This window comes from Cupriavidus sp. L7L (genome assembly GCF_004353535.1).
GTDB lineage: Bacteria > Pseudomonadota > Gammaproteobacteria > Burkholderiales > Burkholderiaceae > Cupriavidus > Cupriavidus oxalaticus_A.
The window spans coordinates 1-113,743 of the sequence record NZ_SMNY01000032.1 but is presented as its reverse complement, the minus strand read 5'-3'; the positions used below and the strand labels follow the sequence as shown (position 1 = coordinate 113,743).

The window sequence follows — 113,743 nt, the reverse complement described above, 5'->3', positions numbered from 1 at the left end:
GAAATGAAAGTGGTTCAATTGTAGTACGCCATTCCGCGCCTAAGCTACGTACTCCGACGCCCCAGCGTTCATGTCATGTGAGTCAGGAGACACATTGTGAGAATCGTAGAAATTCGCGAGAAGACCTTCCCCATCAGCTCGCCCATCCGCAACGCCTACATCGACTTCAGCAAGATGACCCTCAGCCTGGTAGCCGTGATCACCGACGTGATCCGCGACGGCAAGCCGGTCGTCGGCTATGGCTTCAATTCCAACGGTCGCTATGGCCAGGGAACCCTGATGCGCGAGCGCTTCATTCCCCGCATCCTGGAAGCCGATCCGGAGTCGCTGATCGACGCCACCGGCAACAACCTTGATCCGCACAAGATCTGGGACACCATGTTCAAGAACGAGAAGCCGGGTGGCCATGGCGAACGTTCGGTGGCCATCGGCACGATCGACATGGCGGTCTGGGATGCTGTCGCCAAGATCGAAGGCAAGCCGCTGTTCCAATTGCTGGCCGACAGATACGGCAATGGGCAGCCCGACCGCAAGGTGTTCGTCTACGCCGCCGGCGGCTACTACTACCCCGGCCAGGACCACAGCAAGCTGAAGGACGAGATGCGCAGCTACATCGACCGCGGCTACACCGTGGTCAAGAAGAAGATCGGCGGCGCTTCGCTGGACGAGGATTTGCGCCGCATCGATTCGATTCTGAGCGTGCTGCAGGATGGTCAGAAGCTGGCCGTCGACGCCAATGGCCGCTTCGATCTCGATACCGCCATCCAGTACGCCAAGGCGCTCTCCCAATACGATCTGTTCTGGTACGAGGAGCCGGGCGATCCGCTGGACTTCGAGCTGCAAGCCACGCTGCGCAACTACTACGACAAGCCGATGGCCACCGGCGAAGACCTGTTCTCGATGCAGGACGCCCGCAACCTGATTCGCTACGGCGGCATGCGCCCGGATCGCGACTACCTGCAATTTGACTGCGCGCTCAGCTATGGCCTGGTGGAATACCTGCGCACGCTGGACATGCTCAAGCAGCACGGCTGGTCAGCCAGCCGCTGCATTCCGCACGGCGGTCATCAGATGTCGCTGAACATTGCCGCTGGCCTGGGCCTGGGCGGCAACGAGAGCTACCCCGACCTGTTCCAGCCATTCGGCGGCTTCCCCGATGGCGTCAAGGTCGAGAAGGGCTACCTGACGATGCCGGACCTGCCCGGGATCGGCTTCGAAGGCAAGTCGGACCTCTATAGCGTGATGCAGCAACTGTCGGCGTAAGCCGCAGCATTTCAAAAACATAAACGGAGACAACCATGTGGATCAAGCAAGCGGCAATCCGCGCCGCCACCCTATGCATTGTTAGCGGTCTCTTCGTCACATCCGGCTACGCCCGTGCCGAATACCCGGAGAAGCCTGTCACCCTGGTTGTCCCGTTCGTGGCTGGCGGCCCGAGCGACAAGATCGCGCGAGACGTCGCCGAATCGCTGCGCAAAACGCTCGGCACCACGGTCGTCGTGGAGAATACCGCTGGCGCCGGCGGTACTATCGGCACGGCGCGTGTCGCCCGGGCGACCCCGGATGGCTATACGCTGCTGGTTCACCATATCGGCTTGGCGACGTCGCCAGCCCTGTACAAGAAGCTCGGCTACAAGACCTCGGACCTGGAATTCCTGGGGCTAATCAACGAGGCCCCGTCGACACTGATCGGCAAGACTGCGCTACCGCCCAACAACCTGTCCGAACTCAAGAAGTTTATTGCGGCGAATGGCGGAAAGCTGAACCTGGCCAACGCAGGCGTGGGCTCGGCGTCGCACCTTTGCAGCTTGCTGCTGCAAAGCACGCTTAAGAGCGACATGACTTTCGTACCGTACAAGGGAACGGCGCCCGCGATGTCCGACATCATGGGCGGGCAAGTCGATCTGATGTGCGAGCAGGCCACCAACAGTACGCCGCAGATTGAAGCCAAGAAGGTCAAGGCGTTTGGGGTGACAAGCGCCCAACGCTCGACGGTACCGGCTTTGGCGAGCATTCCGACACTCAACGAAGCCGGCTTGCCGGGATTCAACTTCACTGTCTGGCACGGTTTGTATGCGCCTCGCGGTACCCCGGCGGCCGTACTCGAGAAGATCAACAAGGCCCTGCGCGCAGCGCTGAAGGATCCGGCGCTAATCAAACGTGAAGAGGCATTGGGCATCACGGTTGTCACCGACGACCGTCTCTCACCGGCAGGCCATAAGAAGTTCTTCAACGAAGAAGTTAATCGGTGGACGAAAGTCATCACGGACGCTGGCATTCAGCCGGAGTGACTGCATAGCGTTCCCCACCGGGCACGGCACCTGGTTTGGTGCCGTCCCGTCTTTCCCCAACATTCTTGATCGCCACGCGGCTCCGATGTACTGGAGCTGCCATAGGGCCCCGTGCGTCCGCAGCTTGGCGGTTGCACCACGAATCGCACCTGCAGGAGACAACAGTGCGGCCTTCATTTCTGAAGAAACACCTATCGAAGCTTTACGTTCAGGTTCTCATCGGCATCGTTGCCGGGATTCTTCTCGGGCACTTTATGCCGGATCTTGGTGAACAACTGAAGCCGCTGGGCGACATCTTCATCAAGCTGATCCGGATGCTGTTGGCGCCCATCATCTTCGCCTCGGTTGTGGTCGGTATCGCGAGGATGAACGATATCCATGAGGCCGGACGCGTCGGCGTGAAAGCGGTCATTTACTTTGAGATTGCGTCGACCGTAGCGCTTGCCATCGGGCTCATCGTCGTCAATGTGTTCAAGCCCGGCCATGGCATGAATATCGATCCCACACAGCTTGATGGCGGTGCGATCAAAGCCTACACGACTGCGGCAGAGCACCACACGATGCTCGACTTCCTGATGAGCATCGTACCTAACACCGTGGTGGGCGCGTTCGCGAATGGGGAGATGCTGCCGATCATCTTCTTCTCGATGCTCTTGGCCATTGCGTTGGCACGGCTGGGTCCCCGCACGGCCCCCTTCGTCGACATGCTTGATATGTTCCTTCACGCCATGTTCGGCGTGGTCAGGATCGTAATGCATGTGGCCCCGATCGGTGCGTTCGGCGGCATGGCGTTCACGGTTGCCAAGTACGGCATCGGTACGCTGGCCTCCTACGGCGAGTTGATGCTTTGTCTCTACTTGACGTCCATCGCGTTCATCGTCCTGGCATTGGGAGCGGTGATGCGGGTATCGGGCCTGTCGCTATGGAAATTCATCCGATACATCAAGGATGAGATCTTCGTGACGCTGGGAACCGCGTCCACTGAAGCGGTTCTTCCGCAGATGCTGGTAAAACTGGAAAGGCTGGGATGCGCCCGGCCCGTGGTTGGGATGGTCTTGCCGACTGGCTACACCTTCAACGCCGACGGTACCGCTATCTATTTGACGATGGCGACGATCTTCGTGGCACAAGCCATGAACATTGACCTGACCATCTGGGACCAACTGATCGTCCTCGGCGTGCTGCTGCTGACGTCAAAAGGATCAGCGGGGGTGGCTGGCGCCGGATTTGTCGCGCTCGCTGCAACACTGGCTTCGATGAACAAGATTCCTGTGTCGGGACTTGTGCTGTTGCTCGGTATTGATCGCTTCCTGAATGAGGCGCGCGCAGTCACTAACCTGATCGGAAACGGCGTGGCAACGATTGCCGTTGCACGATGGGAAGGCGCCATTGACATGCAGAAGGCGCGAGACGTCCTGGACGGGCGTCGAGATGAGCTACTTGACGACGCTCCAGGTGAGGCCAACGAGCCCGCACTTGCACCACGTCCCAACCACTAATAGCTGGGTCCCGGCCGCCAACGCCGCCGGAACGAAGCACTGCCGGAACTCCACATGAACACCAGGACTACTGCACCGAGCTTGCGCGAAGCCGCGCTTGAATATCACGAGTTTCCTTCGCCGGGCAAACTGACCGTCTCGCCGACGAAGCAATTGCTGAACCAACGCGACCTATCCCTTGCCTACTCTCCGGGGGTTGCTTACCCCTGTGAGGAGATCGTTGCAGACCCCCTCAACGCTGCCCGCTATACCGCCAGAAGCAATCTGGTAGGCGTAGTCACAAACGGCAGTGCCGTACTGGGACTTGGCAACATCGGCCCTTTGGCGGCGAAGCCCGTGATGGAAGGCAAGGCCGTGCTGTTCAAGAAATTCGCCGGCATCGATGTCTTTGACATCGAACTCAACGAGAGTGACCCTGAAAAGCTGGTAGAAGTGATCGCCGCGCTGGAGCCGACGTTTGGCGGCATCAACCTGGAGGATATCAAGGCCCCCGACTGCTTCACAGTCGAGCAGGGCTGCCGCTCCCGCATGAAGATTCCCGTGTTCCACGACGATCAGCATGGTACAGCCATCGTCGTAGCAGCGGCGATTACGAATGGCTTGCGTGTCGTGGGCAAGCATATCGCCGAAGTGAAGTTGGTGGCTTCCGGCGCGGGGGCGGCGGCGCTGGCGTGTCTTGACCTGCTGGTTGACATGGGGATGCCGCTTGAGAACATCTTCGTGACCGATCTCGCCGGCGTCGTCTACAAGGGACGAATGGAGCTGATGGATCCGCACAAGGAGCGCTTCGCACAGGACACGCCCGCCCGCAGGCTGGGGGAAGTCATTAACGGCGCCGACATCTTTCTTGGGCTGTCGGCCGGTGGTGTGTTGAAGGAAGAAATGGTCAAGGCCATGGCACCGCAGCGCTTGATCTTCGCCCTGGCCAATCCGACCCCCGAGATTGCGCCGGAGATCGCGACTGCCGCCCGTCCCGACGCCGTGCTGGCAACAGGCCGGGCCGACTATCCCAACCAGGTCAACAATGTGCTTTGCTTCCCGTTCATTTTCCGCGGGGCGCTGGATGCCGGGGCGACGACCATTACGCGGGAAATGGAAATCGCCACCGTCAACGCCATTGCGGAGCTGGCGAGGCAGGAACAAAGCGACATCGTATCGACAGCGTACGGCATCAAGGAGCTGAGTTTCGGACCCGAATACCTGATCCCGAAGCCGTTCGACCCGCGCCTGATCGTGACGATTGCCCCTGCGGTTGCACAGGCGGCCATGGATTCCGGGGTTGCCACGCGGCCCATCGAGGATATGGAAGCGTATCGCCAGCATCTTCAACAGTTCGTCTATCACAGCGGCAACCTGATGAAGCCGGTCTTCCAGCAAGCGAAGAGCGTCGCTTCTGCCAGAAAGCGAGTCGTATTTGCAGAGGGCGAGGAGGAGCGTGTCCTGAGAGCGGTGCAGATCGTCGTCGACGAGCAACTCGCAACGCCAATCCTCGTCGGGCGACCAGATGTCATTGCGAAACGCATCGAGAAGTTGGGCTTGCGCCTGCGCCCGGACAGCGACTTCGCCGTGGTCAATACCGAACACGACCCGCGTTACAAGGACTTTTGGCAGTCGTACTACCGGATCATGGCTCGCCGAGGCATCAGCGAACAAATGGCGAAGCTGGAAATGCGGCGCCGTACAACCTTGATCGGCGCCATGCTTGTCGAGAAAGGGGAGGCCGATGGCATGATCTGTGGGACGGTAAGCACACCGCATCGACACCTGCATTTTATCGATCAAGTCATCGGCAAGAGACCGGGTGCCAATGTGTTCGCTGCGCTGACCGGTCTCGTGTTGCCAGGGCGGCAGATATTCCTGGCCGACACCCATGTCAATATCGATCCGTCTGCCGAACAACTGGCCGACATCGCTGTCATGGCAGCGGAGCAGGTGCGCCGGTTCGGTATCGAACCCAAGGTTGCGTTCGTTTCCCACTCCAACTTCGGGACCAGCGACTCGGCATCGGCCCAGAAGATGCGTAGCGCTCTTCAAGTATTGCGTAAGCGCGCTCCGCAGTTGCAGGCAGACGGCGAAATGCATGGTGACATTGCGCTGGATGCCAGCCTGCGTACGGGCAGCTTCGAGCTTGGTTTCGAAGGCGATGCCAATGTACTCATCCTGCCGAACATCGATGCCGCCAACATCTCGTACAATTTCCTGAAGGCGGCCGCGGGTAACAACGTGGCGATTGGTCCTATTCTCCTCGGCGCTGCCCGGCCAGTTCACGTGCTCACCGAGTCCGCGACGGTACGACGCATTGTCAACGTCGCTGCGCTGCTGGTCGCCGAGGCGAGTGATCGCGACAAGGACCCCAATATTCTGCAGAGCTGATCGCAAAATGAACGACGCAAGCTTTGACGCAAGCAAGGGGGCGCTCAGACTGGCTTCTGCATCGCTTGCCGGCATGGCGCTGAAGGAGCTGCCTGAGCAGGAACGACCCCAGACGCTGGAGCAAGGCTATGCAGTGCAGGCCGCATTCGTGGACAGGCTGGAAGAGGGGGTTGCCGGTTGGAAGCTGGCGGGTGCTTCCCCGCGCGGACTGCGCGGGGAGTTGCCGAACCCGCCGGCTACTGGAGTCCTGATTCCTTCTCGTGTAGTCCAGTCTGGTGCCGTCGTGCAGCTACCTGCTGGACGAAGCGCTACTTTGGAGGTTGAGGTGGCCGTTTGCTTTTCTCGTACGGTTTCGCCACGAGACGAAGCGTTCGACGCCGCATCGATGATCGAGTATGCAGCCGTGGCAGTCGAAGTAGTCTGTAGCAGATTCCTGGATCGGAAAGCGGTGGGTCAGCCCAGCTTTATCGCCGATAACGTTGGGTTTCACGCACTGGTTCTCGGCGGCAAGCTCAATCAGGCCGGTAGCACCGCCTTCGAGAAAGATGCCGCGCTCTGGCGCGATGGCGAGCGGATTGCCAACTTCCTGGGCGGATCCGACCGGACAATGCCGTATCTATCCCTGGGCTTCCTTTGGAACAAACTCGCAGCGCAAGATCGTGAGATCGTCGAAGGTTCCATCGTAACCACCGGTACGGTGACTGTCCCTGTGGATGTTTGTGGGAGCGGCCATTACGAAGCGCGCATTGGAGCGACTGGCCTGGCGTTTGCTCTTGCGCAGTAGGGCGCTAGTTGAACGTCTGTTGATTGATGATGTTCGGTCAGAGCCGCATTCGTTGGTGGCCGACCGCTTGTGGCCGGCAAGCGCCAGATCGACCCCGGCGTCCGTTACGCTGGCGTCGGTCGGCGGAAGCCGCCCTTTTTCTGTAGTCCGTGGCTCCCTAAAGGCCGTCCTTGAGAAGAAAGCTGTTCCTGGCTTCCGACTGAAGGTGAGCACCAAGGTGTGCAGCCGCCAGTATGTCTTTGTTAATTTTTGCCGTCAGCAGTGTTTGCTTGCCCACAGACCGCCAGCCACAGGCGCCCCACGCTACTGGGGTTCGAATCCGCCCAGGAGCCACAGATGAAACAGGTATCACTCACCATTCCAGAAATTGGACTGATTGCCGGAACACGGGCAGCAGGGGGTGCGGGCCTCGCACTGTTGCTCAGCAATCGATTGAATCCGGAACAACGTCGCGCCATCGGTTGGACGCTGCTCGCCGTAGGAGTCATCACCACATTGCCGTTAGTTGCGCTCGTGTTTGGAAGACGTCAGGCATGCAAGAACCTCGGCGAAAGTTGAAGTGATGGCGTGAGGGCTGGAGCGCACGGGCTCGACTGCCGACTATTACTGACCGATCTCTGCCTTTCGTCGGGCCAGGCCGGTAACAGACGCGTCTGTCCTATCTCAAGAGTTCGACTATCACGACATCGGTGTCGTCTCGCGCCACCATCGTAAGCTGCCGTTCATCGCTGACGACGACTCCAACGCGTGGCGCGAGCCGGACGTGTCCCACGTAAAGCCGACCATGATCGGCGACCAAATACGGCAAACCTGACGTCGGCAACACGTGATGTTCCGTCGTGCCCTCGCGTAGCGTCGCGATTCGCACGCGCGCGTCGGCATTGATGGGCAATGCCCCCCGCGCACACGTCGTCCAGATCGCCGCTCGCCAGTACAGCTTTTTGCCTCTGCCAACAACAAAGCGTACCCGTTTCTGCGTGGAACGTGAGCCAACAAAAAACATCGGGCAGAATCGAGAACAACGCTACTCATGCTCGGTATGAGAGAAACGGACAATGAGGCTCATCAAGCATTCTGCTGAGTTAGTTGTGCTCCGACCTACTGCTGGTCAGTGGCTCTGCCTGATCCTACGTGCATATCGAAATTGGGACATGCCCAAAGGCATGCCAGAGCCTAACGAAGAGTTGTTATCAGCCGCGATCCGGGAGGCTATGGAGGAAACCGGCTTGTCCACGCTTGAGCTTCGTTGGGGGGAGGACTATCGAGAAACGGAACCTTACGCGAATGGGAAGATTGCACGCTTCTATCTTGCTGTATCACCCCGCGGTGGCGTGAGCTTACCAATTAGCGCTGAACTAGGGCGCCCAGAGCACCACGAGTTTCGATGGGTGACATTTGCGGAGGCGCAGCAACTGCTGCCATCTCGGTTCGAGCCAATACTGGAATGGGCTCAGAGCACGGCCGGAGCACCGAGTTAAGGTATAAACGGAAGTCCTTATTCGCTCCCTACGCAATCGCTAAGCTTGCCTGCGTTGAGACATATTACGACTGCGAGCGCGCAGTTGGAGAATTATTCTTCTACGAATCTTTCGGATCGGACTACGCCTTCCTGTGATAAGGTAAGCGCTGTTGTGAATTCCAGTTTTAATTCAAACTGTTCGGACCTCCACTAGAAAGGAAGAATCGTATGGCTACATACAAGGAGTTGATGGCCCAGAAGCGGGCGCTCGAAGCTCACCTGGAAGAAGTGCGTGCCCAGGAAGTAGCAGGTGTCATCGAGAAGATCCAGACTTTGATGGCAGAGTATGACCTGACAGTCGAGGACATTACGAAGCGCCGACGCGGACGCCCGGCGGGCAGCGGTGCAAGCAAGCCGAAGTCCGAGCTGCCTCCGAAGTATCGTGACCCTAAGACCGGGAAAACATGGTCGGGTCGGGGCCGGACGCCGGCGTGGCTGGGTAAGAACCCGAACCGGTTTCTGATCGCAGAAGAAGCTTAACGTTCAGTCGACGCAAGACTCAGTCAAATGAATCTCGACCCCTGGACGTTACAGGGGGTTCGCTTCTCGAGAATAGCGAGTCATGTCTTTTGAAGTGATTCACGCCGAAATCATGCTTGCCCGGCCATATCTGATTCCCCGCGAACGCACAGACAAAGGGATAAGGAACGGGTATTCGTACTGGCTGAAAGTACCGCCCAGCAAGGAGCTGCGGGTTATCCGAATTTCGCAAGAGGGCGACAGCTATGAACTCGTGCGTTCGGCCAGCGAGCGAAAAGCGCTTCAACAGGTACGACAGCGCTTCTCCGGCTCAATGGATGAGCTCTTGGCCATCATCGATGAACAAGTAGAGATCATCCGGATGTATGGTCGTTAGGCGAAGCCATATGGTGCTTGGGATTGGCGTCACGCTCGCGCGTCAGTTCGTTTCCATGGCACGATACCTTCCACTTTTGGCGCGGGCCTTCTGCGTCGGCACCATCATCGTGATCGCCGCCATCGTTGCCCGGCAAGTATATCTGCGCAGCGCCACCGAAGCCGGCATGGACGGCGCTGATGAGGGTCGGGCGCGAATGATGCTGATCCGCTGCGAGACGATGCATGCCCGCCTTCAGAATCGGCACAGCTCCGTGGACGGCGCGGATGCTGACAGGCCGCTACACATTCGTTCCAGGGAATCCTGAGCTGGGAGAACGCCTGATCGGTCCAGCAGCTCTCGCAAGCGTGACATCGGCCCATCTATTCACGTACGCAAGCAGGCCCTGACGGCTCTGGACTTGCTTCGTCGACGCTTCGATATCCAAACCACGTACCGCTTTGCTCCCTGCTTGGGACCTGCCTTTCTGCAGAAGAGCAAACGACGCGCCCGGCGTGGCCCGACCGAGCCGCGTAGCCGTCGTTCCTGAAGCCCAGGCTAAAGAAAAGCCCGCGGCAAAGGCGGGCACGAATCCCTTGGTGAAAGGGAGGAGACGGACCGAGTATAAACCCTTATTCCAACTCTTGCAGATTGCTCTGCAGCAGGGCTCTGGGCATGTGACCAGTAATTTCATGATCCCGAAATTATGGATGGGCGAAGCCAGGGAGTTTCTCGGGGGCGTCCCTCTCCAACTTCATCCGGCCATGCGCGGGGTTGGCTCGTCCGGCTAGTCCGACGTTGAGTTCAATAGGAGCGGTACTTGCGTATTGTGCGCTGCGTTAGCGCGAGGATGGTTCGTATTGCAACCTGAACTCGCTAGCGCCCGTCGACTTATTGCCGCCACGGAATGCGACTCCTTGGAGCGGGCCTTCGAATCACTTCTAGACGCGCTGCGGAGGACGGTGGCGCAAGAGGCGTTGATATCGGATCGGTGGCGGAAGGATAAAAACTTCACCTGAGAAGCATCACCACGCCCGCGGGACAGAAAAAAGAAGCCCAACGCGGGGGAATGATGCCGCGCTGGGCCTGGTAGCGGCCGCGCGTCAGTGCTGCGCGGCGGCAGCCATCATGGGGCAGGGTTGGGACCGCGCGCAATAACGCGAATATGGTAGTTCAGATCCGCCTTGCCGCGCGGCCGTCCATCATCTGGCGCTTGCGACAGTGATTTTGGGCCCGGGCCGACGTTGCCCACCGCCTGTTATGCGCGGTGCATCTAACTGCTTCCGACGCCATAGCCAAAGGTCCGTGCCTGCACCTGGCTAGCTGGCCAGCTTGGGCGAAAGGATGCAGCAGTGCCGTTATTCGCTCGTTTCGGTCACCCACTAATGGGGGACGACTCCAGCGAACTGGAATGCGATGATGTCAGTGACAGGTCTGCGAACAACCCGTCAACACTCATAGCCCTCGACCAATTGGTCGAGGGCTTTTCTTTCGACGACGTAGCATCGGCCGCAACCAGTGGAAATTGCGACCGATCCCGGGGCAGCGTGCTCGGGAACAAGGCCTGGACAAGGAAGTTCAATTACGGGCGGGCCACTGCCGTTACGCTTACGACATCCCTAAACCCCATACAGCGAGGGTGCATGTAGGGACGGCGTGCCGGAACGCGGCGATAAACAGCGCAGAACAAAGGCTTACCGAATGCTTCGGACTGCCTCGAGCATTGAGTGTCCTTGGCATGTCAGGCGGGGATATGCATTGCCACTATCATGCCCGTGTTCCATCGTGACCAGTTTGTGAGCCAGCAAGCCGTCCAGTTGCTCGGGTTCCAGATCATCGATATCGGGTGCATCACCCAGCAGAAGTAATGCAGCGATTTCGTGCGGACTTAGCATGTGGCCTCCTTTGCCGAGATCGGAAAATCGGAAAACCTACAACAGGCTGGTCCGTGGATCGAACTCCACGAAGAATGATGAGAACGACGATGAACGCCTCGGTGCAAGGACGCGCGGGGGATGCGCACACCGAGCCGTTACCGTAACCTTCTTTGCCGCAGTGGGCAAGTCAAGTCTGTGTTGCACCGCAGCAGTGTTAGGCCTCGCGGACGCGGCGGCGAGCAGGTTCGGCTAGAGACTCTTTTTACCAACCGGCTGCTGCCGCGTCGGACGATGCCCATGTGAAGGGGAAAGCCGAGTGATGCCTTGCCAGGGGTACAACGACTTTGTTGCTGGTTCCAGGCTGACTGAGGAGGTCCGTCTGAGATATCCCAAGGAGGGGGGAGCAGCTTGCGAGACCGTCAGCCCGGCAGCTGACACAGCGTGCGCATCTATTACTTGATCCACAGCAAGATCATCAAACAGCCGGTTCAGACTGAGCCAACGTCGATCCCGCTTGAGAATGCAATGAAGCGCCCTTGGCTCCTGATCAAAGCAATTCGACTGATTGAGCCGAACGCGACTAACCAACGTGACGATGGGCCTTCGATTTTCTGGGTGGATTTCACTCTGGCTAGCGCTGGACATCTTCATGACATAGCCCTTCTGATTCACAGGTGAGTTCCAGCCGTTCAACGGCCTAGTGCAGACCGGCACTCAGATGTGCGTTAAGACTATTGGCCTTATTCGTGTGCGGACGATATCACGGAGGCCCACCATACCATCGACTGGACTGAAAGGTTCGTGTGATTGACGCCTTGTGCAGAGGTGTACCCGTTTCTGCGAACGCGGCAGTGAGCCCAATTCGGTACAAATGTCATCCGCTTATACTTCAGTGCACCATTTTTATGTACTCAGCCTTTGTCGGAAGGAAGCATGGAAAAGTACACCGTGCCAAACTGCATTGGGGTCGGCTTAGAAAGCGAATCCTTGCAGGTCTTCTTTGAAATGCATATAAGTTAATAGCGATTGAAAAACTGGAGGCGAAAATGGCAACGTATCAGCAACTGCTGCAGAAAAAGGAAGCTTTGGAAGCGCAGATCGCAGTGGCGCGTTCCACTGAGGTCGCAGGCGTCATCGAACAGATCCGCGAGCTGATGGTTAGGTATGACCTGTCGCCGGAAGACGTGGCACCGCGCCGTCGTCGTGGCCGGCCTGCCGGTGCAGCATCCGCCGGCACGGCGAAAACCCCGCTGCCGCCGAAGTACATGGATCCCAAAACCGGGAAAACATGGTCGGGACGAGGCCGGACGCCGTTGTGGCTTGGCAAGCGGCCCGAGCGCTTTCTCATCGAGCAGGCTTGAGCGAGGCCACGCGTTCGAGCCGCTGACGAGTACGGCGACTATTGGGAATGCCCACGTTTCCTCTCTGGCGATCGGCCCAGACAAAAAAGGCGGCTCTCGAGCCTGTAGCAGAGAGCCGCGGAACGTCCATGAAGAAATCGGGTAATTGCATTACCCGCCCTCAGTATGACCCTGTCGCGCCGTGCTAGGCAAATTGACCTCGCGCACCAAAAACGGCGCCCGCATGCCGAGCGACAGAGAATGCGGGCGGTAACAGGACTGCCGACACATCATAGGTCCGATAGAGTTTAGCGCCGATTGAGTCACAAATAGCCATTAGCCTAACCGCTTGATGGCCGCGGTCAAAATCTGTCTGGTCTCCCAGTACGCCTTCCACGGATCGGCCACCTGGAAACTCAGATACTCGCGGGCATCGCGAATCGTCCATTGATCTCCGCTTTTCAACTGGGAAAGCTGATCCCAGGAAACAGGCATGGAGACGCCAAGTCCAGGCCTGGCGCGTGCCGAAAAAGCGGCTGCCGTTGTCTGCGAGAAGCCATTTCGCAGGTAATCGACGAAGATCCGCCCCTTGCGATTGGCGGCTCCCGAGCGGGCGGTAAAGCGTTGCGGTAGCGTGGCGGCGAGATGTTGGACGGCTGCGCGGGAAAACTCCTTCACTTCATCGTAGGACCGCCGCGGGGCCAATGGCACCACGACGTGTAGACCCTTGCCGCCGCTGGTCTTCAGCCAGGCCTGCAGGCCGAGTTCATCCAGTAGCGTGCGCACCAGCACGGCTGCTTCCAGAATGGTTTCCCACGGCACCCCTTCGCCCGGGTCGAGATCAAAGATGACCCTGTCGGGACGGTCGATCTTGCCAGCGGTGGAATTCCAGGTGTGGAACTCGACCACATTCATTTGCGCTGCGGCGACGATCGCTTCGGATGAATCCGCCGTAAGCAGCGCCGCATGGCCAGGCCATAGCGAGGAAGGCTGTTCGGTCAGGCCTGGCATGGCCGTCTCCGCATGCTTCTGGAAAAACGTCTGGGCATCGATCCCCTCCGGCGCGCGCACCAAAGACAGCGGCCGATTCTGGAGGTGGGGAAGCATGAGCTCGGCCACGCTTTCGTAGTAACGAACTAGCTCGACCTTCGTAATGCCTTCGGACTTGTCGATGACACGGTCGGGGTTGGTGACCTTGATGGCGCTGACGCCGTGCGGCGTCACCGCGGTCTGGACAGCCTCCCGACGGATCGATTTGGGGGCATGATCGGTGCGCAGGCCTTTGAACGACGCATGACGAACCTGTCCCTCCGGGGTCCACTCGGTGAACTCGACCTCTGCCACGAGGGTTGGCTTCACCCATCGCATCTCGGCCGCCCGGTTGCCACCCCAGCGGCGGCTGGAGCGCGCCTCCGTGGAAAACGGGCTTTGCTCGATCTCGATGGCCGTCAGGCGTTTCTTCAGGTCCGCTGCCGTCGCGCTGTCCCAGCCAGTGCCAACGCCACCGACGTACCGCAGCTCTCCCTCCGCATACACGCCAAGATAGAGCTTGCCGACTTCTTTCGCGCCCCCGCTACGGTCCGAGAACCCGCCGATCACGAACTCCTGTCGCAATTTGCATTTGGCCTTGATCCAGGTCTGGGAACGCGCCGACACATAAGTCGCGTCCGCCCGCTTGAACATCAAGCCTTCGAGGCCGAGTTTGCATGCCGCCTGGAAGATCTGCGCCGGTGGTGCATCGAAGGCCTCGCTGAAGCGCACGCGCTCGGAATGACCCGCCACAAGGGTTTCCAGCTTCGCCCGCCGCTGCACCAGCGGCACGTTTCGCAAGTCACGGCCCTCCCAGAAGGGCAGGTCGAAGGCGAAAAAGACGATGGCCTCGTTGCGGTGCCGGTCGATGGCATTCTGCAGCGCATTGAAATCGGGCACGCCATCGCGCAACACCACGATCTCGCCATCGAGCCAGCCCTCCGAGATGTCGAGCTTTTCGAGCTCGGCCGCGAGGGATTTCAGCTTGCGCGTCCAGTCGTGACCATTCCGGGTAAAAAGGGTCACCTTGGCATCTTCGATCCTGGCCAGCATCCGATAGCCGTCGAACTTGGTTTCGACGACCCAGCCGGAACCGGCGGGGAGGGTGGGCGACAAGGTTGCGAGCTGCGGGGCCAGCGTGGCCGGCAACGGCGCGAGCGGCGCATCTTTGATCGCCTCCGCGGCATCCACGTCGGGAGCATTCAGCGACGCCTGGGTCAGTGCTCCGAGCGGTTTGGCGATGACACTGTCTGGAAACGCTGCCAATACGTCAAACTCCGCCAGCGGTCGCGCCCAGGCGTCTCGCTTCTTGAAGAGAATCCACGGTTCCGACTTGTCGCCTGGCTTGGCGATGCGCACCAGTTCCCAACGGCCCGCCAGCTTCTCGCCGTACAGGTTGAACAGCAGCTTGCCGGCGGCCATCCCCTCACGCGGGTCGCCGACCGGCTCCCACGTGCCTCGGTCCCAGACGATGACTGAGCCGGCGCCATACTGTTTGGCCGGAATCTCGCCCTCAAAGCTGGCATAGTCGAGCGGATGATCCTCGGTATGGACCGCGATGCGCTTTTCGCTGGGATCGTAGCTGGGTCCCTTTGGCACGGCCCAGCTGAGCAGCGCGCCATCGAGTTCCAACCGGAAGTCGTAGTGCAGTCGTCGTGCCCAGTGTTTCTGAATGACGAAAGAGAGCTTCGGCGTAGCGTCAGATTTTCGCTTGGCACGTCCCGACGGCTCGGGTGTGATCGCGAAATTTCGCTTGGCGTTATAGCGCTCGAGACCACCTTTGCGCGATGTCATGGCACGAGGGGCATTGGGAGTGTGAACAGCCGACGCTGCTTGTAGTGTCGCAGGGCCTAACGATACTCGCCAGGATTCGCGCGTGCCGGCGTCATGACTGCGCCGCAACGATACCCTTGCCAAGGATCGCGTGAACTTCGCGTATCGTGGACGCGTGCATCAGGCCTGCTTCCGTGTCTTCTTGGCTGGTGCGGCGACCGCACTATCGGCACGCTTCGCGCCGCGTCGCGCCGGAGCTTTCGCTTCGTTGACTGACGCTTTGGCCGTAGCCTTCCCCTTGGGCGCGCCAATGCTTTTGCGCAAGGCTTCCATCAGGTCGATGACTTCGGCGCCAGTCGCCGCACCCGGTGTCTCTGGAGCAATCGTGATCGCTTGGCCGGCAATCTTCTTGTCGATCTGAGCCAGGATTCGCTGCTTTTCCTCGTCGGCGTACTCAGCCGGGTCGTACCCCTCCACCGAACCTTGTTCGATCAGCTGCTCCGCCAATGACAGTTCCGCTTTGGAGACATTGACGGGTTCGATATGCAGGTCCGCCATGGAGCGGACTTCATCGGCGTACAGGAGTTGCTGCAGGATCAGGCCGTCGTCGCCGACGCGGATCTGCACCATGTACTGCTTGCCCTTCCAGTTCCATTTCGCCAATGCACATTTGCCCGCGGCACGCAGCGCTTCGGCCAGGAGACTGTATGGCTTTCCGCCCCGCTTGTCCGGGCCCAGGTAATAAGCCTTGTCGTAGTAGATCGGGTCGATGGCGGCGATCGGCATGAACGCGACGATATCGATGGTTTGCTGGGTCGCCTCCTCAAGCGCCTTGAGTTCGCTCGGCTCGAATATCACGTACTTGTCTTTCTCGAACTCATAACCCTTCACCATGTCGGCGCGTTCCACGACGACGCCTTCCCGCTGGCAGATGTATTGCTGTCTCAGACGCGAGCCACAGCCCTTGTGGAGGAAATTGAAGCTGATTGCCGCCTTGCTTTCCGTGGCGGAAAAGACCTTGACCGGTATGGACACCAGTCCGAAGCTGATCGACAACGAGGCGATAGAGCGCGCGGCCATCTGGCACTCCTGGTAAGGGCGGATACCGGCCCGCTCGTTCAAAGCGGGCTTGCCGGCCCGAGAGGACCGGCTGGGCCGCTATGGCGCCTCAGCCGGATATGACTTTGGAAATCAATGACTTCAACCCTTGACGTCTCGCGGGTCATGGCCGAAGGAGTTGCGCTCTCGTATCTGGCCATCTCGACCATGGATTAGCAACTCGACCTTGTCTCGCTTGGCGCGTTCTGTGCCGGCCGAAATGGCGGCCTCCTGGGTGGGATAGGTGGTACGGGCTCCCCCGCCGGCGACTTCGACGGCCCATTCATCACCGGTGGGTACGACGTGGATGTTTGCGGTGGCCATGATGACCTCCTGCGAGCTGGTATGGCTTTAGTCTGCTGCCGGCCAATCTGGTGAACTATCAGCCGGTGTCCTACAAACCGGCTGCGACGCGGCCCATTTCCTTCCTGCTAAGGAATTCCGCGGTCACTTTCCGGGTCTAGTGCCGCGGCACATGCAGTATCCGGCACTGGCAAAAGGCCATCCAGAGCTACGGCAGCGCCACGGCGGTCGGCAGCCTGACGCCTGCACGTGGGGATCGTATGGCGACCAACCGTATGGAAAAACATTCCGTATGGAAAACCATAGCGTGGAGAGCTAGGTCGCAAGCGTCTCCTCGGACCAAGCCTAGGCAGCGACTATCCCGCTGAGCGAGCAGCGACGCTCTGCGCGAGATCGGACAGCCGCCACTACAATGGTGCGTTCAGACAACAGCCACGGTTGACTGCGATGTGCTATTCCGCGCAAATTCACGCCGACTACAGGAAATTCGTCCGGGAATTCGGTGCCCGGGTCAGCTTCGAGCATTTTGTCGAACTCTTCTGGCAGACGCGCCGGGACGGTGGCTGGTCCAAGCTGCCGAAAGCGATGCGTGCCGCGTTCCTGGCTCCGACCGATGAAAAGGCGCGCGCGGTGGCCGACGTGGTTGCGGCGGGTGATCAAGAGCAGGCGATCGCATTGGAGACCGAGCTGTTCCAGCAGAAGACACGGCTGACGACGGCGGAGCGCGCCCTGGCCGCCAAGCCGACCAAGAAGGCGGAGAATGATCAACGCATCGCGACGGACAAGATCGCGCGGGCGCAACGCAATCTTGCCGACCTGCAGCGCACGGATCTGCAGGAGCGTGATTCTCGGATCTTTCCTGGTTACTACGCCCCTGTGATGGTGGTGCAGGATGGCCAGCGGATCGTCATCCCGATGCGCTACCAATGCAGGCTGCCGGGGTGGACGCCAGCGATAGAGCGACAAAAAAACGGTTCATACAACGCTCGCAGGGACAACCTCAAGAAGGCTTGGCGCCAGCTCTATGGCTATCACCACGGCATCATGATCGTCAACGCTTTCTACGAGAATGTCGCTCGGCATCGCCTGGAACAACGCGAGCTGGCGCCTGGCGAGCAGGAGGAGAACGTGGTGCTGGAGTTCAGGCCCGAGCCGCAGCAGGACATGTTGGTGGCGTGCCTCTGGTCGATCAGCAAAGGCGAAGAGGGTGAGGCCGATCTCTATTCCTTTGCTGCCATCACCGACGAGCCGCCCGCCGAGGTGTCGGCCGCAGGGCACGATCGTTGCATCGTGCCGGTCAAGCCAAAGCATGTGGAAGCGTGGTTAAATCCCGACGCGAAAGACCTGGCCGCGCTCGATGCCATCCTGGACGACCGGGACCAGCCCTACTACGAGCACCGCTTGGCGGCATAGGGAACCAAGGACTCCGACCCTGCTGCCGTAGAATCGCTCCCTTCCTGCATTACGCGACTCGGTGTCATTGATGCGTGTTGGTCGACCGATCCCTCCTCCTCTCCAGCCCCTCTGCGCTTACTGCGGCGGGAAGGCGGTGCTTGCCCGCGTGGAAGATGAGACCTATCCCTACCTGGAGGACCACGGGCCTGTATGGATCTGCTCCCCGTGCCAGGCGTGGATCGGCGTGCGCGCGCGAAGCAAGCACCATACCCCGCTTGGCCGGTTGGCCGACGCGGCCTTGCGCGACAACAAGAGCCAGCTGCACGATGCCCTCGAGCCCTTGGTCGCAGCGAAAATGCGGCGCGACGGCGTCAACGCCTTCGAGGCACGAGGCAAGGCCATGAAGTGGCTAATTGCATCACTCCACCTTCCCGTCGACAGTCCCACCATCCATGCCCTGTCGCTTGAGCAGTGCGAGCAGGCCATTCAATTCATCGCCGAGTTCCAGGCTTCACGCGGGCGAGGTCCTTCGGGCGCCTGATGCGGGCGACGTGGATACCGCTAACAGAAATCTCGGCTTGGCGCATGCAGCTCTCCCAGCATGGGCGACAAATCGACAAAACGTTGCGCGATCAGATGTCGCACCTCGCCTTCGCATTGCCACTGGCCATAGACACCGAGCAGGGAGGCCGTCAATACCTCCCGGCGGAACTTCTCCAGCACGGACGGCCAGACGATGACGCTGACGGTGCCCGTCTCGTCTTCCAGCGACAAGAACACCACGCCCTTGGCCGTGCCCGGGCGCTGCCGCACCGTCACGATGCCGCAGCCACGCGCCGTCTGCCGCGTCGCATAGGTGGAAAGCACGTCGGCGGGCACAAAGCGCAGCGCGGTAAGCTTGTGCCGGAGCAGGGCAAGCGGGTGCCGGTTCAGCGTGAGCCCAAGTGAGCGATAGTCGCTGACGAGTTCCTCGCCTTCGGTCGGCGGTGAGAGTTCTGGTATTGGCTCGTCCAGATCGGCGGGCCGTAACAAATCCTTGTCTGGAACTGCGGCCGCCGCCTGCCACATCGCCTGACGACGACTACCGGTGAGGCCGATCAACGCATTGCCAGCGGCCAGTACATTGACATCGTGCCGGTCTAATGACGCTCTGCGAGCGAGATCCTTGACAGAGGCAAAGGGCCGGATTGCGCGTGCCGTTTCGATACGTTCAGCGGATTCGCTGCGCATGCCTCTGAGCTGCGAGAGGCCCAGGCGTACCGCCGGCGCCGACCCATCGTGATGCTCCAGGCTGGCGTCCCAGCCACTGACCGTCACATCGACAGGAAGTACGGTAACGCCATGGCGCCTGGCATCCTGCACCAGCTGCGACGGCGTGTAGAAGCCCATGGGCTGGCTATTGAGCATGGCGCAGAGGAAGGCGGCGGGCTCGTGGCACTTGAGCCAGGCACTCGCATAGACCAGCAGGGCGAAGCTCGCGGCATGGCTTTCCGGAAAGCCATACTCGCCAAAGCCCTGGACCTGCCGGAAGATATTCTCGGCGAATTCGGCATCGTAGCCGCGCTCGAGCATGCCCGTCACGATGCGCTCGTGATATCGCTCCAAGCCACCCTTGCGCTTCCAGGCTGCCATGGCACGGCGCAGCTGGTCCGCTTCGCCGGCGGAGAAACCAGCGGCGAGCATGGCCACCTGCATCACCTGTTCCTGGAAGATCGGCACGCCAAGGGTCCGGGACAAGGCCTGCTCCATCTGCGGGCTCGGATAGCTGACCGGCTCCAGTCCCTGCCGGCGGCGCAGGTAGGGATGCACCATGCCACCCTGGACCGGCCCGGGCCGGACGATCGCCACTTCGATGACGAGGTCGTAGAAGGTGCGCGGCTTCATGCGAGGCAGCATTGACATCTGCGCGCGGGATTCGATCTGGAACACGCCGATCGTATCGGCGCGCGAGATCATCTCGTAGGTCTTCGGATTTTCCGCCGGGATGTCCTGCAGTTCAAACACTTCACCGCGTTGCTGCGACACCAGATCCAGGGCTCGCCGGATCGCAGACAGCATGCCAAGCGCGAGCACGTCGACTTTGAGCAGCCCCAAGGCATCGAGGTCATCCTTGTCCCACTGGATCACGCTGCGATCGGCCATGGCTGCGTTTTCGATCGGCACCAGCCGGGAAAGCTTGCCGCGCGCGAGCACGAAGCCGCCCGTGTGCTGAGAAAGGTGGCGTGGGAAGCCGAGCAATGACACGGCCATGTGAGCCCAGCTTTGGGACAGCTCCGCTTCCGTATCCACGCCGCTCTCACCGAAACGCCTGAGCAGGTCTGCTTTGCTGTCGAACCAGTGGTGGGACTTCGCCACCAGGTCGACGATGGCGGGGTCCACGCCAAGCGCCTTGCCGGTGTCGCGCAGGGCGCTGCGAGGGCGGTAGGTCGTGACCGCCGCGGCCAGTGCGGCCCGATCGCGTCCGTACTTGCGATACAGGTACTGGATCACTTCCTCGCGGCGCTGGTGTTCGAAGTCGACGTCGATGTCGGGCGGCTCGGCGCGCTCTTTGGAGATGAAGCGCTCGAACAGCAGATTGCCGCGTGCCGGGTCGACTTCGGTGATACCCAGACAGTAGCAGACCGCCGAATTGGCGGCAGAGCCGCGCCCCTGGCACAGAATGCCGTTGGAGCGGGCGAACTTCACCACATCATGCACGGTCAGGAAGTAGAACTCGTAGGCCATGTCGCGGATCAACGCGAGTTCATGCTCGAGCTGCTGCTGAACGGCAAGGGGGATGCCAGCCGGGTAGCGGCGATGCGCGCCGACATAGGCCTCTTCCCGCAGATAGTCGGCGGGCGTGACGCCGTCCGGGACCACTTCTTCGGGATACTCGTAACGCAGTTCGTCCAGCGAGAATTGGCACAGGTTGGCAATGTGGACCGACTCGGTCAGGTAGCGGTGCGGGTAAATGTTGGCGAGCCGCAAGCGGGAGCGCAGGTGCTGCTCGGCATTCGGCAGCAGGTCATAGCCGCACTCGGGAACCGGGCGATGCACACGGATGGCGGTCAGCACGTCGTGCAGCGGCTTGCGCGAGCGCACGTGCATCGTCACGTTGCCAGTGGCGACAAGGCGCAGGTGATGGCGCGCCGCGGCGGCCTCGACCGTGCCACGATGAATATCGTCCATGGGCTTGTAGAGCAGGCTCAATCCCATCCAGACCCTGCCGGCAAAGGTCGCGCTCACCCAAGCCGATTGCGCCTCCAGCTTCTCGGCCGCCGCGCCATACTCCGGCGTGAACACGACCAGGCAGTCCGGCAGCCCCTTCAGGTGCTGGTACGGCGCTTCGGGCGCGGCCAGATCGCGCGGCGTCAGCACATACGCACCCTTGGCAGCACGCATGCGCGCGAGCGTGATCAACTCGCACAGGTTGCCGTAGCCTTCGCGGTTACGGGCGAGCGCCAGGAACGAGAGGGCGGGAGAGCCATCGGCGTTCTGCAGCCGGAACCAGGTGCCGACCACCAGGCGAACGCCGGCGTTCTTCGCCTCGGTGTGGGCGCGCACGATCCCCGCCAGCGAGCACTCGTCAGTGATGGCGAGCGCGTGGTAGCCCAACTGGGCGGCGCGTTCGGCGAGTTCTTCCGGTCGGGATGCACCGGCGAGAAAGGAGAAGTTGGAGCGGCAGTGCAGCTCCGCGTAGGCGGGCAGACCTGCCGTGGTGTTGAGGTCCATGGCGTTTCAGGCGTTTCAGCCGAAGAGACCATGCAGATACCACCGCGCCTCGTCGCCTTCGCGGCTACCCATGCGTTCCTGGAAAATCCAGTAGCAGGTATGGTCCTTCGCCTCCGCCACGAAATAGTCACGAGTCACCAGCTGGCCTCCCCACCAGCCCGACTCGATGCGCTCGGGTGGGGAAACGATATGCAGGGGCGAACCGTAGAAGGGGCGGTGGTCGCGCTCAATCAGCGGCACCGGCTTACCGAGCAGCCAAGCGGGACGGGGCAAGCCAGCGGGCACCGTTACGCTGGCCGGCTTGTCGGTGGCCGCCTGCCAGTCGTTGGCGACTTCCGGGCGATAGTCGGCACGCAAGCACGGCTGGCGGACATGGTCAGCGCCCAGGCGCGCCACCAGCAGTTCGAGCAGGCGTGCGTGGTCCGCGGGCGTGCCGCCCGGCTCGGGAAACAACGAATCGCTGGGCGGTGCCACCGGCTCGGTCTCGACGGCAGACACCGCGACGGCGATCATCGGCGCCTCGACCGTCAACCGTGCGAGGCGCTCTTTGAGCAGACGTACCAAATGCTCTTCATGCCAGTTGGGCTCGGCCAGCGCAATCTCGATCTTCGTGGGCGCGATGGCGGCGCAGCCGCGCTCGTGGCGCAGTTCAATCCCAAAGCGCTTGATGGCCAGGTGCCGCGCGGTCAGCCAGCCGACCATCTGGACCAGCAAGCCACGGATGTAGGCGAGGGCAGCCTCGGCGCTCTCTATCCTGTCCGGAAGATCCACTGCGGCGTCAAACGATGGTGGCGCTTCGATCCATTCGAAGACTTCCGGCGCTTCCCCATGGGCGCGATCCAATGCCTCCAGGATGGCGGCGCCGCAACGGCGCTGCAGGCCTGCGCGCGGCAGCCGGCGCAGGTCGCCCAGCGTGCGGCAGCCGAGTCCATCCAGCCAATCGTCGAACGGCCGCGCCGCTGGCAAGACCGCAACGGGCAGGTTGGCGAGCTGTCGCCCCAATGAGGGCTGACGCAGCGCCACGCCTCCGCCAACGCGGGCGAGCAGCCACGCCCCTTCGGCAGTGGGGGCGCATCCCGCGACAGGACTGAAGCCCATTGACGTCACGGCCGCCAGCATTCGCTGCCGCAGCTTGCGGGCACCGCCAAAGAGTCGCAGCGTGGTACTGACGTCGACCAGCACCGCTGCCTCCTCGGATGCAGCGACATTGGGCGAGAACTGCAGCAGCGCCATCGTGACGCGCTCAAGCGCCGCCAGCTCCGCGCAAGTGTCGCGGTCAAAGAGAATGGTCTGCGGCGCGATCGTCTGTACGCCGCCGCGTCGCATGCCCAGCTTCACGCCGGCCGCCATGGCCAGCGGCGACGCCAAGCGCACGCGCTCCTTGTCCAGGACAGCAACCGCCAGCTCAGTGGACCAGTTCGGCCGGAACACTTCGAGGGGCAGGGACGACAGGCGCAGGCAGATCCACAGGCGCAGCATGGCGATACAACAGAATGGGGGAGGGCTGCAGGGTGACGTCAAGCGGCGATTCCTGCTGCGGGCCGCGACGCTTCACGAACTGCACGCGAATGCCGTCCGATGCGGGCTCCAAGGCGAGGCGCAGCGGCGCCGGCGAAGCATCGCGTGCGCAGGCCGTTGGTCGAACCACGAAGAACAGGACATCCGAGGCTTGGGCGGCAAGGTTGAGACGCCGAAGCGCATCGTTACGCAGGTGCGACTGCCAGAGCACGAGTGCGCCGCAGGTCCCGGCGCGCAAGATCTGCTCAGCAGCCCATAAAGCGTCAGCGGTGTGCCGGGTGTCGATCCAGAGAATCTGGGCGGGTGGGACGCCCCAGTTCGCGAGTGCCAGCGCTTGCGGCGCGTGCGGCGGCGCCAACAGCGCGACGGGGCGGTTGGCGCGCGCGACAAGAGCAGGGCGTAGCAGGCGCAGCTCGCCAATACCGGGCTGGCGCTGCAGCAACTCCGTCAGGCAGCCGACTGGCCACCCGCCGCCTGGCAGCTCCTTGTCGAGCGACGGGTACCCGGTCGGAACAGTGCGTGCGCTGCCTCGGGCAAGCTGGGCTGCGAGCCACAACGATGGGTGAATGGTTTCTGGGGCGACGGATAGCATGGTGGGCTCCTGCCACCAGTGTACTGTATATCCATACAGTGGTCATCTGTACGAAATGCATGCGGCAACCTCCTCGAAGAAGTCAACCGTCAGTTGTCACGTAACAATCGACAGCTTCCGAACGTTCAAAGCGCCTTATGCGATACTTTACCCATCCTCGCCGACATAACATCCTATTCTTCAGAAGTGCGTTGGGGCTGCCAAAGCTAAAGGGGCAGGCATGCGGCTAGCTGACTTTATCTTGCGCGATATGAAGCACATTTTGGCGGAATGGGAGGCGTTCGTGGCCACCCAACTGCCTGCCGCCCGGAATCTGGATTCCCTCGCCCTGCGCGACCACGCCCCGCAGATCCTCCAAGCCATTGCCAAAGATCTTAGGACCCCGCAAACGAGCGAGGCGCAACGCGAAAAATCCTTGGGACGAGCCTCGAAGGTGCCCGGTGCGCCGGACACTGCAGCCCAAATTCACGCCATCATCCGGGCGCGCGGTGGCTTCAACATCAACCAGTTGGTCGCCGAGTACCGGGCGCTACGCGCCAGCGTGCTGCGTTTGTGGATGGACCAATTTGAATTGGTCGCCGCGGACCTGGATGACGTGATGCGATTCAACGAGGCGATCGATCAGGCCGTCGCGGAATCCGTGGATTTTTTCAATGCGGAAGTTGAGCAGTCTCGTAATCTGTTGTTGGGAATGCTTGGGCACGATCTGCGCAGTCCTCTGCAGACCATCCAGATGACCGCCTCCTATCTGGCGGCGCTGAACGCCGGGGAGAAGGTGTCGGAGGCGGCAGCACGGCTCATTCGCAGCGGTGCCAGCATGAATTCCCTGCTGGATGACCTGTGCGATTTCAACCGAATGAAACTCGGTTTGGGTATCAACATCGCTCCCATTGAGATCGACCTGGCTCACGTCGTTGGCGATACCGTAGATCAGTTGCGGGCAGCGCATCCAGACCGCCGCATCGACCTCGAGATGAAGGGCAACGTGCAGGGCGCTTGGGATGGTTTGCGGCTGCAGCAAGTGGTTTCCAATCTGGTGCTCAACGCGATCAGATATGGCGCGCCAGACGCTTCGGTCCGCGTTGTAGTCACTGGTGACGACACCGAAGTTCATCTCGCGGTGAGGAACAGCGGCCCCGCTATTGACCAGCTGACGCTGGAGCGAATGTTTGACCCGCTAAGCAGAGGTCCGGATCAGGAAGACAAGCACGCGGGCGGGCTCGGGCTCGGCCTGTATATCGCGAGCGAAATTGCCAGGGCCCATCACGGGTCAATCGACGCCCGCTCCGACCAGGCAGAGACGGCGTTTGAGGTGCGTCTGCCGCGTCGAGCATTCCAAACGACTTGAGTGGTGCGTTCGCTTTGCCTGCCCGGGCGTCGTGCAGTGCCGTCGCGATTTGCCCCGGCACACGGCATCGTCAGGTTCCTGTCCGAATGCGGGACCGGGATTTTGTCGTCGCGGCGACGGCCGGTGCCGCCGGGATCGGCTCGAACAGTGCCTCGATGTCCTCGGCGGAGAATTTGACGGCGCCGGCGGCATCCTCCGACAGGATCGCCTCGGCCAGCGCGGCTTTCTGCGCTTGCATCGCGACGATTTTCTCCTCGACGCTGCCCCCGGTGATCAGCTTGTAGACGAACACGGGCTTGTCCTGGCCAAGACGGTGAGCGCGGTCCGTGGCCTGATTTTCCACGGCTGGATTCCACCAGGGATCGTAGTGAATGACGGTGTCAGCCGCCGTCAGGTTCAGCCCAACACCACCGGCCTTCAGGCTGATCAGGAAAAGCGGTACCTCGCCTTGCTGGAAGCGTTCGACCGGGGTGATGCGATCCGCCGTGTCCCCCGTCAGCATGACATAGGGAATGCCGGCGTTTCGCAGGGCTGCGGCAATGAGATCCAGCATGCTGGTGAACTGGGAGAACAGCAGGATACGACGATCTTCCTCGATCAGTTCGGGCAGCATGTGCAGCAGCAGCTCAAGCTTGGCCGATTCCTTGATCCGAGCCGCCTCTTTGATCTTGACGAGCCGCGGATCGCAGCAAACCTGGCGCAGTTTGAGCAGCGCCTCTAGCACGATGATGTGGCTGCGCGCGAGACCCTTTGCCGCGACGGCAGCCCGCACCTTTTCCTGCATGGCAGCGCGCACCGTCTCGTACAGATCGCGTTGCGCGCCTTCGAGCTCCACCGTGCGCACGATCGTCGTTTTCGGGGGCAACTCGGTGGCCACCTCATCCTTGCGCCGGCGCAGCATGAATGGCCGGATGCGCCGCGCGAGCAGGTCGCGTCGAACGGTATCGCCGCCCTTTTCGATGGGAGTGCGCCAGCGTCGCGTGAAGTCCTCGCGGGTACCGAGAAAGCCGGGCAGCAGGAAGTCAAACTGGGCCCACAATTCACCGAGATGGTTTTCGAGTGGCGTGCCTGTCAGGCAGAGGCGGTGTCGCGCACGCAGTGTGCGGATGGTCGCGGCGGACTTGGTGGCAGCATTCTTGACGTATTGGGCCTCGTCCAGAAGCAGCAGGTGAAAGTCGTGGTCGGCAAGGATTGCCTCGTCACGCCACAGCAACGCGTACGTGGTCAGGATCAGGTCGTGCTCGCCAATCTGGGCAAAGCGATCGTGACGCTGGGGGCCGTGCAGATCCAGGACGCGCAGCGTCGGCGTGAAGCGTTGGGCTTCCTCGCGCCAGTTGTGCACGAGGGTCGTCGGCACGACGATCAGCGCAGGCCGGTCCAGCCGGCCCCGTTCCTTTTCCGTAAGGATGTGCGCCAGGGCCTGGATCGTCTTGCCCAGTCCCATGTCGTCGGCTAGCACGCCGGACAACCCCTGCTCGCGCAGGAACTGCATCCAGGCAAGCCCCTGGCGCTGGTAAGCACGCAGTTCGGCCGTCAGGCCGCGCGGCAGGGGCACGTCTGCCATCCCGGGCCCCGCCATCAGGCGCTGCGCGAGCTGCCGGATCGATGCCGCGCCGTCAAACTGCCAGCGTCCAGTCTGATCCAGGGCATGGAGCCGGGCCGCATCCCACTCGGAAATGCGCATACCGGTGCTGAGGGCGTCGAACAGGTCGATCAGCACGCGCACGACGGGTTTCAGCCGGTCGGCACTCAGGCGCAGCCGCTCGTTGCGCTCGGTCTTCAGATCAATCGCTTCGTCGTCGGGGATGCCATCCAGCCTGCCTGACAACCAGCGCGAATCCCGGCGAAAGAGGTCCGCCAGCAGCGGCTCCAGATGCACCGTACGGCCGTTGACAGTGATGCCCATCTCGACGTCGAACCAGCCATCACCGGTCTGACGCAGGCGGCCGTCAATGGCCTCGATCTCAATCACGTTGTGCCGAAACGCGTCCGTCATGACGACGCGCCAGCCACTGGCGCGAAGCGCTGGCAGCAGCGCCTTCACGAGGCTTGGCCAGCTGGCGTTGTCCTCGGGGCCGAGCATGTCGGCCGGAAACGGGGCGGGCCCAAAGACACGGTCGGCCCGAATCTTCCGGAACCCGGCCTGTTGCAGCTCAGTCAGACGCTTGCGCTCGAGATCGGCGTCCCGTTTGATCTGGACAACCTCGCCACCGGTGGTTTGGAGGAGGGTGGTGCTGCTGTGCGCCGGGAGGCTGTGTCCTGCGTAATCAAAGCTGACCGTCGCAAAATCCTGCGCCGAGGCCCATGTCGACAACGTGTCCAGGGCCAGGACGGGCACCGGCGCACAGTGGATGCTTCGCACAGACGCCGTTTCATGCGCAGGCGGCATCGGGAGTTCGGGCGCCACTTCACGCAGCACATTCCCAACCAGTGCGGCCTCGTCCAGCGTAATAGCCGGCATGGACAGGAAATCGGCGAGCTGCTCCGAGGGCCAAGGCATCGCCAGGAGGCCGGCTTCACCAGAATCCGCGTCGACGTACCAGCACGGCTGGGTGCTCGTCAGCAACAGGGAAGCGGGGGGCTCGGCTTGCAGGAGCGGCCGCACGCGCGTGTCGGGCTGCGTCTGCCAAGTCAGCTGCGCGCTGCGCGGGGCTCCGACGTGCAGCGCACAGTGCGTGCCGGGATAGTGAGAACCCGCGGGGGAAAAGGAAGCAAAGGCACGTCCGGTTGCCATCATTTGCTCCAGGATGACGGCACCGGTTGCGCCCCGCAGGCCAAAACCACTCATATAGGAGGCATGCGAGCGGCCCAGCCACAGCCCGCGCAGGATCGGCAGATCCTCTTCGGTGATGAATTTCGGGGGCTCGACCAGCGCTTTCTCGACGTTTTGCCACGGATCGTCAAGCGAGCGAATCGTACCGTCGGCGCTCACGCGTGCCTTGTAAATCGTTACCTCGCCGCCGCGGTACGATTGGCCGATCACGTAGGCCAGGGCATGCGTGGGCTTGGACGGCTTCTTCTTGGCCGCGGGATTGGCGGCCGTGCGCCTGGCACGAAAGCCTTCAAGCCAGCTCACCAGTTCCGCGCGCACGCCGGTGGACGGTGGCTTCGGCTGGTGCGCCAGCCCGGCGATCAGCAGTGCTGCCACATGCTTGCAGTCGACCCCGACTGGACACGTGCATTCGCCTTCCACCCACATGTCGTCGTCGATGTCGTGGAAATGCGCACGCACGTCATAAGGACGCGTGCGGGTGCCTTGCACCAGGCCCGCCAGGGTGTCCTCGTCGATCCAGCGCAACTTCGAGACGGCACTCGCATAGGCGCGTGCCTTGGACACCGTGAAGGAATCCAGCCATTGCGCGATTTGCCTGGAATCGTAGGAGACTGACATCGACTGAAGGAGGCGGGTTGACAACGCCGGGAGCATTCTACGCGGCTGGACGCCCGGTTGGTAAGGCAGCGGATGGCCTTCCACCGTGGTGGGCTGAGCAGTCTCGGAGGTCGACAGGCTGGCGATCGCTTTCCGGGTGCAGGACGGGCGCAAGCTAGTCGCCTATGGGGCGAAACCGATGCGCCAGTTGGCAAGGTGCGGGACGAGCCAAAGTGCCGAATGAATGGTCGTTTCTGGAGAAGGGAAATGGCAGGGAAGGGGCCGGACGCTCAAGATTGGTAGGCGCTGTTTCACCGGGTCAGGCAGCGCAGCGGTGTGTGCTACGATGAGCGCGAAAAAGTGGCTTTTTCTTCACCAAAATATGCACCATTACATCACGCCAGCGTTGTTGGCCGACCTTTTTTCAGGTGAAGCGGTCGACCCTGCGCGGGTCAGCATCACCGAACCCGTGTCGGTCGATGCCGGCATCGAGGTGATCGGCATCCCCTTTGGTCTGGTCCGCTTCGTGGTGTTTTTCGCCGACTTGCTGGCCTACGCCGGTGGCGACCCGGAGTGGGTGCAAGAGACCGCCGACGAATGGGCCGGTGGCTTCCGGCCGGACCCGGACGCGCGTTTGGTTAAGTTCATGCGCGCCGAGGCCGACGCTGACACCATGTTCGACCCTCAACACTGGCCGCTGCCAGACGCGCGCATGATCTGGCAGTTCTGCGACGTGCTGGCTAGGGCACTGGTGATACATGCGGTCGAGCTGCCGACTGTGAGACAGTACTTCTATATGCCGCAATCTGGACAGCTGGACTTGCTTTACAATAGGCTTGCTAGACGCTTTGCGTCTGGGCTCTATAGTCTGCGCTTCCGGTGCGTGACCCAACCGAACCGGGACACAGGAGGTTTCTATGGCTTTGAACGCACGTAATCCGCTGCCGGCCCGCCCAGCAAAGCCCGGCAAGGCGAGCAAGCAGCTGCGCCCTGCTGTGGTAGTGATGCAGAAGCGCGGCCTCCAGACCCTACTGTCGCAGGCTGACACCGCTGCGGAGCACGGCCAAACACATTCGACGGTTCGCATCGCGTACACCGGTACGTTGCGCGTGCGCGCGGTGGTCGCCGGCAAGCAGTGACTAGCGTCACGTAGGTAGTGGCCCGGCCAGAGCGAGCCTCCCAGAGCGGGAGGCTTTTTTCTTTTAGCGCTTGGGTGAACGCTGGGGCAGCTGCCAACACTAATCCCGACTTTTCACTGCCAACTTAAAAGGATCTATGGACGTCAAGTCAATAGACCACTTGTCCGAGGACGAGATGGCCGCTGTCGCAGCGCCCCTGTAACGCGATCGACTAAGCACTTTCGAGCTACTCGCCGGCTCAAATCGCGGCGCCATTGCCCTGCACCAGGAAGTCAATCAGGAGCACTCCCAAAGATCTCGGAGGGCAGGTGCTGGTCGAATCCCGCCCGCTCTGACTTGATTTCTTGAGGCAAGCGAGCCCCCCGTCGCTGTCGTTCATTGTCGTCAAAACGGCAATTGTCGTTTTAACGACAATGAACGACAATGCCCACATGATTACCTTCGACGATATCGAGATCCGCCGGCCCGAACTGGCGAAATCTTACCTGCAACTGCTCCAGGCTCAGCCTGGCCGGCCAATTGCGCTATTTGCACCACGGCGGGTCGGCAAGACGTTCTTCCTGGACCAGGATCTCACTCCTGTATCCCGAAAAGCGCGGTTCGTTCCCGTTTATGCGGATCTCTGGTTGAATCAAGCTGCGCCATTGGCAGCAATCAACCATGCGTTGGAAGAAGCGCTGGATGATCTCACTGTGCCCACGACCCGCGCCGGAAAGATCGGGAAAACACCCGTCAAGAAAATTGGGATGCTCAGCGCCAGTGTTGAGCTGGGCGACGAGCCCACCAGGCGCAAGCTGCCCGACGATCCTGCACTCCGGTTTGACACGCTGGTCGCGCGGCTGGCGTCGCAATCTGGCCATACAATTCTGTTGATGTTGGACGAAGTGCAAGTGCTGGCCGAGCTCGCCGACGGTCGATCGGCCATCGCTACGATCCGAGCGGTTCTGCAGAAGCGCAAGCGAGACGTCCTTGCGGTTTTTACGGGTTCCTCGCAAGAGGCCTTGGCAGCGATGACGGTCGCTTCCGGCGGACCGATGTATCAATTTGCCCAGTTGCTCGATTTTCCCACCCTGGGTATCGAGTACCCCAAGGCCCTGGCCAAACACTTTGCATCAGTGCACGCCGACAAGACCCTTGATGTCGACGATCTTGTGAAAGCATTCGAGTTTCTCGGCCACAAGCCCGCATTGATGAAGGACCTGGTGAAATGGATGTCGGCCGAGGGCGTGACGGACGTGCAGTTCGCCCTGAATCGGTTCGTTCAAGACGGACGACTTATCGCGGGCTGGGAAGGTCTGCTGGCAAGCCTACAGCCATTTGAACAGGTATTACTGAGCGTCATCGCGAAGGGTCACGCACCGTTCGCGAAGGGCACGATTACATTGCTCAACAAAGACCCACGTTTCACCGTTTCGGTGTCGAAGGTCCGTGCCGCGCTGGAACGCCTGCGCAAGTCCGGTGTTCTGGCCAAGACGGCGGGTCGCGGCTACCTCATAGATGACACGTTGTTCGCCGAGTTTCTGAAACGTCATTAAGACCGGTTGGGGTTGCTAGAGCAATCCAGCGGGGGATCGTTTCGCACGCGATTGACGCAAGATGGGCGCACGGGTCGCGCCCAGAATAGCATTGTTATATGGCATCACAATTTAACATAAAAAATATTACGCGAAAAATTGCTTATAGCGCACTTTCACAGCGCGCAGTCTGCGGAAGACTCGGGCCCAGGCCCACATGACCTATGGTCGCTGCCTTTCCTGCGCCGTCTGCATAGCGTTGTCGGTTTCCTGCAGTGAATGAAGAAAATCGCCCACTATTGCGACGCACTCGTCGAAGCTCCTGTTGAAACCAATCCGCTGGATCCTGCCAAACTGCTCGCGCATGAGCGGCGGGCCAGCCTCAACCTGTTCCCGGAAGGCTGCAGCGTGTCGAAGCAGAAACGGCGCCGCCCGCACGAGCGCTAAGGGCTCTTGCTCGACCACGACGGCCAGGTCAAAAAGATCACGCGCGGTGGCCCGATCGCCGCGGTGGTAGAGCTTCTTGGCAACGATCTCGGCAGCGGTTTCCACGTTGACGGGTTGCCCCAGGATCTCCCAGACCTCGAATGGCTCGTCGGTCAGGTTGGGCGATGCCACGACGTCGACTTCACCAGCGTCGAGGACCAATTTCACAAAATTACCCTGCTCAACATAGTCGCTCGTAATGTTCTCCGCAGCCTCGCTCAAACGCGGCGTCACGAACCCTAGGTATTGAGGATCCGGTACAAAGAGGTCGATATCACGGGAAAACCGATGGCGGTACCGGAGCATTAGGACCGTGCCTCCCCCAAAGGTCCAGAAAGGCTCGATGCCTCCGTGCTTTCTGACCTCGTCCATCAGCGTGAATGCGTGCGGGAACAGGCTTTCCCAGATGTCACCCTGAAGTTCAACCTTCATGCCCACAGGCCTCCACGTGTAGCCATCAAGGACTGCGCGAGCCGCCTGAGGTTCTTCCAAATGTCGGCCGGATTCTGGTGCCGCTTATTCGCAACTTCGGCAACTACTTTGGTCACCAGTTGTAGTGGTGCCTCATCCAAAACTTGGGCGATTTGCGGACGATACTCTGATGGCACTTCGCCGGTGGCGAGGGCGTGTTCCAACTCGTCCGGCGTAAGCTCGCCTGTGTAGCTGACGTTGGCGCCCTTTGCGGCCATCCATAGTGCGCGGGTCGGCGTGCCTTTGGCCTGACGACTGGCTTCAGGGTCTTTTATATCAAGCGCGAGTCCAAGCACGTCCATCAGCCGCCCGAGCGACTGGAGCGTCGCATTAACGGTGCCATGCTCAATGCCGTTAAGAGACTGACGCGACAGTTCGGCCATATCAGCCAGTTGCTGTTGGGTCAGGCCAAGCGCAATCCGCTTCCGTTGAATTGCGCTGCCCACGAGTGCTGGGTTCATGCCGACAACCTCCATACTTTTGTCAAGTATAGACGACACAGGGGCTAACACATATATCTGTTAGCCCTCTTGAAGCCACAATTCTAGGGACGATGGGCACGCTGGAGACGCTCGACCGGTTTGTTCATAGTCCAAACTGGTTCTTATGTCGCATCCAAGGCCAACGACGCATTGGCATGCGAATCCGAGATCGCCAATGCACTGACCCCGCAAGTCACTGACTTCGCCTCGATGGCCGGCGTGATCGGCCAGCGAAGCCGCCGCAGCCTGATCGTCGTGTTGGAAGAATTCCAGTATTTCACGCAGGCGAGGCTCTGGCCTTCAATTCATTCCTGCAGGAGCAAGTGGCCCGCACCACGCCCGCCCTCCCCGCTCGCATGCTCTCGGTCTTCGAAGAGCCGAGCGTCCCACCGCACTCCACTTGGTCAGGCGCGATTGACGTTTCCACATGCTGTTCCCTCGCTGCCTCCGCCGAGCGCGTGAGGCCTCCCTGTTCGAGCCAAGGCAAATGAGCCTTGGTAACGCCAGCATCGTCAAACCCAGTCCGTCCACACACGCAGACGCCCTTGACGTTTTCCAGCTTGGACAGCATGCCGAAGGGCACCCGCAATGCCTCGCCGCCTGGAAAATGGGTACCCCATCCTCAGCCCGGATGTCTCGAATTCGGTCGCCTAGCGGCCGAACGGTGCGAATTGTCACGCGCGACAAGTGCTTCGGATCAGGGCGTGATCGCGGCATGCCACTGGTAGCCCGCAATTGATAGTTTCAGGGGAGCTTGGCGGTTAATTGCATTTAAATTTCGACATGGACGTCACGCTTGGCAGGGCCCGCAGCCAAGCACTGGCCGCGCTGCGTATCTCCTGCTTCACTTAGGTGGGATCCTCATACTGCGCCAATTTTTTGGCGCAGTTTAATAAACTGCGCCAAAATGGCGCCATTCCTCAAGCGAACTGCGCCACACTCCATATGTCCTCTGCCCACGCCCTGCTAGACAGCATTCGGAAAGCCCCCGCTGGATTGATGCTCGCCGAGTTGCTAGCCCAGCATCCCGACGTTGCGCGGCGGACAGCCCAACGTTGGATCAGCCAATGGATCGATGGCGGACAGATCACGGCGATCGGCGAAGGACGCGCCCGTCGCTATTTCGTGGCGAAAACGACAGAGCTTGCCACGACCGCGCCTGAGCGGGACCGCTTCCCGAGTTATATCCCGCTTTCCGCGGACAGCCGCGACATCGTGGCCTATATCGATCAGCCCCCGAAAGCGCGCAAGCCTGTGGGCTACCAACGCGACTTCCTTGACGCCTATCAACCCAATGTCACACGGTACCTTTCGGAATCGCTTCGGCGTCAGCTACACAAGATGGGCAAGACCGCACAGGCTGATGCCCCCGCTGGAACCTATAGCAGGGCAATTCTGAACCGGCTGCTGATCGACCTGTCATGGGCATCGAGTCATTTGGAGGGCAACACCTATTCCCGCCTGGACACCCGTGAGCTGATTGAGCACGGGAAGGCAGCGCAAGGCAAGGCGGCCATCGAAACCCAAATGATCCTCAACCACAAGACGGCCATCGAACTGCTGGTGGAGAACATCGGTACGGTCGGTTTCGACCGCTATACCTTGATGAACCTGCATAGCGCCTTGTCGGAGAACCTGTTGCCCAACCCTGCCGATGAAGGCCGGATTCGCCAGCACGCCGTGGACATTCGCCAAAGTGTTTACCGCCCCCTGTCAGCACCACAGCAAATTGAGGACGCACTAGATGCCCTGCTCGAGAAGGTGAATCAAATTGCTGATCCCTTTGAACAATCATTCTTCGTGATGGTGCACCTGCCATACCTGCAGCCATTCGCGGACGTCAACAAACGCACCTCGCGCCTGGTGGCCAATCTGCCGCTGTTCCGTGCAAACCTTTGTCCGCTGACGTTCCTGGATGTGCCGGAGCAAGCTTATAGTCGCGCCATCCTTGGCATGTATGAGATGACCCGCGTGGAGTTGCTGCGCGATCTCTACGTTTGGGCCTACGAGCGCTCAACGCAAGAGTACTTGGCCATCAAGCAAGATCTGGCGGAACCCGATCCGCTACGCCTTGCTTGGCGCGATGTGATCAAACAAACGATCCGTGACGTCGTGCTGCAACCCGATCACGATGCGCTATCCGTGATTCGCCAGGTCGTCATGGCAAAAGTGCCAGAGGCTGATCGTGACAATGTGCAAGCACTGATCGTAGAAGAGCTCCGGCGGCTGCACGAGGGCGTACTGGCCCGCTACGGCTTGCGCCCCTCGGAACTCGATGCTTGGAAGACATCCCAGGCGGCGGGGCCACCCAACTGATTACATTGCCGCCGCGTGACCAAGCTCTACAATATGCACGCTGCCCATAGTGATCGCGGCGTGGAAACTTGTCCCGAATCCGCGGATTCTACGAAGCCGAAGCCCTGCGTCGCGGCTGGTCGGAGGCTAAACGACGCAGGGAGCGGCGAGTGAAGGCGCGGCCTGGAACTGCATTGTCGGACGTGCCGCTCAGACGCGAACCGGTGTGCGCCCGCGCTGCTACCAGCGACGCGAGCGCGGATCTTCCACAGTAAGAGCATGTCAATGTCGGACGTAAAGCCAAAGGCCGCCCACAAATCCTCTTCCTCCTGGAGCGATGTCAAAGCCAAGCTGGCCGACTTCGACCGTGCCGGCCTGATCGGGCTGGTACAGGCCCTGTATGCGGCAAGCAAAGATAACCAGGCCTTCCTGCACGCCCGGTTTGGGTTGGGCGGCGATGTACTCAAGTCATACAAGGTGACCATCGACCGCTGGCTGTGGCCGGATGTATTCAAGAACCAAGACACGTCGGTGGCCAAAGCGAAGAAGGCGATCTCGGACTACAAGAAGGCCATTGGCCAGCCTGATGGGTTGGCCGAACTGATGGTGTTCTATTGTGAACGGGCGTCCGGCTTCAGTGCCGACATTGGTTTCCAGGACGATACCTATTTCGACGCCTTGGTACGGATATTTGAGCAGTCGCTGAAAATGATCGCTGCCTTGCCAACTACACAGCAGCCGGCACTTTGGGCACGCCTGACCAAGGTGCGATGCATCAGTGACGATTTCGGCTATGGTGTGAGCGATGACATGGACGAATTGCTGGCCGAATATGGCGTCGATGGCTGACGATGCGCTCGCCGCGCTGCAAGCCGAAAACGCCCGTCTGATCGCGCTGCTGGAAGCGCATGGCATCGAATGGCGCATGCCGCCGAAGCCGGCGACTTGCGTTCAGGAGGCGGAACAGCGCCATCTTTCCACGAGCGAGAAGGTCGCGCTGTTCCGGCGGCTGTTTCGCGGTCGCACGGATGTCTACCCGATCCGCTGGGAGAGTAAATCCACGGATAAGTCTGGTTACGCGCCAGCTTGCGCCAACGAATGGCGCGCCGGCATTTGCGAGAAGCCGCGCATCAAGTGCGGCGACTGCGGCAACCGGTTGCTGATCCCGCTCTCTGATCAGGTCATCTACGACCATTTGGCCGGTGAGCATACCGTGGGCGTCTATCCGTTGCTGGAAGACGACACCTGCTATTTCCTCGCCGTCGATTTCGACGAGGCCGAGTGGCGGGACGATGCCCGCGCCTTTGTGCAGTCCTGCAGGGACCTTGGTGTGCCGGTCGCGCTTGAAATTTCCCGTTCTGGCCAGGGCGCGCATGCCTGGGTCTTCTTCGCGGGCAAGGTGTCGGCGCGCGATGCGCGCCGCCTCGGCACGGCCATTATCAGTCACACCTGCTCGCTCACCCGGCAGCTTAGGCTGGCGTCTTATGACCGTCTGTTTCCCAACCAGGACACCATGCCCAAAGGCGGCTTTGGCAATCTGATTGCGCTGCCACTGCAGAAGCGACCGCGTGAGCACGGCTGCAGCGTGTTCGTCGATGCCGATCTTCATCCCTATCCCGACCAGTGGTCGTTCCTGGCGGCAATCCAGCCGATGGCGCCGCACGACATCGAGCCCACTATCTTTCGTGCCACGGGTAGCATCCACCCGTTGGATGTCACCTTCATCGGCGATGAGGATTTGGCCACGCCGTGGAAGCACGAAGCGTCGATGACAAAGAAGCTCGGAGGCAAGATGCCGGAGTCGCTGACCGTGACGCTGGCCAACCAGATCTATTTTGAGAAGGCGCAACTGCCGCAGGCGCTGGCCAACCGCCTGATTCGGCTAGCGGCATTCCAGAATCCCGAGTTCTATCGGGCGCAAGCGATGCGAATGTCGGTGTGGGACAAGCCACGCGTGATCGGCAATGCTGAAAACTATCCGCAGCACATTGCCCTGCCGCGCGGCTGTCTCAATGCCGCGCTGGAACTGCTGCGCGACAACGGTATCCGCTGTGATCTACGCGACGAACGCTACGCGGGTGAGCCCATCGATGTTGACTTCGTCGGCACGCTTCGCCTCGACCAGGAGGCCGCCATTGCCGGGATGTTGCCGCATGATGCTGGGGTGCTATGCGCACCGACCGCCTTCGGCAAGACGGTGACGGCGGCCGCCATGATCGCCCGTCGCGGCGTGAACACCTTGGTGCTGGTCCATCGCACGGAACTGCTCAAACAATGGCAGGAGCGCCTGCAAGCCTTTCTGGGCGTCGGCAAAGGCGTGGTTGGCACCATCGGCGGCGGCAAGGCCAAGCCTTCCGGTCAGATCGACATTGCAGTGATGCAATCGCTGTCGCGGCAGGGCGAAGTCAACCCGCTGGTCGAGCATTACGGTCATGTCGTTGTCGACGAATGCCACCACATCGGCGCAGTCTCGTTCGACGCGATCCTGAAACGGACCAAGGCGAAGTACGTGCTCGGCCTGACCGCGACCCCGATTCGCCGTGATGGCCAGCAGCCCATCATCTTCATGCAGTGCGGGCCGATCCGGTACACGGCGGCGAAGCCAGCCAGCGCGCCGCACGCCTTGGAGGTCGTGCCGCACACCTGCCTTGCGCCAATCGAACTGCCGACCGAGTCTGGCATTCAGGAGGTATTCCGGCACCTGGTCCAAGACCAGGCGCGCACTGACACCATCGCCGCGGCAGTGCTCGAGGCCTTCAGGCAAGGCCGCAAGATTTTGCTGCTGACAGAACGCACCGAACATCTCAACGCCATCCAGGCTGCGTTGGACGGCCAAATTTCCCCGCTATTCGTGCTGCACGGGCGGATGTCGAAGCCGCAACGCGCCGCATTGATCGCGGCGCTCGACGCCCTGCCAGCTGACGCACCGCGCGTCTTGCTGGCGATCGGCAAGCTGGTTGGTGAGGGCTTCGACCACCCGCCACTCGATACCTTGGTGCTGGCAATGCCTGTGTCGTGGCGGGGAACCCTGCAACAGTACGCGGGCCGGCTGCACCGCGAACATGCCGATAAAACTGACGTACGGATCATCGATTTTGTCGACACTGGCCACGTAGCATTGCTGCGGATGTGGGACAAGCGCCAACACGGGTACCGGGCAATGGGGTATCGGATGGTAGGAGGGGCCGGGACAGAGTGATTGTTTCCCTGCAACTGGGGACTCCCCCCGCACGCATTGGTTGCCGCCCACACGGTAGCCGGGGAAAATCCGCCCGTAGGAGCGGCACCGCATCGGATGGACCAGCAAGCCATAAGGCGCTCCGCATGAAAGCGAATGGCATTGCCGTACCGGTCGAGGAACGCACCCGGGCATGACGTCTCTACCCTTCCAGCCGGGCATGCTGATCCCTGGCCGCATCCTCGCCGATCTGGGCCGCATGAGCCGCTGCGTGTTCGGGCCAAGGCGCATGCGCCTTGGGCTCGACGAGCATCGTCAAACCCAGTTCGTCCAGCACACGCAGGGGCGTGCTCGAGATTGACCCCTTGCCGTTCTCCAGCTTGGACAGCATGCCGACAAGACACCGCAATGCCTCGCCGCCCTGGGCAATGGGCATCTCCTGTCCGGCTGTTCGTATGCGGTCGCCCGGTTGGGAAGAGAATCGTCGCGCGCGACGGAGGCGTCGGCTCAGGTAGTGAATCGCGGCATAGAAGCCCGCCCCGTGAAGCGCGGCAAGCCAGCCCGACCGCTGTTCGCCAGGTTGTTTCACTAAAGTGAAATTATAAATTCCGAACGGGATTGGCTGCCTTCTATCGGATTCACGCCTACAGCCGCCAGGCCAAGGACCGCGTAGAACGAACTCACCTGACCCTGCAGGACCGGTTGGTCAAGGAGTTACGCCTGCGTGGCATCAGCACCTTGGAGGCCACCATTGCGTTCATGGCGGAGTTCATCGCCTACTACAACGCGCGCTTTGCCAAGGTGCCGCGCAACAACCACAACGCCCATCGGCCACTGCGATCGGATGAGAACCTGGATCGAATCTTCGCCTCGCCATCCTTCGAGCAATGGCAGGCGCCAACCACCATCCACTTCGGCCGGCCGCGGGTTAATTCGCAACGATAGTGCGTCATGGTTGGCACTGCTGAAGCGCTTCAGGGGCGCTCTTTGTTTCACGCGGCGGCAGGCAACTTGCTTTTGCGGGGGCGTCCGCCAAGCCTACCGTTTTCCCTCGCAGCCGCCGCCTTGGCAGCCGTCGAGGCCGCACCTCCGCGTTTGCCCAGCTCTGACGCCATCCAACGCTTGGACCCGAGAAAACCTTCGAGCAGCGCCGGTAGATAGAGATCCGCGTCCAAGTGGGGGAAATGGATGCCAAGCCCCGAGGGGCTGATTTCGGCGTCGGCCAGGTCCGCCGGGTGGGCGTGTTCCAGACCCTGCGCCGCCTTGGGCGAAAACGCCAGTTCAAGGCCGGATGCCAGCGCGATCACCACGCGCGAGACGCGCCGGTCATAGCGCACCGACACCACCGCCGGGAAGGAGGCCCTTTTGGCCGCGCCGCGCGCATTCGCAGCGGCCGGCACGTCGTCAGTAATTTCCATGGATGCCTCTCCAGTCGCGGCACAACGCCGCCAGATGGGCGATCAGCGCGTCGACGATTTCCCCAAGTCTCTGGCCGAAAAGCCATAGCTCTCGCGCAGTTCTGGCGGCCCCTTCGGGCAGTGCAAATTGAAGACAGCTTCGCAGCCTTTGCCCATCACGGGGACATAGGCCGGGCGATGGTCGTTGGGATAGATCACCACGCGCAGCCGAAAGTCGATAAGACCGTTGGCATTGATTTACTAAACCTAAGCTGCTTGGGTTATTAGTTGCCGTGATCTTACAACGGCGTGGTGCCTGTGCCTAGTTCGCCATACGCGGATCCGATGTTGCCCCAGCCATCTGGAAGTGATGTGCCTTCTAGCGTGATTGTGCGCAATCTGCCGCGCCAAAAAACCCGACATAGCAACTGTGCGCCGCTTGAGTCATATTGTTGGTACAGCGCCACCCGATAAGGTCATTTGAACTACAGTCTGGTGCAGCAGTTTCAGCAGTCCCTTCTTTTTATAGTTCAGACCGGAACCGAGATCGGTGATCACCTCAATGTTCGGCCAGCCTTGCTGTTCGCAATGCCGTTGTAGTCGTAGTGCCTGACTTTGCAATTGTTCCTTCTGATCGTGGGAGGAAACGCGCGCGTAGGCGATCGTCTTGCCGTCCCGCGGCGGACCGCCGAGGCCCAGAGCATCGCGAACCTTGGCGAGATCGTATAGGCGGTGCCCGCCGAACGTGCGACACGCTGGCTCCAACTTTCCTGCTTCGTGCCACCGCCTCAGCGTCACTACCGCCACGCCCAACATCACCGCCAATTCACCTATCGAACACAGTTGCACGCTCACTCCACACGAATAAATATTGTGAAGCGTACGAACCTTTTGATCAGGTTGGGCCAGAGATTTGGGTTACTGCTAAAAACCCTTCTTGTCCAGGTGGCGCTACTGAGTAAGACATTGCGAACGCTGTCGGCAACCATGATCGGCATTGGCAGCGTGAGCCATGCACACTCTGTTGCGATGAAGCAGTTTGCTCGTTGGCTGCTACCCACCAACGAGAGCGATGGTGTCGTAGATGCCTTCAAAGTCATGACGGTGCGGGCGCAATTCGACCTCGTGATCTCCGAGCGCACTGAGGCGTTCTGGTCGGAATATCGGCAGGGCCGCGAGGTTGCTCTCAGGCACTTCTGGGAGGAGCCGGACAATCCCGCCGTTCGCCAGGTCCTCGCGCGGCGAGAACGCGCGAAGTTCGAGAGATTCGCGAAGGCGTGGATGGACACCCGGCCGTCATGGCTGGAGGTGTGCGACGGGCCTTTGTCCGATAATGCCCTGCGCAATTGGATGCGGCTCCAGAAGGCATTGGAGACAGCCAGTACCTTCCCCCGGAAAGACTGATTCTGCCGGCGCTTCCGGCATTGTTCGTTTTTCTCTGCGTTGGTCTTGCATAAGGCTAACCCTCGGCAATATCGATTGCTGTCGATCGGCGGGTGGCGCAGTCCAACGTTACCTGCGTGCGCGGCTACCTTGACTTTGGCGATGGGTCTGTAGAGTGAAAGCATGCAACGCGACACCATGCCTATGCTCTCCACCACGCAACTTCCCCTGTTTCCCATTGCGCCAGCGCTCTGCAACGAGGCCTCTGATCTCGCCCTGCTTCTGATCGCCTGCTCCGGCTCGAAGCTTGATCGGAATGCACCTGCCATCGATCTCTATCGAGGCGTCATGTACCAATCGTACCGGGCACACCTGCGCAGCGATGCGGCGCCCCGGGTCCTGATCCTGTCCGCGCGACACGGCTTCCTGCAGCCAGACACTGAGATCGCACCCTACGACCAGCGAATGACCCGGCAACGGGCCGACCAGATGATGGCGGACATGTCGAGCTACCTGCGGCCCGCGGCCTGGCCAACCCGTGTCGGATCGGTGATGCTCGCCGGCGGTGCCGAGTACCGGCGCGTCATGCGAGCCGCGCTGGCCCGCCGGTACGGCCCTACCTTGCCTGTCCTGCACGAGACCTGTGGTGGTATCGGCATGCAGCGGTCGCAGCTTGGCGCCTTTCTTGATGGGCTGAAGCCCGCATTCCGCGACCAGATCGGCCAGCATGCCAACGGCACACCGATCTTTCGCGCCTATGGACGGATCCGGGCGGGCACAATCGCCACCCTGCGCTACCGTGCTGCGCCCGCTCTCCCCGCCCGTCAGGCTCGCGTCCTTTCGGTCTTCAACGGGCCGAGCGGCCCCACGGCCGATGTTGACGTGGAAGAGTTTGTGCGCGGGCGCGTGAGAATCTGCCCCCGCTGGGTCAGCGTCGCGGATCTCCAGCCTCTTACCCGGGGGCCGGCATGAGCGAACTTGACCGACAGCTGCATCGGGAAGCGGCAGAGCTATGTCAAACGGGACCGGCAGCACCCGACAAACTTGTTGCGCTGGCCCATACAGGGCTGAAGGCGTGGGCGAAGATCGGCAATCTCCAGTTCCCGCCCGAAAAGCGGCATGCGCTGCTACAGGAGGTCATGCGCTACTGCGCCGACGAATGCCTGCTCGCGTGCTGTTTCACGCAGGAGGATCGCTTGGAGCGGATCGCGGGCATGCTCGATGCCGCCTACCCCCGCTATGCCTCCACCCGCGCAAGTCTCGCCGCGCGCCGCAACCGTTATGGGCGGCCGCGATTCTGACCTATCGCCTTCAAGCCATATCCGCCGCAAAGCGGCGGCAGGGGTGTGGGAAATCCCACCCTGGCCTACAGTGACTGGCAGGCGCGTGAGGCGGCTGGCGCTGATCGCCGCCCTTTCTTCGCGCGCTCGATCTGGCCAACTTGCGTAGCCGGCCGATCGTCGCGATGTTTCTCTCAACGGGGATTACCGCGGCGGAAGCCCCGAACTGCGCGTCTGGGCGACCTAGTGCCGGATGCAAACCCGCCTTACCTCTCTTGTTCCGGCACATGGAGCGCGGGACGCGCGCACTGTTAACCTGGCCGAATTCGCGGTACCGCTACTTCAGGCCTGGTGCGTCCGCCGTGCAACACTTCCCGTCGAAGGCGACCTGCATTTTACCCTTACCCCGGATGGCCGGCCCATCACCGACATGAGCTTTGGCCGGATCGTGGCCGCCGCGCTGGAAGCGATAGAATTCTCTGTCCAAGCACGTTGCGCAATACGTTTTGCCGGCGTCAGCTGCTCGCAGGCTGTACGCACGACGACGTGACCCGAATCTTAGGACTTGCCAGCAATCGCACCTGTGACCGCATTGCCGCTACCATTCCGGCTGCCCGACGGAGAAAAATGCTGAAATGATCGGGGTTTCAGCGCATTTCACTATTGCGCTCGCGCTAGCATTTGCTATTCTTCGCGGATGCGATGTACGCGATATCCCGCGCGCACGCATTTCTTAATCAGGTACGACTATGGCCACGAAAGCATCCGCGAAAACTGCAACGAAGACCGCCGCAAAGAAGGCTGCCCCCGCAAAGAAGGCTGCCCCGGCAAAGAAAGCCGCTCCGGCTAAGAAGGCTGCCGCAGCCTCCCCGGTTGCCAAGCCGCTGAAGGACACGTTCAACAAGTCGAGCCTCCTCGCCCATCTGGTCGCCCAGACCGAACTGGACAAGAAGACCGTCCAAACCGTTCTGACTCACCTGGAAAACACCATGGTGAGCGCGATCCACAAGAAAGGCGCAGGTGAGTTCACCTTCCCCGGCCTGTTCAAGGTTTCGGCTATCCAGGTTCCGGCCACGAAAAAGCGCTTCGGCAAGAATCCGTTCACGGGCCAGGACCAATGGTTTGCCGCCAAACCGGCCAGCGTGAAAGTGAAAGTTCGCGCGATGAAGAAGCTGAAGGACGCCGCGATGTAATCGCCACGGTTCCCACGAACCAAAGAAAAAGCCCCGAGATTTGCGATCTCGGGGCTTTTTACATGTAAGCTGGCCATGCAGGAGATGCCACAGCGTGAAACGTCTTACGACCATTCATACAGCGGTAAAACATCGATAGCGTCGGCCCTCACATCGAAGTGAAGCAACGTGATACCAAGCGACATTGCGTACTGCATTACCTTCTCCAAATCGTCTGGTATTGCATAGTGTCGCGCAGAAGGTGCGTAGACGTTAATTACCTCTACGAAGTAGCTCGCAAAGTTGTTAGCCAGAACTGGCTCCTGCCCAAAGCAGCAGAAAGTTTCCTCCGATAGGTGGAAGGCAGAAAGCGTGAGGTAGTAATCAACTGGTAGTTTTCCCATTGTGATTCTCGATAGTAAAGACAAGCCCGCCCTCCTTTTTGAGATGCAGGCGTGTTGGATGATGGGCAGTCTTACTGCGCCGCCAGGGCAACGACATCGATGACGCCGTCAGCCTCGTCGACGAGATCGGGCGCTTGCGAGATGAAGAACTCCCGTTCATAGCCCCCAAGCTGCAGCACCTCGCGCTTCATTTTCATGAAGGCACGCTTGCGCTCCGGATCCAAGGGGCCATCAGCCTCATCGGTAAAGAGGGTCTGGAAAGGCTGCTGCGCATCCTGCGCTCGATACAAGGCGATTCCACGCGTCAGACACTCGTTGATCCACACCTTCTGCCCCCCTGACATCACGGAGAAATCCTTCGTGCTGTCGTTGTCGGCATCAATCACGTCGATGGCAAAGCCTTCCCGCTTCTCGCCGTTGGCCAGCTCCGTCTGCGTCTGGATCGCGATCGTAAATCGCGGCCCATAGCACGCCAGTAACAGGTCATTGACAATCTGCGTGATGGCCGGGCCCGCATCATCGATGGACAACGCGATCACGCCATCGTTGCCCAGGCCCTTTGCCAACAGTTTCCACTGCGCGATCTGATCGGACAGCGCTTGTGCCTTGGCCTCCGCTGACGGCAAGCCGGCAAGTTCGACATCCAGGCGCTCGCGCTCGGCCACCAACGTGCTCTCCTGCCGGATCAGTGCTTCGATTCGGCACGCGATCGCAGCGCCAGCCTCCCGGCTGGCAGCAATCTGGCGGTCCATCTGGGCCAGCATGCCGGCCACATCCTCCGTGGCCAGCGTTGCCAGTTCCCTTCGTACCGCTTCAAGCTGAGCCTGCACATCCGCAACATCCCGCTTGTGGCGGTCTGCACGCAATCCGCCTTCCTCAGTCAAGGCAGTCAGATCGCGTTCGGCCTGCGCCAGTCCTTCACGCGCGACGTCCAGCATGGGTTTCCTGGCGGCGAGGGCCGACAAGCGCTGCAGTGACTGCTGATCGCGCTCCATGTCGGCGCGCAGTGCCGCGAAAGCACTTCGCGCCTGTGCGCGCGCCGCGAGCGAGTCCTGCATCGCCTGCGCCTGCGCCTGCTTCTTGCGATAGCTGTCGCGAAGCGCCTCGACCGTCACTGCCTGCTCACTGAGACCGGCTTTGGCATTGCGCGCCTGTGCCAGCAACGGGCAGGTGGCATGCATCGGGTCGTCCCGGCAAGGAACTGTCTCGATGACTTCAGCCTGCTGCTTGAGCGACTTGACCAACTGCGCCGCCGAGGCACCGCGTTGCTCCAGGCCCTTGAGCTCGGAACTCAGCGCCGCGTGCTCGACTTGCACCGTATCGAGCTTCTCCACAGTCGCCTGGTGGCTGGCCAGTTCCGCCTGCTTCCGGCCGATGGCAAGTTGCACGGCATCCCGCTCGCCGGCAGCCGATTCGATGGCTGCGGCTTCCGCCAGCACTGCGCGGTGGCTTGCCATACTTCGGTCCAGATCGCGCCGTCGCGCCGCAGCACGGCCGGCAGCCGCCTGTTCGTCACTGGCCAGCAATCCCGCACGCCGGTCCAACTCGCCCTTGCGCTGGTTCAATTCCCGCAACCGCGCTTCGGTACCGGCATTGGCTTCCTGCTTCGCAGCCAGCGTCGCACGCTCCTGCATCAGCTTGGCACCCTTGGCTGCTTCCACGTCCCGGGCCTCGCGCTGGGCATCCAGGCTTTCGCCTACCTGCCAGATCTCCTTGGCAACCACCGCGGCGCGATCGCGCTTCCCCATGAGGGTCAACACGTCGCGCTGCAGGGTATCCAGCGAGCGGGTGAGCAACTTGGCAACCTCCCCCGCTTTCGCGGAAAGGTCACGCAGATGGTCGATCCCGAGCAGTTCGGCGAGCAGCTTCTTGATCTCGCCGGCTTGGTAGCTGGCGAGCGGGCGCCGGTTCTGGGCAGAAAACACGCTGGTGAAGAACGCCTCGGGAGACCCGAGCACGGCCTCCAGACACCGGTTGTAGGTGTCCGCCTTGCCGTCCGACAGCGTACCGTCAGCCAACTGCAACGGCTTCCAGTCACCTCCAGCGTCCTTCTCGAACAGGTAGTACTCGGCCTTGCGGCTCTTGCCGGGATTGCGGAACGAGAACGCGGAGCGATACGTCTTGCCACCGTGCTCCCACTCCAGATCCTTCTCCGCGCGAGGGGCGCAGAGATGATCCCAGTACGAGAACGCGTCGGCCGACATCTTGCTCGCGTGGCTCGGCATGATGGGAAACGGGTGCAGGTTGTCCATGATCGTGGTCTTGCCAGCCCCGTTGGGGCCGACCAGGGCGATCAGCCCCCCCGGCAGCGTCGTCAGGTCCACCGTGACGCTATCGCGCTTCATGCCATCGCGGACCCCATAGAATCCGGTGAGCATCAGTTTCAGTGGGCGCATTCGGACACCTCCGTACCGTTGAAGGAGTGAAGGTATTCCGGCGGAATTTCCATGACGTTGTCGTCAAACCCCGGCATCTCGGCAACGGCCGGGACATCGCGTTCCGGCTTGCCAGCGATGGCGCGCTCCAGGGAGCGTCGCGCTGCGGCAAACTCGCCGACGGCCATCTTGAGTACCGCTGGCCAGTCCTCAAGGCCGGTGATGGCCCTGAGTTCGAGTTGGCTCCACTGGGAAGCCAAGCCGTTGGATACTGACCAGATCAGGTCCTGCAGTTCCTTGGAAGGTGCCACGGCAAAGAAGGTGTTTCGGCCGACTTCTCCGAGCGCCAAGACCAGCATGTGACCGCGCTTGGCGATCACAGTGCCACGGCCTTGACCGAACGGCTCATACAGCATGCACTGCGTAAAATCGTGGGCTTCGGCCAGCCGCTTGGCCATCACCGAGCGGTCCATGCAAGTTTCTTCAACAAACAGCCAGTCGGGACCGGCGTGGTACAGAATCATGATGCACTCCTGGAAAAGGACGGAGTGCGCCCCAGACGGGAAGCACCCGCCTGGGTAGATAGAAAGAGGATGGATACTGCGGGACGATGCGTCGAGGACGCGTGGTAAAACCGGGTTTCGACAGCCGCTAGGGCTGTCGGAACATGGCTCATGTTCTAAGGTGTGGGCGTATCGCTACGCGAAGAGATCGTCCGTCAGCCAGTCCATGGCCGGGGCAGTTGGCGACGATGCCGGCGTGGCTTCCGTTTCCGTCTTAGAGACGGGCAGCACCGGAAGCGCACCAACGTCGTCCTCCAACTCCATGCCAACCAACGCAGCCAGGACCGGTGGCAGCAAAGGCTCGGGTGGGGCAGCATCGGATGCCGGCGGCACTGGATCTTCTGCAAGACATGCCAGCACGCGATCGGCTATCGACTGCGCATCGAGCGTTTCCAGCATCGAGAGGCTGTCCATGAGCGGATTGACCTCAACCCCCGTCAACTCACACCAGCGTCCCAGCTTCTCGGGCAATGTTGCGGCCCGGCTGATGCCTTCAGCACGGCTACGGACGGCAGGCAGCACCCGGGCTTCGAGCTTCACCTCGGCGCTCGCACCAAAAAGAGCCGTGATGGCCTCCCGGTCCACAAGCTGACGGTGCTCCTCGTTGACGGTCCAACGGATGCGCACGAACTTGTCGGCAGCGTCGGTGGCCATCTCGGTCAGCTGCGCCATATCCGGCGGGCCGTCGAAGTCGATGCAGACGGTCTGGCGCGCCGGTGTCGCCACCAGCGAAGCCTCGGCTCGACCGGGAGCAATTTGCCACCGAAGGTAGCCCTTTTCTCCGATCTCACCATAATGGAAGCGCCCGATGGAGCCCGGATAGGCCACCACCCTCCCCTCCTGTGCCCATTGCTGGGCGCGGTGAATGTGCCCAAGCATGAAGGCATCACAGTCGGAATCGAACAGCGCACCAATGGTGAATTCGTGGTCGAATCCGGCCATCGGCACCCCGTTCTCGGTCTGGCAACCGTTGACGGTCCCGTGGGAAACGCCAATCGTGCGCGCGCCCCGAGATCGCCATTGGCGATTGACGGTGCCCGCCGCCTTCAGATAGTCGGCCAGGTGATCGCCAACTGCCGTGGCAGCACTCGCCACGCCAGCCGCAGCCGCCAGCACGGCCTTGTTGACCGTCGGCACACAGGTGAACACCACCTCTGGTATGCCATGCTGTGCTACCAGGACGTCGATCTCGGCCGTGTCAAAGACCGGCCCCGCCGACGGCACGAACCGTCCGGCGCATAGCGCAACCTGATGGATGCGATCCGCGACATAGACCGGGTACTGTGCGCCGATGAGGCGAAACAGGTCCAGCGTGCCCGGGGGCTCGTGGCTATACGTTCCTTGCAGCATCAAGACGGGCATGCGCGCCGTCAGCTGGTGAACGCGGCGTGCCAGCGTAGAGAGCGCCGGCGTGTGCGCATCCAGGCGGTGGTCGGTGGAATCCCCCGACACCACGCCAATTTGGCATCCGCCGGTAATTGCATCATCGACCGCGAAGCCGAAACAGCGATCGGCTTCCGCCAGGTGGCCGGGGGAATAGTGCAGATCCGAGAAATGCGCGACAAGCAGGCTATCGCCTTCATTGTGCATGGTATGACCTCCAAGGGAATGTGCCGGCGTTCGGCAGAAAAGGGAAAGGGAAGCCATACGGCTTCCCCTAGACATGCCGGCACGAGGCTGGCGTTACGGTGCGACTTCGGCAGCGATCGCGGCGACCTGCTCGCGGAACGCGAGCGGATTGGTCAGCGCTGTGCGCATTTCGCCAAGCAGCTGGCGAACGTCCTGGTTACGCTTAGTCCAGCCGCGCCCGAATGTGGCAGACGCGTAGATGCGGAACTGCGCGCGGCCCTCCTGATTGGCCAGGCCCAGGCGTGCCATCAGATCCTCGAACTGGCTCTCCAGGTCATCGCCGTCGACGGGCAGTGCATGTGCCGCTGGAGCATCAACAGCCTGCGACTGCTGCGGCGGTTCATTGCCCGGCAGCGGCGTTTGCTCCGCTGGATGCAACTCGTCTTCCAGCGCAGCGACCGCCTGTGTCGCCATCTCGAGTGCCGGGGCACGACGGTCCGACCCGTCCAGCAGGGCAGCAATATCGATCTCCGCGTCCAGCGTGATGAGCCACTGCATCTGGCGCACGGCCCTTCCGCTGTCATCGATACGGCTGATCTCCACCTCCTGCTTCGCCATCCAGAACTTGACGCCTACCAGCCTGCCGCGCGCCAACGCAACGGTCTGCATGGCGGCGTGAGCCTTCTGCAGAACGTAAATTGAGGTTGTCGGCATTTCGATGAGGCCCAGCCCAGAAATGCTCGGCAGCGCGAAATAGAAACTGGCCGACAGGTTGCAATTCCCCTCCTGGTACTGCGGGCACATATGCGGATCGCAGATGCCGTCAGGGATATCGTCGTCCTGTCGCAGGATGATGGTGCGGCCGCCCCAGGTTCGCTTCGCGCGATTGGCGCGAGCGTCGCGCACGGGGGGCGCGTACATCTTGCAGTAGCGCCTGCCGTCCGGCCCGTACTCCGAAAAGAACTGGCGACCGCTCTGTGTCCATGCCACGAGCTGATTAGGCATATTGCTCAACCAGTCGTCGAACGCAAAGATGACCGGGAAGCGCCAAAGGCGGAAGCCGTTGCCGTCGCCACGATCCTCGCCGTAGCGCTGCACGATGTCTTCAGCCACTGCCGGGTTGGCGAAGTCCGAGCCGCGGCAAGTGAACCACGGCACGTTCTTCGGTACAAGGGGCGTTTTGATGCCGGTGGCCCGGGAGATCTCCAATCCCATGCGCTCGAAGCTCTGCCCTTGGGCCAGCATCCGGTCATGGATCTTGACGGCTTCAGGCTTTTCGCGTGCGGCCTTGGTCAACACCTTGATGCCGGGCCGAATCTTGCCAATGATCGGTGGCCGCGTGGGCCGCTCCTCGAGGAGGCTGCGGCGTCCGCCAGGTTCGCTGTAGGTGATGGGTGCATGCATGGTAGTCCTTTCTCCTGTCAGGAAAGAGAACGACGTCGGCCCGGATGGACGCAGCATGCTCCCGAAGGCGCTGGGCTGTGTCGGCCCCGCGCTGGGTCGTTGCGGCAATGAAGAAACCTGACGCGCAGGCTTCCGAGAGACTGGCGCCGTGAGTGGCGCACCAGAAACGAAAAAAGCCCGCTCCGGATTGCGCCGGCAGCGAGCTTTGGTATCAGAGCCTGCAATGCCACGCCCCTTCTGGGGGCGTGGCACTGAGGGAGCGGCGCGCTAATGCGCGCTGCTCGATGCTGAGGACGTAAAGTCGTCCTCGTGCAGCATGGTCACGCTGCACAGCAACCCATTTCGCGAACCCACAGGTTCGGCCGCAGGTTCACGGATCGGCTCGACGGCTGCCGTTCTGCCCGGGAGGGGCCTTTGAGAGAGAGCTCCACATGATCCCGGGCTCGAACGGTGTCGATCGCGTGCACTCACGAGGAGGCACAGCGAAGACGCGTATTACGAGCTGATGAGGGAAGTGTTCGGCGAAAACACTTAGCACAAGGAATATCCACACTGGTAGCCAACCAGTCGGCGCGTGCGCAAATGCACGACTTGAAGCAGAAGATGGACTCGCCAGGAGTCAGGGTCGATGCGTCAGTGACGCGAGGTGTGAAAGCATTGTGGCACAGAAAATTCCTGCAAGGAATGCGAATGCTCGTCAATTTGCCATAGCTTTCAAAGTCATCGGGTGGCCGGTTGTGTCAGACAATTTCACTCTGAGAGAGCATCCGATAAACATGAAAAATGGCCGAACAAGATCCACCCAGGAAATCAGCCAGTGGGCTCAAGCCCATTGAGCGACATAACAGCGAAGAGCGTCTAAGCCGACTCACGCCGACGACAGCCTCAGCCACCCTCCACGCCTACTGCTCAAAGTTCGCGCGCGACTTCCTGGATGCGCACTTCTACTATTGCTCGTCCAAGTTTGTCGTGGCGCGTGGCGGCAAGGTCAAGGCGCTGGACGAAGCGTTTCGCGACGCGGAGGATTGGTACGGCGGCGCGCTGGCCTGGCTTTCAAAGACAGACCAGGTCGAGATTCCCCTCTTCTACGAGGAAAAGGAGGTCAAGGTCTCCCATTCCTTCGCCGGCCGGTTGCTCAGATTGCTGATGCAATTCGACCGGATCTTCGTGGAAACTCTCTACAGTCAGGAATGCGGGTCCATCTCCGCGGACCAGCGTACCACGACCATTCAGATCGCCTCAAAGCGCATCGCCACTATCCACCAACTCTGCATCCCGGACACTGACAAGTTCGAGGCCGACGGCACACTGATTTCCTCTCACCGGAGCTCACCCGATGGACATGCGTGACATCGAGCAGCTGCATGCTCAATACGCCCAACCACCCCTCACGATCGACATCTCCGCGGGAGTTACAGCGACGGCCCCGTATCTTGGCTATGGCGGCACTTCCTCTGCACCAGCAAAGGCGTCCACCTCCCCGTTCCCGTTCGCGTTGCGCGGTAATCCCCGATTGATGTGGGGGCTTGGCTTCGTTGCCGCCGCCGCGCTCATGTTCGCCATTGGCACGTCGATTGGGAAGCGGGAATCGCGTGCCAGCACCGAGTCCGTGCAAGCACTTCAGTCCGCTTCGGATGCTTCCGCTCGCGCTGCGGCGGGCGACGGCCATGAATGGCCACGCAAGAGCGACAGCGCCTCGGCATCGGAAGCAGGTCAAAGCACCGCACTGCCGGCATCTGCGGAGGCCGTAGTGTCGCTGGCCCAGGCAGCATCCGGAGCATCCGCTGTCACGGTACCTGTGGAGCAAACGCGGGAGCGATCAACGGCGGAGCCGAAAGCGGAGGCGGTGAAGCGTTCCGCTACGGCACCGGCACCGGCGAGGGCCGCGACCGTACCGGCTCCGGCCAAGACAGCACCGCAGTTGCCGACTAGCGCCGCGCCGACGCGAAGCACTGCGGCGCAGCAAGCCAACTCCCCCACCGACATCAAGATGCTTTGAGCGCCATGGAAAATCCTCCCATCTTCAGCGTGCTGCGTGCCGGCATGAGCGTCCACGGCGACATTGTGTCGGACCATGGCTTTACCTGCCTGGCGCTGGTCACCGGCAACGTTGGCGCTTCCCGAGGCCTACTGCATATCGCGGCAGGCGGCGTAGTGCACGGCAACGTCGATGGCGAGCACGTCATTGTGGACGGCGTGATCCAAGGCGATGTCGTCGGTCGCGCCTCGTTGCTGATCAACGGAAGAGTAAAGGGCCGAATCATCTACGCGGGCACTATCCGTCTTGGCCCGAATGCCGCCCTGGACGGCACTATCACGCGCATTCAGTCGGTCGGCTATGCACCATCCCCCCCAAAGGAGGGAGTGGCCATACCTGACCCTACTGCTGAAGCCTTGGAGCCAGCGAGCAGTTGAGGAACATGTTCCTTCCAGGAAATCGAAAAGCGCGGTTCCACACCTCTCTTTCAAAAGCAAAAAGCCCGGCAGTTCTTTGCCGGGCTTTTTTCTAGTACATGCGTCGCAGCGTCATCAACTCCGCCTGCGTGAAAACGTCAGGTGACCCGACCCACGGATAGTCAACGCCGCTGGCGGGATCTCGAAACGACACATACGGAAAGTCATTGGCCAACTGAATTCTGAAGATGCGCCCGCTTCCGTCCTTGCCGCGCACTTCGTACACGGCCCCATGTACCAGATCGAATACAACCCTTCCCCGTTTTAGCGTCACTGAGGATGCGGGTCCTTGCACATATCGCAGGTCCATCCAAGCATCGTACTCCACTTGGACTGCCTGCTGCCTAACCAGGCTCTGCCACTCATCAAAGAGTTCATGAAAGCGCTCCTTGGGGAAATGCGCCACATCGATTGGCTGCCGTTGCATTAGTCGCTCCGCGACTCGTTGGCCCTCACTCCCGATCGTGTTACGACAGGCATTGCGGCCAGGAAACGCAGGTCGCTTCGCGTCAGTGGTCCGGAACAGCCATCGAGGGTATCGCGAATAGAAATCAATCAGCATCATGGCAACGAGCGAAAAAAACCCCGGACAGTGAGCCGGGGCTTTGGAGACCTAAAACGACTACTTCCATGCCAAACATCGGCATGGAGTGTCCTTCGCTTTAGGGCTGGAGAATTACGAAGTCGTCATGCAATGAGTTCGACCGCAGCGTCCCAAGCCCGCTGTTTGAGTGCCGCGCCAGCACCGAACCACGCCGAATCCAGCCGATTGCCCGCATTGCGCGCTCGCTGCTTGTGATCGACATACTCGGTGACGCTGTTCACCAGCCCCCAGGCAGTCCCGGCCGCCGATTCCAGCGTGGCGCCACGACCGTTGCCCTCAAAGAGATTGAGCACAGCTTTCAGGCCGCGCTCGTTCACCTTGTCGGGACCGTTCGAATCTGGCTTCGCCCACGGGTACGTGAACAGGCGCTGGAAGAAGCGCTCCGATTCGACCTGACTCACCTTGCGGTCAGCCAGTTCATGCATGCGCACCAAAAAGCCATCCCACGACGAGATGGCGATACCCAGCTCTTCCTTGACGGCGCGCGGGTCGAACTGACTGCGGTGCGGCACCTTGACGGCACCGCGGTTGCGGCCAAGTGCAATTTGCAGCGTGTTGTTGCAAACCACGCGCACGGACGTGAACTGGGCCGTGGTGGCCAAGGTGCCATCGCAAGCCGTGGCCAGCAGCAGGTAGCCGCGGACCTCGTCGACCCCAGCGATCTTGGTCGATTGCCCCGTGCGCGCGAGCGCCCAGAGCTTGCGGCCTTCCTTGAGCACACCTGCCGTTTCGAGCTGGTAGCCACCGACTTCTGTCAGGTCACGGTAGAAGTCCAGGATCTCCGAGGGCTGGACGACCTGGTACCGCTTCGACACCGTTGCCAGTGGCTTCTTGGTATCCGAGCGGAACAGCACCTTCTGTTGAGGGAAGGAATGAAGCGGATCGAGATCGTGGGCGCCGGTGCGATACATCACGTCGGTTTCCTCGATTCGCCAGTTCATGCCAGCAGCGTCCGCCCACACTTCGAGCGGCTGGTTGCTTTCGAGCTGGTTGCCCAGGCCGTGCCAGGGGGTAGCGCCGACGTAAGCCATGGTTTGAACGAGATGAGACATGGGATTGCTCCTGAAAATGGGATAGCGCGAGCACAGCCGCAAAGCCGGTCGCGAGAAAGAAGTGGGAATGGTCAGAATACGCAGCGAGCGGGATTGCGCGCGTGCGGGGCAAGTCATGGCGCTTCCCTGTGGCCGCGCGTGGCGGGTACAGGGCGACGCGCCATCACAGGGACAGCAAAGATTGGAGGTGCATGTGGGCAAGGAGTGAAGCCCACAAGAGACGTCCCCACTGGGATCGTCCCTGTGGGAAGTTGCAAAGCATGGCCGGCAAGCCGGCGTGGTCGATGCGTCGCAGACGCAGGTAAAACTCGGTTGGGACTGAACGTGCTTCAGTGCGAACAGAGCTTTGTGTGTAGTGCAAAGGCTAACGCAAGCGTCGCGCTCGCATGCACTCGAATGCTCAGGATATCCACGCGTGATTTGAAGAAGACGCCCCCAGCCAGTGGCCGGGGGATAAAACGATCATGCGGCGAGCGCCACGGGCTCGGCGACCTGCGCCAGGCGGGCCCGCGCATAGTCGAGCGTGCCGTCCTTGGCACGTAGCGGCCGGGAAGCCCGCTTCACCGGATCATGGATCAGGTAGCGTCGGGCGCTACCGCGCGGCTCGTCGATGAGCTGGGAGAAGCCTGCGTCAATGCAGAAGTCGACATACTCGCGACCACTCAATATCTGGCCCGTTTCGAGACGGTACTTGACTGCCTCGGCCTGACGCATTGCATCCGCCAATTCACGCTCGGCGCGCTTCTGCGCTTTCTCGATGACCTCGTGGGCCTCCCATTCGGCCTGCTCGGCTTCCGAGAATCCACACAGTTCAAACAGCCGGCGGCGGCGAGTCATCGCAGTGCATTGAAGAACGTCGACACCGATCTCGTCGCGCAGCGCGCGCTTCGAATCCGTGTTCCAGTCCTTCGGCCCGTCGAAGATCTGCAGGACTGCCGCGACATTGCGCTGCATGACAGCCAGCGCAACGCGGTTCGGCCACTCGTAGCCATAGGCTGCGCGGTAAGCTGCAGACGCACAGGCCTGGCGATCGAACTCGCGCTGGCTGATCCTCATTGCTTCTCGCTCGGCCCTGGCCTTGTCCATGCTCTCCTGGAACTGCCGTTGGCTGATCAGCGCGTGAATCCGCGCTGCCAGGTTCGTCACTGGCTGCGCGTTCTCCTGCGTCGGCGGCTTCGGCGTCGGCACCGTCCGCGGTTGCAGGATGCCAGCCACGAACAGGGCGTCGTCGACCTCGACGTCACAGGCGTCGCGCGGCACATGCCGGAGGGCGGCGAGCAGCTTGCCGACATTGTGGGGCGTGATCGCAAGCTTCTCGGCACGCATGGTCCGGCAAAGCGCTTGCAACACGCTTGCCGACAATGCACCCCGTAGCGCGGGTACAGCGATCAGGGGTTGCATCCAGAGGTCATGGCGGCCGTGGTGCGGGTTGTCGCGGTAGGTATTGACGATGCAGTTTCGAACCTTCTCGCCACGCATCAGCGCGTACGCAACGTGAACCTCATGACGCGAATTGGGGCTCGCATCCGGGGCATACAACGGCCCATTGATGCCGTAGCCGAATCGGCGCACGAACTCGCCACAAACAAACTCGGCGATGTCGAACGCTCCCTGCTCTTCGAAAAGGTCTGCCGTCTGGAAGAGCGGTCCCGCATCGGCTTGGGACATGTCGATGGCTTCGGCGGGGAAGTACGCCAACCGGCCAGCGGCCACCACAGCACCCCAGGAAGCGCGGCTCATCTCGTGCGGGCGCAGGATTCTTCCACCCACGCGCACCATGAAACGATCCACCTCGTCGAGAATCATCGTGAGGATTGCGCGCCGGGTGCCCGTCGGGCGGACCGCAAAGTTGCCGGACGCAAGGCGCACGACCGGGATTGGCCCGCGCTCGATGTGACGTACGGAAATGTCTTCGACACGCGGCAGCGCGCGGCCATCGCGACCATCGTTGAGAAGCTGCAGCACGCCGGCGAGCGACGTGCGATTCTCGGCCTGTTGGCCGATATGGGCAACATACATAGTGGCTCCTATGGCGGAGCACGCCCCTTCGGGGACATGCCCCGAAAGGGTTGAAAGTGAATCAAGGATCAGGCGAGCGCTGCAGCGCGGCGCACCGGCTTGGTACGGCGGGCGATCACTCGTGCCGCGGCGATCTGCGACAGCAGATCAGGATCCGCAATGCGCCAGATTTCGCCCCGGCCGAGGCCGACCTGGTTCGACCGGCCGGTCTGAACGAACTTGCCGGTGCCCAGCAAGGCGGCCTTGAGCTCGGCCGGCAGGTTCCAGTCCGCCGAGGCGAGAATCTCGTCCTCGGCAAGATCGGCGTCCGGCACGTTCACCGACAGCGCCCCGTAGGGCATACCGTCGTCAGCGCAGACGAGTGAGAACGCCGCGCGTAGGTTGGTGGAATAGACACTGGGGTGCAGCAGCACGCCGGCGGGGTAGCTGGCTAAGCCAGCGCCGAAGATGGCTTCGTTCATGGGGCAACTCCTGCTTCGTGGGAGTCGCCCAACGGGACGACGCCCGTTTGGGTGTGGAAAATAAAAAACGCACCACAGGGGTGCGTTTAAACGGTGAGCCGACGAATCGGCTCCTGAAATTGGGTGGGCCCGGCTGGCGGCGACGGCGGTCAGCCGTTGCGATCCAGTTCCCTGAGCCTGCGCGCGCGGTCTGCGTTGCGAAGAACCCAAAGGAAAAAGCCAGCAATGCCCAATCCGACCACCAGTACGAATGGACCAAACATCACTTTTCTCCTTTCAAAAAAGCAGCGCCGACGGCCAATAGTACCCCAGCGGCCACGGCGAGGCATAGACAGTTGAGGATCTCCGTCCCGGACCAGACCGACCGGCCCGCCGCGTAACCGACGAAGCCCACCAGTGCGGCGGCGGACAACGTGTGACAGTATCGGCCATAGGCCTGCAACTGATCCTTTGTTGGATCGCGAAATGCTTCCGCAATACGCTTGGACCACGGCTCGCTGATGGCGTGCTGCATGTCCAATCGGTAGCTCGCATCGGCGACGTGGAGCATAGGAACTGCTTCGCCCTTGTACTTCGCGACGATGGCATACCCCTCGCCGGCGTCCACAGCAGCCGAGACGCGCAATGCCATACGCTTGGGCAATTCAACGATCTCGTCCTTGTGCAGGGTCGCAAAGCCCGTGGTTTCCTCTCCCGAAGTCGAGGTGAAGGTGACCTTAATCAGCCGACTCATGCCTTGCTCCCCTCAACCACGCCGCCTGGCCACCACGCGGAGCGTGGAGACCAATTCGGCATAGCCTTGGTCGCTGGCCAGCGATTCAACGCTGACGACATTGTCACGGCCGCCGGTCAGGTCGTTGCGGCCGCGGCATGTCCGGTAGGACATGAGCACGCCACCTTCGGCGCCTGCCGGGTGCTGGATTTCCACCAGCAGTGAATCGGTATGCAAAGCGAACACGTCAACGTCACGGCGACGCTGGCGGTGCTCCCGGATCGTGAAGTCACGCGGGCTCAACGCCATGTCACCTGCGAAACGGCGCAAGATTCGGCAAGCATCCCGGCGGATTGCCTGGCACGCTGCCGGATTGGTCGGTTGAGGCCAACGGGTAAAGGATTTGGGAAGTTTCATGGAGGTCCTTGGATCAAGACGGGACATCCCTTCCCTGTGGGACGAGTGTCCCAGCTGGGTTGGTGATCCGGCCTATGCCGGACATGGGTCGATGCGTCGATGACGCGGGGGAAAGCGGCTTGCCGAAGCCTCAAGGTTTCGGTAAGCCCTCTCGGGCTTGTCAATTGAGATCAGGCCACGTCGAGCATCCTTGTGATGGCGAGGACGAGTTGCCAGCCATGACGTTGCGAAAGCGTCTTAGCAGTGATCAGCTTCTGCACCGTAGCTACCATGCGAGGCGCCTCGCCGGCACAGCCAATACGGTCAACGCATACAATCCAGCCCTCCGACTGGCCGCGATGCATGGACACGGCGAACCGCTCGCGAGCGCCCACTACCGGCCATAGCCGACTCGTCTTGGGCCCAAACATGGCTTCGTTGTCATCGTTGGGGAAGTTGGCGGCATTCAGCCACTCGGGCTCCAACTCGGTACCACGAAGTCCGTCTTCGAGTTGTCGCACCACTTCGGCAACGGTCTTGCCCTCCGTGAGAACGAGCGCGAATTTCAATGGTACGTCTGCTAATGCGGGCATGGAATGCTCCGATGGACGCGGGGAGCCCCGCACGGGGACGCCGCGCGGGGAAGTTGAATAAAATGGGCCTTCGAACCGGAGACCGTTAGCGAGTGAGGCGGTAGCCGCCGGCACCCGAGACGAGATACAGTCGCTCGCCAGAGACGAACTGCTGATCCGCATCCTGGGTAACGACGACTTGGTGGCCACCGTCCGTGCGGACAATGACTTCCACGCCATCGCGGCGGCTCAACTGGTTCGCCGCCGTCTGTGCGATGACCGCCGAGACGGTGCCCGACAGGGCTCCGGCCAGGTAACGGCCATTGCCATCGCCGATGATGCGTGCGCCAAGCACTGCGCCAACGACGGCCCCGAGAACACCGGGTACGCCAGTGTGGGCCGACATAATGCCGTCCCTGTCGACAATCGCGACAGGACGAACCCTGACGACGGTGACAGCTTCAGCGCTACTCGTGCGCAGCGCTTCCGTCGCCCGATAGGTATTGGGCGAAGTCGGCTGAGCAGCGCAGCCAGTGAAAACGGCGCAGCAAAGGAAAAGCAGGAAGAAACGCTTGAACATGATGGCCTCAATGAAAATGGGGCCAACATGCCCACGGGCAGGAAGGCCCGTAGGGGAAGAAAAGAGATGTCCGGCTATACAACCGGAAGTGTCGATGCGTCTGAGACGCGGAAGGTGCAGGAATGTTAGCAGCGGTGGCGGCAATCAGCAACCGTTGATGCGGACGATGGCCTGCGCGTCCGCCAGCGAGATACCGTACTCGGCGGCGGGGTCGACATGGGCCCATGGCGATGACCCGCAGAGCGGGTTAAAGATTTCTTCACCATCCCAAACGAACACCAGTCGCGGCACTGTCTCCCCGCTTCCGTCGTCAAGCATGCTGATGAATAGCCCGAGCCGCGGGTAAAGTGAATGATATCGCTCCAAGTCCGCAACGGTTGCACCGCGCGCAGTTCCATTGATTGCGCCAATTCGGAATCCGGGGACGCAGACTTCTCGCCCGAGCTCACGGGTCAGTGCAAATGCGCGCTTGCCGGCCATGATGGCCAGGTACAGCGCCACACCAAAAGCATCGAAGACAAACTGGTTGGCTAGCTTGCCCGTGGCGGGGCCGATGGCCTCATGCGGCGCGAATTCCCAATAGGCCGCGTAGGCCAGGTACCCAGCAGTTTGCGCAAACATCCAGCCCACAGCCGCATAGTCGTCAACGAGCTGCAGCTTTCGTGACGCGACCGCGTCTATCCGCGTGCGTCCGAACCCCCAGCACAGCCAGCTGAAAGCGACTAACAAAGCTGGGAAGCCAACGCCGGCGAGGAAATGCTCACTGCAGACCATCAGGTCACGGGGAATCGAAAGCCAATCTGCCGCGTAGTAGCCCTTGTACTCGAAGTAGCGGAAGGCGCGCGATGCCAAGGCGACGGCGGAGAATGCGACCCCTAGGTAGAGATTGCTCAGGAAGAACTTCGTTGCGTTCATGATTTGGAAGGGAAAAGGCGCGAGCTTGCCCCGCCATACCATGTACGGATGGCGTGCAGGCTCGCATTACGGGTTAAGCCAGGGTGTCCAGGCGGATGGAGCTTGAGTTCACCGTGATGCGAACCTTTTTGCTCGAAGGGTTGGCTAATGCGCTGCGCAAATGTGTCAACGGAAGATGCTCGCCGAAATCGTCGCCACCGAAGGCGTGGCGAGCGTTCTCGTAGAACTGCGCATCCTTAGCCGGATCGCAGCCCTTAAAGTAGAAGAGACACTGTTTATCTGGCGTGGCCCCGGTACTGAAGCCGACGTATGCGCCGTGGTCCTTGGCAATGAAGAAACTTTCGGACTTGGCTGCGTCGCAGAAGGCAACGAGCGATTGAACTTGTTCGCGTGACAATGTGATTTGCGGCATGGAAATGCTCCTCTAAGGATTGGGAGCACGGCCGCACCTTGCGGGGACGTGCCCCGGGTGGGAAAGGTGAATCGCCTGTAAGGCGAGAGACTAAGACGCCAACAACAGGAAGCCGCCCCGTACGCGGGCGGCAGGAGTAGGCGTGGGGATCTCTATCGCGCTCCGAAAGAAAGATGGAGCACGGCCGCCGGAGCGATGTGCGCCAACGGGTTGCGGAGAAGATGTGTGGCGCGTGGCCACGGTGTCGATGCGCCTACGGCGCGAGGTGTGCCGGCATCTTAACAGCCAGGCATACCGCGCCGCAACGGCACAAAGCCAAAAGAAAAAAGCCACTCCCGACGAATCGGGAATGGCTGGTTAAACAGTCTGGCGCGGTGCGCGCTTGGCACGTGGCCTGGGCGCATTCGGCTTGTAGCCAAAGCGCTCCCATGCTGCCGGGTCCACGGGCAGCGGGTTCGTGCGCCCCGCTGCCAGGTTCACGAACGCACCGCAGTACTTCAGCGTGCCTGTGCGAAACAGCGTCCAGAGCAGGTTGTAGGCTTGCACCGCGATCGCCTGGTTGATGACCAGCGACTGCTTTTGCAGCGCCTCGGCCATCGAGCAGGATGGCGCTGTGTCGGCCTTGTCCCCTTTCGGGTTCAGCAGCTCGGGGAACAGATCACCCACATGGGGCAATCGCTGCGCCGCCTTGCCGCGCACCTGGCCGAGAATCACCTGCCCACTGTCCGACTCGTTGCCGCAATCGAGATAGTAGCCACCTGCGCCACGCTTCATCGCTCCAAGGATCGCCTTGCGGGCGGCCCGCGTGTCAACGCAGCCAATCACCATGTCGCAGACGAAGCGATCGCCGCAGCCAATCCGACGAGTCCGCGCTTCCCAGCGCGTCCCCATCAGGTTGTTCAGCCGGTTCACCATCAGCGTTGCCTTGTGCTGGCCCACATCAACGGGATAAAAGCCCTGACGACCGATATTGGTCTCGCTTACGGTATCGTCATCGTAGACCGTGCATTCGATGCCGCCCGGGTGGCCCAGCTCCAGCATGGCGTGATGGAGCCGCGCCAGATTGGGTAGCAAGGCGCTGCCGGTGCCGCCGGCACCGACCACTGCCACTTTCCATGCGCGCGTCGTCATGCTCGCGGGAATGCGATGCTCGAAGGTCATGCCAGCACCTCCTCGCGCGCCGCGGCGTACCAGTCGGCTGGGACCTTCTCCGCCTGCTCGAAAATGCCTTTCGCACAAAGCCGCAGTGCCATCGAAGGCGTTGGCGCATCGCAGTTTCCCATCACGAATGCAAACTTCACGTCGTGGCGGTCGTCTTCATTGTCCGTCGGCGAGAATTTCGCGGTATGCCGACCGTGCGAATGACAGTCGACTACCAGCACCTCGTCATTCCCGAGCGCGGGGCGGTCGTACTTCAGATGACCACCGCTATGCTCCAGGATCCGCACGGGGACCAGACGAAACGCCGCGGTTGCAGCATTCCAAACCACCCACCCGCCCGTTTCCTTGGGGTGTGCGGCGCGCGCCATCATGGCGAACTCACCGATCAGGCTCGCCGGAATGCGGCCGCAGCGCAGCTCGGTGGCTTCCGCCGCCTCGCCGTATGGAATGGCCGTGCGATGCTGGAAAGCGCCGAGATGGCGGACGACGCGCAGCCAGGGCCGGACGATCTCAAGGAACACACCGTTGGCGGCAATGAGCAGGCGCTCACCGGGCCGTTCCATGGGTGCGAGCGCACCGAAGCGCGGCACCATCACAGAAGGAAACGATTGCTGCAGGGCAGCGTCAGCAGGATTCATAATGCTTTGTCCAGTTTGCCGGCGATCAGGTCCGCCAGCTTGAGTTTCATGGGAACGAGGACCTGCTTCGGGTAGTCGGGAAACTTCCCGTCAAGCATGTCCTTCCAGAAGGCATAGGCGCCGCGCTCGTATGTCACGCGCTTGCCGCCATGGTTGGGATGGGTGAAGGCCGAGTTGAAAAACCCGGCTTCCCAGCCTGCGATAGATGCCACGTCGATCTGCTTGGGCACATGGGCTGAGCCGATGCAGATCTTCCCGTGGTCCCAGGTATTGAAGTAAGGCGGCTCGCAAAGGTCGCTGCCCGGTACCGGACGCTCCTCGCCTTTCAGGGCGAAGACCCGGAATCCGGACTGCGATGCCTGGAACACAAGCGCGGGGTGTGGCACGACCGCACTGCGCTTGCCGAACTCCTTGCAGTCGAAGAAGACGCGCCGCTGCGCCGCCGGACACCACCAGGTCACCGCGCTGGGGCTGATCGATAGGACGTTCGGAGTGAGGAACTCGCCCTTGGGGAGCGAGGCCTCTGCCACCTCACGGACTGCGTGGATCAACGCCATACGGTTCAACGGCGTGCCGGCGCCAATGACGGGGCGACTCGAACCATCCGGCTCGATGCGATGGGCCGTAGCGTAGGAGAACTGCCCTGGCCCCTGCCCATAAGGCAAAATTGCCCCTTGCAGGGCCACATCGTGCGACCGCGTAGCGGTCAGGATTTCGGCCATGTGGCCCTCCTAGTCAGAAATGAGTGTGAGAACGCGATCGAGCGCCGAGATGGTCTTCAGCATGCCGTCCAAGTCCCTGAACTGCTGTCGGATCGCCACAGGCTCGCTCGCAATGGGGATGAAGCACTGGAACATGGTCGCGTCGCCGCTGCTATTGAGCCCGTCATAGAGGTCGTCGAGGACCTGTGTGACGTAGTCGGACTGCATATAGGCAAGCGTGGCCGCGGAATATGCCGGCTCCGCCCACTGGGATCCTGCAACGGCTGATCTGTCGCCTTGCCGCTTCAGGGTCAGGTTCAGGTCAGCCAGTGCGATGCACAGATCCTTGATCCAACCACTGTGGCTGCGAGACAGTTCATAGAGCAAGCTGCTACCGAATGCTCGCAGCTTGCTCGACGCCGGATAGCCGTGGCAGGCAGGCGGTAGCACGTCATCCGGTGCGAGTTCTGGCCTAACGGCAGACGGCAGGTATCGCCCGATGTCGCCTTCATCCATGCCACAACTCTCGGCAAGGAACTCCCTGGCGTTCTTGTCGTCGGCCAGGGTGCTGTCGTACTCCCAGTGCCACCGCGCGAACAAGTCGAGCAGGGCTTCAGGGGTGCGCAGGAAGAGCGACTTTGCGCTTGCAGTGTTGATCAGCGACATCGCGGTGTAGAGCAGGTGCGGGTGCGCTGCTCTCAGCGCGCTCGCGCGCGCTTCACCGATGAAGTAGACGTCGTCGCCGGGCATGTCGATGGCGAGATAGAGCGGCGCCTCGATCTCGTCTTCCCAGCCGAATTGCATCAACTGATCCTTGGCAGCGCCAATGTCGATCAGCGAGAAGCCGAAGCTCAGTCGCTTGCACTCCGGGGTGCGGGCGCGCAGCCACGCAAACATGGCTTGGGCGAACGCATCGCCTGCGCCCGTTGGGTTCGATACATCGCTCGCACGCAGTACGCCGGTGGCGAACTGTGCACGGACAAGGTCCATCACATCGACCTCATCCCCGAAGGTGAGCAGAGCGCTATTCGGAACCCCGGCAGGGATGGCCGGCAGCGTCAGAAAATCATGGGCAGGTCGACGTCGGGCAATGGGATGCTGTCTCGCAGGCGTCCATGCGGGTTGTCCTGCATCGAGCTCTGGAACAAACGACCGAGGATCGAACAGCATTGTTGATTCTCCTCAGAATGTAAAAAAACCGCCCTTTCGGGCGGCTCCGTAGTGGTAGCGAACTGGCCGGTGGCCAGTGCTTTCATCAGGTCAGATTTGCGCATGCGCGCCCTTGGCGCCGGCGGCGCGGACGAAGGTGAAGCTCGCGACGTCGCCCTTGACCTCCGGACCATCCACCGAAGCGGTGGTCAGTTCGGGATACTGGGCCGAATAGATGTCGCGCACCTGCTCTGGCGTGAACGCCGGACCAGGGTCCACAAGGGCCATGCCGTTGTAGGAAAACTGACGAAGCAACTTCTTGATCTCGAGTGCCATGTCAAATCTCCTTACAACAGGGATGCCAGATCCGTACCGGCCGAAGCCGGCGCACTCACCTTCGCGTCCGCCTCGGTCTGCGCGGCATCACCGGCTTCGGCATCGCCTGCTTCGTTATCATCGTCCGACGCAGTTGACGTCTCCGACGCCGATGGCGATGCGGCCTTCGCCAGCGCCTTCGTCGCCCTGGACGATTGCGTGGACTTGGCGGCATCGAGAATCGACTTCGTTGCCTCGGCCTGCTCTGCCAGCGAGCGATGCGATTCGCTCACACTTGTGACGGCAGCCGCAAACTCTGCGTCCAGTTCCGCGGGCGTAGCCGACAGCACCAGAGGCGACGTCAGCGCGGCATCCGAGGCATTCTTGATGACTGGCAGCACAACAACGGACATGACATCGCCCTGCATTGACAGCGTAACAACGACCTTGTCGCTCGCGCGGACGAGCGGAACCAATTCAGTAAACATGGTGAATCCTTTTGGGGAAATGGGATGACGCAGGGCGCCGGATGGCGCCCTGCGTTAAGGCAGAGTGAAAGGGATCAGCAGCCCAGGACCTTGGGCACCTTGCCGGTGTAGTCAAAGCCATCGACAGCCAACAGGCCGGCAATGACTTCGGGTTTCGACTTGTTGAACAACTTGGCAAAGCTGTCGCCCAGCGCCTTGCGAATGCCCAGTTCGTCCGCGAGAACCTTCATCTCCGACTTGGTGAGCATCTCCAGGAAGTCCTGCGACTTCTGCAGGTTCCAGTGCGCGCGCAGATCGAGCTTGTGGTACCGACACAGTTCCTTGAGGTTCGTCACCTCCATGCCGTCGACTGCCGCGACCGTCAACGCAATAGTCAGCTGCTGGCGCTTGCCAGCGTCCAGGGCATGCACCGCCGTCAGACAACCTTGCAGCGTCGAAGACGCCTTTTGCTCCGTCAGCTTCTCGAAGAACTTGCCCATCTTGTCCCCGCCGATGTTGCGCGCGAGGCCGTTGAGGGCGATCGAGATCAGGTAAGCATTGGCCTGGTCGGCGTTTTGCGCGACTTCCTTGCGCAGCGCCTTGCGCCAGAGATCGGTCCGGTAGTTCTTGACCTTCTCCGACTCGCTGATCGACGTGACAGGCTTCTCGGCTGGCGCCGAAGACTTGTCCCCGCCCTTCGCAGTCGCGGGCTTGCCGGAACCGGCTGGGGCCCCTGCTGGCTTTTGCGCCGCCGCTTTCGCGTCGCGCTCAGCCTTCAGGCGCTCCGCCACCTTCCGCTGGTTGCAGACCGTGTCGAAGCACTGGCCACTGTAGACCTTGCCCAGCGAATCGGGCAGGCCGCTGACGGCGGCACCGAAGTTCTCGCAGGCGTGGCAGGCCTTGGCCTGCTCCTCCCCCACCCCAGTCTGGCCATCGACCTGAAGCTGGATGCGGGTGTGGTTGTCGCCGGGGCGTACGATGCGAATGACCTGGTACTCGTCCTTGAGCCCGTAGCTGATGCTTTCGAGCTTGCGGTCAATCTTCTCGGTATAGCAGGCGCGGTTGGTGCAGTTGCCGGTAGCAATTGCCTCGCTGAACATCTCCGTCTGCAACGAGGAGTTGTGCTGGCAGGTTGTGCACTGGGTCTTGTCGAAGATGGCCTTCTCCAGGCTGCACGCGGCGGCCTCGATGGTCTTCTTTAGCTCGGACACGGACTTCTTCTCGCTCACGATGACCGGCAGGAGCTTGTCCTGCGTGGCCTTGGCGAGCGTCGCCAGCAACTCGGCGTGACCGAGCTGGATGACACGCGTGTTGAGCGCATTCAGGACCGGTTCGCTGCAGTTCATCAGCGCCAGGCGCTTGTCGAGCGTCGAGCGCGACCAGCCAAGGAGGCGGGCCGCTTCATCGCGGTCGCCCTTTAGCTGGCCCACGATCTGCGATGCTGCCACGGCCTCCTCGGAAGGCGCCATGTCGGCACGCTGCACGTTCTCGATCAACGCCATCCGGTCAGCCTCGGCGTCCGTCAGCACCTTGAGCGTGACGGGGATATTGTATCCATCACCATGCGCGGCCAGTGCGGCGCGGTAGCGGCGTTCACCGGCGACCACTTCATACTCATGTCCATTCTCATCGTCCTCAACGGGACGGATCAGAATCGGCTGAAGCAGACCCTCCACGCGAATGGATTCGGTCAGTTCGGCCATTTGGGCAGGATCGAAGTACTTGCGCGGGTTACGGCCAGGACGTATCTTGCCAATGACAACGGTGGGGTTTTGCATTTTTGGGTTCTCCGAGACGGAATGGGAACCCGTTGCCGCACCGGGAACGTGGTTCCCGATGGGGTGGAAGGATGGACTGCCAGGCTAAGCCGGCGGCCACCATACTGCAGAAGCTGGCACCAAAAGGTGCGGGGTCGATGCGTCTGGGACGCGGAATGTGGTGTGAGGATACTCGAATTCTGTGCCGGCGAGCAAGATGCTATGGTCTTTTCCTGCCCGCCTAGGGCTGGCTGAGATCGGCCATTTTGCGACATTCGGCGTGCGCCAACGGATGTCCGTCCTCCTACCGCGAACGGTCTTTCGTCATCGGCTTGCGACGGCCCGTGATGCGGCTCGACACTACTTACGAGTGCGGGCCTATCCTTGATGTGCTCGTCGAGATCACCTGAAATCACGCCTCGACAGTCAGTAGGGAGAGGCCCAGGCCACCACGGCGCCACAGCCACGGGCTCGGGCGGTAGCGCATGTCGCCTGTCAGCGCTTCCATGTTGCGCAGCGTCTCCAGCACCAGTTGCGGACCGACCGCGTCGCCCAGGGCCAGCGGGCCCTTCGGGTAGCCGAGGCCGAGGTTCACGGCCAGGTCGATGTCCGCCGGCGTGGCGATGCGCTGCTGCGCGATATCGCTGGCGATATTGATGATGCAGCACAGCACGCGCTGGGCGACAAAGCCCGCCGAGTCGCGGATCAGCGTGACCGGCACGCTGTCGCTGGCAAACAAGCCGTGCGCGGCATCGCGCGCGGCGGCGCTGGTGGCCGGGGTGGTCATCAGCGTGCGGCGCTTGGTGGCCTCGAACGGCAGCAGCGTGTCGATGGCGACGGTTCGCGACGGGTCCAGGCCCTGCTGCAACGCGCTGGTGGTGGCGTCCAGGCCCAGCGGCGTGACAATGATCAGCGCATCGGCCGACGGCTTGTTTCCGCCTTCCGGGGTCACGTCCAGCGCGCCGAGCAGCCTGGTCACCATGGCGTGGCCGCGCTCGCTGGCGTGGCTGACCCACACGCTCGTCGGGCGTGCGCCCGGCACTGCGGCGGCGGCCGGCACCTGCTTCTGGCCATCGGCGTAGCGGTAGAAGCCGGCGCCGGCCTTGCGGCCGATCAGCCCGCCGACCGCGCGGATCGCGGTGATCGGCGACGGACGGTAGCGCGGCTCCTGGTAGAACTGGTTGTAGATCGATTCCATCACGGGGTGCGACACATCCAGCCCGGTTAGGTCCATCAGCTCGAACGGGCCCATGCGGAAGCCCGCCTGCTCGCGCATGATGTTGTCGATGTCGGCAAACTCCGCCACGCTTTCCTGCGCGACCTTCAGGCCTTCGATATTCATGCCGCGGCCGGCATGGTTGACGATGAAGCCGGGCATGTCCTTGCAGCGCACCGGCGTATGGCCCATGCGGCGCGACAGCGCCATCAGCGCGTCGCCGACGGCCGGGTTGCCGGACAGGCCATCGATGACCTCGACCACCTTCATCAGCGGCACTGGGTTGAAGAAGTGGTAGCCGGCGATGCGGCCCGGCTCTTTCGCGCCGACGGCGATCGCGGTGATCGACAGGGAGGATGTGTTCGAGGCGATGATGGCATCTTCACGCAGCACGGCCTCAAGCTTTGCGATCAGATCGCGCTTGACCTCCAGCTTCTCGACGATGGCTTCCAGCACCATGTCGCAGCCGGCCAGGTCTTCCAGCGCGCCGCAAGGCTTCACGCGAGCAAGCGTAGCCTCGGCATCGGCGGCGCGGATCTTGCCCTTATCGGCGAGCTTGGCCAGCGTGTCCTGAAGGTACTGGCGCGCGGCGGCCACAGCTTGCGGGTTGGCGTCGTACAGGTTGACGGTCAGGCCAGCCTGGGCGGCGATCTGCGCGATGCCGCGGCCCATGCCGCCGGTGCCGACGATGCCAAGGGTGTTGATGTCAGAAGAGTTCATAGGGACGCTCTGTTTGAGTCGGAGAGTGGCCGATGGCCGCACTAGAAGGGCAACCCAGGGCTGCAGTCTCGCATGAAGGCGGAGAGTAACTCTCATGGAGCCGCCGCGCACCCGCTCAATTCCATCCATTGAAATTGGATCTGTACCAACTGGCTGGGTAGCTGTGCTACTGCTTGGAGCAAAAGCGCCTCGTCCCGAGCCACGTCAGGCCGGTGTGGTGACACTCACGGACGGGAAGCCCTTAAATTCTGCAAGATATCGAAACCGATTCGATGCGTTACCCTCTGCAACGCCAATCTCGTCGGGCAGCGTGAACGGCCCACTGCAATGGCGGTCTGACCCCATCCTTACCTTTAAAATTTGCTATAGGTATTAGCGAATGTGGCCATAAGGCGATACCGCATCGACGCCTTACTCTCCCCGAAGCATCCGCGCTTGTATCGCCGCCGCAAGTTCCATCAGTGGCTTGGCCAGCGCCGCCTCGATAGCGCCGGCATCCTGTTGCGTGGATACACTGACGTTTAATACATGGGCCGTATATTCATCAAAGCGCATTGGTGTTGCCATGGCCACGACCTGAGGCTGCCATGACGCAACGCAGTAGCCCTTCTCATGCACGGAGCACACCGCAGCATCGATTTCCCGTCGCAGTGCGCCCCAGCCGCGGCCGCGGTACTTGTCGGCCATGACCCTCATCATCGCACTGAAAGCCTCCGGTGACAGCGTTGCGAGGTGCGCGCGGCCGAGAGAGGTCAGCGCCATCGGGATGCGCTGTCCGCTCACCACCGTACGCAGTGACTGGCGCCGGTTGTAGCGGAACGACTCCAGGTAAATCATCTCGTCGCCCTCCGCCACCGCCAGTCCGACATTGATCTTCTGACGCATGGCAACCTCGGCCATCATCGGCGCCGCGACCCTGAGAACCTGCGAGCCGTCGCGCATGGCATGCGCCATACTGAGGACCGGCACACCCAGCCGGTAGGCCCGGAACTGCGGGACATACTCGAGCATGCCGGTCTCTATCAGCGACTGCGTCAGGCGGCTGACTGTGGAGCGGGACAAGCCAGTGCGCTCGGCAATTTCGCTGTTGCCGAGCATGGACGAGCCGGCGCGAAAGGCGCGTAGTACGGCAATGCCACGCTCTAGCGAGCGGTTGGGCGTCGCCTTGCCTTGGCCTGGTTTGATCCGTTCGATGTTGACGATGCTGCTCGGCATAGCAGGGAGTCACTGCGGGCCAGTGACCGTTCTGGAAGTCGGCGCCCGGCGCCTGCGCATGTTGGGTTGCGGGCAATGCTACTCGATGCGGATCTCCTTGTCCTTCACCACTTGCAGCCAACGGCTGACCTCCTGCTCGGCAGTGGCGCGAAGATCCTGTGGCGAACCAATGCCGCCCACCACCCCTTCGCGCGCCAGCCTGTCGCGGAACGCGCCACCGGCAGATGCCTGGGCGATGGCTCGATGCAGCGCGGCGATCACCGTCGCCGGCGTTCCCTTCGGTACGAAGACGCCGTACCAGACCTCGGCGCTGTAACCTTTGACGCCAGCCTCCGCGACGGCAGGCACCTCCGGGAAAGCCGGGGACCGCGCGGGCGAGGTCACGGCCAGCGCCCGCACGCGCCCGTCGCGGATCAGCGTTGCGGCGCTGGCCATCGTCGCGAACGCGACATCGATATGGCCGGCCAGCAGGTCTGCAAACTGGGGCGCCGAGCCGCGGTAAGGCACGTGCACGAGCCGGACACCCGCCAGGGACTGGAAATACTCGGCTGCGAGATGTACCGACGTACCGTTACCTGCCGAGCCATAAGTCAGCTTGCCGGGATTCGCTTTGGCTTCGCGCAGCAGATCCGCGGCCGAGCGGATTCGGCTATCGTCGCGAACCAGCACCACATTTGGTGCCCGGCCGAGCAGCGCTACCGGCTCGAAGGCCTGGATGCCGCCGTACGGTAACTTGATACCAATGCTGGCGACGATTGAAAAGGCACTGGTTGTAAGCAGCAGCGAATAGCCGTCCGCCGAACTCTTGGCGACCAGGTCATTGCCCATGACCGAACCGGCGCCGGGTTTGTTCTCAACGATGAAGGGCTTACCCATGCCGCGCGACAATTCGTCTCCCAGCGAGCGGGCGATCACGTCAGTGCCCCCACCGGCTGGAAATGGCACGATGATGCGCACCGGCCGCGACGGGTACGGCTGCGCGTGTGCGGCCAGGGGAACGATGGGCAACGCGGTCATCAGCATGACGAACAGCAGTCGACTTGTGGCAAAGACGCTAAACATGAACATGATCTCCTCGGCGCCGGGGCGCCGTTACTCAGCCAAACAGGCTGGCCACCTGCTCCGTCTCGACGTGCCAGATCTTCTGCGCCAGCCGGCGCGCGCCATCGGCGCCTAGCACCGGCGATGCCAGTTCGAGCAGCTTGCCGTCGAGGTCGGCGTCGGACAGCGGGTCCTCCGGATCCCCCTTGCGATTCGGTTGCAGGTAGTTTGCCGTGGCCCCGTCCAGGGTTTCGATCTCAACCCTTGCCGCGCGCTTGCCAGGAAACCAGCCGTCGATTTCGGGGTCGATCTCCACAGTCATGCAGGCCATTAGCCGGCGCGTCTCACTGTCCCACAGCCGTTCCGGCGTGTAGGCCGACAAGCGTACGCTGCCATGCACCAGGGCTGCGGCGACGATGAACTTGAGGCTGAACTTGGCTTCGTTCTCGCTCCTGGGATCGAGATAGCAGGCGATATCCAGCGCCGGACGATAAGTGGCGACGCGAATGCGACGAATTTGGATGGTTTCAATGCCTAGCTTAGCTTTCAACGCCAGCGCCCCGTCGATTGTCGCAAAGGTATGGCCGCAGCCTATATGGTTCTTGAAGGTCAGCCGGCAAATATGGAAGTCTTTCCCCAGCGTCGACGCCAGCCCGCTCCAGTCAGGGCCGTCCGACATCGCGCAGCCCATGCCGGTCTCGCCGTCGAGCACATCGAGCGATCCGGTGATACCGACGATTGCGGCGCGGGCGGCGAGCAATCCACCCTCCGCAGCGCGGCCCGCGTGCAGCGGCTTGGACATCGAGTCCATGCGGAACGCCTGCTGCAGTCCGGCGGCGAAAGTCGCGGCGGTTGCCAGCGCGTGGGCAAGCTGCTCCTCGTTCGCGCCATAGATGAACGCCGCGGCGGCCGCCGCGCCAAACGTGCCGACGGTCGCGGTGCTGTGCCAGAAGCGATAGTGCGCCCGGCCCAGCACGACGCCGATGCGCGTTGAAACCTCATAGCCGACGACGATGCCCTTGAGCAGCGTCTCGCCGCTGGCGCCTATGTCCTGTGCAGCAGCAATAGCGGCGGCGATGGTGGCGGCACCGGGGTGGTACATCGCATCACGGAAGCTGTCGTCGATCTCGGCAGCGTGCGCGGCAGCGCCATTGAGCAGCGCCGCGGCGCGCGCCGTGGCACGCTGCCCCATTGGCAGCGTGGCGTTGCCGCGGCCAAGCTCTTCTTCCAGCACGCCCTGCAGGCGTCGGACCGCGTCGGTGCCGATGCCCGGAAACAGCGCCGCATGCCAGTCGACCAGCGCGCGCTTCGCATGATGCAGCACCTCGGTGGGCAGCGGCCCTGCCTTGACTGTGCTGAAGAACGGCCCGAAGGCTTCGATTGCTCTCAAAGTAGGTCTCCTTGGCCGGCCTGCGCCGGCGTGTCGGGAGCCTGCTGCAGCCAATCCTGCAGCAGGTCGTTGACTTGTTGGTGGGCCTCGTACTGGACCCAATGCCCGCCGCCCGGTACCACGCTGACACGGACTTCCGGCGCACCGGCAGATGCGTCCCGCGACTCGCGGGCGATTCCGGCAATCGATTCGGGCGACATGGACACATCGGCTTCGCCCCAGATCATCAATACCGGGCCGGGAAAGTGCGCGAGCGCCTGTTGCAATCCGCCCGCACGCGAAATCGACTTGCTATGGAAGCGGGTCGCGCGGCAGGCACGCGTGTGGATGGCCACGGCTTCACAGTCGATGGCAACCGGATCGGCAATCATGAATGCCGCCAGGTTGTGGCGCATTGCCGCCGTGAGCGCTTGCGGATCATGGCAGCGGCGCCAGTCGACCAGCGCCTGCGTCATACGGCGCGGACCGCCATGGCCGGCCGGCCCAAGCAGGGCCAGTCGACCGACTTCAATATCACCGAGGCCAGCGTGGGTCGCAAGGTGCGCCGCCACCAGCGCACCAAAGGAAAAACCCACCAAGTCGATACGGTCCAGCGGCTGGTCCACCGATAAGCGGGCAAGCGAGCGAGCCAGGACATCGACGAGGGCCGGCAAGTCGGCGCGAGGCGCTGCACCGGAATCGCCAAAGCCCGGCAGGTCGGGCACCAGTAACCGGCGGTGCCGGGACAACGGCCCGATATTGCGCACCCAGTGCTGCCAGTTGCCATGGCCGCCATGCAGCAGCACGGTCGTCGGGCCGTCGCCAACGCTTCGCCAGATGACCTTGCAGCCATCGACCGAAGTCACCAACGTACCGTCGCGTTCGCTGCACATGCCAGGGCCTCGTCAGGGCTTGTCGTTGCCGGCTAGCACCGCGACGCCATCGGCTGCCACCACGCCCTGCCCTTCGGGCAGGACGAACACGGGATTGATCTCCGCCTCGACAAGCCGGTCGCCAAGCGTGGCAACCATGCGCGAGAAGGCGACAATCGCTTCGGCAAGCGCCTCCACATCCGCCTTCGGCCGGCCCCGGAAGCCATGCAGCAGCGGGGCTGTCTTCAGGCGCCCGATCATTTCCAGCGCGGCCTCGCGCGTCAGTCCGCGTTCGCCAGGCAGCAGCCGCAGCGTGGTGTCGCCGAACAACTCCGCAGTCACACCGCCCATGCCGAGCAGGATCGCGGTGCCCAGCGCGTCGCGGTGCATGCCCAGAATGACTTCGACGCCGCCCTTGACCATTTCCTGCACCAGGAATCGTTGGGGCGCGATACCCGTGGCCGACTGCACGTCGCTGGCCATTTTTGCCAGCCGGCTTGCTACCTCCGCACGCGGGACATTGACTGCCACGCCACCGACATCGCTCTTGTGGGTGATCTCGGCCGACAGGATCTTCAGCACGACATTGCCGCTGAAGGCTTGCGCTGCCGCCATCGCCTCGGCGCCGTCGACAACAACAACCTCCTTGGCAACCGGCACGCCGAAACCGGCGAACAAGGTCTTGGCCGCGGCTTCGTCGATCGAGCCGGTGCCATAGGCGGCGAGATCCGGCAGCGGCAGCGTCGGGGTGCCCGCTTCATCGATCGCGCCGAGCTTGCCCGCACGCAGCATCGCGTCGATCGCCACCGTGCACGCCTCCGGCGCGGAAAAGGCCGGCACGCCACGACGATTGAGCAACGATGCGACTTCCGGCGCATGCGGGCTCACATACGCAATCACCGGCTTGTCGCTGCCGGGGAGGCAGTCGCGAATGGCATTGGCCATCAGGTCTGGCATGGCCAGGCTGGACGAGCCCACGATCACTGCCACCGCGTCATAGCTCGGGCTATCGAGCAGAATGCGGATCGCGGCGCGCAACAGGTCGGGCTGCAGCCCGGCCAAGGTCACGTCGATCGGATTGCGGTCGAGCGCCGCGTGGTCACCCTTCTGCAGCGCGCGCAGCTTCGTCGCGGTCGCCTCGTCAGGCGCGGGTGTCTCGAAGCCGGCCACGCCCAGGCTGTCGGAGACCAGCGTGCCGGCGCCGCCGGTCGAGGTCAGGATCGCCACACGGTTGCCGGTCAGCTTGCGGCCCGTAGCCAGGGCGGCGGGCATGTCGAGCAGGTCCGAGAAGGTCTGCGCGCGGATCACGCCCACCTGTTCGAACAGCGCGTCATACATGCGATCCGCACCAGCCAGTGCACCGGTATGCGACACCGCGGCGCGCGCGCCGCTCTCGGAACGGCCGATCTTGAACGCCACTACCGGCTTGCCGGCGCGCGCCGCCTTCAGCGCCGCACGGCGGAAGGATTCCGGATTGCGCACGCTCTCGATATACAGCGCGATCACGCGGGTGGCCTCGTCATCGGCCAGGTAATCGATGAAGTCGGCCAGGTCCAGGTCCACTTCATTGCTGGTCGAAACCAGCTTGGACAGGCCGATCCCACGCGCCGCAGCGCGCGACAGCAAGGCGCCGAGGATGCCGCCGCTTTGCGACACCACGCCGATGCTGCCGGCCGGGAACTGGTCCATTTCCAGCGCACCGCTCGCCGACAGGGGGATGTTGTCGGTCAGGTTGACCAGGCCAATGGTATTGGGCCCCAGCAAGCGCATGCTGCCAGCCGCCTCAATCAGCTCCGCCTGGCGCCGCGCGCCCTCGGCACCAGTCTCGGTATAGCCGCTTGCCAGCACAATGGCTGCGCCCGCGCCGCGTTGCGCCAGGTCGCGCACCGCTAGGTGCGCACGCTCGGCTCCCAGCAGCACGATGCCGACGTCCGGCACTTCGGGCAGCGACGCAATGTCGGGATAGCAGCGCAGTCCGTCGATCGAATCGACCTTGGGATTGACCGGGTAGATCGCCCCGCCGAATCCATGCTTGCGCAAGTACGAAACCGGGCGGCCGGCGGTCTTGGAGGGATCGGCGGAAGCGCCGATCACGGCAACGCTGCGCGGCGTGACAAGTCGTTGGATCGCATTCATGGTGTCAGGCCCTGGTGGCGGTCTTGTTCAGGAAAGCCAGCACGGACTCGCGATGCTCGCTGCTGGTGTAGCAGATGCCCTGCGCCTGGCTGCCCTGTGCAAAGACCTGGTCGGCGGGCAGTTCGAAGGACTGGTTCATGATGCTCTTGCCCAGCGCGATCGCAGTGGCCGAGCCCTGGCTCAGTTCCGCCGCCCAGTTCAGCGCATCGCCGATCAGCGCTTCGGGCTTGCTCAGGCGGTCGGCGATGCCAAGCGCCTTGGCCTCCTTCGCCTCGACCTTGCGGCCCGTGAAGACCAGTTCCTTTGCCGCCGACAGTCCCACGCGGCGTGGCAGGAAATACATGCCGCCACCATCGGGAATCAGGCCCCGGTTGATATAGGACCAGGAGAATGACGCCGATTCGGACGCCAGCACGAAATCGCAGCACAGCGCAGTATCGGCACCCAGCCCGGCTGCGGCACCGTTGACCGCGGCGATGGTGGGCTTGGGCATGGTGTGCAGCAGCTTGACGGTGTGATGGACCCGCTGCTGGCGGCTCCAGCCGTTGAAGCCCACCTCACCCTGCGGCGCTTCCATGCGGCGCTGCATGCCAGCCACGTCGCCGCCGGCGCAAAAGCCCTTGCCGTTGCCGGTGAGCACCAGGGCGCGAATCGCCTTGTCCGCCGCCACACGCTCCAGCGCGTCGATGAACTCCAAGCGCATGTCGTCGCTCATGGCATTGCGCTTGTCGGGGCGGTTAAAGGCGAGCAGCGCAATGCCAGATTCAATCTTCAGTTCAATCAGGGAATAGTTGTCCATGGTCCTGTCTGGTTCCTTTTGTGCGATCAGTGCATCGGTGCGATCTGGTTCTCTACGCTTGCAGCGCTCAGTCGGCCGTGATGTTCGCGTCCTTGATGACCTTGCTCCAGCGCTGGCTTTCGGCCCTGACGTAGCGGCCAAATTCCTCCGGCGTGCCGCCACTGATGGCAAGTCCTTCCTGCTCGGCGCGCTTGCGGAACGCATCGGTTTGCACGGCCTTCTTCGCCGCGGCGTTCAGCCGGGTAATCACTGCCGAAGGCGTGCCGGCCGGCACGAACAGGCCATACCAGCTATCCGCCACGTAATTGGGAACACCGCTTTCCGCGATCGTCGGCACCTTGCTCAACGCCGGCGCCTGCGAGCGCTGCGCGGTCGTGACCGCCACCGCCCGAAGCTTGCCGCTCTCCAGGTGCGGTGCGACCGCAGCCGCGGTGGCGAACATCACATCGACCTGGCCGCCGAGCAGGTCCGTGATCGCCGGGCCGGCACCGCGATAAGGAACGTGGTTCATATCGACCTTGGCCATACTTTTGAACAGCTCGCCGGCCAGGTGTGCGGACGTGCCTGCGCCTTGCGAGGCATAGTTGAGCTTGCCCGGCTTGGCCCTGGCTGCCGCGATCAGGTCTTGCACGGTCTTGATGGGGCTGTCCGGCTTCACCACCAGCACGTTGGGGGAGCGGCCCACCAGCATGACGGGCGCGAACGCCTTCTCCGTATCGAACGGCAATTTCTTGTGCAGGCTCGGGTTGACCGCGTGGGCCATCGTCGCCATAACCAGCGTGTAGCCGTCGGGCGCGCTTTTGGCCACCGCATCGGTGCCGATAATGGTGCTGCCGCCCGGCTTGTTGTCGACGATGACGGGCTGGCCTAAGTCCGCGCCCATGGTGATGCCCATCGCACGTGCAACCAGGTCAGTGCCGCCGCCGGGGGCGAATGGCACCACCATGCGGATCGGCTTCTCGGGGAAGGCTGCGAGCGCAGGCAAGGGAGCTGCCGCGGCCATAAGGAGCGGGATGGCTGCCGTGGCAAGCCGGCGGAAGAAGCCGGTACAGAACAGATGCATGATTTGTCTCCTGGAATGAGTCGGAACGCCGCGGTCGTCAGACTGCATGCACCGGGCGTATTTCTTTGTTGAAGACAGCTTAGGCGCTGGCAGGCAATTCCACACCCTACCAATTCCACTGAATGGAATTAGTGATCCCGGCAAGCTGTCGGCAAAAAAAAATGGCCCTGCAGAGCGCACAAACTCTGCAGGGCCAACCCTATTCCCCAAACCAGTCCCAGATCGCCAGCCGAGGGAATGGAGGACTGCAAACAGACGCCGGACCCGAACCCGGCGAGCACATTACTCAGGCTTGACGTTCCGCTCCGCAATCAACTTCGACCACTTGTCCCCGTCCGCACGGATCTGACCTGCAAATTCCGAAGCAGTCGACGGTGCCGGTGTCAGGCCCATCTTTGCCAGATTGGCCTTGACGTCCTTGTTCTCCAACGTCTTGCGAATGGCCTCATTCAACGTCTGCACAACCTTTGGCGGCGTGCCGGCGGGCACCATCATGCCGTACCAGTTCTCCGCATGGACGCCCTTGATGCCGCTTTCATCCAGCGTCGGCACGTCCGGCAGGTATGGCAGGCGTTTGGCCGTGGTCACGGCGACAGGCTTCAGTTTTTTTCCCTCGATGAACGGCAGGAGGCCCGAGGCATCGCCGAAGAACGCATCCACCTGTCCGCCGATCGTATCGGTGATAGCTGGTGCCGCGCCCTTGTACGCCACGTGCAGGAACTCCGCCGAGGTCGAGGCCTTGAACAGCTCGATCGCCATGTGCGGCATGCTGCCGATGCCGGATGACGCCAGCGACACCGGACGGCCGGCCCGGCTCTGCGCCACTAGGTCCTTCGCCGAGCCGATCTTCGACTGCAGCGGTACCACCAGGACCTGCGGCGTGGTGACCACCAGCGAAACCGGCATCAAATCTCGGTCAGGGCGGTACGACAGGTTCTTGTACAGGGACGGATTGATGACAATGGCCCCGGCACTGGTCAGGAAGAAGACGGAACCATCCGCCGGTCCCTTGGTGACAGCGCTGACGGCAATGGCGCCGTTGGCCCCGGGCCGGTTGTCGATGATGACGGTGCGCTTGAGTTCCGTCTCCAGTTGCTTGGAAATCGCGCGCGCCAGCGCGTCCGCCGGCCCGCCCGCGGGGAACGCCACCACCATCCGCACCACGTCGCCGGCCATGGCCGCCTGGCCGAATGACACCGCCAGTATCGTGGCCAGCGAACCCTTCAGGAAAGTCCTTCTCATGTTGCAATGCCTCCTTCTGTGGGTGCTGGCGGTCAGCCGCCGGCCGCACCTTGCGTATTGACATAGAGCGTATAGATCGAAGTACAGGACGCCATGAACAGCCGGTTGCGATGGCGTCCGCCAAAACACAGGTTGGCACAGCGCTCTGGCAGGCTGATATGCCCGAGGGGTTCGCCATCCGGGGCAAAGATCCGCACGCCGTCGAGTTCGGGCGTGCCCATGCCCCAGCCGCACCACAGGTTGCCGTCAATATCGACGCGAAAGCCATCGGGGGTGCCGGGCCCGGCGTCAACCAGTACTCGGCTGTCGCCCAGCGCCTGGCCACCTTCGCTGACCCGGAAAGCGCGGATGCGGCGCGGCCGCGTGCGCGACTCGATCACATACAGCACTTCCTCGTCAGGCGAGAATGCCAGGCCATTGGGCCCGCTGACGTCATCAGCGACGATGTCGAGGCGTCCGCTGACCGGATCAAGGCGGTAAACGCGCTCCGGCAGTTCCGAAGTCGCCTTCTCGCCCTGGTAGTAGCCGGCGATGCCGAACGGCGGATCAGTGAACCAGATCGAGCCGTCCGACTTCACCACCACGTCATTGGGCGAATTCAGCGGCTTTCCGTCATAGCGGTCCGCCAGCACGGTGGTGCTGCCGTCATACTCGGTGCGCGTGACGCGCCGGCCTACATGTTCGCAGGTCACCAGCCGCCCCTGCCGGTCGCGGGTGTTGCCGTTGGCATGGTTTGACGGGCTACGGAAGACGCTGGTGTTACCGGTCTCCTCATCCCAGCGCAGGATCCGGTCGTTCGGGACATCGCTCCACAGCAGGTAGCGGCCATCCCCGAACCAGACCGGGCCTTCGGCCCAGCGGCAGCCGGTGGCAATGCGATCGATCGCTGCAAGGGGCAGGTGGTATTTCTCGAAGCGCGGGCTCAGTGCCTGGACGCGCGCATCCGGATAGCGCACCGGCTCGGTCGGCGCAAGAAAAGAGTGCATGGTCATCGTTCAGACCGGAGGATCCGGAAAGAGGGTTATCCGTAGAGACGGGACGGGTTCTCCGACAACACGGCGCGCAGCAGTGAGTCATCGCCGGCCGCAACTTGCAGCCAGCCCAGCAGCGCACGGTCGTCCGGCACCGGATAGGACAGGTTCGGATGCGGCCAGTCCGTGCCCCAGATCGCGCGGGTGGGCGCCGCCGCCAACAGGTGCTCCAGTACGGTGCGCGCCTGCGGTGCCTCGAGGTCACCCGCGGTGATGCGGTCCACGCCCGAGACCTTGATCCATACCGATTCATCGCGCAGCAACGCGCAGACGTTGTCAAGTTGGCGCGCCAGCCCGGCTTCAGAGACCGCAACCCGCGCCATATGGTCGATGACGAGCGAGGTGCCCAGATGGCCCACGGCTTCGACCGCCCGGACCACATCCCCCGGCGTGCCATGGACCAGCGCGTGCCAGCCATACGGCCGGATGCGCTCGACAATCGCGCGCACGCGACCCGCATCGAAGGCATTGCCGAGATGGCTCATCAGGCCGATGCGTACGCCCTTGACGCCCCGTGCCGCCATCTGCGCCAGCAGCGTCTCGTCCATGTCCGGGGCAATCACGGCGATGCCGCGATACGCGCCCTCGCCCGCATCGAGCGCACCCAGCAGCGCGCCATGGTCGCTGCCATAGCAGGCTGCCTGCACGATTACGCCGTGCGTGATGCCAATCGAGCGGTGCATGGCGCGCAGGGCATCAAACGGTGCCGCCTGCGGTGCATACACGGCACCGTCGGGCAGCGGGTGCCGGTCATAGGGTCCGTAGATATGCGTGTGGCAGTCCCACACTACCGGTGAGGCGGGCATATCGGCTTCGTCGCTGGCTGCCATCAGTTCGCCGTCGCACCGGTGTCTTTCACCACCTTGGTCCAGCGGGCGTACTCGCCGTGGATCAGGTCACGGTACTGCGCAGGCGTGCCGCCAGTAGGCTCCGCGCCTTGCGCATGCAGCGCCTTGACCACCTCAGGTGCCTTGAGCGTGGCGTTCAGCTCGCGGTTGAGTCGTTCGACCACCGGCGTGGGCGTGCCCTTTGGCGCCACGATGCCTTGCCAGGTGCCGGAATCGAACCCAGGCAGCACGGACTCAGCCAGCGTCGGCACGTCCGGCAACACCGAAACCCGCTTGACGGTAGTAGCCGCGACCGCGCGCAGTTTGCCTTCCTTGATAAACGGCAGCACCGCGTTCAGGCTCCCCGACATCATGAAGTCGATGCGTCCGGCGAGCAGGTCAGGCAGTGCCGCAGCATTGCCTTTGTAGGGGACGTGGTTGAACTTGGTCTTGGTCTTGTCGGCAAACACCACGCTGGTCAGGTGATCGATGGTGCCGTTACCGGACGAGCCGAAGTTGAGCTGCGCCGGTTTGGCCTTCAGCAGCTTGATGAAATCGGCCGGTGTCTTCACTGGCGAGTCGGCGTTGACGATCAGCACCAGCGGCACGGTAGCGGCGTAGCCGACGGGCGCGAAGATCTGGTCCGGATTGAGTTTGGTGTTGTTGAAGAGCGCCGGCGAAATCGCAATCGACGAGCTGTTGTACAGAAGGGTGTAGCCATCCGCCGGCGATTTCGCCACGAACTCTGCGGCAATATTGCCGCCGGCACCGGGACGGTTGTCGACAATGATCTGCTGACCCAGCCGCGTGCTCATATCGCGTGCAATCACGCGGGCGAGGATGTCGGTCGGTCCGCCCGCCGAGAACGCCACCACCAGGCGAATCGGCTTGTCGGGGAACGTGGCGGCGTGCGCGCCGGATGCCAGTGTGCCGAGCATGACGCCGGCGATAAGGCCCAGCGCCTGGCGGCGTCCGATGCCAAGGGAAGATTTCATTTGCAACTCCAAAGCTCTGCCTGCTGGTTCCGCGCTTGATGCTGCTCAGTCGCAGCGTACGCTCATGCCACCGTCGACCACGATCTCCGTACCGGTGACGAAGCGCGCTTCATCGGATGCCAGGAACAGCGCCGCATTGGCGGTATCGCGGCCATCTCCCATGAACCCGAGCGGAATACGTGCCTGGCGCTGGGCCAGCAGTGCGTCGACATCACCGCCCGCGCGTTGCCCGGCAAGGCGCGCCTCCACCATCGGCGTATGCATCTGGCCGGGGATCACCGTGTTGACGCGAATGTTCTTCTTGGCGTACTCGACCGCGACCACGCGCGAGAGCTGGATGATCGCCGCCTTGGCCGAGGCGTAGCCGACCTGGGCCGAACCGGTCCAGCGGATGCCTGAGGTCGACGCGGTATTGACGATGGCGCCACCGCCCTGTTGCTCCATGTGCGGCAGCACGTGCTTGCAGGTCAGGAAGACACTCTTCAGATTGAAGTTGAGCTGGCGGTCCCAGTCTTCTTCGCTAAGCTGCACCGGGCCACCCTTGGCCGAGCCGCCGACGTTGTTGACGAGCACATCCACGCGCCCAAAGCGCGCCACGCAGGCATCGACCATGGCCTTGACCGCCCCGGTATCGGTTACGTCGCACAGGTGCGAGTCAAACTCTGCATTTGCAGCGTCCAGCCGCTCCAGCGTTTCACGCATCGCATCAGCGCTCGTGTCCACGCAAAAAATCTTTGCACCTTCCTGTGCGAAGCGAACCGCAACGGCGCGGCCATTGCCCCAACCGGGGCCGACGCAACCCGCGCCGGTGACGATGACAACCTTTCCTTCGAGACGGCCAGACATACGGAAATCCTTTTGTGTTTCGGGGTAACGGTTTGAACGCAAATCAGGCGCGTACCAGTTCGGGCGCGCTGCCGTCCGGGGGTACGACACCAAAGACATTGATGGTCATCGAGATCAGCGTGTAGTAGCCAGCCAGGCCAACCAGGTCCACCACCTGGTCCTTGCCCAGCACCGCCATCGCGCGCTGGTACAGTTCGTCCGGCACATTGCGCGTGGCATGCAGCTCGGTCAGGAACTCATGGATCACGCGCTCATCCTCCTTGACGAAGGCCGGCTCGCGCCCGGTGCGGATCACCTCGACCACGTCTTCGGCCACACCTGCCTTCAGCGCGATGGGCTTGTGTGCCCACCATTCGAATTCCGACATCCACGTGCGTGCCATCAGCAGGATGGCCAGCTCCGACAGCCGCGGCGACAGCGATGAGTCATAGCGGCAGTACTGGCCCAGCGCCTGCGCACGGTTGGCCAGGCCTGGGCGGTGCAGCCACATCGCAAGCGGCCCGCGAACCTGCCCGCGCGGCCCGGAGGCAATCGCCGCGTGGACTTCCTGCTGCTCGGGCGTCAGTTCTTCGGGTTTCAGTGGATTGAGGCGTTCCATTCGCTTGCGCTCCGTGTCGACGGTTGGAAACGGAACGCAGGCCAGGGCACCGATGGGGGCGCGATCCGACGGGGTCGGCCGGGCTGTCTCCGCTTCATTGTTGGTTTGATGGAAGCTATTCTGGTCGCCGGCGGCGATAGCGTCCAATACAGTTTTAGGAAGAGACTGATTCCGTTCTAGAATAAGTCGACTTCGTCCTCCGCCTTCCTTAGTCCACGCGCCATGCTCGAACTCCGTACCCTCCGCCTCTTCCTCGTGCTCGCCGAGGAGCTTCACTTCGGCCGCGCCGCCCAGCGCCTGCTGATCTCGCAGCCGCCACTGACCAAGCACATCCAGCAGCTCGAAGAAGACCTCGGCGTGCTGCTCTTCGATCGCAACCGCCGCACGGTGCGGCTGACGCCTGCCGGCTCGGCGCTGGTGCGCGAAGCGCGCCGCATGCTCAACCAGCTCGACGCCACCGTGGAGGCGGTGCGCAAGGCCGAGCACGGCGAGACCGGCCATCTGCGGATCGGCTTTGTCGCGGCAGTGCTGTACATGAACATCGAGCGCATCGTGCAAAAGTTCGAGCACGACATCGGCGAGATCGATATCACCTGGGAGGAGACCAGCACCGCCGAGCAGGTCGATGCGCTGCAGCGCGACCGCATCGACCTGGGGTTCGCGCAGATCGGCACGCCCCCGGGCGAGCTTCGCGCCCATGTCATCCACAAGGAGCGGCTGGTGGTGGCTTTGCCGGCATCGCACCCGTTCGCCAAACGCAAGCGCATCGACCTGGTGCGGCTGGCCGAGATGCCCTTTGTCACGATCCCGCGCGACAGCGCGCCGGCGTACTTCGACCTGGTGACCTCCACCTGCGTTCAGGCCGGCTTCAGCCCGCATATCCGGCATTACGCCAAGCACTTGCTGTCAGTGGTCAGCCTGGTGGGGCTGGGCCGCGGCATCGCGCTGGTACCGGCCACGCTCGCCAAGGCTTCGCTGCCCGGCGTGGCCTTGCGTGACCTCACCGGCGAGCCCGCCATCGCCGAATACTCCGCGATATGGAATCCCGACAACAGCTCGCCGGTGCTGCAGCGCGCGCTGCGTTCTCTCGGCGTGCCGCAGGCGTAGCCCGGCTTCAGGCGACGGATTCGGCGGCGGCAAGGATGTGCCGCACCGGCGTCGTCGCCAGCTTGCCAAATGCGTCGATCAGCATTTCCGCCTGCGCGGGCGCAAGGACGTCCGCCGTCAAGGCGCGGAACTTGTCCCGGATGGCTGCCATGCGCGCCGGATTCTCCGCGGAGCCCGACGGGTTGGCCTGGTACGCAAGCAGCGGCTCGCCGTTCTTCGACATCAGTTCCACCCAGCCACAGAAGCTGGCCGGATATAGCGTGTCGAGTTCGATGTCGCGTACGATCTCGATCTCGTTGGCCAGCGCGACGATCGTCGGGTCCGCCAGGCGGGCCTGCCCGAACTGCGCCGGCAGTACCTCGCCATCCAGCAGCGCAACCGCCAGCGCGTAGCGGGCGCTCATCTGTGCGTTCAGCACACTGCCCGGCGCGTAGCGGTAACCGCATTGCATATCGACAACAGTCGGCATGCCGACGCGAATCGGTCCCTGCCCCGCCCAGTTGGCACGCAGCCGCAGCGCACAATCGACATGCGCATGGGCACTGCCGCAGCAAGCATAGGGCTTGAAGTTGGTCCGGGGCATGTGCCAGTCGCTGCCCAGCCCTTCCAGCAGCCTTTCCGGTCTGGGCGACTCCGAGAACGCCTTGAGCCAGCCGCCGTCGCCGGTCTCGAACAACTGGCTCGGGCCGGTCAGGCCGCGCGCCGCCAGTTCGGCAGCCATCACGCCGGCTTGCGCGCCGCGCCCCGGATGGAAGCGCTTGGAATCCGTGCCGTCGCAAGCGAAGGCAAACAGCCCGCCTGACTGGGTGCCGGCAAGACCCAGCGCCCATGCGGTGCGCCCGGCGTCGAGCCCCAGCATCACCGCCGATGCCGCTGCCGCGCCCAGCGGCGCGCACACGGCGGTCATATGCCATCCCTTCATCCTGGCCAGCGCCGGTTGCAACGCCAGTGAGCAGCGGATCATGGTTTCGTAGCCGACGGCAATAGCGGTCTCGACCCGCTCGGGCGGCACCTCTAGCGTCTCCGCCAACGCGAAGACCGCCGGCAATACGACCGCGCCCAAGTGGACCTTTGCATTGTGGAAGTCGTCCAGCTCGTAGGCGTGTGCAGCGGCGCCATTGACCAGCGCGGCATCGGCGGCCCGGTACGACCGGCCCGGCCGGCCCCATGCGCGTGCGCCGCCACCGCGAGGAGCGAGGTAGCCATCTTCCGCCCAGCCACGGATGGCGTGCGACCAGGGCTCGTCATGCCCGGTCAGGCCGGCGCCGAAGGTATCCAGGGAGAGTCCGCCGACCGCCTGCCGCACACCGTCCGGCAGGTCGGCATTGCGGATGCCGGCGATCCATCCGGCGAGCTCCCGGGTGATGGCGATCGATTGCGTTTGCTGATGCATGCTTGCTTGTCCCCTTCCCAGTCCTTCGCTCAATCGATACGGATGCTGGCTGCCTTGACGATACCCGCGACCTTGTCGATCTCATCCTTGATCACCACCTTGAACTGCTCAGGCGTGGACTGCACGGTTTCAAAGGCCAGCTCCTCGAAGCGCGTCTTCAGGCTGGCTTCTCGCACGGCCTTGTTGACCTCCTGCGACAGCTTGCGGGTGATGTCCGCAGGCAGGTTGGCTGGACCCCAGAGCCCATACCACGACAACAGCTCAAACCCCGGCAGGCCGCTCTCGGCAACGGTCGGCACGCCGGGAAGCTGAGGGATACGCTTGCTGCTGGTGACCGCCAGCACCTTCAGCCGCCCCGCCTTGACGAACGGATACGCGCCTGGCATCGGCGACACCGCCGCCGACACGTGCCCGCCCATCACGTCGTTCAACTGCGGCACGGCGCCCTTGTAGGACACGATATCCATCTCCAGCTTGAACGCGTGGCGGATCATCTCCTCGGCCAGGTGGCTGGTGGTGCCTAACCCGGAGGTGGCCCAGGTGTAGGTCCGCGGCTTGGCTTTCGCCAGCTTGACCAGGTCGCGCAGCGAGCTGGTGGGGAGGCTGGTGTTGGCGACGACGATCAGCGGCACGTGCCCCACCTGTGCAATCGGGGTGAAATCCCTGATGGCGTCGTACGGGGCGTTCTTCGCGACGAGCGGCAGGTACACCTGGCTGGAGGCATTGAAGAGCAGCGTATAGCCGTCAGCCGAGGCCTTTGCCACCGCCTCTGACCCGATCATGCCCGACGCACCCGGTCGGTTCTCGATAACGATCGCTTGCCCAAGCTGACGCTGCAGTTGTGCAGCCACCAGGCGCCCCACTGTATCGATCGAGCCGCCCGGGGTGTAAGGGATGATCATCTTGATCGGGCGATTGGGATACGCCTCACTCGCGAGCGCCACCGGCTGCGATCCGACCATTATCGCCATCGCGCCGATCACACCCAGCGCCGCACGCCGCCCTGTTCTGCCAGTCCTGTTCATGGCTGTCTCCTTGGTTTTTACGCGCTTGCAAAGGCGTCCGGACCTTTTCCATCCGCATGGCACCGCGCTATGCAGGCCACTGTAGGGACGGGCCGGCAGACCGTCCAATACTGTTTCGCTCCATGAGTTATAGGGCTGGCATATGACACGGCACTGCGCTACCTGCGTTGGTTGCGGCTATCCTAGTGCCCTGTCTCGCAAGGAAATCAGCACCATGGAACTCCGGCAACTGCTCTATTTCGTGACCGTCGCGGATGAGTTGAACTTCAGCAAGGCCGCGGTGCGGCTGCACATGTCGCAGCCACCGCTCTCCCAGCAAATCAAGGCACTGGAAGACGAGATGGGCGTGGAACTGTTGGTGCGCAATCGCCGGGAAGTACGCCTGACCGACGCGGGCCGTGCCTTCCAGGCAGACTGCCGCACCGTGCTCGACCAAGTGCGCGTAGCCGTGACTACCGCGCGGCGCACGGCGGCCGGCGACATCGGCACGCTGCAGATCGGCATGGTGACGTCAGGCATCTTCCATGTGCTCCCCACCATCCTGACCCGCATGGCAGAGCGTTTCCCCGGGCTGCATATCGCCGTGACCGACATGGGCTCGGCCGACCAGGCGCATGCCGTGATGCAGGGCAAGCTCGATATCGGCATCGTGCATTCGGTCCCGACGCGCAGCGGCCTCGGCAAAGCCCCGATCTTCACCGAGTATTTCACTATCGTCGTGCCCGAAGGCCACGAACTCGCCGCCAGGCCTGCGCTGGCGCTCCGCGACCTCGAAGGTGTGCCACTGGTGGCATTCTCGCGTGAGCACGCGCCGGCGTTGTTCGACGGCATGATCGCCTCATGCCTGCATGCCGGCTTCAGTCCCGTCATCGCACATACGGCGCGCAATCCACTGACCACCTTCCAGATGGTCAAGCTCGGCCTGGGCGTGGCGCTGGTGCCGCGCTCTTACGCCCGCGCCGGGCTGCCAGGCGTGGTGTTTCGTGAGATCGGCCAGACCGCTGGCCACATCCAGCTCTATGCAATCTGGCGTGAGCAGGCGGCCAGCGATCTGGTCATGCGGGTCGTGAGCGAAGTGATGAGCGAACCGATCGCCTACTAAACTGCATCACGCGCCTTCATGCCACCGCGCTTTGCCCCGCAGACAGCGCAGCCACATAGTCGATGATCGCCGCCACAACCTCGTCCAGGCGCTCCGGCAGCAAGGCATGCGCGGCATCGCGGATGGTGAGGTTGGTCACGCGCTCGCCGAGGTAGTCACGCAACACATTGGCATAGCGCTGCGGTGCAATCACATCGTATTCAGCCTGCACATTAAGGATCGGCACGTTGCCGCCAGCGAAGAAGTCATCTACAGGTGTGCGCTTCTGCGCCAGCGTCTGCATCGTCATCAACTCCGTGTTCCAGCCCTGCAGCCAGGGAGCAGGATCATTGCACGGCGCGAAGAATACCGCGCGCAGGCTTTCCAGACGCACCGCGTCCGGCAGGCTGGTATCGCCGCAACGCTCGATCTGGGCGCGTACCTCAGGCGGAATCGGCACGGCATCGACGTCCTTCGGCACCTTGCCCGCCGAACCGGCCAGCAGGACCAGCGCGCGCACCAAATCAGGCCGGTCGCTGGCCACGGTGCGGGCGATCCAGTTGCCATGGGCATGCCCGACGATAACGACCGGCGTCTGGCCGCCATGCTCGATCACGGCTGCGATATCGCCTGCCCAGTCGTGCAACGTCTTGTCGGCAAGGGGGCCGACGCTGCGGCCATTGCCGCGCGGCTCCGGGCAGAAGACGCGATAGCCGGCAGCAGCAAGCGGCTCGGCCAGTTCCAGCATGTCAGTTGCGCCGCGGCCGAGCGACGGCAGCAAGACGATGGCCGGTCCGGCACCCAGTTCATAGACCTCGATGGAGATCGCCGCCGAGCGCGGTACTTCGTAGCGCAGAATTGCGCTTTGGTTGTCGCCAGCGCGCGATGTTGCCTTCGCTTGCTGCTCCGTGTTGCCTGGCATGGTCTAGTCTCCCTCGGTGTACCGGTCAGGACAAAGGCGTCCTGGACCTTGTCCGGCCTACTGTACCGAGGCCACCCTGTAGATTCCAATATGGAATCTGACTGACAGTTATAGGGCTGGCGGGGGACACGGTCAGCCTTCCTGCCGGCTTAGGCTGGCTAGCTTAGTCAGGCTTGATCCCGAGTTTCGTCACGATCTCCGACCAGTTCTTCACTTCGCGGCCGATTAGCGAGGCAAACTGCTGTGGCGTGCCGCCGGCCGGGGCGGCGCCATCGGTAGCGAACTTTGTCGCCGTCTCGGGCTGTGCCAGGATGCGATTCACCTCACCATTGACGCGCTTGACGATATCGGCCGGCATCCCCTTGGGACCGACAATGCCGTACCAGAGCGTAACGTCATAGCCCGGAACACCGCTTTCAGCTACCGTCGGTACCGCGGGCAGCGCTGGCAGCCGCTCGGAAGACGTCACCGCATAGGCCTTCAGCTTGCCGGCCTTGATCAACGGCAGCGCGCTGGCGCTGGCGGCAAAGTACAAGTCGACCTGCTTGGAAACCACGTCGTTCAGTGCCGCGCCGCCGCCTTTGTAGGGAATATGGCGCAACTCAACCTTTGCATTGGCACCGAAGCGCTCGCCCGCAAGATGGATTACGCTGCCGGCTCCGGAGGAGGCGAAGGTCAGCACACCGGGCTTGGCGCGCGCCAGCGAAATGATCTCCGCGACATTGCGCGGCGCGAAATCCGCATGCGAGACCAGGATCAGCGGCCCCTTCGATACTTGGACGATAGGAGTCACGTCTGCCACAGGATCGTACTTAAGGCTGTACAGGCCGGGATTGACGGTATAGCTGGAGGAAACCAGGGTCAGCGTATACCCGTCAGGGGCCGAGGCCCTGCCGGCATTGGCACCGATCTGTCCGCCGGCCCCGGGCCGGTTCTCGACAATGACCGGCTGGCCTAGGGAGCGCGATAGCTTGTCGGCGATGTAACGCCCGACGATATCTGCGCCGCCACCGGGTACAAAGGTGACGATCAGCCGGATAGGCTTGTCAGGGTATGGTGCCGCAAGCGCGGCAAGCGGCACAACGGCAAGCGTAAGGCCTGCGAGAAAAGTGGTTACCGGGCCTCGGCATCCTGCCATGGTGGTGTCTCCTGTTTATTTAAGTCGGTAATGCAGGAGACAATGATCGCAAGGTTGGAGACTCAAGGCCAATACCGATTCGGAAAGACAATGATTCCGCTGCGCTATTGATGACGCAGCCGAGAAGCGGAAGGCGTTCGACCATCACGATATGAGCGATCTCCAACCGGCCGTGCAACACTCATCCTCTCATACAGAGTGCGGGCGCTTAAGCACACAATCATGTGTGCAGCAGATTAGCTGCTTGCTGGCCGTGATTCGTCTTCGCGGAGTATTGTTGTTCCGAGGGAGCCATCGACGACACCCAATCCGGCACGCTGTTGAGTGTCCGTTTCATGAACCATCTCGGTCACCCCTGATCGGAAACTGACTGGCTCAAACGGGTCGGCCAGAGACAGCCGGAGCTTGGCCGCGAGCGGCCGGCAAAAGCCGGCCATGGATGGACCATCGCCCAAGGAAAGCAGATGCGGCCCCAAACGACATCGTCACCAGTTAAAGGCACACGTGTAGCCGCTGCTATCGCATCTTGGAGCGGAGCATCCATCGCCGTTCTTGCGTCGCTCATGTTGGCCATTTCTACTGGAGTTGCACCCAACCGTGCAACTTGGCTAGGGATAGTGCCGCTACTGGCCTGGGTATCGCTTGCCGTGATGACCGTTCGTTGGATTCAGAACCGCCGTTGTCATTGGCTTTGGCCCATTGCAGGGACTACCTGCGGCATTGCGTCTGCCGCTGCTTTCTATATGCTCGGATTTCTCTACATAGCTGCTGTGCCTCTCGCCATCTACTTGGTTTTCTGGCACCTGCTACGGCCTACGGGGTTACCGTTGAGCCGAAAGACCTGAGTCGACAACGGCCGTGCGGCGCAGGGCGCGGTGGGACGAGCAGCGTCGACGCTGCGTGCCGCACAAGACCCTAGGTTGAAGGGTAATGATCGACGTTTCAGATCAGGTCAGCGGTTGGCGGGGAATCCTGAATGCCGGCCAGAATCGGACGCTCATGACAATGCCGAGCAATATGAAGTAGGACATCGTGTAAAAGCCGAGAAGCGGACCGCCGATTGCCAACGCCCAGCGCGCCTCGTGGACAGGCAACAGGCCAAACTGATAGCCGGGCTGCATCCAGGCAACCCAGATTGCCGCGGGGCAGAAGAGCAACGCGATGGTGCGGGTCAGCCCGGACCTTGCCTGGTATTCGCGTTTGTAGGCGTCCATGCGCCTGACGGAACCGAAATAAAGCACGTCCAATGGTCGCAGGAGCCCCAGTATTAGGTAAGGCAGAAACAGGACGGCGAACAGCACGAAATAGGCCGCAGTGGCATGCGGGAAGTGTGATCTCTTGATATAGCCGGATACCGACGGCACTAGGCGGGCAAGGATCGTATCAGCAAAGTCCAGCCCGAACGGACTCGATTGCGAAGGCCAGCAAAGGGCGATGGAGGCCACGGCGATGTAGGGCAGCACATACGCGCCTAGCAGGATCCACAGTGTGGAGGTTTGACCGGTGATGGTCACCAGCTGTGCGGGAAGCCCCGGAGTTTAGTCCGGGGTCAAGAGCACGGACGCCGCAGGCGTCCTAATGGGGCGCTTGTTGTTCCTCAATGTATTGCCGAAGGATATCTATCGGCGCACCGCCGCACGACGAGGCGAAATAGGACGGGGACCACAATACGCCCCGCCGCTTAAGCCACGGATGGAAGTCTCCAAACTGCTGTCGGAGCATACGCGACGAAACGCCCTTCAATGACGCGACGAGATTCGACAACGCCACCTTCGGTGGGTAGTTGACCAACAGGTGTACGTGGTCGTGCTCGCCGTTGAATTCCACCAACTCAGCTTCGAAGTCCCGGCAGACGTTCGCCAGTATCAACTGCATGGCGTCTAGATGCTCTTTCCTGAACACGTTTCGCCGAAATTTTGTAACGAATACCAAGTGGACATGTAGCACAAAGACGCAATGCCGCCCGTGCCGTAAATCGCTATCAATCTTGCGCGGTCGCCCCATCTCTCGCTCTTGCGTAGTTTTGTAGACCAAATATACTATGCGCGAATGGAAGCAACCAAAACACTGAAACTGCGAATCAAGGACAAGCACGCGAAGGCGATGCTTGCGATGGCTCGCGACGTCAATCAGGTCTGGAACTTCTGCAACGAGACCCAGTTCCGCAGCCTCAAGCGGTACTGCAATCGCCCGAAGGTCTGGTTGTCCGGCTTCGATCTCCAAAAGCTGACCAACGGCTTCAGCAAGTGTGAAGGCGTCTCCATCGGGTCGGCCACGCAGCAGCAGGTCTGCGAAGAATTTGCGACACGCCTCAGGCAGTTCAAGCTCCAGCGCCTCAACTGGCGCGTGAGCGACCGCAATTCCCCGAAATACTCGCTTGGCTGGGTTCCGTTCAAGGCGCGGGCACTGACATACAAGAACGGTCAGGTCTGCTTCAACGGCATCAGCATCGGCCTGTGGGACTCGTATGGCCTCTCGAAGTACGAACTGAGGGCGGGCAGCTTCAACGAGGACTCCCGCGGGCGTTGGTATCTCAACGTGGCCGTCAAGGTACAGGTCGAAGAGAAGCGCGTGCCGGACGGCGCTACAACCATCGGTATCGACCTTGGCCTGAAAACGCTCGCGACGTACAGCGACGGCACATCGTTCAACCCGAAGAAGTTCTATCGCGAATCGGAAGCGGCGTTGGGTATCGCGCAACGGGCTCGCAAGAAGAAGCGCGTGAAGGCTATCCACGCCCGTATCGCGAATCAGCGCAAGGACGCCATCCACAAGGAAACGACCGCGCTGGTCAGGAAACATGCAGCAATCTTCGTAGGGAACGTGAACGCGAAAGCGGTGGCAAAAACGAGTATGGCAAAGTCCGTGCTCGATGCCGCGTGGACGACGTTCAGGACACAACTCCAGTACAAGGCCATCAGGCAGGCAGTGGTGTTCGCAGAGATCAACGAAGCGTTTTCAACCCAAACGTGCTCGTGCTGTGGCGTTATCTCGCCCAGCAGTCCGAAAGGTAGAGCCGGACTTGGAATAAGGCAGTGGACGTGTTGCTCGTGCGGGTCGGTACACGACCGCGACACGAACGCCGCGTGCAACATTGCCCGCCTGGGACATCAGGCGCTAGAAGTAGGAATCTCCGGGGTTTAGCCCGGAGAGGATGTCAAGTAGTTCCGCATATTGTTGGACCGGCGTGCTCGGCCGACCTGTTGGGCTGACGATTGTGCCAATTGCGACGATCCGAAACTACATGGGACAGGCGGCGCAAGCCAGTATCGCGAAGTGGGATGTCTTCGGCCCACAACAGTGCGCTAGCGCGGCGAGCCCGCCCGCGCGTCGCGCGAGGGCGGCGCCATGACTGTCAATTCACCCCCCAGATCTGCGACAAAAAAATGGCCCCCAACGAGTGAGGGCCTGAGGGAACGGGTACATCTTGAGAGGCAATTCCGTAGCGGGGCGCGCTACTGAACTGATCTTAAAGTGGTTTATGCCCGAGGCATCCCCCGAAAGTTGGTCAATTTCGACTACTTCTCGCTGGAATGGGGCCAATCGGCCTGGCCAGAACGCTGGTGACGGCCCCTGAAACCTGCCAGCCGTCCATCTCGCTCTCAAAAATGCCGTGAACGAGACGGTCCAGACAGACGACTTCCAACCCGTCCGCCTCGATCGTGCCGAGAATGTGGGCAACGGTCGTGCCACGCGTGCCGCGTCGCTTGATCGTTGCCAGCCCCTCTCCAATGGCGATGCTGCACTCGTTTGCTTTCATGCTGCCTCCTTGAGCAGTTCACGTTGATCCCGGGCCTTGCGACCGTGCAGCTTGGCGAGATCGTCAACAAATTCGTCCAACAGCGTGTCCATATGCAGGAACGCCTCGTCTTCCAGTTCCGGTGTCGCCCAGTCCAGGCCCGCCTCCATGGCATCCCGTTTGTGCGCCACCATCTGGTCCTGGTAGATATCTAGACTCCCGGGCAGATGGAAATAAACCACCTTCAACTGCCCCTTTCGGTTCCACCGCAGCGCGCGCCGCATCGACTGATACTCGATGCGCCACGTCCACGAACGGTCATAGAAGAGCACGTAGTCGGCATTGGGCAGGTTGTAGCCCGCCCGGCCCGACGCCTTGGTGCACAACAGCCCCGTGGCAGTGCCGCCGACGAAACGCTTGTCCTTGTCGGCCACGCGCTTCGCAATCGGAATGCCGCCGTGAAACGGCACCGTCTCTACCCCCTTTGCCTTCAACTGGCTGGCGATGAGGTTAATGACGCCCGGGTTCTCGGCAAACAGGATGGCCTGCTTGCCCTCCGCTGCGATGGCTTCCAGCCGCTCAATTACCGCGCGCTGCTTGCTGGTCAGCTGCCCCAGCGCTCCGACACCGTCCACCCCATGCTGCGGGTAGTTGGCGGCGAAGTGCACGGCACGGATGCGGGCCAGAATCGCGATCAGGTTGTTGGACTTCCCTTCCACCTTTCGCACGTCCCGGTACCACTGGGCGAACTCGTCGGCCGTCCGCAGATAGAGCGACAAGTGCGCAGGATCCCAGTCCGTCTCAACCACCTCGACCGCGGGCGGCTCGATGCGGATATAGCGGGCTACATCGGGCTCGCACACCAACCGGCGCTTCACGTGCGGCGCCAGCATCTGCCGGTACCGCGGCAGGTTGCCGATCTTGGGCACTTCGCGTTTGGCCCCATCCTGCAGGCTTTCGGCAAATTCCCACGTCACCCACTCGAGCACCACGAAATCGCTGCGGAAGCGATCAATGCCGCGCTCGGCATGCTGCACCGAGGCGAGCCAGCTAGCTTCCAGGTAGCCACGTCGGTAGCCATATGGCTGAGCCGCGGTGCCGTCACCGCCCGTGAACGCGATCAGTCCGAAGATATCGCGCGCATAGTTGGCAATGGGGCTGCCAGTCAGGATGTAGCGCCGCTTCGCCGACAGCTGCCAGAGCGCGCGGCTCTGGTCGCTGGCCGGGTTGGACAGGCGCTCCCCCTCATCAGCCACCAGCAGGCTGATGCGACGGCGCAGCCGGTGCGCGTAGGTGACACGGCGCGAGGCCTGCCGGTCGACAGGCATGCGTAGGCGCTCATAGGCGATCAGGTTGAGGCGGCCAAGCTGCGCCAGGTCCTCAGGGGACTGAATTACATGGACGTCCGAGGCCGGCATGACCTGCTCCAGCTCGGCGCGCATCTCGGCGATCAGGCGTGCCTCAACGACAATCAGTCCGTGCTTGACGCCGGACAGCAGGATCAATCCCGCCGCGAGACGCGACTTGCCGCAGCCCTGCTCCCACGCCGCCACCGCACCGTTGGGCTTGAGCAGCAGTTCGACCAGGTCGTCCTGTTGAAACTGCCAATTCAGCCACCGGTCAATACCCAGCGCCAGCAGCCGCTTGCGCAGCCGCTCGGCCTGCCCGGGATAGCGCGCGGCCAGCCCCTCGTGCACGACTTCCCACGCCTGCGCCGATTTCTCGACGCTGTAGCGGGTGGTGATCTCGTCCAGCGAGACGACGTAGACCTTGTCGCGCACCCGGTACTGGTAGCGCCCATCGGCCTGCCGTTCGAATCGCACCGTCTGGCCAGCCTTGATGACCGGACCGCCCCATACTGACGAATCGACAAGATGCGTTTTGGTCGCCGTCCCGACGATGGTATCGGCGGCACCTACGCCGGTCGTCCAGACCGCGTGGCGCAAGGGTAACGCCTGGCGCATGCTGCGACGCAGACGCTGGTGGAAGTGCTCGAGGAAGCCTGGCGCAAACTCCGGCTCACCGCCGGCGGCCTTCACCATGCCGACGAGCGCGCCCAATGCCTTGATCGGATCGGGCTGCACTAGATAGGCCTCCAGATCCAGCCGACCCGTGCCTGCGTAGCGAAAGCCACGCGGCAGGCGCTGGCCTTCCAGCGGCACAATGCGGCTCTCAAGCACACGGTTGAGCACCATCGCCTCGACGAACCCGCATTCGAATCCCAGCACGATGCGGCGCCCGTTATGCGACATCCGTACCCGTTTCTGCGAGGTCACCGGACGCGTGATGGCCGGCCCTTCGTCATCCAGCAGCTGGTGACCGAGCCGCGGTTCGCCATAGAGACCATCCTCGGCCTGCAGTTCCAGCGCAGGCAGGAGCTGGGCCAAATCCGACACGGCTTGCCGCACGAAATCGCGGGCGCGCATTCGATAGCGGGCGAAAACCGCAATGGAGGTGCGCACCTCCGCCCCTTCCTCCCGGAAGGCGCTCGTTGGCAGGTCGAACACGCCGACCACACGCCTTGCCGCATCGGCGAAGGGTTCGCCGTGGCCGATCACCAGGCCGGCGAACTTGTCGACGAAGGTTGTGGGCAGCAGTGCCACCACGATCTGCGCCGCGTCGAGTGCCTGTGACAGCGCATATTCATGACTCAGGGCGCTGGTGTTGGCCCCAAATCGGCCCCAGGTAGTGCAGTCGTAGGGCTTCAGGTGCGGCGACTCCAGATGGATGGAGAACGGCGGGTTAATGAGGGCGACATCGAAGCGCGTCGGATGGATTTCCTCCATGCCGGCGTGCCGAAAGCTGCCGTCAAAGCCAGCCGCCTCGACGGCTAGTTGCACCGCCTCGATCGTTGGTTGGTGCACATCCACGCCGTACAGGCTGTGCGTGACCGGGTCCGCGAACTGCAGCAGGCGAGCGGAGCCGACCGAGTTGTCGAGAATCGACAACCTCCGGTTGGGCTGCCAGTGGCCGAAGGCGTACCACATCAGCCGGGCAATGGCATCGGGCGTGAAGAACTGGGACAGGTGGCGCTGACGCGCCGCGTGCAACTCGCCCATGTTCGCGATTTTCTCGGCCTGAGAGCCAAGGCTGACAAGCGCCCGCAAGGGTGCATACCAAGTAGTAGACATGATGGGTTCCAGAAAAGAAAAAGCCCCGTCAGAAACTGACGGGGCTTCAAGGGGATGCAAGCCGAGGTCGGCTATGCAGACTGAGGTGATATGCCGACTTGCCGCTGGACGCACGGGGCCTACGCGGCTTCCTGCATAAACGCTTCGCCGTACTCGCCGAGGAAGAGCATCAGGTCGTCGGCGACTTGGTGGGAGAACCGAAACTCCCACGCCTCCTTAAAGAACACGATGTCGAGCCCCGGATAGCTGTGCTTCTCGCGGTAGTTGTACTGGACGTCGTGCACGTTGACCTGGTTGAGCCCGCCAGCCAGCAGGTGATGACCGGCCTTGGCAGCGAAGGTCGCGAGGCCAGACAGGGAATTCGCAGTGCTCTCGCGGCTGTAGTAGCCCACCTGGCGCGTTGATCGCCGGTGGACAGCCTCGGAGATGACGTGCTTGCGCAGCACCACCGCCGCGGCAGTGCGCTGGACTTCGCGCTTGCGGTTGAGGCCGAAACCGGAAATGATTCGCTGGGCGGCTTGCTGGTAGGCCAGCTCCGCGCCACCATGGCCGCCATAGCGGCGGGCCATCGAGGCCCAGAGCCCGTCGATGTCTGGGATCCTCCCGGCCCTCAGGGCCGCGTCGATATCCAGGCCGGCGCGCTTGTACTCGTCCTCGTGGGCAATATCGAGACGCGCGCCCTGGGGGGCGAACTCGCGCCGGGCGCGATTGACGACACCACCGGCGACCGAGCGGCAGAACTTTTCGAGCTCTCGCTCCGTACTGTATTCGCTGCGAAGCCCTACCGACAGGTAGTGGTCGGGAACCGCAGCGACTGTCTCGCGTTCGAAAGCTGCAGCGGCGGCATACGAGGCGTGGGCCGCCTTCTGCGCGGCGATGAACTGCTCAATGATTTCCTTGTACATAGTGGTCTCTCAAGAAGGATATGGGAGACCCCCCAACGGGAGGTCTCCCGAAGGGGTGAAAATGAGGGGGCGGGCTCGCTTAACCGGGTATTCGCCGATTTCGTCGCCCTGCCGTCAAGGCTGGATCAATGGAAAGCCAGAGCCGGGCCAGTGGGCATCGGCACGATACCCAACGCCAGCCAGTGGGCGACCGGGTGATCCGGGAAATCCGGAATCGCCCCAAGGCGGTACAGAGCTGGCACGTCCTGCAGCTCGCACTCGCCATCCCGCAGCAAGCGGCGGTAGCGATCGCTCAAGCAAAGCCAGGCCAGTTCGGCCCGGGCGACGTGATCCCACTGCGCAGGCAAGCGCGACTCATCGAACAGCGCATGGCCTGCCACATTCATGCAGGCCACCACCTCGTGATAGCGGCCGAAATCGTGAGGGAAGCTTCTACGCACGAACGTCAGCACTTCGGGCGCGTGCACACCGAAGATCCGGCCCAGTTGGCGGATGTACACCGCGCACTCCATAGGAGAGCGCTTGGCATAGTCATCGCTGCCGACCTGCGCGCATTCTTCTTCCCACGGTGCGGGACCGACTTCGATTTCGAGGAATTCTTGGGACATGGCGTTTCCTTTGGATGCGGAGCTGGGAAACGCCCCACCGGGAAGTTTCCCAGCGGGTAGACGACCATCCGACATGATCGGACTCGTTTTGGGAGCCGCACCTCCCAAGGGAGGCGCGGCACTTCGGTCAGTTAAGACCGTAGGAAATATTGCTCACGAGGATGGCCTCGCGCGCAACGTGCTGCTGAAAGCCTTGAAGATTGGCGGACACCCATTCTCCGGCCAGCCGGTTGGTGTATGCCTCATCCCGGTAAAGGTTGTCTTCAGGGAATCGGTTGTACAGCCACGCATGACATGCTTCGTGCGCGGCGGCGGCAACACTCGCTGCGTCGGACGCATCTAGGTCCAGCAGTTCGATTACAGGCGGAAGGTCCGTCGGTTTGATTCCGAGTTCGGCCATCCAATCCTGCATCGTGCCCTTGACGGCGGGCGAAAACCCTGCCAATTCGCCGTGTCTGATAAGAGTCTTGCCGGGTTCGACATCGCTCTGTACCAGTGCCACTAACTCAGTTCCAAGAATGTCGCGGACTACGTCGACGACATTCCACCTGCCGGCTCCGAGGTGACTCAGGGATTGTTTGCAAGCTTCCATGGCTAGATCGGAGATAAGCACGGAAGCCGGCCCATATGGGAGGCATTCCCGTGCGGGTTGGGAAGGAGATCGCGGAAAAATTCCGTGATCGAATGGCCGAACAATTGGACTATCAGTAGTGATCAAACCTGAAGGTCGCGCCGTGTTTCGAGACGAAAGAAAGGAGTGTGTCGACCTCGTCCGCCGCAAAGCAAAACTCGCACCAGCCTTTAAAGAAGAGAATATGCAGGCCCGGCAAGCGCCCAGACAACTGGGACGCGGGTAGCGTCGCGTCGATCGCGCCGAGTGCGGCGGCGAGTTCATCGAAGCCACTTTCGCCCGCAAACTGCGCGAGCGCCTCGAACGAGGAACGCATGTTCTCCGTACTCGACGCATTCATGCGGCCCGATTCGGCGATCAAGAAGCTCTTGCGCAATACCACTTCGCCCACGGGCTGCCGATCAAGCGCGCGCTTCGAGAGCAGAAACCGTCTCGCGATCTCCTTTGCGGAGTTACATGGTTGTGTCTGGACGGCGGACGGGTCGACCGCAATCCTTGCCCTCTGAATAGCCGACTGGGATTGGACTTGCATGGCAGTGCTCCGATATGGCCGGGAACACCCCCTTGCGGGATGTGTATCCCGAAGGGTGGAAGAGAGGCGAAAATCGCCGTCAGCGCGAGACAGTGGTCTTCGCTGGGAACAACAGCTTGGCGAGAAGCCAGGCAGAGCAAATGAGCAACTGAAAGTCGATGCAGATGGACACCTGCATCATCGCGACGCGAACGTCAGGTGTAACCTGCAAAAAATAGAGCATGGCGAGCAGGAGACTGTCGCAAGGACAGCCAACCCAGTCGTGCGAGAGGACATGTACATAAAGGCTCCAGGAGATGGAGCCTTCTCCATTGGGGAAGGCCCCAATGGGTGAGAAAGCAGATGGCCGGTACGCCGGCAGAGGTCGATGCGCAGTAGCGCGGAGAGTGGTCCGAATCTTACCGCGCCTCGAACGCCGGGACAAGGACCGAGCGGATTGTCGCGCTAACTCAGTCGCGCTTTGCCGCGATACGAGCTCTTCGGCTGGCCTCGCGTAGCCGGTCAACCACGGACCAGCGCCGCTGCGCGACCTCCTCGGGGTTCTCCAGATTGGAGAAGTCAGGCAATGGGCCATCGTCGAAGGCCTGGTACTCGTCGGGGATCTTGCCTGCGGCCTTGAGTTCCGATCGAAGCCGCTTCGATAGCCCGTAGTTGATCTCGGTGATTGCCACGTAATCCCACCGCGCTGGCAACGCTTGTTCCGAAAACCATACCTCGCCCTCGCCCGGCGCAACCAGCGCCACCACGTCATAGATTCTGCCCGCCGGCGATGGCACGGCCCGCACTTCGAAGCGCAGCACCTCGCTACACGGATGCCAGAAAACACGATCCAGATAGCGCCGGAAGGTGAGTGCATCCATCAGGGCGATATCGTCGTAGGACGGATCGCCCGGCGGGACAACTTCGCGTTCGCCCTTCGGGCGCGCGCCGAGGGAGACCTCGCGGAACTTGAGAATGGGGAGTTCAGACATGGCTTTCCGTAAATGACGCGCGAAATTCTATAGTTTTCACCTCTACGTGCGGCGGAATTCGGCCTGAGAATGGTACGCGGCGCAACATGCGCGCCGGCCTCCTTGACTTGTCGACGGCTTCGGTATCTTGGATGTAAGAGCGAGCAACTGATATGTAAGGTTTATCGGATCAACGAATTCGCAAAGCGCTTCGGGCGGGCTCCCAGTACAGTGCGCCGCTGGGAGCGCGAAGGCATCCTGGCGGCTAAGCGCCTGCCTTCCGGTAATCGGTACTTTGACGAATCCGATGTTCGCGCAATGCTTGGCGGCGGGCCTGAGAAGCGATCGACAATCGTGTACTGCCGCGTCAGTAGCGCTGGGCAGCGCGACGACTTGCGATCTCAGGTGGCGGCGATGGAGGAATACTGCCGGGCTGGCGCAATTGCTGTTGACGAGTGGATTCAGGAAGTCGGCGGCGGCATGAACTTCAAGCGCAAGTGTTTCCTCGCGCTGATTGAGCGCATCCAGTGTGGTGAGATTGAGCGAGTTCTCATCGCCCACAAGGACAGGGCTCGTTCGCTTCGGATTCGACCTGCTTGACCATCTTGCGCGCGAGAACGGTTGCGAGATCATCGTGGTCAATCAGGAATCGCTGTCGCCAGAGCAGGAAATGTTTGAGGACCTGCTTGCGATCGTCCATACGTTCTCATATCGCCTGTCCGGCATGCGCAAGTACAAAAAGCAGATCAAGGAAGACTATCCGGGCAGCAAGAAACCGAAGGAAATGTTGGCATGACAACCGTCACCCGCACTCTCTATGCGACCTCGTCGTGCACGCCTGCGCTTCGCGCGGTGTGCAGGGCAATGGCGTTCGTCCGAGCGGACCTCTGGCGTCGCTATGGCGCGCTGGGGAACGTCGGCAAGAGTGCGGCTGACATCCGCAAGGAAGTGACGGCTGGCGGCTGGTGTGCATCGCTCGCGGTGGACGGCACGATCCGAGCCGAGACCACGAAGGATGCCGTCAACGACATCCTCACGTACAAGGCGGCCGCATGCGCGAAGGTGCGACAAGCCATCGCGATGCGGACCTCCGACGAGGCAGAGCGAAAGCGGCTCTATACCCTGCTCAAACGTGACCAGTGGCTAGAAGACAAGTACCTGCACCGGATGATGCGCAAGTACTTTCTGCACGGCGTTTCGCGTTGCGACAATCAGTTCATCGTCCGCTCGGACAAGCATGAGAGCCGCGTCAGAGACGGGCACCTGGTCATCACCATACACATCGCCAGGCAGTATGGCCCTTCGATCGAACTCCTGACGAACAGCAACGGCAAGAACGTGGACATCACGGGTTGCAACCTGCGTGTGATCGTCAAGGGTAACGCGGTCGAAATTCACTACGCTACCGCGAAGGCCGAAGGGCGCCCCTGCGGCACAGGGGAAATTGGCGTCGACAAAGGCTACACCGAGGCCTTCGCCGACTCAGATGGCGAGCATCATGGTCAGACGTTCGGCGCCGTGCTGAGCACTTACAGCGACCAGGTTTCGAGAACCGGCAAAGCACGAAACCGGCTGCATGCCCTTGAGAAAGCCCATCGCAAAGCCGGGCGCATCGCCAAGGCCGAGCGCATCCGGAAGTGCAACCTCGGACGCGTGAAACTGCAGGCGCGCAGGAACCGCACAAAGCAGCGGTTGCGCACGATTGCCTACCAGGCCGTCCATACCATCGTGGACAAGGCGGCAGTGGTCGGTTCGGAAGACCTGACGTCGCCCATCAAGGGCAGGGGTCAGTGGCGGAACTACAACCGCCGCATGAGCGCATGGGCCAAGGGTGTACTGGCTCAAGCGCTCGATGAAGTTTGCACGCAGCGTGGAGCGACGCACGTCGTCGTCAACGCCGCCTACACGTCGCAAATGGACTCGTTCACGCGCTTGCTGCAAGGCAAGCGCGAGGGCGACAAATTTTACCGTGCCAACGGGGACGTTCTTCAGGCGGATACCAATGCTGCGCGGAACGTGCGGAACAGGATTCACGACCGGGAAATCACCCGGTACATGCCTCACCTCCAGGTGAAGCAGATTCTGCTCGCGCGCTCCTCCGGCGCAACTGAGCGTCAAGGGGCTTCAGTTGGGCGGCGCAAGTCGCGTCAACGAAGTGCGGATAAATCCAATGCTCAACTTTGAGCAGATTTTATGGAACAGCAATCCAAACCTTCCCGCAATGCGCTTTTCCCGCCTCGAACGCCACCCCCCCTATCGACTTCAATACCCGTCGCCAGGCCGCCTTCGCGCGCAAGGGTTCTCTCAAGGTTGGGATCGCCGTTGCCGGCGGGCAAGAGTTCCTCGTCGGGAGAATTCTGCTCGGCCGCCCGTGGTCCTCAAAGGTTCAGGAATATGCCCAATCCTTCGCCGGCCGCGACCTAAAGCCCCTCGTCACGTTGATCGACAACGAAGGGGTGGACTATCTGCGCCTGATCCTCACCCGCGTCTCGCCAGAGGATGAGGCCGACTACATCGTGTCGACCGTCCACCGGGCCAAGGGCCTCGAATGGGAGCGCGTGCAGCTCGCCGGCGACCTCAAGTTCAAGACCGGTGACGATGGCGAACTCACCATGGCACCGGAAGAGATGCGCCTGCTCTACGTAGCCATGACCCGCGCGAAGCACCTGCTCGATGTCAGCGAAATCCGGCGCGACCTCTACACCATGTTCCGGGAAGCCGGAGTCTAAGGAGAACACCCCATGATCACCGTACGGATTGGTGGCAACGAGTTTCCGCTGGAGGAAGTGCTGGAAGATCCCGGCCGCTATGCGCGCCACCTCGAGCGGGCTAAGACGATTCAGGGCTTTGCGGAGTGTGGCTGCACCGAGAGCCGGCCGCGGCCCAAACTTGTGATCCGGCGCCACCGCGACATCTTCCTGCTCGCGCGCTGGCCGGAGCAGGCGTTCCGGCACGCCGAAGGATGCGCTTTCCACAGAAAGACCATCGCGACGTCCGGCGCCGCCGACAGTCTCGACGCATTCCGCCTGCGCAATGGCCGGCTCGATATCCGCCTCGACGCCTCACTTTCGGTCAGCACCCACACCCCGGTCAAAACCGTCCAGCGAACGCCGAAGGGCCAGAGCACCAAGCCGCAACGGCGATCCGCAGGCCTACCGGCGTTCCTCGAATTCGCTTGGGAGCAGGCCGGTCTTAATGTGTGGCCCGGTACCGGTGCGCGCAGCTGGAACGCCTGCTGGTCGCAATTGACGGCCGAGCTGGCCGACTGCCGCATCAATGGCAAGGACGCCGACGGCTTGCTGCACATCATGCAGCGCTGGGACCCGGCGCGAAAGTCCGAAATCCTGGCCGAGTTTGAGGCGTGGCAGGCAAGGCTTTCGCCTACGGCCACCGGGAATCCACGCGGCATCCTAATCGGCGAAATCGAGTCGCACGCGACCACCCCGTACGGCGGCAAGGTCGTCCTGCGCCAGAGCCCGCAGCGCTTCTTCATGTCGTCGGGCTTGTATGAGCGCCTGCAGGCTTCGTTTGGAACGGCGCTCGCCGGCATCGGACGGGCCGAGCAACGGTGTGTGGCAGTCCTGCTCGTTGAGAAGTCCCGCTCGAATTACCTGACGGTGGTCGATATCGGGGCCATGCTTGCCAACCGGCAGTTCCTGCCCTGCGACTCTTCCCATGAAGTTGCCATGGCCGATCACCTGATCGGTCTGCGCCGGGCATTCCGCAAGCCGCTGCGGCATGTCGGTCGGGCGGAGGTACACCCCGACTTCGTCCTCACCGACGTCCAGCTGGAGACAGTCATCGAAGTGCTTGGCATGACGGGCAATCCCGAGTACGAGGCGCGGATGGCCAGAAAGCGCCAGCACTACCGGACTGCCGACGTTCCTTTTCTCGAATGGGATGCGGTAGCGACGCCGATTGCCAGCGTGCGACTGCCTCCCGTTGGCCCCCTGGCAGCCGATGCACGCTGATCGTATCCCAATAGCCGACGCCTTGTATGGCAAGGCGCTGGAACTGGTGCATCAGCACCGCGCCGCGTCGATTGCGCTACTGGAGCGTCATCTCGGCATCGGGCTGGACATGGCGGAAGCACTACTCCAGCGAATGACCACGGAAACCACCGCCGTGCGGCGCGTGCCGAGCGGCCTGTATCTCTACACGCACGGACCCATCGGGGAGGAGCTGGCAGCGCTCCACGGGTTCGCGCAGGAGGTCCTCGCCGCGCTCGCCAGCGACAGTGTCGATGTCGCCGAACTGCGAGCCGCTGCAGGCCGCTACGGTCTCCCGGTCCCGCACCAAGCCGCCGCTCATGCGTCCACGACCTGAGCCAGGCAAAGCGGTTCGTCCTCGCCTCGTTCGGTCGGCCTACCCGCCGCAGCGCCGCCGAGAGCCTCACCGGCAGCCGGCATTCCGTGCACGTCCACATAGCCACCCCCGTCTTGACATCGCCAGTCGCCCGCTACGCTGAATCCCATGTAGCCGCGATCACTCCCACCACCATGAAACCTGCCCACACTTCCATCTCCACAAAGACATCCGCCGCAGCGGGCATCGAAAAGCGTGTGTCGCAGCCACACTCGCCAGTCACCGGCGGGCGTGGTGTCTGCGAGCTCTGCGGCTCGAATGAATCGCGCCTGCACGCACCAGCCAACCCGCCCGAGCGCGACACGCGCACCCTGGATATGTTCGAGGACCAACAGTCAACTACCCCGGCCTAAAGGCCGGAGCTTGAAAGGCAACTGACAAGCTCGGGTTGACCAGGCAAAGCGGTAGCCAATCCGCTACGTTGCGAACAGGTGCAAGACCGACGTTGGGATGCTTCCTTAGTCCCAACCTCTCGAAGCCCCGGTTGCAGACAAGCGACAGGGTAAGCACGAAACGGATCAGGGCAGATCGCCGGTTCGCAACATTGCCGAAGGGAGACGCCCCGCAAGGGGCGCGTAACCAGGCCCGTAAGGGCACCTAGTAGGAGAGATTGCATGGCAGTCTTTGTGTTGGACAGGCACGGCAAGCCGCTCATGCCGTGCAGCGAGAAGCGGGCCCGCTTGCTGCTCGAGCGCGGGCGGGCTCGCGTGCATCATTTGATACCGTTCGCAATCCGGCTGACCGACCGGCGACTGGTGGACAGTGAGCTCCAGCCGCTGCGCCTCAAGCTCGATCCAGGCAGCAAGGAGACCGGTGTCGCCATTGTCCGCGTAACGGCTTCGGACGCCGGCGGCGCGCCAGTCGCCTTCGTGCTTTCGCTGGCCGAGATCATCCACCGCGGCCGGCAGATCAGCGAGGCACTTACTGCCCGACGCGCCATGCGGCGGGCCCGGCGCGGGCGCATGACGCGCAATCGCGCGGCCAGATTCGACAATCGTCGAAAGCCGGAAGGCTGGCTCGCGCCCAGCCTTCGTCACCGCGTCGAGACGACTGCGGCATGGGTGCGCCGCTTCCGCAAGCTCGCCCCAATCACCGCCCTCAGCATTGAACTGGTGCGCTTTGACATGCAGGCCATGGAAAACCCGGAGATCTCAGGCGTTGAGTACCAGCAAGGCACGCTCCTGGGCTACGAGGTCAAGGAATACCTGCTGGCGAAGCTCGGCCGAACTTGCGCATATTGCGACGCAACGGATCGCCCCTTGGAGACTGAACACATCCTCGCCAAGGCCAACGGCGGGTCCAACCGCGTTTCGAACCTGACGCTTGCGTGCCGGCCCTGCAACCAGAAGAAGGGGAACCTTCCGTTAGAGGTCTTCCTGCGCAAGGACCCCGATCGCGCCAAGCGCATCCTGGCACGCGCGAAAGCACCGCTGCGTGACGCCGCAGCCGTGAATGCAACTCGCTTCGCCCTGCTCAATGCCCTCAAATCCTTCGGGCTGCCCCTCGAAACCGGGTCCGGCGCTCAGACGAAGTACAACCGCAGGCGTCTCGACATCCCAAAGTCGCATGCGCTAGACGCGGCCTGCGTTGGCAACGTGCATTCCGTCTGGACCTGGCAACGGCCCATACTGCGCATCAAATGCGCCGGCCGCGGTAGTTATCAGCGCACTCGCCTTACCGCTCACGGCTTCGCCCGCGGCTATCTCATGCGCAGCAAACGCGCGTTCGGCTTTCAGACCGGCGACATGGTCAAGGCGGTGGTTCCCTCCGGGAAAAAGGCAGGTACGCATATTGGCCGAGTTGCCATCCGAGCAACCGGCTCTTTTAACATCCAAACCGCCGCTGGCGCCGTGCAGGGTATTTCCTACAAGCACTGCAATCTGCTCCAGCGCGGCGACGGGTATGGATATTCCTTCATAACGCCCACCACAAAGGAGAGCGAGACCAGGGGCGACGCTTCGCGTCGCGCGCTATCCCTCCCCGGCCTGAAGGCCGAGGTTTCTCGCGCAAACTGATGAGCGAAAACACAAAGATCGAGTGGACCGACCACAGCTGGAACCCGTGGGAGGGCTGCCAGAAGATTGGCCCCGGCTGTGACCACTGCTATGCCGAGACCCGCAATGCCCGCTTTGGCGGTGGCCAGGCCCAGAACTGGGGCCCCGGCGCGCCGCGCCGGCGCACCTCCGCTGCCAATTGGCGCAAGCCGTTCCGCTGGAACCTCGCACACGCCGCCTTCGCCGCGGTGCACGGCCGCCGGCAGCGCGTCTTCTGCGCGAGCCTGGCCGATGTGTTCGACAACGACGTGCCGCTCGAATGGTTCATCGACATGCTCGATGTTTGGCGGCAGACGCCGAACCTCGACAAGCTCGTGCTGACCAAGCGCGTCGGCAACGCCATGAAGCGGCTTGGCGAAGCGTTCAATGCACTACTGCTGCGCGACGACTGCGCAGAGAATCCCTTGGTGCCGTGGCTGGCCACCTGGATCGCCGGCAACGCACCGGCCGACATCTGGTTGGGGGCCACCATCGTCAATCAGGCCGAAGCGGAACGAGACATTCCGAAACTGCTGCGTGTCCCCGCCAAAACCCGCTTCCTCTCCATGGAGCCACTGCTCGGCCACGTCGACGTGTTCTCGACGATCACAGGCGAACTCCTGCACTCGTCCGGCAACGACTACAACCCTGGATCGATCGACTGGATCATCGCGGGCGGTGAGAGCGGACGCGACGCACGCCCGATGCACCCTGCCTGGTCGCGCAGCTTGCGGGATCAGTGCGCAGCGGCTGGCGTTCCCTTCCTCCTAAAGCAGTGGGGCGAATGGCACACGGCTTCCGTGCTCACGACCACCGGCGAGCCGGTATTCCGAACGTTCGAGACGTTTGAGCAATGGGTGAACAAGGCCAGCACCTGGGTCGGCGGCAGCATCTGCCTCGACAGGCACGGTCAGCAGCTTCAGAAGGGAGACGATTTCATCCGTGCGCGCGACGAAGGTCGCTTTCCAGTCACGGTCATGCACCGGGTGGGCAAGAAGGCATCAGGCCGGCTGCTTGACGGCACTCTGCATGACGCGTTCCCTGTCACCTCTCTTGACGTGGCCGAGGCCTGCCAGCGCGCACTGTCTCGTGGACCAGTCTGATGCGACAGCCAGAACGGCTCCAGCCCGGCGCCATTCATATACACCTGCCTACCCACGGTCAATAGCAATGCAGCTCCACGACAACGAAGACAGAGAATTCCCCGAGCCCGAGACCGTCCTTGCCATTCGGGGAGCGATCGCCACTGGCCGGATGGGCGGGCCGATGGGCGAGCCCGGCCACTGGCTCAACGAGTTCTGGCAGATCGGAGCCGCCTTGCGTGATCACGCTGAGATGCTCCAAGGCTTCCAGGGCGCGACCCGAATAAGCCTCCTGAGCACCACAGCCGACTACCTGGCGGCCAGCAGTCCAACTCCCGAACACGCCGGCGACCAGAACTGACCGAGCCCCAGCCGCGGGCAGGCATAATTCCGGCATTTTTCAGCACTGGATCTCGCCATGCCTAGCGGCCTCCTTCAATGCGCACACTGCGACGGCGCACCCACCTACGTCGCCGGCCGGCTCCAGGCCGTGATCGCCTGCGACGAATGCGGGATGTCAACTCCGCCGGTCGAGAATGATCCCAGGAATAGGGACGCCGCCTTCCCGCGACTCAGCGCCATCTGGAACAGCCGCGTCGACCTCCGCCCGGCCGACCAGGAAGCCATCTCCATGATGGCCCGGCGTGCCCTGACCTCCTCCGACATCCCCTATTTCCTCAACCTGCTCGCCTCCACAACCAGCGACTGGGAAACCAACGGCCCCAAGTTCGCGGCGATGGCTGCAGCCCTTACCCAGCCCAGCTACGAGTTCAAGCACGTCGGCCCGCCCGAAACTGTTCTCTCGCAAGCCGCCCGCTACCAAAAGCTGCTACAGCGCGCGAGGATCATCCATATCGACGGCGCTCCGATGGTGCGCTTCGAGCATGTCCCGGCATTGGCCGCAGAGGTCGCAGAGGAAAGTTTGGCGGATCAGGATTGGCCGCTCCTCGACGCGGAAGAGTTCATCGGCAAGGCCATCGACAGCCTGCCGGATCACTGGCAGCCTTGACATTGCGCAGCGGCGGGCAAGCTGAAGGCATGTTCATTCCCATGAGGTTTCCGATGACCCGCCCGCTTATCGCCGCAGTCGTTCTCGCCCTCTCATCCCTCTCGGCAAGCGCACGCGACACGGGAGAGGCCTGTGCCCACGTGCTGCCTGCGGGCCAACCCACAACTCACACGGCAGCTCGCACGCAACTGCTGTGCTACCGGGCCTACGCGGTTCTCTACTCGAGCCAGACACGCACGGCCCTCTGGGCTGCCGAGCGTCTCACCCGCGAGGCTGTCGACGCCGCGCGCAAGCTGCCACGGGACAGCGACTTCTACGAAGAGGACCGACTGCCCGAAGCCGACCGCGCCAGGCTGGCCGACTACCGACGCGGATCCGGCATGGATCGAGGGCACCTCGCCCCGAGCGGCGACTTCCCCGACAAGGCATCACAAGCGGAAAGCTTCAGCCTCGCCAACGTCGTCCCGCAAAACAGCGTGTCGAACCGCCGCACCTGGAGCCATATCGAGACGTCCACGCGCAAGCTGGCCCGCCAGCACGGCACCATCCAAGTGGTGACCGGGCCCGCATTCGTCGGCGCTCCGAGGACGCTGGGCCGCGTGCGCATCCCCGACTTCATCTGGAAAGCGATCCACGTGCCAGGCGTTGGCGCTGGTGTCTACATCGTCCGCAACGACGCGACGCCCGCGTACAGCGTCATTAGCGTCGCAGAATTGCGGCACTTTGCAGGGATCGACCCGTTTCCCGCACTCCCCAAGACCATGAACGCCACGGCGATGGACCAGCCCCCTCCCACCCCGCACCCAGGTGAGAAGCCGGCCCGTCGCGTCGCGTTCGCATGGCTTGCATCGGGCGAAGCCGTCGCAGACTCGCCGGCGCCGGACGCTCTCCACCACGTGATCCGCGACGCAAGCGCAATCCTGTCGTTGGCCCTCGCCCACGCACGTTAGCCAGCCATCGCGGCCGCGGAAGGAACATGTTCCTTTCAAAAAGACGAAAGGCACGCCAAAAGACGTGCCTTTCGCGGACAAACACCGCTCCTGACGCTAATCACTCCTGATTGACAGCCTCCCGGAATCGCTGCCCGGCTTTGAACTTCACGGTCTTGGCAGCTTCCACCTTGATCTCTTCACCGGTGCGCGGATTGCGCGCCAGACGTTCGCCGCGCTCGCCCTTGCTGAAGGAACCGAAGCCGACCAGGTTCAGGCCATCGCCCTTGGCGACAGCCTCCATGATCGCGGTCAGCGTCACATTCAGCACCTCATCGGCCTTGGTCTTCGTCAGCCCATCCACACCGCAGGCGATGGCGTCGATCAGTTCGGCTTTCGTCATGAATTCTCCTTTTCCATGGAAACAGCAGACATTGTCTTCGAGGCAATGCCGCTTTTTTCTGCAAATACTATAGGTCCTAGATGAGCTTTCCGAGGACGCTCAGCATCCTCATCATATTTGCACTCTCCCCATACGGGTATCCCTACAAATCTCCGACTTGGTAGTAGCCGCATTTGCCCACGACGACCGCCGGCCGCTCTCGGACAGCATAGACAAGCGTCCGCCATCGGATTCGTCCCGTTGCCCAGAGAGCAATCACTCTTGCCGTGTGCCTCATAGACTCAGCTCCCGCGCGAGAACCCGATACAGCTTCGTTCGCGAGATCCCAAGCTCGCGCGCCGCGACAGCCTTATTCCCACCGGCCGCGGCGATCGCGGCTTTTACATCCTCCAGCGTGGGATCAGTCCGTCCGATTGACTGCTGAGTAGCGTATGTCGACAGATATGCGTTCGCTTTCGTGGCCCGGCTGTGGCCAGCCGCCTCCACCACCTTGCGCATAGCATCGAGGTGAGCCTGGACATCGACCACTTTCCCTCCGCCCTTCACCGCCGCGGCCTGGCCGCTCTCCCGCTGGTACATCTGCTGCAGGAACTGGTGGCGCAGTCCGTGCGCAGTTACGCCCGCACCATTTTTCGTTACTCCATGCTTCTCCAGGACGGTATAGAAGCGCCGGCGCCAACGGCTCTGGGTGAACGGTCCAGGAATCAGCGTCCCCTTCTCTGGATTGGTGGAATGGGCGAGTGTCGCAGCCTTACCAAGCAATTCGTACTGCCAGCCGAATTCGATCGGGACGCGGCGGGCCCTTCCGCCCTTGGTGCCATCGTGCACATGCAGCATCCCCGATGGCAGCACGTCCAAGGCCGGACGCAGCTTCCAGCTTTCCTTTGCCCGCAGGCCAAACGCAGCTTCAAGCTTGAGTTGCAGCGCGACATGCGGGTCCGTGACCTCGATCTCTGCGATCTTCGCCGCAGCGTCAATGCCCTTACCGTCCCAGGATCTGTCCTCGCGTGCGATATAGGTACGTTCATAGCCGGCCGGCCGCTCCACATAGTCCTCGATCCTGCCAACCATGTTGGTCTTGCCCATCCATGACATCAGCGCACGCAAGTGGGTGAGGCGCAACTCCACGGTGCCCACGTTCAGCTTCCGATCCGCCACCCAATACTGGACCAGCCAGCGGATGTGCTTCTGCCGGATGCTGTAAGGCGAATTGACGGCCATGCCGCCGATGTCGCGCAGCTCCACAAACATTGCCAGCAGGGCCTGCACGCGCTGGCGCTGCGACATTTGCGAGAGCGACCTGCCGCTCACCCGCGTTCCGCTATGCGGTCGGTGCAAATTTTCCGCAGTCAGCACAGCAAACTCAGTCTTGAACCGTTCTGGCAGGTTGTACTGGTTAATGATGGGGCGCAGGTTGATAGTCTTGATCATACGGTCCTCGGAAGGTTGCGCTACGCATGCGGCGCCAGGCGAATGCCCGCCTATGGACGCCCGCCGCTCATTGCTGGCAGCGCCGACCCCGATCCGGCATTGCCCCCTCGGTGCACCGGGGTACCACCCCCGGCTTACCGGCCCACCCAGCCGGTCCCGCCACTACCTTCCTGTCCTTTAGCGATGCCAAACCGATCAGCCCTGAGCATGGAAGCAATGCGTCGTGACTGTCCGCTGTGCGGGTGCAGGCCTCGGCCTTGCACGCCGCTGCGCGGCCACCCTATCCGGTGCATCTTGCGATGCCAGTCCGGACAGCGCCAGGACAGGTCCTGAATGCCGCCGGCCGATGCCGTGATGGGTGATTACTTGTTGCGCCGTTCTGGTTCCGGTAGCGCCCCCCGGGTCGGTATTGCTCAGAAGCCTGCGTCCACCGTCGATCGGTACGCAAACAGCTCCCCGCCCCAAAGCCGGATCATTCCCGCCGCGGTGTGTCGGGCTTCGTGATCCGCGCCCAGCCAACCGGCTGAAAGGGCGTCGGGCATTCGCGGCAATCCCATAGAGCACCTGTCCGGTGTCCGGCTTCGGAATTGTCCACACTACGGTCTATTTTCACGAACAGACCGCCAATCGGCTTGGTATCGCGGTGTCCGGTGTCCTCACTATCCGACACGGTCCACTTGAATTGATTGAAAAAAATGCCGGTTCAATTTCCGGCGTGAACAACAGGCACCGCAAGGCCCGGTTGCCCGGCTTTGGGTGATGAATTTGCCGCGCAGATGTCGGCGATGTCGATGCGTCGGGGACGCTGAAGGTATGCCAAGCATAAACCAAACCTCCGAGCCGTCGCAACGAAATCGCCGCCAATTTCGCGAGCTTTCGAAACCTTGACTTCGCGTGGCGCGGAGTAGATTCGAAGGAGATCGGAGAGCAAGTGTTAGCTGCGGGAGAGCAGGTCTCATCAGGTGATAGCTGATCACACCCTTGGTGTCACTTGCTTATACCTGGTGACACCAGATTGCCCGTGCTATCAGATATCTGTCAGACATCTAACACCAGCGCGCTCCGACAACGTTCAACATGCCAAGGAGAGCTTCAAATGAGCACCAATACCATTGCGGTCGATGTCGGCTACGGAAACACCAAATTTGCTTTCCCCCTCGGCGCAGACGTGGCTACGCGCATGTTTCCGTCGCTTGCCCCCACGCGCTCGGCATCGAACCTGGCCAGCCACGGTGGCGGCTACTTCAAGGCTCGCGATGTCGTTCATGTGAATGTTGACGGCGCCGAATACGAGGTCGGCCCAGACGTTTCGATCACCTCGGCCTATGGCAACAACGGACGTACGCTTTCAGAAGACTTCGTCACCACGCCCGAGTATGCCGCCCTGCTGTTTGGTGCGCTTCATTATGCGCAGGCCAGGGACGTGGGGCAGCTCATTCTTGGGCTTCCCGTCCATGCGCTGCAGAAGTACGCGGGCACCCTTCAGGACCGATTCACCGGCGCCCATGACTTCGGTGCCGGCGACGTCACGATCAAGCGCGTCGTCGCGCTTCCCCAACCCCTCGGCTCGTTGGTGACCTTCATGCGCCAGTCGGGCAAGGATCTGGATCCCGATGACAATTGCCTGATCGTGGATGTCGGCTACTTCACGACCGACTGGGTCGTCGCCCGCGGCTACATGATGGACGACACCCGAAGCGGTGGCGTACCAGGCGGATCCTCTCGGATCTACAAGCAGGTGGCCACGCTCCTTTCCGCCGATGAAGGCGGGGAGCCGACCGGAGACATCGAGCGCATCGACAAGTCGCTGCGCGAGGGCAAGCTCATGCGCTACTACGAAAAGATGGTTGATCTGCGGCCGTACTTCGAAGTCGCCAAGGCCCAGTGCCAAATGGCTGTAAAGGAGATGCAGACCCGGGTAGGCCGCACGGAAGATATCGCGGCGATCGTCCTGACCGGTGGCGGTAGTGCCCTATACTCCGGCGCCATCCGCGCGGCCTTCCCGCGCTCGCACATCGTCGCCATGGAATCCCCCTGCTACGCCAATGTCCGGGGATTCTTCGACATCGGCAGCGCGCGTCAAGCCCGGGGCTGAGTAACTGGCTATGGAAAAGTTCGCGATCAAAGTTGCCCTCAGCCCGCTGACGACGCCGCGGCTTTGCGCCCAGCTCGCCGAGATCAGTGATCCCCGCCTGAGAGCGGAGGTCCTCCGTCGCCTGGCTGAGTTGGGCGCCGAAGTGATCGTTTCGGCGAGTAGCGGTGCAGCTCTGCAACCGCCCGCCGGCGGGATCCTTGCTACGCTTACCTACCGGCCAGACCGGCATCTGACTCCCACCCCTGCACCTGCCATGGCCCCGGCCTCGGCTCCGGTTCATGGGCTGCCTCCCCCCCCAGCGGCCCCCGCTCGCCGTGAGACCCCACCAGTGGACACCATTGCCATGAGCTCGCAAACAGACCTCTCCCAGGCGTCGGTCAGCGACCATGTCCCCCGGGAACTCGAAGCCCAAACGGTCCTCCCTGCCAGCAATCTGGATCTGAACGCGGTGAATTCGGCGATGTCCAGGTTCTTCGATTGATACATTGACGAGCCCCGGCCACCCTTGACACGCTCGAACTCCATGGCAATCTAGACTCAACGAACCAGCGAAAGGAACCATATCCATGCAATTCTTCGACTATCTTTCGACCAACACCGACATCAATCGATTCGTGTTCGCAGTAGTGATCTGCTATTGCGTCATCGAGGCAGTTGTCTCGTGCCATCGCGGTGTCAAGGCACGGAAGGCAGGCTGACCCCGCAGCCGGCGTCTCGCCGTAAACGAAAAAAAGCCCAGCAAAATTGCTGGGCTTTGTCGTTAATGGGAAGGCCGGCTCAGTGCAGCGTCGGCAAGCAGAAATCCATTGCGGAGTCCAGAGACAGGCTGCGTCCTACGAACACCATCCGTCCAGATTCGTCACCAAGTGTGCGGGAAGCCTCGGCGTTTAGGCCGGGGTTGAGAGCATTTCCTTATACGGAAGTCAGGACTCTTCCCGTAGTGCTTGAATGGTGAGCGCGGCGTCCATGGTTCGCTGCATGCCGATCCAGATTGTCTTAGCGCCGGGCTCGCCATCGCTCTTCCGCCCAAGGAACCCACCAAGGGAAGCAACCAACCGAATCATCTGATTGAGTGTGACCGGTGTCTTCGGGCGAGCTTTCTTGGCGAGCACGTATGCCCCCCGAATCTCGT

Annotated in this window: 106 protein-coding genes and 2 pseudogenes; 44 read left to right on the top strand and 64 right to left on the bottom strand. The window is 62.2% G+C overall.

What is annotated here, in order from left to right; all coding sequences use genetic code 11:
* The first annotated feature begins 96 nt into the window (after positions 1–96).
* From E1J61_RS27225 to E1J61_RS27200, 6 genes are all read left to right on the top strand, one after another.
* Entirely contained in the window at positions 97–1,263 is a 1,167-nt protein-coding gene (locus tag E1J61_RS27225) for a mandelate racemase/muconate lactonizing enzyme family protein (protein ID WP_133097034.1), read from the top strand.
* A gap of 35 nt (positions 1,264–1,298) precedes the next feature.
* Complete coding sequence (locus E1J61_RS27220; protein WP_133097033.1) at positions 1,299–2,291, top strand: tripartite tricarboxylate transporter substrate-binding protein; 993 nt, start codon at positions 1,299–1,301, stop codon at positions 2,289–2,291.
* Between the two features lie 164 nt (positions 2,292–2,455).
* Positions 2,456–3,790, top strand: a complete 1,335-nt coding sequence (locus E1J61_RS27215) for a dicarboxylate/amino acid:cation symporter (RefSeq protein ID WP_133097048.1) — start codon at positions 2,456–2,458, stop codon at positions 3,788–3,790.
* 54 nt (positions 3,791–3,844) lie between these two features.
* Positions 3,845–6,163, top strand: coding sequence for an NADP-dependent malic enzyme (locus tag E1J61_RS27210; protein ID WP_133097032.1), 2,319 nt, complete (start codon positions 3,845–3,847; stop codon positions 6,161–6,163).
* Between the two features lie 7 nt (positions 6,164–6,170).
* Positions 6,171–6,947 (top strand): fumarylacetoacetate hydrolase family protein, encoded by a 777-nt coding sequence (locus E1J61_RS27205; protein ID WP_133097031.1) that lies wholly within the window; start codon positions 6,171–6,173, stop codon positions 6,945–6,947.
* Positions 6,948–7,283: 336 nt separating this feature from the next.
* Entirely contained in the window at positions 7,284–7,505 is a 222-nt protein-coding gene (locus tag E1J61_RS27200; protein WP_133097030.1) for a hypothetical protein, read from the top strand.
* 100 nt (positions 7,506–7,605) lie between these two features.
* Here E1J61_RS27200 and E1J61_RS27195 read toward each other — a convergent pair whose 3' ends face one another.
* Positions 7,606–7,950, bottom strand: a complete 345-nt coding sequence (locus E1J61_RS27195; RefSeq protein WP_243736998.1) for a hypothetical protein — start codon at positions 7,948–7,950, stop codon at positions 7,606–7,608.
* A 52-nt stretch (positions 7,951–8,002) separates the two neighbouring features.
* Between E1J61_RS27195 and E1J61_RS27190 the strand changes: the two genes are divergently transcribed.
* From E1J61_RS27190 to E1J61_RS27165, 5 genes are all read left to right on the top strand, one after another.
* Positions 8,003–8,425, top strand: a complete 423-nt coding sequence (locus E1J61_RS27190; protein WP_133097029.1) for an NUDIX domain-containing protein — start codon at positions 8,003–8,005, stop codon at positions 8,423–8,425.
* A 209-nt stretch (positions 8,426–8,634) separates the two neighbouring features.
* Entirely contained in the window at positions 8,635–8,946 is a 312-nt protein-coding gene (locus E1J61_RS27185; protein WP_133097028.1) for an H-NS family nucleoid-associated regulatory protein, read from the top strand.
* Positions 8,947–9,028: 82 nt separating this feature from the next.
* Positions 9,029–9,322, top strand: a complete 294-nt coding sequence (locus E1J61_RS27180; RefSeq protein WP_133097027.1) for a hypothetical protein — start codon at positions 9,029–9,031, stop codon at positions 9,320–9,322.
* 10 nt (positions 9,323–9,332) lie between these two features.
* Positions 9,333–9,629 (top strand): hypothetical protein, encoded by a 297-nt coding sequence (locus E1J61_RS27175; protein WP_371704758.1) that lies wholly within the window; start codon positions 9,333–9,335, stop codon positions 9,627–9,629.
* Positions 9,630–12,224: 2,595 nt separating this feature from the next.
* The gene (locus E1J61_RS27165) at positions 12,225–12,539 is read left to right on the top strand and encodes an H-NS family nucleoid-associated regulatory protein (RefSeq protein ID WP_133097025.1); all 315 of its coding nucleotides are present in this window, start codon (positions 12,225–12,227) and stop codon (positions 12,537–12,539) included.
* A 315-nt stretch (positions 12,540–12,854) separates the two neighbouring features.
* Here E1J61_RS27165 and ligD read toward each other — a convergent pair whose 3' ends face one another.
* From ligD to E1J61_RS27150, 3 genes are all read right to left on the bottom strand, one after another.
* The gene (gene ligD, locus E1J61_RS27160; RefSeq protein ID WP_133097024.1) at positions 12,855–15,341 is read right to left on the bottom strand and encodes a DNA ligase D; all 2,487 of its coding nucleotides are present in this window, start codon (positions 15,339–15,341) and stop codon (positions 12,855–12,857) included.
* A gap of 159 nt (positions 15,342–15,500) precedes the next feature.
* A complete protein-coding gene (locus E1J61_RS27155; RefSeq protein ID WP_133097023.1) occupies positions 15,501–16,400 on the bottom strand; it encodes a Ku protein in 900 nt (299 codons plus the stop codon).
* 120 nt (positions 16,401–16,520) lie between these two features.
* On the bottom strand, positions 16,521–16,742 hold the full coding sequence (locus E1J61_RS27150; RefSeq protein ID WP_133097022.1) for a DUF2188 domain-containing protein: 222 nt from the start codon (positions 16,740–16,742) through the stop codon (positions 16,521–16,523).
* A 426-nt stretch (positions 16,743–17,168) separates the two neighbouring features.
* On the opposite strand from E1J61_RS27150, the gene E1J61_RS27145 reads away from it, so the two are divergent.
* Together E1J61_RS27145 and E1J61_RS27140 are read left to right on the top strand one after the other, a co-directional pair.
* On the top strand, positions 17,169–18,134 hold the full coding sequence (locus E1J61_RS27145) for an SOS response-associated peptidase family protein (protein WP_133097021.1): 966 nt from the start codon (positions 17,169–17,171) through the stop codon (positions 18,132–18,134).
* Between the two features lie 70 nt (positions 18,135–18,204).
* On the top strand, positions 18,205–18,657 hold the full coding sequence (locus E1J61_RS27140; protein ID WP_133097046.1) for a zinc-finger-containing protein: 453 nt from the start codon (positions 18,205–18,207) through the stop codon (positions 18,655–18,657).
* A 20-nt stretch (positions 18,658–18,677) separates the two neighbouring features.
* Here E1J61_RS27140 and E1J61_RS27135 read toward each other — a convergent pair whose 3' ends face one another.
* From E1J61_RS27135 to imuA, 3 genes are read right to left on the bottom strand one after another with little or no spacing between them, the layout of a single operon-like run.
* Entirely contained in the window at positions 18,678–21,827 is a 3,150-nt protein-coding gene (locus tag E1J61_RS27135) for an error-prone DNA polymerase (RefSeq protein WP_133097020.1), read from the bottom strand.
* Between the two features lie 15 nt (positions 21,828–21,842).
* Complete coding sequence (locus E1J61_RS27130; protein WP_133097019.1) at positions 21,843–23,306, bottom strand: DNA polymerase Y family protein; 1,464 nt, start codon at positions 23,304–23,306, stop codon at positions 21,843–21,845.
* Positions 23,233–23,937 (bottom strand): translesion DNA synthesis-associated protein ImuA, encoded by a 705-nt coding sequence (gene imuA / locus E1J61_RS27125; protein ID WP_133097018.1) that lies wholly within the window; start codon positions 23,935–23,937, stop codon positions 23,233–23,235. Before imuA ends, E1J61_RS27130 begins: the two co-directional genes overlap by 74 nt.
* 220 nt (positions 23,938–24,157) lie before the next feature.
* On the opposite strand from imuA, the gene E1J61_RS27120 reads away from it, so the two are divergent.
* A complete protein-coding gene (locus E1J61_RS27120; protein ID WP_133097017.1) occupies positions 24,158–25,285 on the top strand; it encodes a sensor histidine kinase in 1,128 nt (375 codons plus the stop codon).
* A 70-nt stretch (positions 25,286–25,355) separates the two neighbouring features.
* Here the strand turns inward: E1J61_RS27120 and E1J61_RS27115 are convergent, their stop codons facing one another.
* Positions 25,356–28,676, bottom strand: coding sequence for a DEAD/DEAH box helicase (locus E1J61_RS27115; RefSeq protein WP_133097045.1), 3,321 nt, complete (start codon positions 28,674–28,676; stop codon positions 25,356–25,358).
* A 325-nt stretch (positions 28,677–29,001) separates the two neighbouring features.
* Here E1J61_RS27115 and E1J61_RS27110 point away from each other — a divergent pair, with 325 nt between their 5' ends.
* The 3 genes from E1J61_RS27110 to E1J61_RS27100 all read left to right on the top strand — a co-directional run bounded on the left by E1J61_RS27110 (position 29,002) and on the right by E1J61_RS27100 (position 31,329).
* Positions 29,002–29,592 (top strand): hypothetical protein, encoded by a 591-nt coding sequence (locus E1J61_RS27110; RefSeq protein WP_243736997.1) that lies wholly within the window; start codon positions 29,002–29,004, stop codon positions 29,590–29,592.
* Positions 29,573–29,794: a hypothetical protein gene (locus E1J61_RS27105; protein WP_133097016.1), complete on the top strand. Its 222-nt coding sequence runs from the start codon at positions 29,573–29,575 to the stop codon at positions 29,792–29,794. The genes E1J61_RS27110 and E1J61_RS27105 overlap by 20 nt, the downstream gene beginning before the upstream one ends.
* 431 nt (positions 29,795–30,225) lie before the next feature.
* On the top strand, positions 30,226–31,329 hold the full coding sequence (locus E1J61_RS27100) for a hypothetical protein (RefSeq protein WP_243736996.1): 1,104 nt from the start codon (positions 30,226–30,228) through the stop codon (positions 31,327–31,329).
* 201 nt (positions 31,330–31,530) lie between these two features.
* Here E1J61_RS27100 and E1J61_RS27095 read toward each other — a convergent pair whose 3' ends face one another.
* Together E1J61_RS27095 and E1J61_RS27090 are read right to left on the bottom strand one after the other, a co-directional pair.
* Complete coding sequence (locus E1J61_RS27095; RefSeq protein ID WP_133097014.1) at positions 31,531–32,226, bottom strand: nucleotidyl transferase AbiEii/AbiGii toxin family protein; 696 nt, start codon at positions 32,224–32,226, stop codon at positions 31,531–31,533.
* Complete coding sequence (locus tag E1J61_RS27090; protein ID WP_133097013.1) at positions 32,223–32,726, bottom strand: helix-turn-helix domain-containing protein; 504 nt, start codon at positions 32,724–32,726, stop codon at positions 32,223–32,225. The genes E1J61_RS27095 and E1J61_RS27090 overlap by 4 nt, the downstream gene beginning before the upstream one ends.
* 1,020 nt (positions 32,727–33,746) lie before the next feature.
* Between E1J61_RS27090 and E1J61_RS27075 the strand changes: the two genes are divergently transcribed.
* From E1J61_RS27075 to E1J61_RS27065, 3 genes are all read left to right on the top strand, one after another.
* The gene (locus E1J61_RS27075; RefSeq protein ID WP_243736995.1) at positions 33,747–35,063 is read left to right on the top strand and encodes a Fic family protein; all 1,317 of its coding nucleotides are present in this window, start codon (positions 33,747–33,749) and stop codon (positions 35,061–35,063) included.
* A gap of 264 nt (positions 35,064–35,327) precedes the next feature.
* Complete coding sequence (locus tag E1J61_RS27070) at positions 35,328–35,891, top strand: hypothetical protein (protein WP_133097012.1); 564 nt, start codon at positions 35,328–35,330, stop codon at positions 35,889–35,891.
* A complete protein-coding gene (locus tag E1J61_RS27065; RefSeq protein ID WP_133097011.1) occupies positions 35,884–38,241 on the top strand; it encodes a DEAD/DEAH box helicase family protein in 2,358 nt (785 codons plus the stop codon). The genes E1J61_RS27070 and E1J61_RS27065 overlap by 8 nt, the downstream gene beginning before the upstream one ends.
* 181 nt (positions 38,242–38,422) lie before the next feature.
* Here E1J61_RS27065 and E1J61_RS27060 read toward each other — a convergent pair whose 3' ends face one another.
* Complete coding sequence (locus E1J61_RS27060; protein ID WP_243736994.1) at positions 38,423–38,656, bottom strand: XRE family transcriptional regulator; 234 nt, start codon at positions 38,654–38,656, stop codon at positions 38,423–38,425.
* A 200-nt stretch (positions 38,657–38,856) separates the two neighbouring features.
* Here E1J61_RS27060 and E1J61_RS27055 point away from each other — a divergent pair.
* A pseudogene (locus E1J61_RS27055) lies at positions 38,857–39,078 on the top strand (ISNCY family transposase); the annotation flags it as partial.
* A gap of 134 nt (positions 39,079–39,212) precedes the next feature.
* On the opposite strand, the gene E1J61_RS27050 reads toward E1J61_RS27055, so the two are convergent.
* Both E1J61_RS27050 and E1J61_RS27040 read right to left on the bottom strand, forming a co-directional pair.
* Positions 39,213–39,638 (bottom strand): DUF2442 domain-containing protein, encoded by a 426-nt coding sequence (locus tag E1J61_RS27050; protein ID WP_133097010.1) that lies wholly within the window; start codon positions 39,636–39,638, stop codon positions 39,213–39,215.
* A gap of 423 nt (positions 39,639–40,061) precedes the next feature.
* Positions 40,062–40,466, bottom strand: coding sequence for a recombinase family protein (locus E1J61_RS27040; RefSeq protein ID WP_133097009.1), 405 nt, complete (start codon positions 40,464–40,466; stop codon positions 40,062–40,064).
* Positions 40,467–40,490: 24 nt separating this feature from the next.
* On the opposite strand from E1J61_RS27040, the gene E1J61_RS27035 reads away from it, so the two are divergent.
* The 4 genes from E1J61_RS27035 (at position 40,491) to E1J61_RS27015 (ending at position 43,473) form a co-directional block, all read left to right on the top strand.
* Positions 40,491–41,021, top strand: coding sequence for a hypothetical protein (locus tag E1J61_RS27035; protein WP_165971551.1), 531 nt, complete (start codon positions 40,491–40,493; stop codon positions 41,019–41,021).
* Between the two features lie 162 nt (positions 41,022–41,183).
* Positions 41,184–41,972, top strand: a complete 789-nt coding sequence (locus E1J61_RS27030; RefSeq protein ID WP_243736993.1) for a DUF6884 domain-containing protein — start codon at positions 41,184–41,186, stop codon at positions 41,970–41,972.
* Positions 41,969–42,301 (top strand): hypothetical protein, encoded by a 333-nt coding sequence (locus E1J61_RS27025; RefSeq protein WP_133097007.1) that lies wholly within the window; start codon positions 41,969–41,971, stop codon positions 42,299–42,301. The genes E1J61_RS27030 and E1J61_RS27025 overlap by 4 nt, the downstream gene beginning before the upstream one ends.
* Positions 42,302–43,029: 728 nt before the next feature.
* The gene (locus E1J61_RS27015) at positions 43,030–43,473 is read left to right on the top strand and encodes an HU family DNA-binding protein (protein WP_133097006.1); all 444 of its coding nucleotides are present in this window, start codon (positions 43,030–43,032) and stop codon (positions 43,471–43,473) included.
* 454 nt (positions 43,474–43,927) lie between these two features.
* On the opposite strand, the gene E1J61_RS27010 is transcribed toward E1J61_RS27015, so the two are convergent.
* The 4 genes from E1J61_RS27010 to E1J61_RS26995 all read right to left on the bottom strand — a co-directional run bounded on the left by E1J61_RS27010 (position 43,928) and on the right by E1J61_RS26995 (position 49,767).
* Complete coding sequence (locus tag E1J61_RS27010) at positions 43,928–46,252, bottom strand: SMC family ATPase (RefSeq protein WP_133097005.1); 2,325 nt, start codon at positions 46,250–46,252, stop codon at positions 43,928–43,930.
* Entirely contained in the window at positions 46,240–46,755 is a 516-nt protein-coding gene (locus tag E1J61_RS27005) for a hypothetical protein (protein WP_133097004.1), read from the bottom strand. The genes E1J61_RS27010 and E1J61_RS27005 overlap by 13 nt, the downstream gene beginning before the upstream one ends.
* Positions 46,756–46,929: 174 nt before the next feature.
* Positions 46,930–48,384, bottom strand: coding sequence for a metallophosphatase family protein (locus E1J61_RS27000; RefSeq protein WP_133097003.1), 1,455 nt, complete (start codon positions 48,382–48,384; stop codon positions 46,930–46,932).
* Positions 48,385–48,477: 93 nt separating this feature from the next.
* Positions 48,478–49,767, bottom strand: a complete 1,290-nt coding sequence (locus E1J61_RS26995; protein ID WP_133097002.1) for a hypothetical protein — start codon at positions 49,765–49,767, stop codon at positions 48,478–48,480.
* Positions 49,768–50,550: 783 nt separating this feature from the next.
* On the opposite strand from E1J61_RS26995, the gene E1J61_RS26990 reads away from it, so the two are divergent.
* Genes E1J61_RS26990 through E1J61_RS26980 form a run of 3 tightly spaced genes read left to right on the top strand, consistent with a single transcriptional unit; the run spans position 50,551 to position 52,182 of the window.
* Positions 50,551–51,117 (top strand): hypothetical protein, encoded by a 567-nt coding sequence (locus E1J61_RS26990; RefSeq protein WP_133097001.1) that lies wholly within the window; start codon positions 50,551–50,553, stop codon positions 51,115–51,117.
* Positions 51,104–51,766, top strand: a complete 663-nt coding sequence (locus tag E1J61_RS26985; protein WP_133097000.1) for a hypothetical protein — start codon at positions 51,104–51,106, stop codon at positions 51,764–51,766. The genes E1J61_RS26990 and E1J61_RS26985 overlap by 14 nt, the downstream gene beginning before the upstream one ends.
* 5 nt (positions 51,767–51,771) lie before the next feature.
* On the top strand, positions 51,772–52,182 hold the full coding sequence (locus E1J61_RS26980) for a polymer-forming cytoskeletal protein (RefSeq protein WP_133096999.1): 411 nt from the start codon (positions 51,772–51,774) through the stop codon (positions 52,180–52,182).
* A 91-nt stretch (positions 52,183–52,273) separates the two neighbouring features.
* Here the strand turns inward: E1J61_RS26980 and E1J61_RS26975 are convergent, their stop codons facing one another.
* From E1J61_RS26975 to E1J61_RS26825, 31 genes are all read right to left on the bottom strand, one after another.
* On the bottom strand, positions 52,274–52,648 hold the full coding sequence (locus E1J61_RS26975; protein ID WP_243736992.1) for a hypothetical protein: 375 nt from the start codon (positions 52,646–52,648) through the stop codon (positions 52,274–52,276).
* A gap of 260 nt (positions 52,649–52,908) precedes the next feature.
* Entirely contained in the window at positions 52,909–53,877 is a 969-nt protein-coding gene (locus E1J61_RS26970; protein WP_133096997.1) for a DUF932 domain-containing protein, read from the bottom strand.
* Positions 53,878–54,339: 462 nt separating this feature from the next.
* Positions 54,340–55,896 carry a hypothetical protein gene (locus tag E1J61_RS26965; RefSeq protein ID WP_133096996.1) on the bottom strand — a complete coding sequence of 519 codons (1,557 nt, stop codon included), beginning with the start codon at positions 55,894–55,896 and terminating at the stop codon, positions 54,340–54,342.
* Positions 55,897–55,964: 68 nt separating this feature from the next.
* Positions 55,965–56,357: a hypothetical protein gene (locus E1J61_RS26960; protein WP_133096995.1), complete on the bottom strand. Its 393-nt coding sequence runs from the start codon at positions 56,355–56,357 to the stop codon at positions 55,965–55,967.
* 262 nt (positions 56,358–56,619) lie between these two features.
* Positions 56,620–57,090, bottom strand: a complete 471-nt coding sequence (locus E1J61_RS26955) for a hypothetical protein (protein WP_133096994.1) — start codon at positions 57,088–57,090, stop codon at positions 56,620–56,622.
* Between the two features lie 12 nt (positions 57,091–57,102).
* Positions 57,103–57,486, bottom strand: coding sequence for a hypothetical protein (locus E1J61_RS26950; protein ID WP_133096993.1), 384 nt, complete (start codon positions 57,484–57,486; stop codon positions 57,103–57,105).
* A 170-nt stretch (positions 57,487–57,656) separates the two neighbouring features.
* Positions 57,657–58,034 (bottom strand): hypothetical protein, encoded by a 378-nt coding sequence (locus E1J61_RS26945; RefSeq protein WP_243736991.1) that lies wholly within the window; start codon positions 58,032–58,034, stop codon positions 57,657–57,659.
* Between the two features lie 109 nt (positions 58,035–58,143).
* A complete protein-coding gene (locus E1J61_RS26940) occupies positions 58,144–58,617 on the bottom strand; it encodes a glycine zipper 2TM domain-containing protein (protein ID WP_133096991.1) in 474 nt (157 codons plus the stop codon).
* A 144-nt stretch (positions 58,618–58,761) separates the two neighbouring features.
* On the bottom strand, positions 58,762–59,532 hold the full coding sequence (locus tag E1J61_RS26935) for a hypothetical protein (protein ID WP_133096990.1): 771 nt from the start codon (positions 59,530–59,532) through the stop codon (positions 58,762–58,764).
* Positions 59,533–59,605: 73 nt separating this feature from the next.
* Positions 59,606–59,944 (bottom strand): DUF3085 domain-containing protein, encoded by a 339-nt coding sequence (locus tag E1J61_RS26930; RefSeq protein ID WP_133096989.1) that lies wholly within the window; start codon positions 59,942–59,944, stop codon positions 59,606–59,608.
* A gap of 357 nt (positions 59,945–60,301) precedes the next feature.
* Positions 60,302–61,105 carry a PRTRC system ThiF family protein gene (locus E1J61_RS26925; protein WP_133096988.1) on the bottom strand — a complete coding sequence of 268 codons (804 nt, stop codon included), beginning with the start codon at positions 61,103–61,105 and terminating at the stop codon, positions 60,302–60,304.
* Entirely contained in the window at positions 61,102–61,743 is a 642-nt protein-coding gene (locus E1J61_RS26920; RefSeq protein ID WP_133096987.1) for a PRTRC system protein A, read from the bottom strand. The genes E1J61_RS26925 and E1J61_RS26920 overlap by 4 nt, the downstream gene beginning before the upstream one ends.
* Positions 61,740–62,465 carry a PRTRC system protein B gene (locus tag E1J61_RS26915; protein ID WP_133096986.1) on the bottom strand — a complete coding sequence of 242 codons (726 nt, stop codon included), beginning with the start codon at positions 62,463–62,465 and terminating at the stop codon, positions 61,740–61,742. The genes E1J61_RS26920 and E1J61_RS26915 overlap by 4 nt, the downstream gene beginning before the upstream one ends.
* Positions 62,466–62,474: 9 nt before the next feature.
* Positions 62,475–63,614 (bottom strand): PRTRC system protein F, encoded by a 1,140-nt coding sequence (locus E1J61_RS26910; RefSeq protein ID WP_133096985.1) that lies wholly within the window; start codon positions 63,612–63,614, stop codon positions 62,475–62,477.
* 90 nt (positions 63,615–63,704) lie between these two features.
* Positions 63,705–63,929, bottom strand: a complete 225-nt coding sequence (locus tag E1J61_RS26905; protein ID WP_133096984.1) for a PRTRC system protein C — start codon at positions 63,927–63,929, stop codon at positions 63,705–63,707.
* Positions 63,930–63,940: 11 nt separating this feature from the next.
* A complete protein-coding gene (locus tag E1J61_RS26900) occupies positions 63,941–64,396 on the bottom strand; it encodes a PRTRC system protein E (protein WP_133096983.1) in 456 nt (151 codons plus the stop codon).
* 74 nt (positions 64,397–64,470) lie between these two features.
* The gene (locus tag E1J61_RS26895) at positions 64,471–66,153 is read right to left on the bottom strand and encodes a PRTRC system ParB family protein (protein ID WP_133096982.1); all 1,683 of its coding nucleotides are present in this window, start codon (positions 66,151–66,153) and stop codon (positions 64,471–64,473) included.
* 391 nt (positions 66,154–66,544) lie between these two features.
* Positions 66,545–68,068 carry a 3-hydroxyacyl-CoA dehydrogenase gene (locus E1J61_RS26890; protein WP_133096981.1) on the bottom strand — a complete coding sequence of 508 codons (1,524 nt, stop codon included), beginning with the start codon at positions 68,066–68,068 and terminating at the stop codon, positions 66,545–66,547.
* A 411-nt stretch (positions 68,069–68,479) separates the two neighbouring features.
* Entirely contained in the window at positions 68,480–69,283 is an 804-nt protein-coding gene (locus E1J61_RS26885; protein ID WP_133096980.1) for an IclR family transcriptional regulator, read from the bottom strand.
* 78 nt (positions 69,284–69,361) lie between these two features.
* The gene (locus E1J61_RS26880; RefSeq protein ID WP_133096979.1) at positions 69,362–70,351 is read right to left on the bottom strand and encodes a tripartite tricarboxylate transporter substrate binding protein; all 990 of its coding nucleotides are present in this window, start codon (positions 70,349–70,351) and stop codon (positions 69,362–69,364) included.
* 28 nt (positions 70,352–70,379) lie between these two features.
* Positions 70,380–71,714: an MmgE/PrpD family protein gene (locus E1J61_RS26875; RefSeq protein WP_133096978.1), complete on the bottom strand. Its 1,335-nt coding sequence runs from the start codon at positions 71,712–71,714 to the stop codon at positions 70,380–70,382.
* Positions 71,711–72,586, bottom strand: a complete 876-nt coding sequence (locus E1J61_RS26870; protein ID WP_133096977.1) for an alpha/beta fold hydrolase — start codon at positions 72,584–72,586, stop codon at positions 71,711–71,713. The genes E1J61_RS26875 and E1J61_RS26870 overlap by 4 nt, the downstream gene beginning before the upstream one ends.
* A 12-nt stretch (positions 72,587–72,598) precedes the next feature.
* Positions 72,599–74,701, bottom strand: coding sequence for an acetate--CoA ligase family protein (locus tag E1J61_RS26865; protein ID WP_133096976.1), 2,103 nt, complete (start codon positions 74,699–74,701; stop codon positions 72,599–72,601).
* Positions 74,702–74,705: 4 nt separating this feature from the next.
* Entirely contained in the window at positions 74,706–75,500 is a 795-nt protein-coding gene (locus tag E1J61_RS26860) for an enoyl-CoA hydratase/isomerase family protein (RefSeq protein ID WP_133096975.1), read from the bottom strand.
* 67 nt (positions 75,501–75,567) lie between these two features.
* A complete protein-coding gene (locus E1J61_RS26855) occupies positions 75,568–76,563 on the bottom strand; it encodes a tripartite tricarboxylate transporter substrate binding protein (RefSeq protein ID WP_133096974.1) in 996 nt (331 codons plus the stop codon).
* Positions 76,564–76,845: 282 nt separating this feature from the next.
* Positions 76,846–77,805, bottom strand: a complete 960-nt coding sequence (locus E1J61_RS26850; RefSeq protein WP_243736990.1) for a tripartite tricarboxylate transporter substrate binding protein — start codon at positions 77,803–77,805, stop codon at positions 76,846–76,848.
* A 32-nt stretch (positions 77,806–77,837) separates the two neighbouring features.
* A complete protein-coding gene (locus E1J61_RS26845; protein WP_133096973.1) occupies positions 77,838–78,797 on the bottom strand; it encodes an SMP-30/gluconolactonase/LRE family protein in 960 nt (319 codons plus the stop codon).
* A gap of 29 nt (positions 78,798–78,826) precedes the next feature.
* The gene (locus E1J61_RS26840) at positions 78,827–79,666 is read right to left on the bottom strand and encodes an amidohydrolase (protein WP_133096972.1); all 840 of its coding nucleotides are present in this window, start codon (positions 79,664–79,666) and stop codon (positions 78,827–78,829) included.
* Positions 79,666–80,658, bottom strand: coding sequence for a tripartite tricarboxylate transporter substrate binding protein (locus tag E1J61_RS26835; protein ID WP_133096971.1), 993 nt, complete (start codon positions 80,656–80,658; stop codon positions 79,666–79,668). Before E1J61_RS26835 ends, E1J61_RS26840 begins: the two co-directional genes overlap by 1 nt.
* Before the next feature lie 45 nt (positions 80,659–80,703).
* Complete coding sequence (locus tag E1J61_RS26830) at positions 80,704–81,504, bottom strand: SDR family NAD(P)-dependent oxidoreductase (RefSeq protein WP_133097039.1); 801 nt, start codon at positions 81,502–81,504, stop codon at positions 80,704–80,706.
* Positions 81,505–81,547: 43 nt separating this feature from the next.
* The gene (locus E1J61_RS26825) at positions 81,548–82,102 is read right to left on the bottom strand and encodes a carboxymuconolactone decarboxylase family protein (RefSeq protein WP_133096970.1); all 555 of its coding nucleotides are present in this window, start codon (positions 82,100–82,102) and stop codon (positions 81,548–81,550) included.
* Between the two features lie 222 nt (positions 82,103–82,324).
* Between E1J61_RS26825 and E1J61_RS26820 the strand changes: the two genes are divergently transcribed.
* Positions 82,325–83,209 carry a LysR substrate-binding domain-containing protein gene (locus tag E1J61_RS26820; protein ID WP_133096969.1) on the top strand — a complete coding sequence of 295 codons (885 nt, stop codon included), beginning with the start codon at positions 82,325–82,327 and terminating at the stop codon, positions 83,207–83,209.
* Positions 83,210–83,216: 7 nt separating this feature from the next.
* Here E1J61_RS26820 and E1J61_RS26815 read toward each other — a convergent pair whose 3' ends face one another.
* Positions 83,217–84,602: an MmgE/PrpD family protein gene (locus tag E1J61_RS26815; RefSeq protein ID WP_133096968.1), complete on the bottom strand. Its 1,386-nt coding sequence runs from the start codon at positions 84,600–84,602 to the stop codon at positions 83,217–83,219.
* Between the two features lie 29 nt (positions 84,603–84,631).
* Positions 84,632–85,627 (bottom strand): tripartite tricarboxylate transporter substrate binding protein, encoded by a 996-nt coding sequence (locus tag E1J61_RS26810; protein ID WP_133096967.1) that lies wholly within the window; start codon positions 85,625–85,627, stop codon positions 84,632–84,634.
* Between the two features lie 214 nt (positions 85,628–85,841).
* Between E1J61_RS26810 and E1J61_RS26805 the strand changes: the two genes are divergently transcribed.
* On the top strand, positions 85,842–86,729 hold the full coding sequence (locus E1J61_RS26805; RefSeq protein WP_133096966.1) for a LysR family transcriptional regulator: 888 nt from the start codon (positions 85,842–85,844) through the stop codon (positions 86,727–86,729).
* A 16-nt stretch (positions 86,730–86,745) separates the two neighbouring features.
* On the opposite strand, the gene E1J61_RS26800 is transcribed toward E1J61_RS26805, so the two are convergent.
* From E1J61_RS26800 to tnpA, 4 genes are all read right to left on the bottom strand, one after another.
* Positions 86,746–87,630, bottom strand: coding sequence for an alpha/beta fold hydrolase (locus tag E1J61_RS26800; RefSeq protein ID WP_133096965.1), 885 nt, complete (start codon positions 87,628–87,630; stop codon positions 86,746–86,748).
* A 163-nt stretch (positions 87,631–87,793) separates the two neighbouring features.
* Entirely contained in the window at positions 87,794–88,711 is a 918-nt protein-coding gene (locus tag E1J61_RS26795) for a tripartite tricarboxylate transporter substrate binding protein (RefSeq protein WP_165971550.1), read from the bottom strand.
* Positions 88,712–89,715: 1,004 nt separating this feature from the next.
* Positions 89,716–90,282, bottom strand: coding sequence for a hypothetical protein (locus E1J61_RS26790; RefSeq protein ID WP_133096963.1), 567 nt, complete (start codon positions 90,280–90,282; stop codon positions 89,716–89,718).
* A 61-nt stretch (positions 90,283–90,343) separates the two neighbouring features.
* Positions 90,344–90,772: an IS200/IS605 family transposase gene (gene tnpA, locus E1J61_RS26785; protein ID WP_133096962.1), complete on the bottom strand. Its 429-nt coding sequence runs from the start codon at positions 90,770–90,772 to the stop codon at positions 90,344–90,346.
* Positions 90,773–90,817: 45 nt separating this feature from the next.
* On the opposite strand from tnpA, the gene E1J61_RS26780 reads away from it, so the two are divergent.
* Positions 90,818–91,912 carry an RNA-guided endonuclease TnpB family protein gene (locus E1J61_RS26780; RefSeq protein ID WP_133096961.1) on the top strand — a complete coding sequence of 365 codons (1,095 nt, stop codon included), beginning with the start codon at positions 90,818–90,820 and terminating at the stop codon, positions 91,910–91,912.
* Positions 91,913–92,276: 364 nt separating this feature from the next.
* On the opposite strand, the gene E1J61_RS26775 is transcribed toward E1J61_RS26780, so the two are convergent.
* The 7 genes from E1J61_RS26775 to E1J61_RS26740 all read right to left on the bottom strand — a co-directional run bounded on the left by E1J61_RS26775 (position 92,277) and on the right by E1J61_RS26740 (position 99,285).
* Entirely contained in the window at positions 92,277–92,528 is a 252-nt protein-coding gene (locus E1J61_RS26775; protein ID WP_133096960.1) for a hypothetical protein, read from the bottom strand.
* Positions 92,525–95,638: an SNF2-related protein gene (locus E1J61_RS26770; RefSeq protein WP_133096959.1), complete on the bottom strand. Its 3,114-nt coding sequence runs from the start codon at positions 95,636–95,638 to the stop codon at positions 92,525–92,527. Before E1J61_RS26770 ends, E1J61_RS26775 begins: the two co-directional genes overlap by 4 nt.
* Positions 95,639–95,757: 119 nt before the next feature.
* Complete coding sequence (locus tag E1J61_RS26765; protein ID WP_133096958.1) at positions 95,758–96,543, bottom strand: hypothetical protein; 786 nt, start codon at positions 96,541–96,543, stop codon at positions 95,758–95,760.
* Positions 96,544–96,668: 125 nt separating this feature from the next.
* Entirely contained in the window at positions 96,669–97,151 is a 483-nt protein-coding gene (locus tag E1J61_RS26760; RefSeq protein ID WP_133096957.1) for a hypothetical protein, read from the bottom strand.
* 127 nt (positions 97,152–97,278) lie between these two features.
* Entirely contained in the window at positions 97,279–97,653 is a 375-nt protein-coding gene (locus E1J61_RS26755) for a hypothetical protein (protein WP_133096956.1), read from the bottom strand.
* A gap of 202 nt (positions 97,654–97,855) precedes the next feature.
* Positions 97,856–98,314, bottom strand: coding sequence for a hypothetical protein (locus tag E1J61_RS26750; RefSeq protein ID WP_133096955.1), 459 nt, complete (start codon positions 98,312–98,314; stop codon positions 97,856–97,858).
* A 449-nt stretch (positions 98,315–98,763) separates the two neighbouring features.
* Complete coding sequence (locus E1J61_RS26740; RefSeq protein ID WP_133096954.1) at positions 98,764–99,285, bottom strand: hypothetical protein; 522 nt, start codon at positions 99,283–99,285, stop codon at positions 98,764–98,766.
* A gap of 150 nt (positions 99,286–99,435) precedes the next feature.
* On the opposite strand from E1J61_RS26740, the pseudogene E1J61_RS26735 reads away from it, so the two are divergent.
* From E1J61_RS26735 to E1J61_RS26690, 10 genes and pseudogenes are all read left to right on the top strand, one after another.
* A pseudogene (locus tag E1J61_RS26735) lies at positions 99,436–100,060 on the top strand (IS607 family transposase).
* Positions 100,057–101,448 carry a transposase gene (locus E1J61_RS26730; RefSeq protein ID WP_133096953.1) on the top strand — a complete coding sequence of 464 codons (1,392 nt, stop codon included), beginning with the start codon at positions 100,057–100,059 and terminating at the stop codon, positions 101,446–101,448. The pseudogene E1J61_RS26735 and the gene E1J61_RS26730 overlap by 4 nt, the downstream one beginning before the upstream one ends.
* Positions 101,445–101,993, top strand: coding sequence for a 3'-5' exonuclease (locus E1J61_RS38385; RefSeq protein ID WP_243736988.1), 549 nt, complete (start codon positions 101,445–101,447; stop codon positions 101,991–101,993). The genes E1J61_RS26730 and E1J61_RS38385 overlap by 4 nt, the downstream gene beginning before the upstream one ends.
* 12 nt (positions 101,994–102,005) lie before the next feature.
* Positions 102,006–103,235 (top strand): DUF1173 family protein, encoded by a 1,230-nt coding sequence (locus tag E1J61_RS26720; protein WP_133096952.1) that lies wholly within the window; start codon positions 102,006–102,008, stop codon positions 103,233–103,235.
* A 22-nt stretch (positions 103,236–103,257) separates the two neighbouring features.
* A complete protein-coding gene (locus E1J61_RS26715; protein ID WP_243736987.1) occupies positions 103,258–103,590 on the top strand; it encodes a hypothetical protein in 333 nt (110 codons plus the stop codon).
* Between the two features lie 653 nt (positions 103,591–104,243).
* On the top strand, positions 104,244–105,644 hold the full coding sequence (gene iscB, locus E1J61_RS26710; protein WP_133096950.1) for an RNA-guided endonuclease IscB: 1,401 nt from the start codon (positions 104,244–104,246) through the stop codon (positions 105,642–105,644).
* Positions 105,644–106,765 (top strand): phage Gp37/Gp68 family protein, encoded by a 1,122-nt coding sequence (locus E1J61_RS26705; protein ID WP_133096949.1) that lies wholly within the window; start codon positions 105,644–105,646, stop codon positions 106,763–106,765. The genes iscB and E1J61_RS26705 overlap by 1 nt, the downstream gene beginning before the upstream one ends.
* A gap of 67 nt (positions 106,766–106,832) precedes the next feature.
* Positions 106,833–107,105, top strand: coding sequence for a hypothetical protein (locus E1J61_RS26700; RefSeq protein WP_133096948.1), 273 nt, complete (start codon positions 106,833–106,835; stop codon positions 107,103–107,105).
* Positions 107,106–107,162: 57 nt separating this feature from the next.
* Complete coding sequence (locus E1J61_RS26695; protein WP_133096947.1) at positions 107,163–107,753, top strand: hypothetical protein; 591 nt, start codon at positions 107,163–107,165, stop codon at positions 107,751–107,753.
* Positions 107,754–107,782: 29 nt separating this feature from the next.
* Positions 107,783–108,703, top strand: coding sequence for a DNA/RNA non-specific endonuclease (locus E1J61_RS26690; protein WP_371704751.1), 921 nt, complete (start codon positions 107,783–107,785; stop codon positions 108,701–108,703).
* A 100-nt stretch (positions 108,704–108,803) separates the two neighbouring features.
* Here E1J61_RS26690 and E1J61_RS26685 read toward each other — a convergent pair whose 3' ends face one another.
* Positions 108,804–109,085 (bottom strand): HU family DNA-binding protein, encoded by a 282-nt coding sequence (locus E1J61_RS26685; RefSeq protein ID WP_133096946.1) that lies wholly within the window; start codon positions 109,083–109,085, stop codon positions 108,804–108,806.
* A 273-nt stretch (positions 109,086–109,358) separates the two neighbouring features.
* On the bottom strand, positions 109,359–110,516 hold the full coding sequence (locus E1J61_RS26680) for an integrase domain-containing protein (RefSeq protein ID WP_133096945.1): 1,158 nt from the start codon (positions 110,514–110,516) through the stop codon (positions 109,359–109,361).
* Positions 110,517–111,612: 1,096 nt separating this feature from the next.
* On the opposite strand from E1J61_RS26680, the gene E1J61_RS26675 reads away from it, so the two are divergent.
* From E1J61_RS26675 to E1J61_RS38680, 3 genes are all read left to right on the top strand, one after another.
* A complete protein-coding gene (locus tag E1J61_RS26675; RefSeq protein ID WP_133096944.1) occupies positions 111,613–112,611 on the top strand; it encodes a PRTRC system protein D in 999 nt (332 codons plus the stop codon).
* Between the two features lie 328 nt (positions 112,612–112,939).
* Entirely contained in the window at positions 112,940–113,092 is a 153-nt protein-coding gene (locus E1J61_RS37515; RefSeq protein ID WP_165971549.1) for a hypothetical protein, read from the top strand.
* A gap of 85 nt (positions 113,093–113,177) precedes the next feature.
* Positions 113,178–113,309 (top strand): hypothetical protein, encoded by a 132-nt coding sequence (locus tag E1J61_RS38680; RefSeq protein WP_256376142.1) that lies wholly within the window; start codon positions 113,178–113,180, stop codon positions 113,307–113,309.
* Between the two features lie 225 nt (positions 113,310–113,534).
* On the opposite strand, the gene E1J61_RS26670 is transcribed toward E1J61_RS38680, so the two are convergent.
* A partial coding sequence (locus tag E1J61_RS26670) for an IS4 family transposase (RefSeq protein WP_305791051.1) occupies positions 113,535–113,743 on the bottom strand: 209 nt, incomplete at its 5' end.

Bases quoted from the DNA above. Each gene is read 5' to 3' on its own strand.
- E1J61_RS27220 (WP_133097033.1), top strand. From the start codon at position 1,299: ATGTGGATCAAGCAAGCGGCAATCCGCGCCGCCACCCTATGCATTGTT.
- E1J61_RS27210 (WP_133097032.1), top strand. From the start codon at position 3,845: ATGAACACCAGGACTACTGCACCGAGCTTGCGCGAAGCCGCGCTTGAA.
- E1J61_RS27205 (WP_133097031.1), top strand. From the start codon at position 6,171: ATGAACGACGCAAGCTTTGACGCAAGCAAGGGGGCGCTCAGACTGGCT.
- E1J61_RS27200 (WP_133097030.1), top strand. From the start codon at position 7,284: ATGAAACAGGTATCACTCACCATTCCAGAAATTGGACTGATTGCCGGA.
- E1J61_RS27195 (WP_243736998.1), bottom strand. From the start codon at position 7,950: ATGTTTTTTGTTGGCTCACGTTCCACGCAGAAACGGGTACGCTTTGTT.
- E1J61_RS27190 (WP_133097029.1), top strand. From the start codon at position 8,003: ATGAGGCTCATCAAGCATTCTGCTGAGTTAGTTGTGCTCCGACCTACT.
- E1J61_RS27185 (WP_133097028.1), top strand. From the start codon at position 8,635: ATGGCTACATACAAGGAGTTGATGGCCCAGAAGCGGGCGCTCGAAGCT.
- E1J61_RS27180 (WP_133097027.1), top strand. From the start codon at position 9,029: ATGTCTTTTGAAGTGATTCACGCCGAAATCATGCTTGCCCGGCCATAT.
- E1J61_RS27175 (WP_371704758.1), top strand. From the start codon at position 9,333: ATGGTGCTTGGGATTGGCGTCACGCTCGCGCGTCAGTTCGTTTCCATG.
- E1J61_RS27165 (WP_133097025.1), top strand. From the start codon at position 12,225: ATGGCAACGTATCAGCAACTGCTGCAGAAAAAGGAAGCTTTGGAAGCG.
- ligD (WP_133097024.1), bottom strand. From the start codon at position 15,341: ATGACATCGCGCAAAGGTGGTCTCGAGCGCTATAACGCCAAGCGAAAT.
- E1J61_RS27155 (WP_133097023.1), bottom strand. From the start codon at position 16,400: ATGGCCGCGCGCTCTATCGCCTCGTTGTCGATCAGCTTCGGACTGGTG.
- E1J61_RS27150 (WP_133097022.1), bottom strand. From the start codon at position 16,742: ATGGCCACCGCAAACATCCACGTCGTACCCACCGGTGATGAATGGGCC.
- E1J61_RS27145 (WP_133097021.1), top strand. From the start codon at position 17,169: ATGTGCTATTCCGCGCAAATTCACGCCGACTACAGGAAATTCGTCCGG.
- E1J61_RS27140 (WP_133097046.1), top strand. From the start codon at position 18,205: ATGCGTGTTGGTCGACCGATCCCTCCTCCTCTCCAGCCCCTCTGCGCT.
- E1J61_RS27135 (WP_133097020.1), bottom strand. From the start codon at position 21,827: ATGGACCTCAACACCACGGCAGGTCTGCCCGCCTACGCGGAGCTGCAC.
- E1J61_RS27130 (WP_133097019.1), bottom strand. From the start codon at position 23,306: ATGCTGCGCCTGTGGATCTGCCTGCGCCTGTCGTCCCTGCCCCTCGAA.
- imuA (WP_133097018.1), bottom strand. From the start codon at position 23,937: ATGCTATCCGTCGCCCCAGAAACCATTCACCCATCGTTGTGGCTCGCA.
- E1J61_RS27120 (WP_133097017.1), top strand. From the start codon at position 24,158: ATGCGGCTAGCTGACTTTATCTTGCGCGATATGAAGCACATTTTGGCG.
- E1J61_RS27115 (WP_133097045.1), bottom strand. From the start codon at position 28,676: ATGTCAGTCTCCTACGATTCCAGGCAAATCGCGCAATGGCTGGATTCC.
- E1J61_RS27110 (WP_243736997.1), top strand. From the start codon at position 29,002: ATGAGCGCGAAAAAGTGGCTTTTTCTTCACCAAAATATGCACCATTAC.
- E1J61_RS27105 (WP_133097016.1), top strand. From the start codon at position 29,573: ATGGCTTTGAACGCACGTAATCCGCTGCCGGCCCGCCCAGCAAAGCCC.
- E1J61_RS27100 (WP_243736996.1), top strand. From the start codon at position 30,226: ATGATTACCTTCGACGATATCGAGATCCGCCGGCCCGAACTGGCGAAA.
- E1J61_RS27095 (WP_133097014.1), bottom strand. From the start codon at position 32,226: ATGAAGGTTGAACTTCAGGGTGACATCTGGGAAAGCCTGTTCCCGCAC.
- E1J61_RS27090 (WP_133097013.1), bottom strand. From the start codon at position 32,726: ATGAACCCAGCACTCGTGGGCAGCGCAATTCAACGGAAGCGGATTGCG.
- E1J61_RS27075 (WP_243736995.1), top strand. From the start codon at position 33,747: ATGCTCGCCGAGTTGCTAGCCCAGCATCCCGACGTTGCGCGGCGGACA.
- E1J61_RS27070 (WP_133097012.1), top strand. From the start codon at position 35,328: ATGTCGGACGTAAAGCCAAAGGCCGCCCACAAATCCTCTTCCTCCTGG.
- E1J61_RS27065 (WP_133097011.1), top strand. From the start codon at position 35,884: ATGGCTGACGATGCGCTCGCCGCGCTGCAAGCCGAAAACGCCCGTCTG.
- E1J61_RS27060 (WP_243736994.1), bottom strand. From the start codon at position 38,656: ATGCCCATTGCCCAGGGCGGCGAGGCATTGCGGTGTCTTGTCGGCATG.
- E1J61_RS27050 (WP_133097010.1), bottom strand. From the start codon at position 39,638: ATGGAAATTACTGACGACGTGCCGGCCGCTGCGAATGCGCGCGGCGCG.
- E1J61_RS27030 (WP_243736993.1), top strand. From the start codon at position 41,184: ATGCAACGCGACACCATGCCTATGCTCTCCACCACGCAACTTCCCCTG.
- E1J61_RS27025 (WP_133097007.1), top strand. From the start codon at position 41,969: ATGAGCGAACTTGACCGACAGCTGCATCGGGAAGCGGCAGAGCTATGT.
- E1J61_RS27015 (WP_133097006.1), top strand. From the start codon at position 43,030: ATGGCCACGAAAGCATCCGCGAAAACTGCAACGAAGACCGCCGCAAAG.
- E1J61_RS27010 (WP_133097005.1), bottom strand. From the start codon at position 46,252: ATGCGCCCACTGAAACTGATGCTCACCGGATTCTATGGGGTCCGCGAT.
- E1J61_RS27005 (WP_133097004.1), bottom strand. From the start codon at position 46,755: ATGATTCTGTACCACGCCGGTCCCGACTGGCTGTTTGTTGAAGAAACT.
- E1J61_RS27000 (WP_133097003.1), bottom strand. From the start codon at position 48,384: ATGCACAATGAAGGCGATAGCCTGCTTGTCGCGCATTTCTCGGATCTG.
- E1J61_RS26995 (WP_133097002.1), bottom strand. From the start codon at position 49,767: ATGCATGCACCCATCACCTACAGCGAACCTGGCGGACGCCGCAGCCTC.
- E1J61_RS26990 (WP_133097001.1), top strand. From the start codon at position 50,551: ATGGCCGAACAAGATCCACCCAGGAAATCAGCCAGTGGGCTCAAGCCC.
- E1J61_RS26985 (WP_133097000.1), top strand. From the start codon at position 51,104: ATGGACATGCGTGACATCGAGCAGCTGCATGCTCAATACGCCCAACCA.
- E1J61_RS26980 (WP_133096999.1), top strand. From the start codon at position 51,772: ATGGAAAATCCTCCCATCTTCAGCGTGCTGCGTGCCGGCATGAGCGTC.
- E1J61_RS26975 (WP_243736992.1), bottom strand. From the start codon at position 52,648: ATGCAACGGCAGCCAATCGATGTGGCGCATTTCCCCAAGGAGCGCTTT.
- E1J61_RS26970 (WP_133096997.1), bottom strand. From the start codon at position 53,877: ATGTCTCATCTCGTTCAAACCATGGCTTACGTCGGCGCTACCCCCTGG.
- E1J61_RS26965 (WP_133096996.1), bottom strand. From the start codon at position 55,896: ATGTATGTTGCCCATATCGGCCAACAGGCCGAGAATCGCACGTCGCTC.
- E1J61_RS26960 (WP_133096995.1), bottom strand. From the start codon at position 56,357: ATGAACGAAGCCATCTTCGGCGCTGGCTTAGCCAGCTACCCCGCCGGC.
- E1J61_RS26955 (WP_133096994.1), bottom strand. From the start codon at position 57,090: ATGAGTCGGCTGATTAAGGTCACCTTCACCTCGACTTCGGGAGAGGAA.
- E1J61_RS26950 (WP_133096993.1), bottom strand. From the start codon at position 57,486: ATGAAACTTCCCAAATCCTTTACCCGTTGGCCTCAACCGACCAATCCG.
- E1J61_RS26940 (WP_133096991.1), bottom strand. From the start codon at position 58,617: ATGTTCAAGCGTTTCTTCCTGCTTTTCCTTTGCTGCGCCGTTTTCACT.
- E1J61_RS26935 (WP_133096990.1), bottom strand. From the start codon at position 59,532: ATGAACGCAACGAAGTTCTTCCTGAGCAATCTCTACCTAGGGGTCGCA.
- E1J61_RS26930 (WP_133096989.1), bottom strand. From the start codon at position 59,944: ATGCCGCAAATCACATTGTCACGCGAACAAGTTCAATCGCTCGTTGCC.
- E1J61_RS26925 (WP_133096988.1), bottom strand. From the start codon at position 61,105: ATGACCTTCGAGCATCGCATTCCCGCGAGCATGACGACGCGCGCATGG.
- E1J61_RS26920 (WP_133096987.1), bottom strand. From the start codon at position 61,743: ATGAATCCTGCTGACGCTGCCCTGCAGCAATCGTTTCCTTCTGTGATG.
- E1J61_RS26915 (WP_133096986.1), bottom strand. From the start codon at position 62,465: ATGGCCGAAATCCTGACCGCTACGCGGTCGCACGATGTGGCCCTGCAA.
- E1J61_RS26910 (WP_133096985.1), bottom strand. From the start codon at position 63,614: ATGCTGTTCGATCCTCGGTCGTTTGTTCCAGAGCTCGATGCAGGACAA.
- E1J61_RS26905 (WP_133096984.1), bottom strand. From the start codon at position 63,929: ATGGCACTCGAGATCAAGAAGTTGCTTCGTCAGTTTTCCTACAACGGC.
- E1J61_RS26900 (WP_133096983.1), bottom strand. From the start codon at position 64,396: ATGTTTACTGAATTGGTTCCGCTCGTCCGCGCGAGCGACAAGGTCGTT.
- E1J61_RS26895 (WP_133096982.1), bottom strand. From the start codon at position 66,153: ATGCAAAACCCCACCGTTGTCATTGGCAAGATACGTCCTGGCCGTAAC.
- E1J61_RS26890 (WP_133096981.1), bottom strand. From the start codon at position 68,068: ATGAACTCTTCTGACATCAACACCCTTGGCATCGTCGGCACCGGCGGC.
- E1J61_RS26885 (WP_133096980.1), bottom strand. From the start codon at position 69,283: ATGCCGAGCAGCATCGTCAACATCGAACGGATCAAACCAGGCCAAGGC.
- E1J61_RS26880 (WP_133096979.1), bottom strand. From the start codon at position 70,351: ATGTTCATGTTTAGCGTCTTTGCCACAAGTCGACTGCTGTTCGTCATG.
- E1J61_RS26870 (WP_133096977.1), bottom strand. From the start codon at position 72,586: ATGTGCAGCGAACGCGACGGTACGTTGGTGACTTCGGTCGATGGCTGC.
- E1J61_RS26865 (WP_133096976.1), bottom strand. From the start codon at position 74,701: ATGAATGCGATCCAACGACTTGTCACGCCGCGCAGCGTTGCCGTGATC.
- E1J61_RS26860 (WP_133096975.1), bottom strand. From the start codon at position 75,500: ATGGACAACTATTCCCTGATTGAACTGAAGATTGAATCTGGCATTGCG.
- E1J61_RS26855 (WP_133096974.1), bottom strand. From the start codon at position 76,563: ATGCATCTGTTCTGTACCGGCTTCTTCCGCCGGCTTGCCACGGCAGCC.
- E1J61_RS26850 (WP_243736990.1), bottom strand. From the start codon at position 77,805: ATGAGAAGGACTTTCCTGAAGGGTTCGCTGGCCACGATACTGGCGGTG.
- E1J61_RS26845 (WP_133096973.1), bottom strand. From the start codon at position 78,797: ATGACCATGCACTCTTTTCTTGCGCCGACCGAGCCGGTGCGCTATCCG.
- E1J61_RS26840 (WP_133096972.1), bottom strand. From the start codon at position 79,666: ATGGCAGCCAGCGACGAAGCCGATATGCCCGCCTCACCGGTAGTGTGG.
- E1J61_RS26835 (WP_133096971.1), bottom strand. From the start codon at position 80,658: ATGAAATCTTCCCTTGGCATCGGACGCCGCCAGGCGCTGGGCCTTATC.
- E1J61_RS26830 (WP_133097039.1), bottom strand. From the start codon at position 81,504: ATGTCTGGCCGTCTCGAAGGAAAGGTTGTCATCGTCACCGGCGCGGGT.
- E1J61_RS26825 (WP_133096970.1), bottom strand. From the start codon at position 82,102: ATGGAACGCCTCAATCCACTGAAACCCGAAGAACTGACGCCCGAGCAG.
- E1J61_RS26820 (WP_133096969.1), top strand. From the start codon at position 82,325: ATGCTCGAACTCCGTACCCTCCGCCTCTTCCTCGTGCTCGCCGAGGAG.
- E1J61_RS26815 (WP_133096968.1), bottom strand. From the start codon at position 84,602: ATGCATCAGCAAACGCAATCGATCGCCATCACCCGGGAGCTCGCCGGA.
- E1J61_RS26810 (WP_133096967.1), bottom strand. From the start codon at position 85,627: ATGAACAGGACTGGCAGAACAGGGCGGCGTGCGGCGCTGGGTGTGATC.
- E1J61_RS26805 (WP_133096966.1), top strand. From the start codon at position 85,842: ATGGAACTCCGGCAACTGCTCTATTTCGTGACCGTCGCGGATGAGTTG.
- E1J61_RS26800 (WP_133096965.1), bottom strand. From the start codon at position 87,630: ATGCCAGGCAACACGGAGCAGCAAGCGAAGGCAACATCGCGCGCTGGC.
- tnpA (WP_133096962.1), bottom strand. From the start codon at position 90,772: ATGGGGCGACCGCGCAAGATTGATAGCGATTTACGGCACGGGCGGCAT.
- E1J61_RS26780 (WP_133096961.1), top strand. From the start codon at position 90,818: ATGGAAGCAACCAAAACACTGAAACTGCGAATCAAGGACAAGCACGCG.
- E1J61_RS26775 (WP_133096960.1), bottom strand. From the start codon at position 92,528: ATGAAAGCAAACGAGTGCAGCATCGCCATTGGAGAGGGGCTGGCAACG.
- E1J61_RS26770 (WP_133096959.1), bottom strand. From the start codon at position 95,638: ATGTCTACTACTTGGTATGCACCCTTGCGGGCGCTTGTCAGCCTTGGC.
- E1J61_RS26765 (WP_133096958.1), bottom strand. From the start codon at position 96,543: ATGTACAAGGAAATCATTGAGCAGTTCATCGCCGCGCAGAAGGCGGCC.
- E1J61_RS26760 (WP_133096957.1), bottom strand. From the start codon at position 97,151: ATGTCCCAAGAATTCCTCGAAATCGAAGTCGGTCCCGCACCGTGGGAA.
- E1J61_RS26750 (WP_133096955.1), bottom strand. From the start codon at position 98,314: ATGCAAGTCCAATCCCAGTCGGCTATTCAGAGGGCAAGGATTGCGGTC.
- E1J61_RS26740 (WP_133096954.1), bottom strand. From the start codon at position 99,285: ATGTCTGAACTCCCCATTCTCAAGTTCCGCGAGGTCTCCCTCGGCGCG.
- E1J61_RS26730 (WP_133096953.1), top strand. From the start codon at position 100,057: ATGACAACCGTCACCCGCACTCTCTATGCGACCTCGTCGTGCACGCCT.
- E1J61_RS26720 (WP_133096952.1), top strand. From the start codon at position 102,006: ATGATCACCGTACGGATTGGTGGCAACGAGTTTCCGCTGGAGGAAGTG.
- iscB (WP_133096950.1), top strand. From the start codon at position 104,244: ATGGCAGTCTTTGTGTTGGACAGGCACGGCAAGCCGCTCATGCCGTGC.
- E1J61_RS26705 (WP_133096949.1), top strand. From the start codon at position 105,644: ATGAGCGAAAACACAAAGATCGAGTGGACCGACCACAGCTGGAACCCG.
- E1J61_RS26700 (WP_133096948.1), top strand. From the start codon at position 106,833: ATGCAGCTCCACGACAACGAAGACAGAGAATTCCCCGAGCCCGAGACC.
- E1J61_RS26695 (WP_133096947.1), top strand. From the start codon at position 107,163: ATGCCTAGCGGCCTCCTTCAATGCGCACACTGCGACGGCGCACCCACC.
- E1J61_RS26690 (WP_371704751.1), top strand. From the start codon at position 107,783: ATGTTCATTCCCATGAGGTTTCCGATGACCCGCCCGCTTATCGCCGCA.
- E1J61_RS26685 (WP_133096946.1), bottom strand. From the start codon at position 109,085: ATGACGAAAGCCGAACTGATCGACGCCATCGCCTGCGGTGTGGATGGG.
- E1J61_RS26680 (WP_133096945.1), bottom strand. From the start codon at position 110,516: ATGATCAAGACTATCAACCTGCGCCCCATCATTAACCAGTACAACCTG.
- E1J61_RS26675 (WP_133096944.1), top strand. From the start codon at position 111,613: ATGAGCACCAATACCATTGCGGTCGATGTCGGCTACGGAAACACCAAA.
- E1J61_RS38680 (WP_256376142.1), top strand. From the start codon at position 113,178: ATGCAATTCTTCGACTATCTTTCGACCAACACCGACATCAATCGATTC.